At 44.3% G+C, this 111,462-nt stretch carries 100 protein-coding genes and 1 tRNA gene (1 of these 101 cut by a window edge); 54 read left to right on the top strand and 47 right to left on the bottom strand.

The genetic code is table 11. From position 1 onward, the window contains the following. Positions 1 to 195 (top strand): flagellin (locus R7190_RS18035; protein ID WP_031855108.1); only part of this gene is annotated, 195 nt, incomplete at its 5' end. A gap of 116 nt (positions 196 to 311) precedes the next feature. Next, complete coding sequence (locus tag R7190_RS18030) at positions 312 to 1,436, top strand: flagellin (RefSeq protein ID WP_132936482.1); 1,125 nt, start codon at positions 312 to 314, stop codon at positions 1,434 to 1,436. 94 nt (positions 1,437 to 1,530) lie between these two features. On the opposite strand, the gene crr is transcribed toward R7190_RS18030, so the two are convergent. The 5 genes from crr to cysZ form a co-directional block, all read right to left on the bottom strand. Then, positions 1,531 to 2,040 (bottom strand): PTS glucose transporter subunit IIA, encoded by a 510-nt coding sequence (gene crr, locus R7190_RS18025; RefSeq protein WP_005382041.1) that lies wholly within the window; start codon positions 2,038 to 2,040, stop codon positions 1,531 to 1,533. A gap of 121 nt (positions 2,041 to 2,161) precedes the next feature. After that, the gene (gene ptsI, locus R7190_RS18020) at positions 2,162 to 3,886 is read right to left on the bottom strand and encodes a phosphoenolpyruvate-protein phosphotransferase PtsI (RefSeq protein ID WP_005389298.1); all 1,725 of its coding nucleotides are present in this window, start codon (positions 3,884 to 3,886) and stop codon (positions 2,162 to 2,164) included. 140 nt (positions 3,887 to 4,026) lie between these two features. Further along, positions 4,027 to 4,284, bottom strand: coding sequence for an HPr family phosphocarrier protein (locus tag R7190_RS18015; protein ID WP_005382043.1), 258 nt, complete (start codon positions 4,282 to 4,284; stop codon positions 4,027 to 4,029). A gap of 300 nt (positions 4,285 to 4,584) precedes the next feature. Further along, positions 4,585 to 5,553, bottom strand: a complete 969-nt coding sequence (cysK, locus tag R7190_RS18010; protein WP_005382045.1) for a cysteine synthase A — start codon at positions 5,551 to 5,553, stop codon at positions 4,585 to 4,587. A gap of 164 nt (positions 5,554 to 5,717) precedes the next feature. Next, positions 5,718 to 6,461, bottom strand: coding sequence for a sulfate transporter CysZ (gene cysZ / locus R7190_RS18005; RefSeq protein WP_025998633.1), 744 nt, complete (start codon positions 6,459 to 6,461; stop codon positions 5,718 to 5,720). A gap of 251 nt (positions 6,462 to 6,712) precedes the next feature. On the opposite strand from cysZ, the gene zipA reads away from it, so the two are divergent. From zipA to R7190_RS17990, 3 genes are all read left to right on the top strand, one after another. Beyond that, on the top strand, positions 6,713 to 7,669 hold the full coding sequence (gene zipA / locus R7190_RS18000) for a cell division protein ZipA (RefSeq protein ID WP_186584430.1): 957 nt from the start codon (positions 6,713 to 6,715) through the stop codon (positions 7,667 to 7,669). 90 nt (positions 7,670 to 7,759) lie between these two features. Then, complete coding sequence (ligA, locus tag R7190_RS17995; RefSeq protein ID WP_017819968.1) at positions 7,760 to 9,772, top strand: NAD-dependent DNA ligase LigA; 2,013 nt, start codon at positions 7,760 to 7,762, stop codon at positions 9,770 to 9,772. Positions 9,773 to 10,282: 510 nt separating this feature from the next. Then, the gene (locus tag R7190_RS17990; protein ID WP_005382055.1) at positions 10,283 to 11,692 is read left to right on the top strand and encodes a hypothetical protein; all 1,410 of its coding nucleotides are present in this window, start codon (positions 10,283 to 10,285) and stop codon (positions 11,690 to 11,692) included. A gap of 40 nt (positions 11,693 to 11,732) precedes the next feature. Here the strand turns inward: R7190_RS17990 and R7190_RS17985 are convergent, their stop codons facing one another. From R7190_RS17985 to bcsE, 6 genes are all read right to left on the bottom strand, one after another. Further along, a complete protein-coding gene (locus R7190_RS17985) occupies positions 11,733 to 11,915 on the bottom strand; it encodes a hypothetical protein (RefSeq protein ID WP_021707681.1) in 183 nt (60 codons plus the stop codon). Between the two features lie 617 nt (positions 11,916 to 12,532). Then, positions 12,533 to 12,994 carry an NfeD family protein gene (locus R7190_RS17980; RefSeq protein WP_017634826.1) on the bottom strand — a complete coding sequence of 154 codons (462 nt, stop codon included), beginning with the start codon at positions 12,992 to 12,994 and terminating at the stop codon, positions 12,533 to 12,535. Positions 12,995 to 12,997: 3 nt separating this feature from the next. Then, a complete protein-coding gene (locus R7190_RS17975) occupies positions 12,998 to 13,915 on the bottom strand; it encodes an SPFH domain-containing protein (protein ID WP_005382060.1) in 918 nt (305 codons plus the stop codon). A 153-nt stretch (positions 13,916 to 14,068) separates the two neighbouring features. Beyond that, a complete protein-coding gene (gene bcsG / locus R7190_RS17970; protein WP_025767002.1) occupies positions 14,069 to 15,694 on the bottom strand; it encodes a cellulose biosynthesis protein BcsG in 1,626 nt (541 codons plus the stop codon). Beyond that, positions 15,694 to 15,870 carry a hypothetical protein gene (locus R7190_RS17965; protein WP_017819966.1) on the bottom strand — a complete coding sequence of 59 codons (177 nt, stop codon included), beginning with the start codon at positions 15,868 to 15,870 and terminating at the stop codon, positions 15,694 to 15,696. Before R7190_RS17965 ends, bcsG begins: the two co-directional genes overlap by 1 nt. Next, entirely contained in the window at positions 15,867 to 17,450 is a 1,584-nt protein-coding gene (gene bcsE, locus R7190_RS17960; RefSeq protein ID WP_053303303.1) for a cellulose biosynthesis protein BcsE, read from the bottom strand. Before bcsE ends, R7190_RS17965 begins: the two co-directional genes overlap by 4 nt. 470 nt (positions 17,451 to 17,920) lie before the next feature. Between bcsE and R7190_RS17955 the strand changes: the two genes are divergently transcribed. From R7190_RS17955 to R7190_RS17930, 6 genes are read left to right on the top strand one after another with little or no spacing between them, the layout of a single operon-like run. Further along, positions 17,921 to 18,118, top strand: a complete 198-nt coding sequence (locus R7190_RS17955) for a hypothetical protein (RefSeq protein WP_021034149.1) — start codon at positions 17,921 to 17,923, stop codon at positions 18,116 to 18,118. Further along, on the top strand, positions 18,115 to 18,894 hold the full coding sequence (gene bcsQ, locus R7190_RS17950) for a cellulose biosynthesis protein BcsQ (protein WP_005382068.1): 780 nt from the start codon (positions 18,115 to 18,117) through the stop codon (positions 18,892 to 18,894). Before R7190_RS17955 ends, bcsQ begins: the two co-directional genes overlap by 4 nt. A 3-nt stretch (positions 18,895 to 18,897) precedes the next feature. Then, on the top strand, positions 18,898 to 21,537 hold the full coding sequence (gene bcsA, locus R7190_RS17945; RefSeq protein ID WP_186584429.1) for a UDP-forming cellulose synthase catalytic subunit: 2,640 nt from the start codon (positions 18,898 to 18,900) through the stop codon (positions 21,535 to 21,537). After that, positions 21,527 to 23,812, top strand: a complete 2,286-nt coding sequence (bcsB, locus tag R7190_RS17940) for a cellulose biosynthesis cyclic di-GMP-binding regulatory protein BcsB (RefSeq protein WP_186584428.1) — start codon at positions 21,527 to 21,529, stop codon at positions 23,810 to 23,812. The genes bcsA and bcsB overlap by 11 nt, the downstream gene beginning before the upstream one ends. Then, positions 23,812 to 24,918 (top strand): cellulose synthase complex periplasmic endoglucanase BcsZ, encoded by a 1,107-nt coding sequence (bcsZ, locus tag R7190_RS17935; RefSeq protein WP_054575226.1) that lies wholly within the window; start codon positions 23,812 to 23,814, stop codon positions 24,916 to 24,918. The genes bcsB and bcsZ overlap by 1 nt, the downstream gene beginning before the upstream one ends. Then, positions 24,909 to 28,673 carry a cellulose synthase subunit BcsC-related outer membrane protein gene (locus R7190_RS17930; RefSeq protein ID WP_213986298.1) on the top strand — a complete coding sequence of 1,255 codons (3,765 nt, stop codon included), beginning with the start codon at positions 24,909 to 24,911 and terminating at the stop codon, positions 28,671 to 28,673. The genes bcsZ and R7190_RS17930 overlap by 10 nt, the downstream gene beginning before the upstream one ends. Before the next feature lie 60 nt (positions 28,674 to 28,733). Here the strand turns inward: R7190_RS17930 and R7190_RS17925 are convergent, their stop codons facing one another. The 3 genes from R7190_RS17925 to R7190_RS17915 form a co-directional block, all read right to left on the bottom strand. Beyond that, positions 28,734 to 29,588, bottom strand: a complete 855-nt coding sequence (locus R7190_RS17925; protein ID WP_033906924.1) for a co-chaperone YbbN — start codon at positions 29,586 to 29,588, stop codon at positions 28,734 to 28,736. 472 nt (positions 29,589 to 30,060) lie between these two features. Continuing rightward, complete coding sequence (locus R7190_RS17920) at positions 30,061 to 30,888, bottom strand: SDR family oxidoreductase (RefSeq protein ID WP_017634824.1); 828 nt, start codon at positions 30,886 to 30,888, stop codon at positions 30,061 to 30,063. 44 nt (positions 30,889 to 30,932) lie between these two features. Then, positions 30,933 to 31,847: a TIGR01777 family oxidoreductase gene (locus R7190_RS17915; protein WP_005382076.1), complete on the bottom strand. Its 915-nt coding sequence runs from the start codon at positions 31,845 to 31,847 to the stop codon at positions 30,933 to 30,935. Positions 31,848 to 32,101: 254 nt separating this feature from the next. Here R7190_RS17915 and R7190_RS17910 point away from each other — a divergent pair, with 254 nt between their 5' ends. The 6 genes from R7190_RS17910 to yfcE all read left to right on the top strand — a co-directional run bounded on the left by R7190_RS17910 (position 32,102) and on the right by yfcE (position 35,348). Next, complete coding sequence (locus R7190_RS17910) at positions 32,102 to 32,836, top strand: DUF1538 domain-containing protein (RefSeq protein WP_005382077.1); 735 nt, start codon at positions 32,102 to 32,104, stop codon at positions 32,834 to 32,836. Beyond that, entirely contained in the window at positions 32,833 to 33,624 is a 792-nt protein-coding gene (locus tag R7190_RS17905) for a DUF1538 domain-containing protein (RefSeq protein WP_186584426.1), read from the top strand. Before R7190_RS17910 ends, R7190_RS17905 begins: the two co-directional genes overlap by 4 nt. Continuing rightward, the gene (locus R7190_RS17900; protein WP_005382084.1) at positions 33,614 to 33,964 is read left to right on the top strand and encodes a P-II family nitrogen regulator; all 351 of its coding nucleotides are present in this window, start codon (positions 33,614 to 33,616) and stop codon (positions 33,962 to 33,964) included. Before R7190_RS17905 ends, R7190_RS17900 begins: the two co-directional genes overlap by 11 nt. Beyond that, complete coding sequence (locus tag R7190_RS17895) at positions 33,961 to 34,368, top strand: CBS domain-containing protein (RefSeq protein WP_005382085.1); 408 nt, start codon at positions 33,961 to 33,963, stop codon at positions 34,366 to 34,368. Before R7190_RS17900 ends, R7190_RS17895 begins: the two co-directional genes overlap by 4 nt. A 149-nt stretch (positions 34,369 to 34,517) precedes the next feature. After that, complete coding sequence (locus R7190_RS17890; protein WP_005382086.1) at positions 34,518 to 34,727, top strand: hypothetical protein; 210 nt, start codon at positions 34,518 to 34,520, stop codon at positions 34,725 to 34,727. 75 nt (positions 34,728 to 34,802) lie between these two features. Beyond that, the gene (yfcE, locus tag R7190_RS17885) at positions 34,803 to 35,348 is read left to right on the top strand and encodes a phosphodiesterase (RefSeq protein ID WP_047102892.1); all 546 of its coding nucleotides are present in this window, start codon (positions 34,803 to 34,805) and stop codon (positions 35,346 to 35,348) included. Positions 35,349 to 35,386: 38 nt separating this feature from the next. Here yfcE and R7190_RS17880 read toward each other — a convergent pair whose 3' ends face one another. From R7190_RS17880 to R7190_RS17865, 4 genes are read right to left on the bottom strand one after another with little or no spacing between them, the layout of a single operon-like run. Continuing rightward, complete coding sequence (locus R7190_RS17880) at positions 35,387 to 35,665, bottom strand: SelT/SelW/SelH family protein (protein ID WP_186584425.1); 279 nt, start codon at positions 35,663 to 35,665, stop codon at positions 35,387 to 35,389. 21 nt (positions 35,666 to 35,686) lie between these two features. Continuing rightward, the gene (locus R7190_RS17875; RefSeq protein WP_047102891.1) at positions 35,687 to 36,442 is read right to left on the bottom strand and encodes a sulfite exporter TauE/SafE family protein; all 756 of its coding nucleotides are present in this window, start codon (positions 36,440 to 36,442) and stop codon (positions 35,687 to 35,689) included. Between the two features lie 46 nt (positions 36,443 to 36,488). Further along, positions 36,489 to 37,004, bottom strand: a complete 516-nt coding sequence (gene toxS, locus R7190_RS17870) for a transmembrane regulator ToxS (protein ID WP_005382091.1) — start codon at positions 37,002 to 37,004, stop codon at positions 36,489 to 36,491. Between the two features lie 11 nt (positions 37,005 to 37,015). Continuing rightward, the gene (locus R7190_RS17865; protein WP_005382092.1) at positions 37,016 to 37,894 is read right to left on the bottom strand and encodes a transcriptional regulator; all 879 of its coding nucleotides are present in this window, start codon (positions 37,892 to 37,894) and stop codon (positions 37,016 to 37,018) included. A 271-nt stretch (positions 37,895 to 38,165) separates the two neighbouring features. Between R7190_RS17865 and htpG the strand changes: the two genes are divergently transcribed. The 3 genes from htpG (at position 38,166) to hemH (ending at position 42,165) form a co-directional block, all read left to right on the top strand. Further along, positions 38,166 to 40,070, top strand: coding sequence for a molecular chaperone HtpG (gene htpG, locus R7190_RS17860; RefSeq protein WP_017819957.1), 1,905 nt, complete (start codon positions 38,166 to 38,168; stop codon positions 40,068 to 40,070). Positions 40,071 to 40,390: 320 nt separating this feature from the next. Further along, the gene (gene adk / locus R7190_RS17855) at positions 40,391 to 41,035 is read left to right on the top strand and encodes an adenylate kinase (RefSeq protein WP_005382094.1); all 645 of its coding nucleotides are present in this window, start codon (positions 40,391 to 40,393) and stop codon (positions 41,033 to 41,035) included. A 167-nt stretch (positions 41,036 to 41,202) separates the two neighbouring features. Continuing rightward, positions 41,203 to 42,165 (top strand): ferrochelatase, encoded by a 963-nt coding sequence (gene hemH / locus R7190_RS17850; protein ID WP_064353706.1) that lies wholly within the window; start codon positions 41,203 to 41,205, stop codon positions 42,163 to 42,165. Positions 42,166 to 42,214: 49 nt separating this feature from the next. Here hemH and R7190_RS17845 read toward each other — a convergent pair whose 3' ends face one another. Next, complete coding sequence (locus R7190_RS17845; RefSeq protein ID WP_005382097.1) at positions 42,215 to 43,603, bottom strand: peptide MFS transporter; 1,389 nt, start codon at positions 43,601 to 43,603, stop codon at positions 42,215 to 42,217. Between the two features lie 333 nt (positions 43,604 to 43,936). On the opposite strand from R7190_RS17845, the gene rfaH reads away from it, so the two are divergent. After that, complete coding sequence (gene rfaH, locus R7190_RS17840; RefSeq protein ID WP_005382098.1) at positions 43,937 to 44,437, top strand: transcription/translation regulatory transformer protein RfaH; 501 nt, start codon at positions 43,937 to 43,939, stop codon at positions 44,435 to 44,437. Between the two features lie 115 nt (positions 44,438 to 44,552). Here rfaH and asnB read toward each other — a convergent pair whose 3' ends face one another. The 4 genes from asnB to nagA all read right to left on the bottom strand — a co-directional run bounded on the left by asnB (position 44,553) and on the right by nagA (position 50,472). Then, the gene (asnB, locus tag R7190_RS17835; protein WP_005384979.1) at positions 44,553 to 46,217 is read right to left on the bottom strand and encodes an asparagine synthase B; all 1,665 of its coding nucleotides are present in this window, start codon (positions 46,215 to 46,217) and stop codon (positions 44,553 to 44,555) included. 230 nt (positions 46,218 to 46,447) lie between these two features. Continuing rightward, a complete protein-coding gene (locus tag R7190_RS17830; RefSeq protein ID WP_005384981.1) occupies positions 46,448 to 48,037 on the bottom strand; it encodes a cation:proton antiporter family protein in 1,590 nt (529 codons plus the stop codon). 81 nt (positions 48,038 to 48,118) lie between these two features. Next, entirely contained in the window at positions 48,119 to 49,333 is a 1,215-nt protein-coding gene (nagC, locus tag R7190_RS17825) for a DNA-binding transcriptional regulator NagC (RefSeq protein ID WP_025766988.1), read from the bottom strand. Between the two features lie 2 nt (positions 49,334 to 49,335). Beyond that, the gene (gene nagA / locus R7190_RS17820; RefSeq protein WP_025766987.1) at positions 49,336 to 50,472 is read right to left on the bottom strand and encodes an N-acetylglucosamine-6-phosphate deacetylase; all 1,137 of its coding nucleotides are present in this window, start codon (positions 50,470 to 50,472) and stop codon (positions 49,336 to 49,338) included. Positions 50,473 to 50,961: 489 nt separating this feature from the next. Here nagA and nagE point away from each other — a divergent pair, with 489 nt between their 5' ends. Together nagE and glnS are read left to right on the top strand one after the other, a co-directional pair. Beyond that, complete coding sequence (gene nagE / locus R7190_RS17815) at positions 50,962 to 52,455, top strand: N-acetylglucosamine-specific PTS transporter subunit IIBC (protein ID WP_005384985.1); 1,494 nt, start codon at positions 50,962 to 50,964, stop codon at positions 52,453 to 52,455. 276 nt (positions 52,456 to 52,731) lie between these two features. Beyond that, positions 52,732 to 54,402 (top strand): glutamine--tRNA ligase, encoded by a 1,671-nt coding sequence (gene glnS, locus R7190_RS17810; protein WP_005382124.1) that lies wholly within the window; start codon positions 52,732 to 52,734, stop codon positions 54,400 to 54,402. A 222-nt stretch (positions 54,403 to 54,624) separates the two neighbouring features. Here the strand turns inward: glnS and fcrX are convergent, their stop codons facing one another. Next, entirely contained in the window at positions 54,625 to 55,074 is a 450-nt protein-coding gene (fcrX, locus tag R7190_RS17805) for a ferric iron uptake transcriptional regulator FcrX (RefSeq protein WP_005382141.1), read from the bottom strand. A gap of 200 nt (positions 55,075 to 55,274) precedes the next feature. On the opposite strand from fcrX, the gene R7190_RS17800 reads away from it, so the two are divergent. Continuing rightward, positions 55,275 to 55,778 (top strand): DUF4442 domain-containing protein, encoded by a 504-nt coding sequence (locus tag R7190_RS17800; protein ID WP_005382144.1) that lies wholly within the window; start codon positions 55,275 to 55,277, stop codon positions 55,776 to 55,778. 52 nt (positions 55,779 to 55,830) lie between these two features. Here the strand turns inward: R7190_RS17800 and fldA are convergent, their stop codons facing one another. The 3 genes from fldA to R7190_RS17785 all read right to left on the bottom strand — a co-directional run bounded on the left by fldA (position 55,831) and on the right by R7190_RS17785 (position 57,514). After that, entirely contained in the window at positions 55,831 to 56,364 is a 534-nt protein-coding gene (gene fldA, locus R7190_RS17795; RefSeq protein ID WP_005382146.1) for a flavodoxin FldA, read from the bottom strand. A gap of 48 nt (positions 56,365 to 56,412) precedes the next feature. Further along, positions 56,413 to 56,634, bottom strand: coding sequence for a DUF2788 domain-containing protein (locus tag R7190_RS17790; RefSeq protein WP_005393038.1), 222 nt, complete (start codon positions 56,632 to 56,634; stop codon positions 56,413 to 56,415). A gap of 112 nt (positions 56,635 to 56,746) precedes the next feature. Next, positions 56,747 to 57,514: an alpha/beta fold hydrolase gene (locus tag R7190_RS17785; protein WP_017819953.1), complete on the bottom strand. Its 768-nt coding sequence runs from the start codon at positions 57,512 to 57,514 to the stop codon at positions 56,747 to 56,749. 92 nt (positions 57,515 to 57,606) lie between these two features. Between R7190_RS17785 and seqA the strand changes: the two genes are divergently transcribed. Next, positions 57,607 to 58,149, top strand: coding sequence for a replication initiation negative regulator SeqA (gene seqA, locus R7190_RS17780; RefSeq protein ID WP_005382149.1), 543 nt, complete (start codon positions 57,607 to 57,609; stop codon positions 58,147 to 58,149). 92 nt (positions 58,150 to 58,241) lie between these two features. Then, on the top strand, positions 58,242 to 59,888 hold the full coding sequence (gene pgm / locus R7190_RS17775) for a phosphoglucomutase (alpha-D-glucose-1,6-bisphosphate-dependent) (protein ID WP_025766986.1): 1,647 nt from the start codon (positions 58,242 to 58,244) through the stop codon (positions 59,886 to 59,888). 61 nt (positions 59,889 to 59,949) lie between these two features. Here pgm and R7190_RS17770 read toward each other — a convergent pair whose 3' ends face one another. Then, the gene (locus tag R7190_RS17770; protein ID WP_186584424.1) at positions 59,950 to 60,723 is read right to left on the bottom strand and encodes a DUF1853 family protein; all 774 of its coding nucleotides are present in this window, start codon (positions 60,721 to 60,723) and stop codon (positions 59,950 to 59,952) included. A gap of 232 nt (positions 60,724 to 60,955) precedes the next feature. On the opposite strand from R7190_RS17770, the gene R7190_RS17765 reads away from it, so the two are divergent. Continuing rightward, entirely contained in the window at positions 60,956 to 61,714 is a 759-nt protein-coding gene (locus tag R7190_RS17765) for a Nif3-like dinuclear metal center hexameric protein (protein ID WP_005382162.1), read from the top strand. Positions 61,715 to 61,806: 92 nt separating this feature from the next. On the opposite strand, the gene R7190_RS17760 is transcribed toward R7190_RS17765, so the two are convergent. Further along, on the bottom strand, positions 61,807 to 63,096 hold the full coding sequence (locus R7190_RS17760; RefSeq protein WP_005382163.1) for a citrate synthase: 1,290 nt from the start codon (positions 63,094 to 63,096) through the stop codon (positions 61,807 to 61,809). A gap of 396 nt (positions 63,097 to 63,492) precedes the next feature. On the opposite strand from R7190_RS17760, the gene sdhC reads away from it, so the two are divergent. The 8 genes from sdhC to sucD all read left to right on the top strand — a co-directional run bounded on the left by sdhC (position 63,493) and on the right by sucD (position 73,202). Continuing rightward, positions 63,493 to 63,885, top strand: a complete 393-nt coding sequence (gene sdhC, locus R7190_RS17755) for a succinate dehydrogenase cytochrome b556 subunit (RefSeq protein WP_017634811.1) — start codon at positions 63,493 to 63,495, stop codon at positions 63,883 to 63,885. Then, positions 63,879 to 64,223, top strand: a complete 345-nt coding sequence (gene sdhD / locus R7190_RS17750; protein WP_186584423.1) for a succinate dehydrogenase, hydrophobic membrane anchor protein — start codon at positions 63,879 to 63,881, stop codon at positions 64,221 to 64,223. Before sdhC ends, sdhD begins: the two co-directional genes overlap by 7 nt. Further along, positions 64,224 to 65,990 (top strand): succinate dehydrogenase flavoprotein subunit, encoded by a 1,767-nt coding sequence (gene sdhA, locus R7190_RS17745; RefSeq protein ID WP_005382172.1) that lies wholly within the window; start codon positions 64,224 to 64,226, stop codon positions 65,988 to 65,990. It abuts the gene before it with no gap. A gap of 15 nt (positions 65,991 to 66,005) precedes the next feature. Beyond that, complete coding sequence (locus tag R7190_RS17740) at positions 66,006 to 66,716, top strand: succinate dehydrogenase iron-sulfur subunit (RefSeq protein ID WP_005382174.1); 711 nt, start codon at positions 66,006 to 66,008, stop codon at positions 66,714 to 66,716. A gap of 171 nt (positions 66,717 to 66,887) precedes the next feature. After that, positions 66,888 to 69,713, top strand: a complete 2,826-nt coding sequence (gene sucA / locus R7190_RS17735; protein WP_005382176.1) for a 2-oxoglutarate dehydrogenase E1 component — start codon at positions 66,888 to 66,890, stop codon at positions 69,711 to 69,713. Between the two features lie 28 nt (positions 69,714 to 69,741). Continuing rightward, positions 69,742 to 70,950 carry a 2-oxoglutarate dehydrogenase complex dihydrolipoyllysine-residue succinyltransferase gene (gene odhB / locus R7190_RS17730; RefSeq protein ID WP_186584422.1) on the top strand — a complete coding sequence of 403 codons (1,209 nt, stop codon included), beginning with the start codon at positions 69,742 to 69,744 and terminating at the stop codon, positions 70,948 to 70,950. A gap of 213 nt (positions 70,951 to 71,163) precedes the next feature. Then, entirely contained in the window at positions 71,164 to 72,330 is a 1,167-nt protein-coding gene (gene sucC / locus R7190_RS17725; protein WP_005382179.1) for an ADP-forming succinate--CoA ligase subunit beta, read from the top strand. After that, the gene (gene sucD, locus R7190_RS17720) at positions 72,330 to 73,202 is read left to right on the top strand and encodes a succinate--CoA ligase subunit alpha (protein ID WP_005382181.1); all 873 of its coding nucleotides are present in this window, start codon (positions 72,330 to 72,332) and stop codon (positions 73,200 to 73,202) included. The genes sucC and sucD overlap by 1 nt, the downstream gene beginning before the upstream one ends. 119 nt (positions 73,203 to 73,321) lie before the next feature. On the opposite strand, the gene znuB is transcribed toward sucD, so the two are convergent. Beyond that, positions 73,322 to 74,107, bottom strand: a complete 786-nt coding sequence (znuB, locus tag R7190_RS17715; RefSeq protein WP_005382183.1) for a zinc ABC transporter permease subunit ZnuB — start codon at positions 74,105 to 74,107, stop codon at positions 73,322 to 73,324. Beyond that, positions 74,100 to 74,888 (bottom strand): zinc ABC transporter ATP-binding protein ZnuC, encoded by a 789-nt coding sequence (gene znuC / locus R7190_RS17710; protein WP_017634809.1) that lies wholly within the window; start codon positions 74,886 to 74,888, stop codon positions 74,100 to 74,102. Before znuC ends, znuB begins: the two co-directional genes overlap by 8 nt. Before the next feature lie 78 nt (positions 74,889 to 74,966). Here znuC and znuA point away from each other — a divergent pair, with 78 nt between their 5' ends. The 5 genes from znuA (at position 74,967) to R7190_RS17685 (ending at position 82,997) form a co-directional block, all read left to right on the top strand. After that, the gene (gene znuA, locus R7190_RS17705; RefSeq protein ID WP_176310841.1) at positions 74,967 to 75,854 is read left to right on the top strand and encodes a zinc ABC transporter substrate-binding protein ZnuA; all 888 of its coding nucleotides are present in this window, start codon (positions 74,967 to 74,969) and stop codon (positions 75,852 to 75,854) included. Between the two features lie 202 nt (positions 75,855 to 76,056). Further along, positions 76,057 to 79,434, top strand: a complete 3,378-nt coding sequence (locus R7190_RS17700) for an AraC family transcriptional regulator (RefSeq protein ID WP_186584420.1) — start codon at positions 76,057 to 76,059, stop codon at positions 79,432 to 79,434. Positions 79,435 to 80,266: 832 nt separating this feature from the next. Further along, entirely contained in the window at positions 80,267 to 80,494 is a 228-nt protein-coding gene (locus R7190_RS17695) for a FeoA family protein (protein WP_005382190.1), read from the top strand. Beyond that, complete coding sequence (gene feoB / locus R7190_RS17690) at positions 80,494 to 82,770, top strand: Fe(2+) transporter permease subunit FeoB (RefSeq protein WP_186584419.1); 2,277 nt, start codon at positions 80,494 to 80,496, stop codon at positions 82,768 to 82,770. Before R7190_RS17695 ends, feoB begins: the two co-directional genes overlap by 1 nt. Then, a complete protein-coding gene (locus R7190_RS17685) occupies positions 82,767 to 82,997 on the top strand; it encodes a FeoC-like transcriptional regulator (protein ID WP_005382192.1) in 231 nt (76 codons plus the stop codon). Before feoB ends, R7190_RS17685 begins: the two co-directional genes overlap by 4 nt. A gap of 108 nt (positions 82,998 to 83,105) precedes the next feature. Here the strand turns inward: R7190_RS17685 and R7190_RS17680 are convergent, their stop codons facing one another. The 3 genes from R7190_RS17680 to argS form a co-directional block, all read right to left on the bottom strand. Then, complete coding sequence (locus R7190_RS17680; RefSeq protein WP_005382193.1) at positions 83,106 to 83,627, bottom strand: YqhA family protein; 522 nt, start codon at positions 83,625 to 83,627, stop codon at positions 83,106 to 83,108. A 150-nt stretch (positions 83,628 to 83,777) separates the two neighbouring features. Further along, positions 83,778 to 84,206, bottom strand: coding sequence for an HIT family protein (locus R7190_RS17675; RefSeq protein ID WP_005382194.1), 429 nt, complete (start codon positions 84,204 to 84,206; stop codon positions 83,778 to 83,780). Positions 84,207 to 84,330: 124 nt separating this feature from the next. After that, a complete protein-coding gene (argS, locus tag R7190_RS17670) occupies positions 84,331 to 86,064 on the bottom strand; it encodes an arginine--tRNA ligase (protein ID WP_005388349.1) in 1,734 nt (577 codons plus the stop codon). A 220-nt stretch (positions 86,065 to 86,284) separates the two neighbouring features. On the opposite strand from argS, the gene R7190_RS17665 reads away from it, so the two are divergent. Further along, on the top strand, positions 86,285 to 86,881 hold the full coding sequence (locus tag R7190_RS17665; RefSeq protein ID WP_017819945.1) for a VOC family protein: 597 nt from the start codon (positions 86,285 to 86,287) through the stop codon (positions 86,879 to 86,881). Between the two features lie 72 nt (positions 86,882 to 86,953). Here R7190_RS17665 and R7190_RS17660 read toward each other — a convergent pair whose 3' ends face one another. The 3 genes from R7190_RS17660 to purU all read right to left on the bottom strand — a co-directional run bounded on the left by R7190_RS17660 (position 86,954) and on the right by purU (position 89,986). Next, complete coding sequence (locus R7190_RS17660) at positions 86,954 to 87,322, bottom strand: hypothetical protein (protein WP_017819944.1); 369 nt, start codon at positions 87,320 to 87,322, stop codon at positions 86,954 to 86,956. A 4-nt stretch (positions 87,323 to 87,326) separates the two neighbouring features. Next, positions 87,327 to 88,946, bottom strand: coding sequence for a S1 family peptidase (locus R7190_RS17655; RefSeq protein ID WP_186584418.1), 1,620 nt, complete (start codon positions 88,944 to 88,946; stop codon positions 87,327 to 87,329). Between the two features lie 206 nt (positions 88,947 to 89,152). Continuing rightward, positions 89,153 to 89,986 carry a formyltetrahydrofolate deformylase gene (gene purU, locus R7190_RS17650; protein ID WP_005382206.1) on the bottom strand — a complete coding sequence of 278 codons (834 nt, stop codon included), beginning with the start codon at positions 89,984 to 89,986 and terminating at the stop codon, positions 89,153 to 89,155. 218 nt (positions 89,987 to 90,204) lie between these two features. Between purU and R7190_RS17645 the strand changes: the two genes are divergently transcribed. From R7190_RS17645 to rnd, 7 genes are all read left to right on the top strand, one after another. Continuing rightward, positions 90,205 to 92,145, top strand: a complete 1,941-nt coding sequence (locus R7190_RS17645; protein WP_005382210.1) for an ATP-dependent DNA helicase — start codon at positions 90,205 to 90,207, stop codon at positions 92,143 to 92,145. Between the two features lie 29 nt (positions 92,146 to 92,174). Then, a complete protein-coding gene (gene tsaB, locus R7190_RS17640) occupies positions 92,175 to 92,876 on the top strand; it encodes a tRNA (adenosine(37)-N6)-threonylcarbamoyltransferase complex dimerization subunit type 1 TsaB (protein ID WP_017819943.1) in 702 nt (233 codons plus the stop codon). 60 nt (positions 92,877 to 92,936) lie between these two features. Beyond that, positions 92,937 to 93,242 carry a hypothetical protein gene (locus R7190_RS17635; protein ID WP_017819942.1) on the top strand — a complete coding sequence of 102 codons (306 nt, stop codon included), beginning with the start codon at positions 92,937 to 92,939 and terminating at the stop codon, positions 93,240 to 93,242. Positions 93,243 to 93,283: 41 nt separating this feature from the next. Continuing rightward, the gene (locus R7190_RS17630; RefSeq protein WP_005382214.1) at positions 93,284 to 93,841 is read left to right on the top strand and encodes a Slp family lipoprotein; all 558 of its coding nucleotides are present in this window, start codon (positions 93,284 to 93,286) and stop codon (positions 93,839 to 93,841) included. 6 nt (positions 93,842 to 93,847) lie between these two features. Next, the gene (locus R7190_RS17625; protein ID WP_005382215.1) at positions 93,848 to 94,702 is read left to right on the top strand and encodes an alpha/beta fold hydrolase; all 855 of its coding nucleotides are present in this window, start codon (positions 93,848 to 93,850) and stop codon (positions 94,700 to 94,702) included. Between the two features lie 106 nt (positions 94,703 to 94,808). After that, entirely contained in the window at positions 94,809 to 96,500 is a 1,692-nt protein-coding gene (fadD, locus tag R7190_RS17620) for a long-chain-fatty-acid--CoA ligase FadD (RefSeq protein WP_005382216.1), read from the top strand. Between the two features lie 79 nt (positions 96,501 to 96,579). Continuing rightward, positions 96,580 to 97,698, top strand: a complete 1,119-nt coding sequence (rnd, locus tag R7190_RS17615; RefSeq protein WP_031777213.1) for a ribonuclease D — start codon at positions 96,580 to 96,582, stop codon at positions 97,696 to 97,698. A 77-nt stretch (positions 97,699 to 97,775) separates the two neighbouring features. Here rnd and minE read toward each other — a convergent pair whose 3' ends face one another. From minE to minC, 3 genes are read right to left on the bottom strand one after another with little or no spacing between them, the layout of a single operon-like run. Then, entirely contained in the window at positions 97,776 to 98,039 is a 264-nt protein-coding gene (gene minE, locus R7190_RS17610) for a cell division topological specificity factor MinE (protein ID WP_005388332.1), read from the bottom strand. Between the two features lie 2 nt (positions 98,040 to 98,041). Then, positions 98,042 to 98,854, bottom strand: coding sequence for a septum site-determining protein MinD (gene minD / locus R7190_RS17605; RefSeq protein WP_005388331.1), 813 nt, complete (start codon positions 98,852 to 98,854; stop codon positions 98,042 to 98,044). A 17-nt stretch (positions 98,855 to 98,871) separates the two neighbouring features. Continuing rightward, positions 98,872 to 99,534 carry a septum site-determining protein MinC gene (gene minC, locus R7190_RS17600; RefSeq protein WP_005382304.1) on the bottom strand — a complete coding sequence of 221 codons (663 nt, stop codon included), beginning with the start codon at positions 99,532 to 99,534 and terminating at the stop codon, positions 98,872 to 98,874. Between the two features lie 197 nt (positions 99,535 to 99,731). Between minC and R7190_RS17595 the strand changes: the two genes are divergently transcribed. The 4 genes from R7190_RS17595 (at position 99,732) to R7190_RS17580 (ending at position 103,522) form a co-directional block, all read left to right on the top strand. Next, positions 99,732 to 100,013, top strand: a complete 282-nt coding sequence (locus R7190_RS17595) for a YcgL domain-containing protein (protein WP_005382303.1) — start codon at positions 99,732 to 99,734, stop codon at positions 100,011 to 100,013. A gap of 48 nt (positions 100,014 to 100,061) precedes the next feature. Further along, positions 100,062 to 101,033 carry a lytic transglycosylase domain-containing protein gene (locus R7190_RS17590; RefSeq protein WP_005388330.1) on the top strand — a complete coding sequence of 324 codons (972 nt, stop codon included), beginning with the start codon at positions 100,062 to 100,064 and terminating at the stop codon, positions 101,031 to 101,033. Between the two features lie 87 nt (positions 101,034 to 101,120). Then, positions 101,121 to 102,065 carry a LysR family transcriptional regulator gene (locus R7190_RS17585; RefSeq protein WP_025766976.1) on the top strand — a complete coding sequence of 315 codons (945 nt, stop codon included), beginning with the start codon at positions 101,121 to 101,123 and terminating at the stop codon, positions 102,063 to 102,065. Between the two features lie 257 nt (positions 102,066 to 102,322). After that, positions 102,323 to 103,522, top strand: a complete 1,200-nt coding sequence (locus R7190_RS17580) for a NupC/NupG family nucleoside CNT transporter (protein ID WP_005382298.1) — start codon at positions 102,323 to 102,325, stop codon at positions 103,520 to 103,522. Positions 103,523 to 103,590: 68 nt separating this feature from the next. Here R7190_RS17580 and folD read toward each other — a convergent pair whose 3' ends face one another. After that, on the bottom strand, positions 103,591 to 104,451 hold the full coding sequence (folD, locus tag R7190_RS17575) for a bifunctional methylenetetrahydrofolate dehydrogenase/methenyltetrahydrofolate cyclohydrolase FolD (RefSeq protein ID WP_186584417.1): 861 nt from the start codon (positions 104,449 to 104,451) through the stop codon (positions 103,591 to 103,593). A gap of 203 nt (positions 104,452 to 104,654) precedes the next feature. Between folD and R7190_RS17570 the strand changes: the two genes are divergently transcribed. Both R7190_RS17570 and R7190_RS17565 read left to right on the top strand, forming a co-directional pair. Then, positions 104,655 to 104,731, top strand: a tRNA-Arg gene (locus R7190_RS17570). 163 nt (positions 104,732 to 104,894) lie between these two features. Further along, positions 104,895 to 106,586, top strand: a complete 1,692-nt coding sequence (locus tag R7190_RS17565; protein WP_132936501.1) for a class I SAM-dependent methyltransferase — start codon at positions 104,895 to 104,897, stop codon at positions 106,584 to 106,586. Between the two features lie 94 nt (positions 106,587 to 106,680). Here the strand turns inward: R7190_RS17565 and R7190_RS17560 are convergent, their stop codons facing one another. The 6 genes in view from R7190_RS17560 to R7190_RS17535 are tightly spaced (at most 20 nt apart) and all read right to left on the bottom strand, a layout consistent with a single transcriptional unit that may run on beyond the window. Continuing rightward, complete coding sequence (locus R7190_RS17560) at positions 106,681 to 107,904, bottom strand: beta-ketoacyl-ACP synthase (RefSeq protein WP_042523982.1); 1,224 nt, start codon at positions 107,902 to 107,904, stop codon at positions 106,681 to 106,683. Next, the gene (fabG, locus tag R7190_RS17555) at positions 107,901 to 108,626 is read right to left on the bottom strand and encodes a 3-oxoacyl-ACP reductase FabG (RefSeq protein WP_005388326.1); all 726 of its coding nucleotides are present in this window, start codon (positions 108,624 to 108,626) and stop codon (positions 107,901 to 107,903) included. Before fabG ends, R7190_RS17560 begins: the two co-directional genes overlap by 4 nt. Next, on the bottom strand, positions 108,623 to 109,087 hold the full coding sequence (locus R7190_RS17550) for a hotdog family protein (RefSeq protein WP_017634799.1): 465 nt from the start codon (positions 109,085 to 109,087) through the stop codon (positions 108,623 to 108,625). Before R7190_RS17550 ends, fabG begins: the two co-directional genes overlap by 4 nt. Then, positions 109,080 to 110,267, bottom strand: a complete 1,188-nt coding sequence (locus R7190_RS17545; RefSeq protein WP_054578011.1) for a beta-ketoacyl-[acyl-carrier-protein] synthase family protein — start codon at positions 110,265 to 110,267, stop codon at positions 109,080 to 109,082. Before R7190_RS17545 ends, R7190_RS17550 begins: the two co-directional genes overlap by 8 nt. A 20-nt stretch (positions 110,268 to 110,287) precedes the next feature. Continuing rightward, on the bottom strand, positions 110,288 to 110,899 hold the full coding sequence (locus R7190_RS17540) for a DUF3261 domain-containing protein (RefSeq protein ID WP_054578010.1): 612 nt from the start codon (positions 110,897 to 110,899) through the stop codon (positions 110,288 to 110,290). After that, positions 110,896 to 111,462 carry the end of an MMPL family transporter gene (locus R7190_RS17535; RefSeq protein WP_064376296.1) on the bottom strand. Its footprint extends 1,776 nt past the window's final position, so 567 of the gene's 2,343 nt are visible here — the last part of the coding sequence; its start codon lies beyond the right edge, outside the window; its stop codon occupies positions 110,896 to 110,898. Before R7190_RS17535 ends, R7190_RS17540 begins: the two co-directional genes overlap by 4 nt.

The following is a 111,462-nucleotide window of genomic DNA, read 5'->3' as shown; positions in this document are numbered from 1 at the left end:
CGTTTCAACCACGCAATCAGCAACTTGGACAACATTAACGAGAACGTGAATGCGTCGAAGAGCCGTATCAAAGATACTGACTTCGCGAAAGAAACAACGGCAATGACCAAATCACAAATTCTATCGCAAGCGTCAAGCTCAATCCTTGCGCAAGCGAAACAAGCGCCTAACTCAGCGCTAAGTCTGCTAGGTTAATCACTTTAACAAAGCAAGAAACCAAAGCCAGGCTCATCCCTGGCTTTTTGCTTATTGGCTATAACGATTCAGATGTGTCCTGACAGTATGTTCGATAAGGCATTCATATCGATTAGATGATCTCTTTAAATTCCAATGTTTCTGCGATGGTGGCGCAGAGACACCTGAGTCAAGCAGCTGCGCAAAATGTTGAGTCACAACGCAACCTAACTTCGGGGTTTCGAATCAACTCGGCGAGCGATGATGCGGCAGGTTTACAGATATCGAATACTCTCCATGTACAAACGAGAGGGCTTGATGTCGCCTTAAGAAATGCGCACGACGCTTTTTCTGTTGCTCAAACAGCGGAGGGAGCATTGCACGAAAGCAGTGAAATATTGCAACGCTTACGCTCTCTGGGGCTTCAAGCAGCAAACGGCAGTTATGACTCAAGTGATCGGCAAAGTATTCAATATGAGGTCGTAGCGCTGCAAGATGAGCTTGATCGTGTCGCGATCACGACAACATTTGCGGATAAAAACCTGTTTGATGGATCTTACGGTTCACAAAGTTTCCATATTGGCGCGAACGCTAATTCAATCTCTTTGACGTTACGTAACATGCGTAGCCATATCCCAGAGATGGGAGGGCAGCATTATGTTGGTGATGCGGTCGATAAAGATTGGCGAGTCACTAAAGATAACCAAACCCTAAAAGTCGAATACCAAGACAGTAAAGGACAAACCCAAACGGAATCCATTGGACTCAAATTGGGTGACCGTATAGAACAGGTCGCCACTTACATCAATGCTCAACAATCGATAGTGAATGCTTCAGTAACGGAAAACAACGAACTGCAATTCTTCGCTTCTATGATGAAGGCGCCAGAGGGTGTGGTTCTCGAAGGGAGTTTAGCGGATGAGCTTGATGTGAGCGCTGGTCAATTAGTCACAATGGATGACATTGATATGTCGACGGCAGGTAAGGCTCAGCTTTCAGTTGGGGTGATTGATGCAGCAATTAAGTACGTTGATTCGCACCGAAGTGAAATTGGCAGCTTTCAGAACCGTGTAAACGGCTCGATGGATAACTTAAATACTGTGAATCGGAGTGTTACAGAGTCCAAGAGTCGAATAAGAGATACAGACTTCGCAAGAGAATCTACGGAAATGGTGCGTTCTCAAGTGCTCCAAGATGCGACAACTGCATTACTCGCTCAAGCGAAGCAAAGGCCGAGCTCAGCACTAGGCTTGCTCAGTTGAACGTGTTTCAGCGATGCACATCGCTCAGAAAAAAGTCAGATAATAAAAAACGCTGCCATTGGCAGCGTTTTTTTCGTGTTCGATTAAGTAAAAATTACTTAGTTACACGTAGAACTGGAGTTTCACCAACAGTTACAGAACCAGAAAGCTTGTTTAGCTCTTTGATTTCGTCCATGTTAGAGATAACAACTGGAGTTAGCGTTGACTTCGCTTTCTCTTCTAGAAGAGCTAGATCGAATTCAATTACAGTGTCGCCAGCTTTAACAGTTTGACCTTCTTCAGCGATACGCGTGAAGCCTTCGCCTTTTAGTTCAACTGTGTCGATACCGAAGTGAACGAAAAGCTCAACACCGTCGTCAGACTCGATAGAGAACGCATGGTTAGTTTCGAAGATCTTACCGATAGTACCGTTTACAGGAGCTACCATTTTGTTGCCTGCTGGCTTGATAGCAATACCGTCACCAACGATTTTCTCAGCGAAAACAACATCTGGCACGTCTTCGATGTTTACAATCTCACCAGAAAGTGGCGCGATGATTTCGATAGCACCAGCGTCAGCGCTGTCATCAGATACAAGCTTCTTAAGTTTGTCAAACAGACCCATTGTGTCATGCTCCTAAGGTTTGGTTTTATTCTGTCGAATTATAGTATACCAATATAGCTCATTAGACGACTTTTTTCGCCGTCTAATGGCCATTAAGTATTGAATTACTTGGTACTACCGATTACTGAGCTTTCTCAGCAATAAACTTTTCTACCACGGCTTCGATTTCTTCTGCTGTCGGTAGAGAAAGGGCTTCTTCAGCCATTGCTTTCACTTCTGCGAAGTTAGAGTTACGAACTACTTTCTTCACTTTAGGGATTGAAATGCCGCTCATTGAGAACTCGTCCAGACCCATACCTAGAAGTAGAAGTGTTGCACGCTCGTCACCTGCAAGTTCACCACACATACCAGTCCATTTACCTTCTGCGTGAGAAGCGTCGATAACTTGCTTGATCACAGTAAGTACAGCAGGTGATAGTGGGTTGTATAGGTGAGAAATCATCTCGTTACCACGGTCAACCGCTAGTGTGTACTGAGTTAGGTCGTTTGTACCGATAGAGAAGAAAGATACTTCCTTCGCTAAGTGGTGTGCGATCGCAGCAGCAGCAGGAGTTTCAACCATAACACCGATTTCGATGTTTTCGTCGAACGCGTGGCCTTCAGCGCGTAGCTCTTCTTTGTACTCTTCGATCGCTTTCTTAAGCTCACGGATTTCTTCGACAGAGATGATCATTGGGAACATGATACGCAGTTTGCCGTGTGCAGAAGCACGTAGAATGCCACGTAGCTGATCACGAAGGATTTCACGACGATCTAGACTGATACGTACAGCGCGCCAGCCTAGGAATGGGTTCATCTCTTTTGGAAGATCCATGTATGGGAGATCTTTATCGCCGCCGATATCCATAGTACGGATGATCACAGCTTGACCGTTCATTGCTTCCGCAACTTCTTTGTACGCTTGGTACTGTTCTTCTTCAGTTGGTAGCGCAGTACGGTCCATAAATAGGAATTCAGTACGGTACAGACCAACACCTTCACCGCCGTTACGAAGGATACCGTCACAGTCTTTCACTGTACCGATGTTACCGCAAACTTCTACACGGTGACCGTCAGTCGTTTCTGCGTGTAGGTCTTTCAGTTTCGCTAGCTCTTCTTTTTCAGCTAGGAATGCTGCTTTAACCGCTTTTGCTTCTTCTAGCTCAGCTTCTGATGGGTTAACAACAATCTTGTTGTTCATTGCGTCAAGAATCAGCATGTCGCCATTCTTAACTTTCTTCGTGATGTCGTTAGTACCAACGATAGCTGGAAGCTCAAGTGAGCGAGCCATGATTGAAGTGTGAGATGTACGACCACCAATGTCACAAGCAAAACCAAGCACATAGTCTAGGTTAATTTGTGCAGTTTCAGATGGCGTTAGGTCGTAAGCAACAAGAATTACTTCTTCGTTGATATCGCTAAGCGAAACAATGTTGATGCCTAGTGCGTTCTTAACAAAACGAGAACCGATATCGCGGATGTCAGTTGCACGCTCTTTTAAGTATTCGTCGTCTAGAGACTCAAGAGCACATGCTTGCTCTTCGATCACTGAGTGGATAGCGTGATCAGCAGTCATCTTGTCGTTTTTGATAAGTGCTAGGATTTCCTCTTCTAGCTCTTCGTCTTCAAGAAGCATGATGTGACCTTCAAAGATCGCTTCTTTTTCTTCGCCAAACGTTTCAAGCGCTTTTTGCTTGATAGTTTCTAGCTGAGCTGCAGATTTGTTACGAGCGTCAAAGAAACGCTGAACTTCAGCTTCTACTTGATCGTCAGAAATAGTGTTTGTGTTTAGGACAATTTCATCTTCTTGAAGTAGTAGTGCTTTACCGATTGCAATACCAGGAGATGCTAGGATGCCTGAAATCATAGCCTTACCTTAAGTTTGGTCAACTTTATAAAACGGGAGAATAATGGGTGCGCTAACGAATAGTTTTAGCTTAGTTTTGAGCCTATTTCCAACGAAGCCATTTTGCTTTCACAAAATGGCTTCTGGAGTAGGAGACCGGATTAGTGTAGTTGGTCCATTAGAGCAACTAGGTGGTCAACTGCTTGCTGAGCTTGTGGGCCTTCAGCAGAAATAGTAACTTGAGTACCTTTTACTAGGCCTAGTGTTTGTAGTTTGAACAGGCTCTTAGCGCTAGCGCTTTTACCGTTAGAAGTCACAGTGATGTCTGCGTCGAATGCTTTTGCTTCTTTAACAAACTGTGCAGCTGGACGAGTGTGAAGGCCGTTTTCTGCTGTGATTTCTACTTGCTTCTCGTACATGTGATATACCCCAATAAATGTATTTTTTTGTTAGTTTGTGACCAGATTTTAGCTTAACTGCTTTACATCTTGTGCGCTAGCACGGGAAGAGTTCAAAGCGTGTCAGTTCTGATACTAGTCAAAAGTTTGGTAACTACGCAACTGTTTGCGTGCGTAATCACTTTGAAACCTTTTTGTGTTCTGCTTCTTTATTTTGAAGCTAGAAATAAAACACCCTGATATTACCAAAGGTAGGGCAGGGATCAACAAAAAAGCCCCTAAACGGGGCTTTTTTAAACTAAAAATTGATTTGAACACATATTATTGTTGGTTCTCTTTTTCGGTAAAGATACCTGCAAAGAGTGCTGTACTTAGGTAACGCTCACCGGAACTTGGCAAGACAGTTACAATTGTTTTTCCTTCAAATTCAGGTAGTTCCGCAAGTCGGTTCGCTGCAACAACCGCTGCGCCAGATGAGATACCAGCTAGGATACCTTCCTCTTCCATTAGGCGACGAGCCATCTCAATCGCTTCTTCTGAGGTAACTTGCTCAACACGGTCAATAATGTCTAAATCGAGGTTACCAGGGATGAAACCAGCACCGATACCTTGAATTTTGTGTGGGGCAGGTTGGATTTCTTCGCCAGCAAGTGCTTGTGCAATAACCGGAGACTCTGCTGGCTCAACTGCAACAGAAGTGATGGCTTTGCCTTTTTCACCTTTGATGTAACGGCTAGTACCTGTAATAGTACCGCCCGTACCAACACCAGCAACGAATACGTCGATTTCACCGTCTGTCGCTTCCCAAATCTCAGGGCCCGTAGTCTTTTCGTGGATTTCTGGGTTCGCTGGGTTGTCAAATTGTTGAAGAAGTAGGTACTTCTCAGGGTTGCTTGCTACGATTTCTTCTGCTTTAGCAATCGCCCCTTTCATGCCTTTCGCCGCTTCAGTCAGCTCAAGGTTCGCGCCTAGTGCTTTTAGTAGCTTACGGCGTTCTAGGCTCATTGATTCAGGCATGGTCAATGTTAGCTTGTAACCGCGAGCAGCCGCTACGAATGCTAGAGCAACACCAGTGTTACCACTGGTAGGTTCTACAAGCTCTACACCTGGCTTAAGAAGGCCCGCTTTCTCTGCTTCCCAGATCATGTTTGCACCGATACGGCACTTAACACTGAAGCTAGGGTTACGCGCTTCAATTTTTGCGAGAACTTTGCCTTTACTTACTTTGTTTAGACGAACGAGAGGTGTATTACCAATAGTAAGAGAGTTATCTTCGTAGATTTTGCTCATAGTGATGTTCCTTCATTACACGTTGTGTGAATATGGATAGAAGAATATGCGGTATGAAAAAAAGGGAAAAGGATTAAAAAGTTATATCTTATTAGGTTGGCCCAGAACTTGATAAAAGAAAAGGGAAAAGCTGGCGCTGATCCCTTTCCTTCATCTCTAATCGACTATCGTTGGTGCTTAAACTCCGCGACCCACATAGCGGTTGCACCACATATTGCTACAGGCATGACAATGAGGTTCAAAATTGGGATCGTCGTAAACACAGACACCAATACCCCAAAGCCATAGGCCTTACCTTGCTTTTGTTTCAATTTGTAACGCATGTCGTTAAATGGGATTTTATGGTTATCAAACGGGTAGTCACAATATTGAATCGCGAGCATCCAGGCGGTAAAGATAAACCATAAAAATGGGCCTACTGTTTGTCCAAGGGCAGGGATGAGCAATAATAGGAATAGGCCTATTGCTTTAGGTAATATGTAAAGGAGCTTTCTCCACTCACGAGCTAAAACGCGAGGAACATCTTTCAGGACGGCAGTGAAACCATCATCATTTACTTTTTGTCCCGTTAAGTACTCTTCCACTTTTTCAGCCAAGAGGCCATTGAATGGCGCGGCGATAAAGTTCGCGAGCGTGCTGAAAAAATAGGAGAAGGTAGCGAGTATCGTCAGAGCGAGTAAAGGCCAAAGAATGTAAGTTAACCAGGATAAAAACTCAGGCAGCTGCCCAATCCAGCCTTCTATCCATATATTAAGGTTTGAAAATAGATAGAAGATGGCACCACCTACAAGCAAGATATTTGCAAGTAGAGGTAAGATGACAAAGCGCCTGATTTTAGGGGCAAGTGCCAATTGTATCCCGTATAGAAAATAACCGAACCCGGTTCTCTGCTGATTGTTTTGCTTCATGTCTATTTTGGCTTCGTGTAAATGAAAACTCATTGTACCTGTGAGGACTTTTCTTTCAATGCCCTGACAAATGACGTCTTGTTAAGTGGAATCGTGGCAAGAATCACAACAAAAAACGGAACTTCTTGCATTAAGTTGTTCTAAATCTACATATAGTTTTGGTAAAGTAAACGTATCATTCAGATTTATTGCACTTGGGTTGCTGCTCAAGGAACTGCGAGTAGTAAAAACAAGTATATTGAGAGTAAATAATGCAGGAATTGCGATTCGTACTCATTGTTGTTGGCGCATTAGCCATCGCGGCATTACTGTTTCATGGTTTATGGAGCAGTAAAAAAGAAGGCAAAGCAAAGTTTGGTAACAAGCCACTTGGTAAGCTGGATGTTGACCAAGAAGACAAAAATGATCTTGTTGAGAAAGAACGAGACTTCGCTCCCGCTCCTGAAGATGACTTTGAGATCATTCGCAAAGATCGCAAAGAACCAGATTTTGGGATGGCGAGCTCTTTCGACAACAAGTTTGAATCTGACCCGTTATTCGGTGGTCCATCTGAAGTCAAACAGACGCAGCAGGAGCTGGATGACATCCCTTCATTTGTTGCAGAAAAAGATAAAGAAGAGGACGTTGAGCCTGTTGTTCAAGCAACAGTAGCTGAAGAGCCATTCCAGCCCGCTGTGGAAGAAGACGCTATTCCCGCCGCGTTTGATATTACGGAGAAAGAACAGCAAGTCGAAACGGTTAGTGAGCCTGTCGTTGCAGAGCCTAAGGAAGAGCCAAAGCCAGAACCTGAAATGCAAGTGATTGTATTGAATGTGCACTGTGCTGGTGAAGAGCCATTTGTTGGTACTGCTTTATTTGAAAGTATGCAACAAAACGGTCTAATTTATGGCGAAATGGATATTTTCCACCGTCATGTCGACTTGTCCGGTAACGGCAAAGTGCTGTTTAGCGTCGCTAATATGATGCACCCTGGTACGTTTGAGCATGCTGATCCTGCTGAGTTTACAACGAAGGGTATTTCATTCTTCATGACATTGCCTTGTTATGGCGAGGCTGAACAGAACTTCAACTTAATGCTCCGAACTGCGCAGCAAATTGCTGATGACTTAGGTGGTAACGTACTTGATGACCAGCGCAACTTAATGACGCCAGATCGTTTAGCATCTTATCGACGTCAAATAGTTGAGTTTAATGCCGCTAACGCATAATCTTAACAGCAAATAATAATAGGGCTCCGGATGGAGCCCTTTTTCTTGGATTTCCCAACCTCACCGATTGAAAATACACGGGGCTTTACTATGTCTGAATCAGTACTTCAGCGACTAGAAGAACTAAAAGAGTCGTTGCATTACCACGCTGTGCGTTACTACGTGGAAGATAACCCAGAGATCCCTGATGCCGAGTACGACCGTTTAATGCGAGAGTTACTGGATATTGAAGCAGAGAACCCTGACTTAATAACCGTAGACTCGCCAAGCCAACGTGTCGGTGGGCAACCTCTCTCTGCGTTTAGCCAAGTGACACATGAAGTACCGATGCTTTCGCTTGATAACGCGTTTGATGATAGTGAACTCGATAGTTTCCACAAGCGCGCACAAGAGCGCGTGGGCAGCCAGAGTGTGAAAGAATACTGTTGTGAGCCTAAATTGGATGGACTCGCCGTAAGTTTGTTATATGAGAATGGCGTTTTAGTTCAGGCGGCCACTCGAGGCGATGGTACTACGGGTGAAAACATCACAGAGAATGTGCGTACGATTAAAGCTATTCCTTTAAAACTCAGAGGTAATGACTGGCCAAATCGTCTTGAAGTTCGTGGTGAAGTCTTTATGCCGAAAGCTGGGTTTGAAAAGCTCAATGAATTAGCAAGGAAGAAAGGCGAGAAAATCTTTGTTAATCCACGTAACGCTGCGGCAGGTAGCTTACGACAATTGGATTCACGTATTACGGCTTCTCGTCCGCTTAGCTTCTATGCATACAGTGTAGGCGTGGTGCAAGGTGCAGAATTGGCAGCAAGTCATTACGAACGCTTTTTGCAAATCAAATCTTGGGGACTGCCAATGTGTCCGGAAACTAAGCGAGTTGAAAGCTTGGCGGATGTAAAAGCTTACTACCAAGATATATTGCAGCGTCGTGATGCCCTCCCTTATGAGATCGATGGTGTCGTTATTAAAATTGACGATATTGCCGTGCAAGAGCGTCTGGGTTTTGTTGCTCGCGCTCCACGTTGGGCGATTGCCTACAAATTCCCAGCACAGGAAGAAATGACGACACTGAATGAAGTGGAGTTCCAAGTCGGTCGCACTGGTGCGATTACACCTGTTGCTAAACTAGAGCCTGTATTTGTTGGCGGGGTAACGGTAAGTAATGCGACGCTTCATAACGCAGATGAGATTGAACGTCTGCAGGTCAAGATTGGTGATCACGTTGTGATCCGCCGTGCTGGCGATGTTATTCCCCAAGTCGTTTCTGTCATCAAAGAGCGTCGACCAGAAACAGCTCGAGATATTGTTTTCCCAACTCAGTGTCCTGTTTGTGGTTCGCATGTTGAGCGGATCGAAGGAGAAGCGGTAACACGTTGTATGGGGGGCTTAGTTTGCCAAGCCCAACGCAAACAAGCGCTAAAACACTTTGTTTCTCGTAAAGCGTTAGACGTTGACGGTTTAGGCGATAAAGTGATCGAGCAGCTTGTTGATCGTGAGATGGTGAAAACTCCTGCTGACTTATTTAAGTTATCAGCGGGGATTTTAACCGTACTAGATCGCATGGGGCCAAAGTCTGCGCAGAATATTGTGAATGCGTTAGAAAAATCCAAAGAAACAACTTTACCTCGGTTTTTGTATTCACTGGGGATCCGTGAAGTTGGCGAGGCAACCGCAGCAAACTTAGCAATGCACTTTAAAACGTTGGGAGCGATCCAAAATGCTACCGAAGAGCAGTTGATTGAAGTGCAAGACATCGGTGCTGTGGTTGCTCAACATATTACGACTTTCTTTAGTGAAGAACAGAACCAAGCGGTGGTTAAAGATTTGCTTGAACAAGGAATTCATTGGCCAGAGATTAATACTACTGAGCAGGTGGGGGAATTACCATTAGAAGGTAAAACAGTAGTATTAACGGGAACACTTTCTCAACTGGGGCGTACAGAAGCCAAAGAAGCCCTCCAAGCACTGGGGGCTAAAGTGACGGGTAGTGTTTCTAAGAAAACCGATATTTTGTTTGCTGGTGAAAATGCAGGTTCGAAGCTCGCAAAGGCACAAGAACTGGGTATCGAAATTAAAACAGAACAAGACTTACTCGAACTGATGAATTAAGTCTTCTCAAAAAAGCTAAAAAATAACTAAAAGCCCCGTATGGTAAGCATGCGGGGCTTTTTATTGTTCATAATTAAGTGTTTTTTTATTGAGTAATTGATGCCTTTGTTCTTTTCAGTGATCAAGATCGAACCTTGGGTTATTGGTTTTTTTGGCTTTTTTAGTCTGCGAGTGACTTCAAGTTGATACTTTTGAGTTCAATTTAAGTGTTTGATTTTAAATAATAATTTATTGTGTTGTGTTGATGTTGTTAAAAATAAGATCTGGATCAATAAGTTATATGGAACTTTGGAGTGGCTCATATTTTTTTAGAAAAAAAATAAGTTCCATTTGGATGTTTTTAGCTGCGAAGTTAGTCTTAATCACGTGGATACACGGTGTGTATGCAGGAACTAAAAAAAGCCAAATTAGAAATAATGAGGTTTGATCAGGAATTTACTTCTCTCCTTCGGCGGCCAACTAAAGGTGAGATAGAAAAATACAGCTATATCCATTTTTAGGAGTTTTTCCATGGACAAATTTTTTAAGGTTTCAGCGTTAACCGCAGCAATGTTTGGTGTTGTTGCTGTCGCTCCAGCTACAGCGTCTACTGAAAGTGCAGCAGGTGGCGAGTACGTAGAGAAAGTGAACGAATTTATGCAAGACTCAAGTCTGAATGCATTATTCATAGTTGATACTCGTTCACGAACTCGTACAACAGGTAAGCCCGGCGGTGAAAATGGTGACCGTTGGAGTCGTCTAAACTACTCTTCTTACAACGCAATTTTAGACTTCACTTCTGGCTACCACGATGGTTGGGTGGGCGCAGATGTTGCGGCTTACTACTCTGGCGATCTTTACAACGATAGTCTTTACAATTCAAACGAAGGCTACCTATGTAACGAAATCTCAACTTGTAACAACCTAGACTGGGGTGCAGGTGATGGTCAGCAGCTTAAAGTTTACAAAGCAGCGCTGAAATTCAAAGCAAACGAAAACTTTAATGCTCGTTTCGGTATGTTACAGGCTGGTGGTAACGGTACAATCGGTAACGTTTGGAGCTTTGTACCTGGTACTTACCGTGGTTTCGAACTAAACGCTAAACTTGGTGATTTCAACCTAAGCTACTTTGGCGCAGACCAATTTACAGCACCTTGGCTGCTTCACGAAGATGATTACGCACCAGCGCTTTGGTCTGACACTTCATGGAGCTACCTACACTCTCTAGGCCTAAACGGTAACCTAACTGACAGCTTGTTTATGCAACTTGGTTTGGGTCAAGCTACTGGCGTTCAATATGCAAATGGTGTTGACTGGGGTGCAGGTCAAGTAACTAGCTACCACAACGAAACTGACAACACTTCTTACAAGGCTTACTTGAAGTACACTGTTAGTGACCGTACAACTCTAGCATTTGATTTCTACGGTGTTGACGATGATGTGAAATACGATGGTCTAGGTTTCCACACTGGTCTATCTTTGAATCAATCTTTCGGCAAGCTAGCTTGGATGTCTGAGTTGCGCTACACAGACACAGATAACCGTGCGGACTTCGTTCCTCGTACTATTCATACATATGGTATGAACAATGGTACTTGGTCTCAGTGGTGGGACGCGCTGTCTGACTGGAACAAAGCGGGTGAGCTAGCATGGTACAACCGTCTATCTTACAACCAAGGTAACGGCTGGAACTACTACCTAGGCTTTGGTTACGGTACTGGCGCTGACTCTGCAGCAAGCGGAGCATCAGGTGACTGGGATTACGAAAGCGAATACGCAGTTAACGCAACAGTATCTTACTCACTACAAAGTGGCGCGCTTAAAGGTTCTACCATTCGTTTACACGGTACAATCCTAGAACGTGATGAGTACGCAGGTGCTGGCGATGCGGATGAAACAGACTTACGTCTACAAGTTCTTATCCCTTACAGCTTCCACTAATACTTAATTAGATAATAAAAGGAGCCGCTAGGCTCCTTTTCTATTTCACTTCTCGGCCGTCGTATATTTTGCAATATAACGGTGGCAACATATGTACATTACCGTTTGGCAACTCACACTTTATCTCTGGGCCTAACGTACGACCACCGGATGCACCATTAGCATGAGTGGTTAACGGAATTATGGCAAAAGATATTACTAATAGACCAGATAAAAATCTCATAATAATCACCTTAATATAAACTTTAAATATCTACGTGCTTGTATAAACCGTGACTACGCAGAAAGGCAAGGTTGAATAGGGCTATTATATCAAACTAAGCTCTTACTTCTTTACTATTCCCATTCCCCACCTCTAAATCGACACATTTCACTTGGAATATTCGTAACGTCGCCACTTGGCATCTTACATTCGACTATAGGTCCCAAATTAGTTGTACCGCCGTTTCCGTTGTTGTAGGCAAAGGAAGAAAAAGAAAAAATACCGCACAACATTAAAAAGAGAAGCTTATTCATAGTACATCCTCTTACTTACCAAATAAAAAGCACTCAACTTAAATGCTTATGCGTTAAGTATGTATCCGAGGATAAAAAGATCAAAAAATAATTCAATAAAGTTTTATTTTTTAAAATAAATTTAGATCGATAATTTACCTAGATATATTTCTATCTTATTGATTGTCGTGTGTTGAATAATTAAATAATAGGAAATGGTAGGTAGGGTATTAATAATATTACTAATACTTATTTTTTTCTCGATTTTAATTAAGGTAATGAAATGAAAGCAGTTGTTTAGATTAAAGTAATGGAGCATGATTTGCCCCATTACTTTGGCATAAATTAATTAGAATCAGGCTCAATGATTAAAATAATACCTTCAACATCGGTGATTCTTACGCGGGTACCGGCTGGAAGTGCTTGATCCGATTGTGCGGACCATGTGGTATCGGCTACCTTGATGCGATTGAGCCCGACGGAAAAGTCTTCTTCAAGGATAAGAGTACGCCCAATTAACTGCTTGTACTTTTGGTTCAGATCTCTTTCTTGGTCTTCTTGCTTGTCTTTAGACCATTGTCGTCGCCACCAAAGCCAGGTGGTGATTAAGCTGAAGCTTGCAAAGCAAAGCCATTGCAATTGCCAGCTCATTGGCAAAACGGTCATGAGTGCTCCAACGATAAGTGCAGACATCCCGAGCCAGAGAAAATACCCTGCGGTACCAAGTAGCTCAACTGCTAAAAGAGCAAAGCCAAACGCTAGCCAATGCCAGAAAGAGATACCTTCCAACAAACTAAAAAAGTCCATAAATTATTCTTTATCTTGCTGTTTAAACATTTCTGCTATCCCTGCAACCGAGCCCATTAGTCCGGTTGCTTCTAATGGAAGCATAATGATTTTACCATTTTCGGCTTGACCAATGCTCTTGATCGCTTCGGTATAACCCTGTGCAATGAAGTAATTGACGGCTTGCATGTCACCTTTTGCAATGGCTTCGGAAACCATGTAAGTCGCTTTTGCTTCTGCTTGCGCGGCACGCTCACGTGCTTCTGCATGGAGAATAGCAGACTGCTTTTCGCCTTCAGCTTTTAATATCTCTGATTGTTTATGACCTTCGGCCTTTAATATCTCAGCTTGGCGAACCCCTTCTGCTTCAAGAATTTCCGCACGCTTATTACGCTCGGCTTTCATTTGCGCATTCATTGCAGCGGTCAGATCGGCTGGTGGCTGGACATCTTTAATCTCAATTCGTGTGACTTTTACGCCCCAAGGGTTTGTTGCTTGGTCAACAATCGCCAACAGCTTAGAGTTGATCATGTCGCGTTGGCTCAGCATTTCGTCCAGTTCCATTGAACCTAAAACGGTACGAATGTTCGTAAGGGTCAAGTTTCTAATAGCGTGTTCTAAGTCGTTGACTTCATAAGCCGCTTTTGCAGCATCGATCACTTGAACAAATCCGACAGCGTCAATAACCACGTTAGCGTTATCTTTTGAAATGACCTCTTGCGCAGGAATATCGAGAACGCGCTCCATCATGTTTACTTTTTGACCAACTTTATCAACGAATGGAATGATCAAGTTTAAACCCGGCTTTAATGTGTGGGTGTAGCGTCCGAAGCGTTCAACTGTCCAGTTGTTTCCTTGCGGAACCGTTTTAATGGCTGAAGATAAGATAACGACAGCAAGAACGACGAAAATACCGATGGTGATCAGTGAATCAATTGGCATTAGTTATTCCCTTAAGTGCATAATATTCGATCCATTTTTACCTATTTATAGACAATAGACAATTGAAGTTCTGAGACCTTTGAGAGGTTATTGGTTTTTTATATGACAAAGGCCGGAAACACCGGCCTTTGTCATTGCATGGTTTTACTCTCGCTATTTTGCGGGGTATTCAATCCAACTTGAACCATCAAGAGAAACATAATATTTCCCTTGTACTTCAATCACAGTAGAGCCTGAGTTCTGCGCGACAACTCGTGTTTCTGGTAGGTTCTCTGTCAATATTGAAGGGCTAAACGTCTTACTTTGATAAATGTTTTTATCCAGGATATTCGAAACGAGCTGCGACAATGCCAGATAGCTAGATGGCTCGCTTACGTGTTCGGTGTCGCCCTGACGCTGAATTCCTTCTCCGAAGATTTTAATTCCTACCGGTGTATGAATGATTGTCGGTGCAGGAATTTCTCGCATACCCGAAATTTGCATGCGGTCTCCTCGCATTCCACCACCATGTTCTGGTACCAAAGCGACAACGATGTTGCGTTTTGAGGACTCTAAGGTTTTAAAGAACGCGTGGAGATCATCAAGCAAATTCTTAAGGCGCATTTTGTAGCTAGCAATAGATGTGCTTGAATTCGCATTGATGATCCTGTTGCCATCATGTAGTGAAATTGAGTTGTAGAGTGCCACGACTTTGTCGTCACTACTGTTAAGTCTTTGCTGCCACCAGTTATCCAATACTTGCTTATCGCGGAAGATCGAAGAGCCATCAAAAGATTTTTGGTAAGGAGTTAAGTCTTCTTGAGACATAAGAGCCGCTTGTAAGTCGCCGTCTTTTTTGATCAATTCAAGGAAGCTATCAAAGACACCATTGTGGTTCATCAGTAAATTTTCTGTGAAGCCTAGCTCTTTCAAACTTTCGAACAAGTAGCACTGCTTTGATGGTGCTGGCTGGAACAGTTGACTGTGTTCCTGTTGACCACAATTGGCTCGTAACAGACGAATGACCGCAGGCCCGCTGTATGACGTTGCAGAGCTAAAGTTGTCGAACATGATGTCAAATTCTTTGAATAGAGGATGATCGGCCAGTCCTGCAATTTCGATGTCATCCCACGCGACCGAGCAAATACTCAAGAACAACAAATCGAAAGGAGCATCCATTGCGCTGTTGGTATCGAATGCCACACGTCGAGAAGCTTCTTTAGAAAAGAAATCTGCAGTTAACGTGTTGAAACTGGCATCATTAATTTCCGTTATTTGAGGTTGTTTGCTAGCAGTAACCTCGGTTGTCGGCTGTTGTTGAGCTACTTCTGCAGCCACTGTTGTCTGAGGTTCAGTCGTCATAGGAATACTTATATAGACCATCGCAATAACCACAAAGACTGAAACTCTAACGAACTTGCTCAAAATAAAGTACGCACCACACAAAGCGAGCAATCCGAGTATTGCTTGGAATGATAAAAATCGTCCCAAAAGCTCGACCAGATAACTCAATTCAAACTGCATTAACTGTCCCGCTTGAGCCCAAAGACGGTCTAGAGGAGGTAGGTAAGAATCGTAATGCAAGAGCCACGCTGCGGCGACAAATACAACGATATGACGTACCGCATTTAGGCTTTTCATCGAGATAGGAAGCAGGATGAAGATCAACAGCGCAAAGTTTTCTATTGGATGGAAATCGATGATTCCTTGAAAATAGAGCGCTGTTTTTGCGATAAAGTAAATATTCCACCAGCCCAATCCTATAGTAGAGGGGGTAGAGTCATGAGAATGCGATATCATTACTTAAGCTTCTTAGTATTAGTGGCTGATGTATCTAGCTCAAAATAGCGCGAGCGTTTTAAGTGCTTGTGGTAAAAGCGTCGGGTAGCGTTTACTAGGTCACGGATAAAGTATCCTAGGAGTAGGCCAATACCTGAGCTGATAATCACGGTCAGTAAAAAATCGTTAATATTCATGAACGCTCCTTGAGCTCGATGGTTTTTTTCACAGCAAACAAAGGAGGAACATCAGTAATGGAGTTAGTGGCGGTATGGAATATTTTCCTCTCTGTCGCCAGAGCTGAAACGTCGTCGGATATGACGGCTTCATCTTGAACGATGAATTTTAACTCTGTTTCGATATCTAATTGAGTATCAAACGTGTGAGTTGAATGAAATAAGTCTCTCACTGGGAACTCAAATATATTGTTGAGTGCAATATCAATATCGCTATGTCGAATAGCACTGAACAAGACATATAGAGCTTTGTTGCAGGCTGTCACAACGTCGCCATCTCTTCGAATATGGCAAAGACGTAAACATTCCTCTGCCGTCATACCTGGTAATAAGTTCAGCTTGATAAGCGCAAAGTTCACATTTGAGTGTGTTGAGTGGGAAATGACGTCAATACAGTATTGGCTAAAGTCCTGGTTTTGTAAGTAGCCTTTGCTACCAAACTTAAGGTCATACTTTAAGAGCGCCTCTAAACTGTCAGGAATTGGGCGTGTAAGCATCTGGCCTTGAATTGCTTCAACCTGAGTCATAAAGCGCATTGGGGGGATTTGCGCGTGAGAAATGAAGTTTGCCCCCGAGCGAAGTAAGAACTTTTCATCTGCATATCTCAGACATTGTTGGGTCTCCCTGACAATAATCTTTAGCTGACGGCCATACGCGGACCTTAAACGGTAGCAATCTAACGCGATCTGTTGAACTTCGCTTTGGTTATCACAGCTGAAAACAATAGTTGAAGAGCGAGGGTTGTCTAGCATCGCTATGAGTCCTTGATTGCTCTCTGCCACACGCATCCCTTTTGGGGCTTTCACGCTTTCTCTGAAAGCTCTTCTGCTGACATAGATTCTATCGCTATCCGATTTGTCTTCTGGCATGACATGAGATTGATGCGTTTCGTAAGACGTTGCTTTTAGTGTTTTATCTTTAGTTTTAGTGAGAATGTATTCGTGTTGGGTAATTACACCGTGTTTATTGGACCAAAAATCCACAAGATAGCAGTAGCGAGCGTCATCTAATGATGTCATGGTCGCCAAACCTGCAATGTGTCTATTATGAGAAATAAGAATGGGCTTTAATAGTGAAGTCGTCAGATGCCCATATATACAAACACTAATAGTGATTTTTTTATTATTTGCCAGCTCATTTAAGCTTTGTAGAAAGACACTTATAAAATCATCATTAGTTGATGATAGTAGCGAGTCTGGAACAACTAATAGACATGTAGAAAACTTCTTTATGTTCGTTTGGTGAATGTCTTTAGCAAGATTTATAGCTTTGGGTGTTTTTTTTGTGAATTTATGACTAAGAAAAAAACACTGTTCAAGGTGGGTTTTAGATAAGTCATTGAATTTCATTAAGGCTTCATCATTCAATGTGGACAAAAAAGTTTCTTTGTCTGTAAAGCTTGTAAGTGAAGTGTTGTCATTTTCCGGTAGTGTACTGAACAAATAATCAATAAGCATCTGTTTATGAGTAAATAAGTTTACATAAACAGAGTTTATCTCTCGTTCGTTTTTAATAGCAGATGATTCAGAGAGTGATGACATAAAGAGCCTTAAATCAATAACTTAATGTGTTTTGTGAAGCTCACAATCCGTTGTATGCTAATCGTTACAATTTTGATTTTCTTAGTGACAAGAAAATGACGCTAAGATATTAAACGAAATTGATCAGAAATTAAAATAGTTATAGCATGTGCTTCACATGATGTTTATGAGTTTAAAATCAATAGTCTCTAAGTCTATGATTCTCATTTAAAATATTTAAATTTCTTATGTGTATTAAATGGATGGTAACAATTCATTATTGTAATCCTTTTTTCTGAAGTTAAATATTATTTAGGCCTTTGTTATTTATATGGGCTATAAATAAACTTATTCACATTCATCATCGTTCTATAAATATGAGACGCATAGGTCGATGCGTCAATTTTTTAACAATGGAATTTATACTGAAAATGATAGTGGCGGGATTGCTGTTATCTCAGTTTAAGCTCCGTTACATTGTGAAAAATTCTATGACTGAGTCTGCAAAAGATATTAATTCGATCTACTCTTCTTATAACTTAACTCAATACACGTATATTGAAACAACAGAAAACGAGTCTTACGTACAAGTTAAAAATAAGTGGCAAGTCTTCAAAGCCAACGGTGCTCGTAATGTTCTATCTTTGGTACGTAATACGCAGAAAAATTCAGAAACGGAAGCGATATGAAGCGCCTTCTATTTGTTAGTTTAAAAGGCGGCTGTGGCTCAACGACCGTCGCTGCGAATTTGGCACAAGCGTTAGTTAAGATAAATAAACAGGTACTGGCCATTGAGGTGGTGCCTAATAGTTTACTGCAAGCTCATCTTGGCTTGCCGAGGGAAGAGCAAGGAGGCTGGGCGAAACAACTTCTTTTAGATAAGCCTTGGACCCAGGCTGGTTATGAAAGCCCACAAGGTGCACTTTTTTTACCGTTTGGCCATCTGAATTCTGAGCAGTTAAAAGCGTTTTTTAATGAGCGTTCTCACTATCTATCAATGCTAGGTGAAATGACGTTGCAAGTGAGCGAAAACCGTGGTGAGCAGTGGCTGCTTTTTCACGCCGACTTAGCAGAGCTTACTGATCCTGAAGTGCGATCTTTTGTCGACTCAATGGATATGATTGTGGTGGTGGTAACGGCAGACGCCCTGAGTTATCTCACTCTTCAATCTTGGCTACAACATGAAGAGCTATCGAGATTGCTTCGCTCTGATAAATTACGTTTTTTGGTGAATAAATATCAGCCAGAAACCGAAATTGGTCGTGATTTCATGTTGGTGCTGAAAAAGGAACTTAGCGAATCCTTGATTCCTGTTTCGATTCATCGAGATACGGCATTGCTTGAATGTGTGGCAAACCTGACGACCGTTCAACACTATTCGCCATCGAGCCAAGCCGCAAAAGATTTTCAGTCTTTTGCTTTTTGGTGTGTATCAGCGTTATCAAGCGCTCAGGACCAAAGCTAATTTATGCGAAGTCTTAATCTGATTTTCCAACGTTGGGTAGTGGACCAATTCAGACTGCAGAAGAACGCTTACGAGCAAGCCTGGAATTGTAAAACAAACTGGGTTGGTGAGTGTGCTTTGTCTTTTTGGTTTTCATTGAGTTTTGTATTTTTAAAGCCGGTTATTTCGGGTGTTCCCTCATGGAAACTGCCTTTGGTTTACTATCCAAACGTTAATTTTGCTGCGCCAAGATGGTTTGATCCTGTACGTTTTATTATCCAAAGCGTGTGGTTGCTTTGCTTCAGGCAAAACGTAAATGTAAATACAGCATGGTCCAAAAAAACCAGCAGCTTAGCGATGACTTTAGCCGAGCAAATTCGCAATGCGTTCTACTTGCCATTTGAATTGGTTGCAAAAGGCGTCCGCTGGTTAGAACAGACAGCGAACAACATCAAAGATCCACAAGTTCGAGAGCGTATTAAAGCAAGTAAGTCAGCGATGGCGTTGAACTACACCTTGTTGTTTTTCGTGGTGTTAATCGCTTTGCTTTGTTTTACGGTGCCATTTGGTTATCAGGCTCAGACTGTCTTTGTGCTGTTACTCTGGGCATTAGCGATGATGGTCCGTCGCATGCCGGGTCGTTTTCCTACCATGCTTTTGATCATCTTGTCGGTTACGGCCTCATGTCGATACTTGTGGTGGCGTTATTCGTCTACCCTGAACTGGGACGATCCTGTTGCTTTGTTTCTAGGGGGCGTTTTACTTCTAGCTGAGACGTATTCTTGGATTGTGCTGATGCTTGGCTATTTCCAAAATATCTGGCCATTGAATCGCAAACCAGTATCGATGCCACCGGATCAGTCAACTTGGCCAACCATTGACTTGATGATCCCTACTTACAACGAAGATCTCGATGTTGTGAAAGCGACGGTTTATGCCTCGTTAGGTGTCGATTGGCCGAAAGACAAACTTAACATCCACATTCTGGATGACGGCAAGCGTGATAGCTTCCGAGATTTCGCCAAAAGTGTAGGGGTGAACTACATCCGCCGCCCAACGAATGAACATGCGAAAGCCGGTAACATTAACTATGCGTTGAAGCAGACCAGCGGTGAGTTTGCTGCGATTTTTGACTGTGACCATATTCCTACACGAGCATTTTTTCAGCTCACAATGGGGATGTTCCTGAAAGATCCAAAGTTGGCGCTTATTCAGACGCCGCACCATTTTTTCTCACCGGATCCTTTTGAGCGTAACTTATCGAACTTTCGTAACGTGCCAAACGAAGGCAACTTGTTTTACGGCCTGATTCAAGATGGTAACGACTTATGGGATGCGACTTTCTTCTGTGGCTCGTGCGCTATTTTACGTCGAGAGCCTTTAGAGGAAGTCGGTGGTATTGCAGTCGAAACCGTGACGGAAGATGCGCACACGTCTCTGCGCATGCACCGTTTAGGCTATCGTTCTGCATATCTTAAGCAGCCGATTTCTGCTGGTTTGGCGACAGAAACATTGTCTGCACACGTTGGGCAACGCATTCGTTGGGCTCGCGGGATGGCGCAGATATTTAGGGTCGATAATCCATTGACTGGAAAGGGGCTTAAGCTCTCTCAACGGCTTTGTTACGTCAATGCCATGCTGCACTTTCTATCTGGTATCCCGAGGATTGTATTCCTGATCGCACCCTTGGCTTATTTGTTGCTGCATTCCTACGTGATTTATGCGCCAGCGCTGGCGATCATTTTGTACGTATTACCCCACATGATTCACGCCAGCATGACCAACTCTCGTATGCAGGGTGACTACCGTTATTCGTTTTGGGGTGAGGTATACGAAACCGTGCTTGCTTGGTATATCGCAAGGCCAACAACGGTGGCTTTGTTTGCGCCCCATAAAGGGACATTCAACGTAACGGCAAAAGGCGGTTTGGTTGAAAAGTCTCACTACGATTGGGTGATCTCTCGACCATATTTGGTTTTGGTTGCACTCAACATTTTGGGCTTCGCTGTAGGGATTTACCGAATGGGGTGGGGGCCTCAAAATGAAATCGGTACAGTTATCGTGAATCTCGTATGGACGATGTACAACCTGTTGATTTTAGGTGCTGCCGTTGCGGTTGCAGTAGAAGCTAAACAAGTGCGAAAAGATCACCGAGTAGAGATGGCGATTCCTGTCGCGGTTAGGCTTAATTCTGGGCATTTAATACAAGCGCAGATGAAGGATTTCTCTTTGGGGGGCGTGCGCATAGAAATTGACGGGGTCGATGAACCAACCTGTGCTTACTTACTCGGTCAAACCTTAGAAGTGATCCTCAATCGAGGTGGCCAAGAATTCGTGTTCCCTATGACGGTTGCCTATGCTCATAAGGGGATATTTGGTTTACAACTCAACGAATTGTCTCATCAACAACAAATCCAATACGTCCAATGTACATTTGCACGTGCAGATACATGGGCGAAATGGCAACAAGGTTATCAATCAGATAAACCTCTATCGAGTATGCAGGCTGTACTGCAAGTCGGCTTTAATGGATACAAACGCTTGCTGCAACATTGTCCTAAGTTTGTTCAGGTCAGTGTGGATGCACTTTTATTTTGTATCGAATTTATTTGGTCACTAAGACCTCGTTATGTCCCAATCAGGACCTCAAGTCATGCTAAATAATAAAAAACTAACAGCGTTGACAACGGCTATCACTCTCATGTGTATGTCGTGCAGTCTCGCGGCACAAGAAGTAAGTCAGCAACAAGCAACGCCTTTGGCACAGCAAGATGCTGAAGATTCGACCGTGTTTAAGCGCGTCATCCCATTTAGTCAATTAGGTTACAGTGGTTCAATTGCTATCCAAGGTAGTGAGGCCAGTGCTTATATTGGTTTCGGTTCGCGACTCGATGAGGTGGTATCTAAAGCAACGTTGCACTTTGATATCACACCTTCGCCAGCGTTGCTCTCTTTGGTTTCTCACGTCAAAGTGTATTTGAACAACGAACTTATGGGAGTAGCGTCAATCGTCGATGGCCAGCAAGGCAAAAAGTTGAGCTTATCGATGCCGCTGGACACTCGTTACTTTAGTAATTACAACCAAATTCGCTTTGAGTTGATTGGGAATACTCAGAAAGAGTGTGCCAATCCAAATGACTCGAGCATTTGGGCTGAGATTAGCCAAAGTAGTCGAATTGAGATGCTTGCTCAAAAGACAGTGCTGGAAAGTGACTTGAGTTTGTTACCGGCTCCTTTTTTTGATGTCCGTGATTTCAGCCAGTTAAATCTGCCTGTCGTGATGGGTAGCAAATACGATTTAGATGATGTCAAGGCTGCCGGTGTCTTGAGCTCTTACTTTGGTGCTCTTGCGGGTTGGCGTGGTGCTCAATTCCCTTTTAGTGTCGACACGTTACCTAAGCGCAACGCCATTGTCTTTGTTACCAATGACAACAAACCTGAGTTTCTGAGAGATTTTCCAGACACGGATGGCCCTCGTCTTCAAGTCATCACTCATCCAACAGACCCGTACGTGAAGCTTCTTCTAGTGATAGGCCGTGACAGTAAGGATCTTAACATTGCGGTGCAAGGTTTGGCGTTGGGAAACCAACTTCTTACTGGACCAATCGCGAAGATTAATGAAGTCAAACAAATCAAACCACGAGTCCCGTACGATGCGCCAAACTGGGTGAGTACGGCTCGTCCTGTTGCATTGTCTGAGTTAGTCGAACAAAAAAGCATGCTGCAAGTGGAAGGCCGAACGCCTCCACCAATCAACGTAAGTTTGCGTTTACCACCCGATCTCTTTACTTGGCAAAGCCGTGGTATACCGATGGATCTTAACTATCGTTATTCACCGCCTGCTGCGGATCATTCCGGCTCTCGTCTGACTTTGAGTATTAATGACCAATTCATTGAGGCGTTCAACCTAACCACAAAAGGTCAAGGTGGAGAATCTAACCGTATACGTGTTCCTTTGTTAGATGATGGCATTCTAAGTGGTGATACGTTTGTTCGCATTCCGGCTTTTAAGGTGGGTAGTCAAAACCGAATTGAGTTTGAGTTTGGTTTTGCGTCGGTGACCGATGGGCAGTGCCAGGTAACGCAGCCAAGTAAGCAATACGCGGTTATTGATGGTGATTCTACTATTGATTTTAGTGGTTTCCCCCACTACATCGAAATGCCGAACATGCGCGCTTTTGCTACATCCGGTTTTCCTTACACTCGCATGGCTGATTTGTCAGAAACTGCTATTGTTGTTCCAGAGAGTGCTCCAAAAGAAGTGTTGCAAACCTTCTTAAACGTCATGGGGTCATTGGGACGTGACTCTGGGTACCCAGGTATTCAGGTGCTTTTGACAGATAAATGGAATGCTGAGAAACTAAAAAATAAAGATATCCTGACGATTGGTGTTGTGGATGCATTAGAAGAAGCCGCTAATAATCCTGACCAAGTTAACTTAGTGGTTAAAGAGGGTCAGAGACAAATTCGCCTACCAAGCAAAAATGAAAAGCAGCTCGGAATGAACTGGATGAGTCCAAGTGATGCTCGTCAAGCCGCCGCAGATTATGTTTCTGTCGAGGCAGAAGGCTCTTTTGCTGCTATTTATGGTGCAGAATCGCCATTTACGAAAAAACGCAGCGTCATTTCTATTATGGCGGCTCACCCGTCAGATTTTTCGTCGGTTGATCGCGCGTTGGCTGACTCCGGTAAAGTGGAGCACATGTTTGGCTCGGTGGTGACGTTGAGAAATAACGAAGTAGCAAGCTACAACGTGGGTTCGCACTACTATGTCGGTAAGCTTCCTGTGTGGCAGCTCGTTTGGTATCACTTCTCTAATCACCCAGTCATCGTTGCGTGCTTTGCCGCCTTGCTAGTGGTGATCGTAACCATTGTGCTTTGGCGCGTATTACGTCAAGTCGCGTCTAGACGTTTAGAAAAAACTGAGGAAGAGGAATAATGAAAAAACTCATCTCGTTCCTTATGTTGTTCGTGTCTCCTTACTTGTGGGCTAACACCTGCGAGTGGCCACAATGGGAAACATTTAAGTCGGTATACATGGAGCAAGGCCGAGTCGTTGATGGCAGTGACGAGCGTATGATTACAACCTCGGAAGGCCAATCTTACGCATTGTTCTTTGCCTTGGTTGCCAATGACCCTAAAACCTTCGATCAGGTTTTAAAATGGACTCAATCACATTTGGCTGGTGGGGATTTGACGGCAAGGCTTCCTGCTTGGTTGTGGGGAAGAAAAGAAAATGGTCAGTTCGGAGTCTTGGATTCTAACCCAGCGTCAGATTCTGATTTGTGGATAGCTTACTCCCTTGTTGAGGCGGGGAGATTATGGAATAACTACTACTATCAGACCCTTGGACATCTGATCGCGAGTCGTATTTTACGTGAAGAAACCGTCAACATAGCGGGAGTTGGAACGGTATTGTTGCCAGCTCCAACGGGCTTTGATGCCGACGGCCAGTACCGTGTGAATCCGAGTTATGTTCCGTTACAACTGATTGCTCGTATGCAGTCGCTGTACCCGCAATACAACTGGGACTCAATGTATAAGGCAAGTGTTCACATGCTAGAGAAAACGATGCCAGCTGGCTTTAGCCCAGACTGGGCAGTATTGAGAAATGGTCGTTATAGCTCAGATGTGGTTACAGGGCCGATGGGCAGTTACAACGCGATCCGCACTTATCTTTGGGCGGGTATGCTAAATGACCAAGTTTCAGAAAAAGCAGTATTAGTACAAAAAATGCAGCCGTTTGTCGCGGCAACCAAAGCCCTTGGTGCGCCAGCGAGAGAAGTAAATACTGAAACGGGTAAATATACCCAAGCAGGAAGCGCAGGTTTTTCTGCTGCGGCTCTTCCGTTACTCGCGGCTTCTGGTGAATCTGCGCTGTTGGAGACGCAGTTTCGTCGTGCTCAAAATGAACTTGTGGTGGACAAAAACGATCATTATTACGACAACGTATTAAGTCTATTTGGGCTTGGTTGGCATGAAGAACGTTACCGTTTTGGTGTGCAAGGTGAATTGCTTCCTGTATGGAGCGAGAGATGTCAGTAACAGGATACGTGTTATGGTGGATTCCACTGGTTGCTTTGGCGGCTGGTGGCGTCGGCACTGTGCATGCAGAAAGCTTTAGCTCAAAACCTCTGACAAAGTCGCAGCTCGCACAGGTCTACAAGCCTATCGAGCTGGTTCAATTTTCCACATCATTAGCACGAGTTGACTCGGTTGAGTGGTTGGTTGAGCAGCTAAAACTGGCGGATGCGATTGGCCGAGATGATATTGTCGAGAGTACTCTGGAGAGGCTGTTCGCGATTGAAGAAAGCAATCCAACGGGGCTTTTCTATCAAGCGAATATGTATCTGAAACGTAAGCAGCCAGAATTAGCAAAACCGGTATTTGAGCGCTTAATCAGACAGGCGCCTCATTCGACTCAAGCGAAAAACTTGTCATCGATTATGGCTATTCAGGGAGAGAAAAGAGCGGATTATCAGCGCGCTCAGTTGCTTGCAAAATCTGGTCGTTACGATGAAGCGATTCAAGCTTACAAAGCCCTTTTCCCAAATGGAATGCCATCACCAGCGTTACAACTTGAACTCCTACAGTTGCAAAGTAATTTGCCTGGCAGTTGGATCTCGGTGAAACAGGGACTGGAACGTTTAAATGCAAATTATCCTAGTGTCCCGTCTTTTCAACTCGCGTTAGCCAACCATATTCGCAAAGAGAATCCTGCTGATCCATGGATTCTCGATACCTATAAAAAGTTAGCGCTTGCTCCTTCGGTTGGAACAAATGCGGCAACGTCGTGGTTGCGTGCATTGGATCAATTGCCTATTTCAGATCAAGTTGTTCAGCAATATGCCATCTTAGCTAGCTACTACCCGTCTGACATGGAGATACAAAGAGCGAATCAAAGCGCGAAAGAACGCTGGAAAAAGGAAAAGGAACTACGCAAAGACCCCACCTATCTCGCCAAGCTCAAAGGGTTAGCGTTGCTCGAGGAAGATAAAACCGACCAAGCAGAAGCTCAGCTGCGTTATGCGTTGACGACTCGTCCGCAAGATCCTGAATTGCTTGGTGCTATGGGTAAGGTTTATCTACGTAGAGGGCAGCAACAAAAAGCGCTCGGATACTTTAAACAGGCTCAGCACTTAGATCATAATCCTGACTCGGCCTCAAAATGGGCAGCGCTAATCGAGACTTCTCAATATTGGGCGTATCTTGATCAAGGTGATGCCTTGGTCGAAAAAGGCCAGTTTAAGCAAGCAGAAAGCGCTTATCAAAAAGCGATTCAAGTAGATAAATCCCAACCTTATGCTTATTCATCATTAGGCTCTTTGTATCTGGTACAAGAAAATTATGCCGCGGCAGAGAAGGTTTTCAAACAAGCTTTGCAACTGGATAGCAGCAATAGCTCTGCATTGCGTGGTCGCTTAGATGTTCGTATTCAGCAGCAAGATTGGTCTGGCGCGGAAGCACTCGCGCGCAGTTACTCAGCCCCACAGCAGAAAGTGGTCGCTGAAAAAATAGCGAGCATCAAGTCGGAAGTTATTTTGACTCGTCTGCGGATCGCAATCGCTCAAAATGATCAGGCAACGATGAAAGCGTCCGTAGAGGAATTGATTGCGCTACAGCCAACCTCCCCATGGTTAAGGCTTGATATTGCTGACGTGGTTCATTCAATGGGCGACAAAGTACGCGCGGATACGCTGATGTCCGATTGGGCTACATCTAGTAATGACCCTGAAATGAAATTTGCTTACGCGCTTTATCTCGCGCAGGACTTCAACGTGAATGAGGCCATCGCTGAGCTAGAGAGTATCGCACAACATGACATGACAGACGCAATGCAGCGCAATTTAACCCGCTTGAAGCTTGATGCTCAGTTGAGAGACATTCAAACGCGTTACTTAGCTTCTCCCGAATCAGTAATGGCGACATTACGTGCGCTAGAGTCGGATTATCAAGGTCAAATTCAACCGCTCGCTCGTCTAGTGAGTGCGTGGTTAGACATTGATGAAGTTAAGGAAGCTGAGAGGATTTTCCAAAACATTTCGCTTTCAGAAGATTGGTCAACCGATGACAAACTGGCTTACGGCAGCATGATGGTAAGCTTGAATCACTTTGAAGATTTTGATCGTTGGAACGTGGACTTAGCATTAAATTCCGCAACACAAGATTTAAGTGCTTCGGAAGCATTACAGCTTGATGAACTCAAAACCCGTCGACTGTTGAGTCAAGCGGATCTGATGCTGGTTAATCAACAGCCTAAGCTTGCGTTGGATTTGTATGAACAAGTTTCTTTAAAGCCTGAGCCATTTAAAACTCAAGCAGAAATTGGCATGTTGCAAGCTAGTGCTTTGACTGGATATGAAGCGACGTATCACGACATGCACCTCATTTTGAATAAAAAGCGCGATAGCTTAACTGCGGCACAGTTGATGACAGTGGCCGCGGTGTTTAATCAACAAGGCTATCGAAATGACGCTAATGCGCTAAATCAGTTGTTGGATGCGATGCCTGATGCTGACGCATTAGCATTTCGCAATAGCATGTCTATAGCAATGGAAAATCAACAGTGGGCGTTAGCTGAAACACGCGCCTATCAAGCCTTAAATCGTGACCGAATGGATAAAAATCGTGAAACTGAAGAGGCGAAAAAAGAACCCCTAAGCTTACGCGAGCTATATGATACTGCTGACGACTACTGGTTGACTCGTAACGTCAAATCGGACATCGATAAACTGCATGATCGGAGTGATGGGCATGTCATGATTGGCTGGGATTACAGTGCACGAGATGGCCGTAATACTTCGAATCAAGTGCCCATAGAAGCCCGAATCCCGATAGAGAGCTGGGATGGGCACCTGTTGCTAAAAGCCGATTATGTTTCTATCGATTCAGGTCAGTTGGACTATTATGAAAAAACCACCGATTCTGACAGCACTTCGTTCCAAAATGACGCATCAGGTATGGCATTTGGAGTGGGCTGGCAGGCTGAAGATTGGTTGGTCGATATCGGCACGACACCAATTGGTTTCGACCATACCACATGGGTTGGTGGTGTGCGCATCAATGGGGACCTGGGTGAGTTCGGTTGGACGGCAGAAGCTTCGCGTCGCCCAGAGACCAGTAGCGCGCTTTCTTATGCTGGAATGTCTGTCCCTAGCGGCACGACTGACCCTCAAGGGACTAAATGGGGCGGAGTTGCTCGTACTGGTGTGAAGTTGAGCTCAAGTTGGGACATTGGTGGCCCTTACGGTTTTTGGAGTAGCTTGCAGTATCATGTTTTGACTGGTGAAAAGGTTGAAGACAACACTCGTTTAGGCGTGTTAGGTGGGGCGTACTACAAGTTAATTGCAACGGATGACCAGCGTTTAAGTATAGGTACGAACTTAATGTACCTTGATTACGACAAAAACCTGGGTGAGTACACGCTAGGTCACGGTGGCTACTACAGCCCGCAAAGTTACTTCTCGGTGTCTTTACCTATCAACTTTTATGGCCGGTACAACAGTTCTTGGTCATATCAATTGAGTGCATCCGTCTCTAACTCTTGGACTAAGGAAGACGCGCCATACTTATCGACAGTAGCGGAGTCAGACAAAGGTGGTGGTTTTGGTACGTCGTTGCAAGCGGCGGTGGAAAAGCGAGTCAGCAAACGTTGGTACCTTGGGGCGTTAGTCGATGTACAACGTTCTGAGTTTTATACACCAAACCATTTCATGCTTTATGCCAAGTACACCTTTAATGATCGTTGGCAACCAATAGAGTATCCGCCAGCAGCACCAACGCTGTATAGCGACTTCTAACAAAAAACAAAGGCCGGAAGTCCCGGCCTTTGTTGTCTTATTCCTAGAAGAATGCGACGCTTAGTACAAAATTGAGTAAAGCTGGCGACGATATTTGCTTGCTAATGCGTTACCTTGACCTAGTGCACTGAGAATATCCATAAAAGTCTTCTTCACTTCACCGTCTTGGGCGCCCAAGTCTTTTTTAAGAATATTCCACAGCAGTTCCAACGCTTCTTCATCCCGACCAACTTGGTTGTATTGTACCGCCAATTCACAAGCGAGTTCGAAGTTTGCCATGTCTGCTGCGTATGCTTGTTCTAGTCGCTGTAATTCAGGGCTATCTGCAGCCTGCAAATGCAGCTCGAGCTTGGCTATTAGGCTCTTATAGTAGTTATCTTGATACTCGAGAGGGATAGCGTTCAGTAGTTCTTGGGCAATATCAAATTGTTTGGTTTCTAGCAAACAATCAGCCATCGCGAGTTTCACATCACCACGCTCTTGCAGCTCTGGCGGCAAAGTGTGGATGATGCTCAAAGCCTGAGCATGCTCACTTTGCTGAAGAAGTTCACTGACTTGTTTTAATAGTTGTTCATCTGGGCTTGGCAAATGCTTTTGTAGCATGGTGGCAATGGCATCAATTGGCTGGGGGCCTCCCAGACCATCGACGGCTTGACCATTTATAAACAGCGCGATAGTTGGCAATACTTGCACGCCAAATTGAGACGCTAAAGCGGGCTGAACTTCACAATTTAGTAGAGCAAGCGTAAATGCACCGTTGTACTGTTGAGCAAGAGATTGCAACTCAGGGAGTATCTGTGCGCTTTCTGGCTGAGCGTTGGCCCAAAAGTGGATCAAAACGGGCGTGTTCATTGAACCTTCAAGCGTTTCGCGAAAGTTCTGTTCTGTTATCTCAACGATAAATGGGGATTGCATCAGAGTATCCTTGCCTTGTGTCTTGTCGTTGATATTAGATATGGAGTTGATTTAGGTGAAATTCAAGCGACATTCACCATCAATAATGAATCATTCTATTTTGAGAAAACGTGAGGTAACAGAGTGAGGTTATTGCTGCTCAGGTGTTAGATAAAAAGAAAACGCTGCCGAAGCAGCGCAATTCTAATGCTATTTGTTAGTGCGGTATCAAAATAGGATGAACATGGTCAACACTACACCCACACTAAGCCAGTTAAGCTGATTTAATGTCATTGTTGCCTCACAGTAGTATAAACATTGCTACAAAACGTAATGGGTGGCGATACCAAATCTAAGCAACTCAATCACTTTGGGCGAAAGAATCCCCGCTGAATTGCGTAGAAATTGATTCGTTTAGTTGAGGTTTTTTTAACCTACATGTTCATAATGACATCACATTGTTACGATGAAATTACATTTCGACAAAACTTTTTTATGCAGCCTGTCGCAAAATTTTATCAAGTGCACGGGTTGGTAATAGTCTTTTCAAGACTGCGAATAATTTAGTCGGTGTAGTAATTCGATAACGAATTTTCGGTGAAACGCTAGTTAATGCATGAAGAACTGGTGCGATGCAAGACTCTGCAGGTAAAACAAATCGATTATTAGACTTGTCGTTGTTGAGTCGCTCTCTTTGTCCTTCATAAGCATGACGATGGGGGCTAGATTCAATATCAACCCACTTCTCAAAGGCTCGTAATGCATTGTTTCTAAATTGAGTTTCGATCGGTCCTGGTTCTATCAATGCCACTTTGATATTCGTATCCGCAAGCTCTAGCCTGAGCGTATCTGTCCAGCCTTCTAAGGCAAATTTTGATGCATTATAGGCACCACGGTATTTCATTGCGGCAAAACCAAGAACAGAGCTGTTTTGTATGATGCGTCCTTCGCCTTGCTGGCGCATATGAGGAAGCACCTCTCTGACCAACTGGTGCCAACCAAAAAAGTTGGTCTGAAATTGATCTTGAAGAGCCTCGGTGGGTAAGTCTTCCAGTGCTCCGGGCTGACCATAGGCACCATTATTGAACACTGCGTAAAGCTTACCTTCTGCTAACTCTAGCGCTTGCTTCACGCCCGAAGAAATGCTTTCTGGGCTATTTAGGTCTAGATTGATGCAGGTTAGCCCTTCATTAATTAGGCGCTGGACATCTTGTTCTTTCCTACAAGATGCAATGACATTAAATCCCTTGTTTTGTAGGGCGTGAGCGCACACGTAACCGATTCCGGTTGAACAACCCGTAATAAGAATCGACTTTTTCATAATTTAATTTAAGACTCAGAAACCTTGATTAGAGCCATCATTCATCAGCTCCGGTCATGAAGCAAGTGCTTGAGTGCTGGCTCTATTCTGGAGTAGCTAAATTTAAAGCCCAGTTCGGTGAGTTTTTTGGGTTTGGCTCTCATGCTATCAAACAATAAGCAGGAAGATTCTCCCATTAGGAGTTCCATCGCCCATTTAGGCGTGAACAAGATATGCGGACGTTTTAGCGTTTTAGCTAGTGTGCCGCTGAATATACGATTAGTCACAGGATGGGGGGCGCACATATTGAATGCACCGTGGGCATGTGGTGTTTCAAGCAAGTACATGATGGCGCGGACCATATCTAGGATGTGAATCCAAGGCATGTACTGATTACCGTTCCCGAGTGGGCCGCCTACGCCAAGCTTGTAAGGTAATAGCATTTTTGCCAACGCACCACCATTAAGGCCGAGTACCACGCCAGTTCTCAGTAGACAAACCCGTGTTTGTTCCGACTCTGCGCGCTTGGCTATTTGCTCCCACTTTGCACAAACCTCGTGAGGAAAGTCGTCGCTATTAACATGTAAGCACTCATCAAACGGATGGTCTTGTTGATCACCATAGTAGCCAACTGCCGAGCCACTAATAAAAACAGAGGGAGGTTCGGTACTTGCGTGGATCAGCTCAACAATTTGCTCGGTAATTTTCCAACGACTTTTGCAGATTTTTTCTTTTTGCTCGCTGGTCCACCTTTTATCCGCAATTGGCTCACCTGCAAGATTAATGACGGCATCAACGTGATTGAGATCGGCGAACGACTCGAGCGAGTCAAGGTATTCGATATTACCCAGATCAGCATGCTGTAGGCGTTGTTTTGCTCGCTCTGGAGAGCGTGTAAGTAGCATAACCTGGTGAGTTGATAGCAGCTTGAGCAACTCCGAGCCAATAAACCCAGTGCCACCTGTGAGTAATATCTTCATGTTATCTCTTTGAATGTACACGTATTAGAACATTATAGTCGTTTTGTGCTTAGCTTGATCATCTCAACACCATTATTTCTGGGATAGTGACAAGCTGGCAGAGATACTATTAACTTCACATATTAGAAAATATGTAACTAAATGTTATAGATGGCGCTAGTGCATTCACGGTAGAAGAGTGAAATCTATGCCAGACTAGAAGTTATCGCTCATTGGAATGGCGTAATCAGTTTGCATAATCAAGGAGGATAGGCATGGAAGCATTTGTTGCGCTTTTTCGAGCGCTCCTCAATAGTGCTCGTGACTTATTACCCATCATCATTGTTATCACTTTTTTCCAATTAGTCGTTTTGCAAGAGCCGCTGCCCAACCTGGTCTCCATTCTTTTTGGCTTGTTGCTTGTCGTTTTAGGATTAACCTTTTTTATCTTTGGCCTAGAACTTGGTCTTTTTCCTATCGGAGAGAGTATGGCTCAAGCCTTTGCAAAAAAAGGCAGCGTGTTTTGGTTATTAGTCTTTGCGTTTTGTTTGGGGTTTGGCACCACGATAGCTGAACCTGCATTAACCGCGGTAGCGGAAGAAGCCTCAGAAGTTGCGGCAGAGGGCGGAATGATCGCTAACTCAGAGCAGTCCATGCAGGATTACGGAGAAGGACTTCGAGTAACAGTAGCTCTCTCTGTGGGGATAGCCATCGTTATCGGCGTTTTGCGTATCTTAAAAGGGTGGCCGATTCATTACATGATCATTGGTGGCTACGTCGGCGTTGTAATACTGACGTGGTTTGCACCTGAAGCCATTATTGGCGTTGCTTACGATTCCGGAGGTGTAACCACGTCCACCATAACAGTACCTTTGGTCACTGCACTGGGTGTCGGTTTAGCGTCTTCTATTAAAGGGCGTAACCCTATGGTGGATGGCTTTGGTTTAATCGCTTTTGCCTCGCTGTTACCGATGATGTTTGTGATGGTTTACGGAATGGTCGTAACATGATTTCAATTGATCATTTCCTAGACACTTTATTATCGACCGTTAGAGACGTCGTTCCCATCGCCAGCATTATTTTTGGTTTTCAGTTAGCGGTGTTAAGGCGTCCTGTTAGCAACCTTAAGAAAGTTTTGCTTGGGTTCGTTTATGTGATTTTCGGGCTAGCTCTTTTTTTACTTGGATTAGAAATGGCGTTGTTTCCACTTGGGGAGACGATGGCTGTGCAATTAACGGCGCCGGAGTTTTTACAAGAGTTCAAAGTATCTGTAGGGAAAGCCTTAATGTGGGTCGACTATTATTGGGTTTACACCTTCGCCTTTTTTATAGGCTTTAGTACCACGATTGCAGAGCCTTCTTTAATCGCTGTAGCGATAAAAGCAAACCAAGTCTCTGGAGGCAGTATCAGTATTAACGGCTTGCGCGTAGCCGTTGCGTTTGGGGTAGCAATTGGTATTGCATTAGGGAGTTACCGGATTGTCGTGGGCGATCCCATTCATTATTACATCATCGCGGGTTACATCGTCGTTGTGATTCAAACGTTTTACGCTCCTAAGCTTGTTGTTCCACTCGCCTACGATTCTGGAGGCGTAACAACTTCTACCGTCACTGTCCCACTTGTAACTGCATTAGGGTTAGGGCTTGCTTCGACCGTCCCTGGAAGAAACCCAATGATTGATGGCTTTGGCTTGATCGCGTTTGCCAGTCTATTTCCTATGATCTCTGTGATGGGCTATGCGCAAATAACCCAGTGGCTGAATAAAAACGTCTCGGAGGAAGAAGAAAATGCGCTTTAAATTGATACTTGCGTTTGTTGAAGACAGCAAAACAGACAAGGTGCTGGACGCTGCACGCGATGCTGGTGCGACCGGTGCAACAGTGATTAACAATGCTCGCGGGCAAGGTTTAAATCAAAAGCGAACGTTTTTTGGTTTAACGCTAGAAGTGCAAAAAGATGTGCTGCTGTTTGTGGTCGAGGAACATCTCTCTCGACACATATTAGAAACCATTAATGAGGTTGGTGAATTTGACAGAGAGTCGGGACAGGGGATTGCTATTCAGATCGATATTGAAGATGCAGTCGGTGTCGCGCATCAAGTCGAGACATTGACCAAAGTGGTCGAGGATGAATTATGAGTGATCAAACGATAATTAGAGTTCGAGATGTTATGGCGGCAACGTATGTGATGGTTGATGGACTGATGACCGTATACGAAGGCATAACGCTAGCGAAAAAATACCAAGTCAAAGCGCTGGTGGTGAAAAAGCGAGATGATAATGATGAATATGGCATCGTGTTGATGAATGATATCGCCAAAAAGGTGCTGGCGAATAATCGTTCTCCTCAGCGCACAAATATTTATGAAATCATGACCAAGCCCGCTTTGTGTGTCGAACCAGATATGAACGTAAAATATTGTGCCCGTTTGTTTGAGCGATTTGGCATAAGCAGAGCGCCGGTCATTGAAAGTGGCGAGGTCATTGGGATGGTGAGTTATAACAATATTGTCATCAATGGTATGGTGCGAGAAGAAGTGTAATCGGTTGATATAAATGAAAAATCAACGAATTTTTTCTCAAGTCAGCGACTGTTACAAAGAACTAAAATATTTAATATATGTTAGGTTGCATATGTGTTAATTCACCATTATTCTTTGCGCCCTAAGCCTAATGTCGAGGAATCTGTATCATGCCTTTAGTCTCTTGCCCCGTGTGTGAGAAACAAATCTCAAAACGCGCTCATGCATGTCCAGGATGCGGAGAGCCCGATCCGCTGCACCATCTAGCCAAATCAAAATTTATGTCGATGGTGTTTTGGATACTGGTGTTGGTTGGAACAGCGTATGCAGCATGGTTCTATGTTTTGCCTATGGTCATTGAATCATTGCGCTATCAGTAGTATTCAAACCGTCGTAGGTTGAGCTGCTAAAAAAATGCCGTAGAATGACCTCATACTTTTTGAGGAGACGATGTCGTGAAACTATTTTTTGCCTCAGACCTGCATGGCTCTTTGCCAGCAACTAAAGAAACCATTGATCTATTTTTGGCTTCTGGTGCGCACCACCTGATTTTGCTAGGAGATACGCTAAACCATGGGCCGCGAAACCCTATTCCGGAAGGCTACAACCCTCCACAGGTAGCAGACTTATTGAACCAATACAGTGATCAAATTATTTCTGTACGTGGCAACTGTGATAGTGAAGTAGACCAAATGCTATTGAAGTTTCCAATGATGATGGATTACTCATGGGTGCTACTTGAATCTGGCAAGAGAATCTTTTTGACTCATGGTCACTTGTACAACTCTGAAAAACGGCCGCCACTGCGCGAAGGTGATATCATCGCCCACGGTCATACACATGTTCCCGTCGCAGAGATGCAAGATGGAGCCATTATATTCAACCCAGGCTCGATGACATTCCCACGTAATGGCTTACCGAGAAGCTTTGGTACTCTAGAAGGCAATAAGCTAACGGTAAAAACGCCAGAAGGCGAAGTATTAGCACAAACCATGATTTAACGGTTTTACTAAGTAAAAAATAGGGAGCGAATTGCTCCCTATTTTGTGTCTGAATGTCCTAAATCGCGTTCTGGGTCGATAATGTCTCTTACGCGCTGTTTTAGCACCTTGGCTTCAGGAAAGCCGTTGTCTTTTTTCCGTTCCCAAATTTGCTGGCCATTACAGAAAATTTCGAAGCGACCACCTGTGTCTGGGTGTAAGCTGATTGTTTCTATTTCTTCACTAAAAGTATGCAGTAATTCTTGCGATAGCCAAGTTGAACGTAACATCCAGTTGCACTGGCGGCAGTAATAAATATCAATGATTGCTTTATCCATGAAACTTTCCTTTTAATCTTTTTAAACCAGCAACTTGATGCCCACCGCAAACGTGAGAATTTCGAATGCAACTTTAATCACTCTGTTGCTGTATCGAGTCGCGGCCCATGCGCCTAAACTGCCGCCTAGAAAAGAGCTTAACAATAAAACAGGTAACCAAGCCCAGTGAATAGGCGCCCCTGCCTGTACGACGGCAATGCCTCCAATGCCATTCCAAAACAGGCCGACACAAATCATGGTGTAAGCAACGGCTTGTTTGTAGTCGTAACCAAACCAGCGCACCAAAAATAGTGTCACGAGCAAACCAGAACCTGCGGTAAGAGATCCGTTAATGATGCCGATAAACAGTAAGCCAATTCCACCGATAACCCAACCGATAGGATGACGGTTACGTATTACTTCAGCTTGGCCTAGCGATGTCTTAAATCGCGAGTAGATACCTAGCGCTAGGATCATCGTGCCGAGCATCTTTTCCGCGATACCATCAGGGATCTGTACAATTAAGTTAGCCCCTAAAATCACGCCAATACTACCGGACAAGATAAGGTAGAGCGCGATTTTCCATTTAATAGTGCCTGATCTTAAATGCGTGCTTGCTGCGCCTAAGCCTAAAGCGACCGAAGCCACCTTATGTGTGCCTAGCGCAACGGAGAACGGTAAGCCGAGAAAGATGAGTAAAGGGAATTGAAGCAAGCCTGCTCCGCCACCGGAAAGTGAAGCCAGCGTGTTGGCGATTAGTGAACCGAAAAAGAGAGTAGTGGTATCTAGCCAATCCATAAGCAAAACAAAGGGGGCGTCTTGCCCCCTTATCATCCAATCAAAATTAGTTTTTAAACAGTACCGAAGAACCGTGGTTCAAGCTAGTGAGCAAGAGTGTTTTTTCGTTCACGACGTCAATACGACGACTTTGCTCCGCATCTAGCTTAAAAATTTGAGTAATCAAACGTAGCTGTGCTTCGGAAAAGTCTTTTGATTGAGAAGATGAAATATCTTTAAACTCCGAAGGCGAGACCAACAAATAGTTGTCACTTACTTCCCAGCGGCCTTTTTCCGAGATATTTATCGTTGATTCTGCGGTTGAACCTTGAGCGAATAGTTTTATATTTGCTACGCGAATATAGTCACCATTAGGGAGATATTTCACGTTTGATTCAACATTAACTCGGCGTAGTGGGCCGACAGTATCGTCAGGCAAGCTGTCTGTAATGACTGTCACCATGGTCGACTGCCATTCGTTTGCTGTGAGGAGCTGCTCCACTTTTAGGTCACTTCCCCAATACAACCAACTACTGAAAAGAACGGATACGGCCAAAACCGCAGATGCTAATTTAATCTTCATATTGGCCTCCTTTATTTGCAGATGTCTGTTGGATCGTTTTGACCTGCGAAAATACGCAGTGTTACGTTCTCGTAAGAGTGGTTACTGTCATGAATGTAGTTCAGAATCAGCTGGTTATTTTGTCCACCAGTGGCAATCACTTCCACTGGCAACGAGTCTTCTGCATGGTGCTTCACGTAGCGCTCAATGCATTGCTCTATTGAAGGCAACCAGTTGTTGATTTGAGGGTGATTTACAGGTGTCATCACCGGTACACTTTGATACTCACCAATCTGACGGAATTGGGATTCCGCAGGGTTCGTGAATAACAATACGCAAACAGGAAGCAGCAGAGACAAAAAGATAATGACACGCGGTAGCCAGTTAATCGTGTTAGATGCTGGCTTCGGCTGAGTTTTAGTCGGCTCTACTTGAGGCTCAAGATCAGCAGTAGTATCGGTCACTATCTCTGTTGGTGGTGTATCGCTCGCTTCTAACTCCACTGCTGGCGCTTCTTGTTCAGAAGCGGTTTCTTCAACGTCAGTGTTAGAGTCAGTAGAAAATGGGCTCAAGCGTTCCACTGAACAAATGAGTTGGTAGCCACGTTTAGGTACCGTTTTAACAAACTCTGGAGATTTTGTTGAATCCTTCAACATCTTACGCAGAGTAGAAATCGCTTGAGTCAGGCTTGAGTCATCCACCTCAAAACCTTGCTCACGCCAAACAAACTCGTGAAGCTCGTTACGGGTTAAAACTTCGTTTGGTCTCTCTGCCAACATCAGAAGTATACGGCTTTCGTTGCTTCCTAATCGTACAACGTCGTTGCCGTTTTGTTGGTCAGCGAGCGAATTACTATTTGGATCAAAGGTGAACCTTTGAGCAAGTAGAAATTTGGTGCCAATGTTAGTCATTTAGTTCTTCTTAGATGGATGATGTTGTAATTATGGTGATTTATGTCACAAAATTACCGGGGCGCTTGGAGTGCGCACGACATTTTAGATGCTTTTAGACGGGTAGGATAATTAAAATTTTCTAAAAAAACACCGTTTTTAGCAATATTGACCTTGAATTTACATTTGTCAGCCACATGTTAAATGACACCTCGGTAAGGTGATTTCAAGGGGAAAGTCACAAACTTGTCCCTATGAAAAAGCCAATTAGTTTAGATGTTATGGAGCACACATGAGTGAAACCGTATCTCAAAATAAAGAAACTCGTGGTTTTCAATCAGAAGTAAAACAACTACTGCATTTAATGATCCATTCTCTTTATTCAAATAAAGAGATCTTTTTGCGCGAGCTGATCTCTAACGCATCAGATGCATCAGACAAACTGCGCTTTCAGGCGTTATCTAACCCAGATCTATACGAAGGTAATGCAGACCTTTGCGTGAAACTGTCGTTTGATGAAAGCGCAAATACCTTAACCATTTCTGATAACGGTATCGGTATGAGCCGTGATGATGTGATTGAGCACTTAGGAACAATCGCAAAATCTGGTACAGCTGAGTTTTTCTCAAAGCTATCTGAAGAGCAGAGCAAAGACTCTCAGCTTATTGGTCAGTTTGGTGTTGGTTTCTACTCGGCATTTATCGTTGCTGACGCCGTTACCGTGCGCACTCGCGCTGCGGGTCTAGCCGCTGATGAAGCGGTACAATGGCACTCAGCGGGTGAAGGTGAGTACACCATCGAAAACATTACCAAAGAGTCACGTGGTACCGACATCATTCTTCATATGCGTGAAGAGGGTAAAGAGTTTTTGAATGAGTGGCGTCTACGTGACGTTATCAGTAAGTACTCTGATCACATCGGCATTCCTGTTTCAATCCAAACTGTCGTTCGTGATGACGAAGGCAAGGAAACAGACGAGAAGAAGTGGGAGCAAATCAACAAAGCCCAAGCACTGTGGACGCGTAACAAATCTGATATTTCAGAAGAAGAGTATCAAGAGTTCTACAAACACGTATCACATGACTTTGCCGATCCCTTGGTCTGGAGTCATAACCGTGTAGAAGGTAAAAACGACTACACGAGCTTACTATACATCCCATCGAAAGCACCTTGGGATATGATGAACCGCGACCACAAATCAGGCTTGAAACTATACGTACAGCGCGTATTCATTATGGACGATGCAGAGCAATTTATGCCGTCATACTTACGCTTCGTACGTGGTTTAATAGACTCAAACGATTTACCGCTAAACGTATCACGTGAGATCTTACAAGACAATAAAGTGACTCAGTCTCTACGTAATGCTTGTACTAAGCGCGTGCTAACGATGCTCGAGCGTATGGCCAAGAATGACGAAGAGAAATACCAATCATTCTGGAAAGAGTTTGGTCTTGTGATGAAAGAGGGCCCTGCGGAGGACTTTGCAAACAAAGAGAAAGTTGCAGGTTTATTGCGCTTTGCTTCAACTGAAGTGGACTCTTCTGAGCAAACTGTGGGCTTGGCGTCTTACGTTGAGCGCATGAAAGAAGGTCAAGATAAGATCTACTACTTGACGGCAGACAGCTATGCAGCTGCGAAAAACAGCCCTCACTTAGAACAGTTCAAAGCGAAAGGCATTGAAGTTATCTTGATGTACGACCGCATTGATGAGTGGCTGATGAACTACTTAACTGAGTTTGATGGTAAACAGTTCCAGTCAATCACTAAAGCTGGGCTTGATCTAAGTCAGTTTGAAGATGAAGCAGAAAAAGAGAAGCAAAAAGAAACCGAAGAAGAGTTTAAGTCGGTTGTAGAGCGCACGAAGTCTTACCTAGGCGATCGTGTGAAAGAAGTTCGTACGACCTTCAAACTCGCATCTACGCCTGCTGTTGTGGTAACGGACGATTACGAAATGGGCACTCAAATGGCGAAGCTTCTTGCGGCAGCTGGTCAAGCTGTGCCGGAAGTGAAATACATCTTTGAGCTAAACCCTGAGCACGAATTGGTTAAGCGTATGGCTGACGAAGCCGATGAAGAAGCGTTTGGTCGCTGGGTTGAAGTTCTGCTTGGTCAAGCAATGCTAGCGGAGCGAGGCTCTATTGAGGATCCAACAGAGTTCTTAGGAGCCGTTAATCAACTTTTGACTAAGGTGTAATAACCTCTGCAAATCAAAAAGCTCGCATTTCGCGAGCTTTTTGTTTGTTGTCGCAAAATTTTGCATCTCAAGTGCTGAGTTAATAATCAATAGGGCGTGAAAGAGGGTACTGTTAACATTCTTTAGTCTTAATACACTCTTTGCTCAGAGAACCTGTGATAGAATCTGCGACTTGAATGTGAGTAATAAGGCGTGTATTTTTGCTCGCCTATATACGTTATACCGAAACTTATCGTTGCAGGTGCTTCTCAGGTTTGATGTCTAAGAGGTCAGCTATTGTGAGCTTCGGTATAAATCTTAAATATTAAAGAGGATAAATCATGCGCATCATTCTTCTAGGTGCTCCAGGTGCAGGTAAAGGCACACAAGCAAACTTCATCATGGAAAAATACGGTATTCCACAAATCTCTACTGGTGATATGCTTCGTGCTGCTATCAAAGCAGGTACAGAGCTTGGTAAACAAGCTAAAGCTGTTATTGACGCTGGTCAGCTAGTTTCTGATGAAATCATCCTTGGTCTTATCAAAGAGCGCATCGCTCAAGAAGACTGTGCAAACGGTTTCCTACTAGATGGTTTCCCACGTACTATCCCTCAAGCTGACGGCCTAAAAGAAATGGGCGTAGACGTAGACTACGTTATCGAATTTGACGTTGCAGACGATGTGATTGTTGAGCGTATGGCTGGTCGTCGTGCTCACCTTCCTTCTGGTCGTACTTACCACGTGGTTTACAACCCGCCTAAAGTGGAAGGTAAAGATGATGTAACTGGTGAAGATCTTGTTGTTCGTGATGACGACAAAGAAGAAACAGTACGTGCTCGTCTAGGTGTTTACCACGAGCAAACTGCACCGCTAATCAACTACTACGGCAAAGAAGCTGAAGCAGGAAAGACTAAGTACCTTAAGTTTGATGGTACTAAGCAAGTAGCTGAAGTTAGTGCGGATATCGAGAAAGCACTATCTTAATTTGCTGAAGTCAAAAATTTAATATTTTGATATATTGAAAGCGGCCCAAGTGGTCGCTTTTTTTAGTTTACTCGTAAACATATATCTAATTAACTTCAGCTCGGCTATTCGTTACTTCGAGGTTACTTAAATATATGAACCAAGCCGTTTACCATGAATAGGATGTTATGAAAGAGAATAATAAACAGGGTGTACTCCTAGTTAACCTGGGAACTCCTGACGCACCAACCGCTCCTGCCGTAAAGCGCTTTTTAAGTCAGTTTCTTCATGATCACCGAGTGGTAGACATGACTCGATGGCTTTGGTGTCCACTATTGCACGGCGTTATCCTTCCTATCCGAGCTCCTAAAGTTGCCAAACTCTATCAATCAGTATGGATGGAAGAGGGCTCGCCGTTGATGGTGTACTCTAAACGCCAAACGGAAAAGTTGGCACAAAAGCTTGATATACCTGTAGAGCTTGGTATGACGTATGGTAACCCAAGTTTGCAATCAGGCTTTGAAGCCCTATTGGCGCAAGGCGTTGATGAAGTCATTGTTTTACCGTTGTATCCGCAATACTCGGGCACAACAACGGCAGCGGTTTCTGACGGAATCACTAAAGCATTTAAGAACCTGCCTGTGATGCCAGGCTTTAGCTTTATTCGTGATTATTACAATCACCCGAAATATATTGAAGCGTTAGCGCATTCAGTTCGTGAACATTGGCAAAAGAATGGTCAGGGAGATTACCTGCTGTGTTCTTATCATGGTATTCCAAAACGTTATGCTGACAATGGTGATGTTTACCCACAGCATTGTGAAGAGACGACTCGCTTGCTTGGGAAAGCGTTAGGTTTAAGCGAACAACAAATTGGCATGACGTATCAGTCCCGATTTGGGAGAGAAGAGTGGCTTCAACCTTATACCGATAAGACCCTAGAGGCACTTCCTGCAAAGGGTGTGAAAAATATTAATGTTGTGACCCCTGCATTTTCTTCAGATTGTTTAGAGACGTTGGAAGAGATCTCGGAAGAGTGTAAAGAGATTTTCCTTGAAGCAGGTGGTGAAAACTTTACCTACATCCCTTGTTTGAACGATAGTGAACTTCATATCGAGATGATGGTTGAGTTAGTTCAATCTAAACTTTAGATACAAAAAAGGGTCGCAATAGCGACCCTTTCTACGTTTAGTTGAGCGATCAAGCAACTTGTACTTGCTGCTCTTCTACTTGCTCTGCCGTGCTGTGCGTATTTTCAGCGCCATGCATCCAGCGAACGAGTGTATTAGAGAATAGGAGCAAAATTACGCCACTTACGGTTGCGCTGACCGCAATACCACTAAAGATAGCCATAGCGCCTAACTCGCCTACGTGAGAACCCACATAGCCCGCAACATAGTTAGCAATCGCATTACAGCCAAACCATGCACCCATCATAAGTGAAGCTAAGCGAAGCGGTGCTAATTTAGTCACCAATGAAAGACCAATTGGAGATAAACACAGCTCGCCTAATGTGTGGAAGAAGAAAGCGCCGACCAACCATAACATCGATGTTTTTACTGTTGTATCTCCACCTTGTTCTAGCACTGCGCCAACCATACAAAGGAAACCAATCGCTAAGAAAAATAGTGCCATTGCAAATTTCACTGGCGAAGTGGGTTCACGTTTACCCAATTTTACCCAAAGGACAGCCAGAACTGGCGCTAGAGTAATAATGAAAAATGGGTTTAGTGATTGGAACCACGCAGCAGGAACTTCAAAACCACCAATCATGCGATCAGTATATTGTTGAGTGTAGATGTTCATCAGGCCACCTGCTTGTTCAAAGCCTGCCCAGAAGACAATAGTGAATAAGCTCATGACCAGAATTACTTTTAGTCGATTCACTTCTTCTTTGGTGAGTGGCTGCTTCGTGGTGGCGTTTTTGTTATTTAGATCTCGTTTCGCCGCTGGTTCGCGGCCAATATCACCAAGCCATGATTGAGCCAGTACCATTTGCATCACTAGGCTAACCAGCATACCCACACCAGCGGCAACAAAGCCAGCTTTCCAACCGTAAGAGGTTGTCACAGAGCCAGAAACGACGCCGGCAAGTAATGCACCTAAGTTGATACCCATATAAAAGATAGTGAATGCGCCGTCACGACGGTTGTCACCTTCTTGATAAAGGTCGCCAACCATGGTTGAGATATTTGGCTTAAAGAGACCGTTACCAGTGATAAGTAGGCCAAGACCTAAATAGAAACTGTGTAGCGAACCAATACCTAAAGCATCAGCAGGAAGTGCAAGAGTAAACTGGCCGATGGCCATTAACGCGCCACCAAGCAAAATTGAGCGACGTTGACCTAAATAGTTATCTGCTAGGTAACCACCGATAAGAGGCGTGATATACACAAGCCCTGTGTATATGCCGTATAGGTCTAATGCGTCTTTGGTTGACCAGCCAAGGCCGCCATTCATTGTTGTATCAGTAAGGTAAAGCACGAGAATGGCACGCATTGCGTAGTAAGAAAAGCGTTCCCACAGTTCTGTACCGAACAATAAGAACAGGCCACGTGGATGACCAAAATATTGATGTTGGTTTGACATAAGCTCTTCTAATAATAGTTATTACATTTTTTAACGACTTCTACGTATACAATGCAATTCAACGAGTGACAAATAATAAAATTTTGCCATTCAACTATTTTTGTTTGTTAAGTGGCTGTTTTTGATTAGATTTGCAGATTATATGATGGTGTATTGGTTGTGTTACAAACTTAATTTCCATTTTTGCCTATGGACTTCTTTATCGTAAGTTGCTGAAAAATGTCGTTAATGCGAGCGATGTATAATCATACTTTTATAGATAAACTGAATATCAATGACTCAACTTTGGCTTAATGCTAGGATAAAAACAAAATAGAATTGGCTAGTAAAAAGATGAAACGTTGGTATCTACTTTATTGTAAACGTGGGGAGCAGGTTAGGGCGAAACAACACCTTGAAAATCAAGGTGTAGAGTGCTTTTATCCAACTGTAGAAGTTGAGAAGATTTTGCGCGGTAAAAGACAAAAAGTCGAGGAACCGCTGTTTCCTTGTTACGTATTCGCTTACTTTGATTATGAGCAAGGGCCAAACTTCACCTCAGTCCGCTCTACTCGAGGTGTTGTTGACTTTGTGCGTTTTGGTGCTCAACCGAAAGAAGTTCAAGGTGACTTGGTCTTCGAATTGATGCAGCTAGAAAAGTGTTGTAATGACAATACCGTTTCTGAATGTATGCCAAAACCAGGCGATCAAATTAGAGTTAAAAGCGGTCAATTTGCGGGCATAGATGCCATCTTCCAAGAACAAGATGGTGAGAAACGCTCAATTATGCTAGTTCAGATGATTACCAAGCGTGTGCCTGTCAGCATAGACAATAGTGATTTAGATTTAAAATAGCCTAATTCCATCAAACATAAAAAGAGGTGCAAAAGCACCTCTTTTTGATCGTATCTAATTTTTTGTCTGTTTTAAAAGGGTTGGACGAACCAACCCTTATCTTTATCGTAGAGAATTAGTATGAGTCGTTGTGAACGGTCTGTACTGCACGACCTGATGGGTCAACACAGTTTTGGAACGATTCATCCCATTCAATCGCCTTCGCTGAAGAACACGCTACTGAAGGGCCTCCTGGAACACACTCTGCTGCTGATGGAAGTGGGAATAACTCTTCAAAGATTTCACGGTACACGTAGCCTTCTTTTGTCGTTGGCGTGTTGTATGGGAATCGATATTGAGCTGTTTCCATCTGCTGGTCTGTCACTTTCTGTTCTGCTACTTCTTTCAGCGTATCGATCCAGCTGTAGCCAACGCCATCAGAGAACTGCTCTTTTTGACGCCATGCGATCGATTCTGGCAGGTAGTGCTCGAAGCACTCACGAAGGATGTGTTTCTCCATTTTACCGTTGCCACACATCTTGTCTGCTGGGTTCAAGCGCATTGCTACATCAATGAACTCTTTATCTAGGAAAGGTACGCGTCCTTCAACTCCCCATGCTGCCAGCGACTTGTTAGCACGAGCACAGTCGAACATGTTCAGAGCAAGCAGTTTACGCACAGTCTCCTCGTGGAACTCTTTCGCGTTTGGCGCTTTGTGGAAGTAAAGGTAGCCACCAAAGATTTCGTCAGCGCCCTCACCAGACAATACCATCTTGATACCCATCGCTTTGATCTTACGACCCATTAAGAACATAGGTGTTGATGCGCGGATAGTCGTCACGTCATACGTTTCAATGTGGTAAATCACGTCACGAATCGCGTCCAAACCTTCTTGAATCGTGTACGTCATTTCGTGGTGAACGGTACCAATTTGGTCGGCAACTTCGCGAGCGGCTTTCAGGTCAGGCGCGCCTTCTAGGCCAACAGCAAAAGAGTGCAGTTGAGGCCACCAAGCTTCAGACTTTTCATCATCTTCAATACGCATCGCTGCAAAGCGTTTTGCTACCGCAGATGTAATAGAAGAATCTAGACCGCCCGAAAGAAGTACACCGTAAGGCACGTCAGTCATTAGTTGGCGTTTAACAGCCGCTTCTAGCGCTTCAGTCAATTCTTCTTTGCTAGTGCTGTTACCTTGTACTGCTGCGTACTCGTTCCAGTCACGAACATAGTAACGTGTTGGCTCAGTATCTTTAGAGCTGTAATAGCTACCAGGAGGGAATTCACTTACTGTTTTACATACTGGAACAAGAGCCTTCATCTCTGATGCCACATAGTAGTTACCATGCTCATCGTGACCTTGATAAAGAGGGATAATACCAATATGGTCACGTCCGACTAAATACTCATCTTTTTCTTCGTCGTAGAGCACAAAAGCGAAAATACCGTTTAGTTCTTCAAGGAGATCTGCACCCATATCTTGGTAAAGTGCAAGAATGACTTCACAGTCTGAATCGGTTTGAAATTCGTACTTTCCTTCGTAACGAGCACGAATTTCTTTATGGTTGTAGATTTCACCATTGACGGCAAGGATGAGCTTCTTATCAGGGCTGTATAGCGGCTGTGCACCACTATTTAGACCAACAATCGCCAAGCGCTCGTGCGCTAAAATAGCACGCTCTGAAGAGTAAATCCCAGACCAGTCTGGGCCACGGTGACGAAGTTTTTTCGACATCTCTAATGCGATAGGGCGCAATGCGGCTGCATCGCTTTTAATGTCTAAAATGCCAAATACTGAACACATACTACATCCTTACTAAACTAAACAATTTCTAATCGGTATGGTTTAAATTTGCCATTACTAATAAAAAAAGCAACGTTTTGTGATTAAAAAAATGATAAAAGGCCTTGTTGTATGGAAAATATTTAACTCAACCGTTGTTTTGGTGAATGAGATCAAGGTTTGGTATAAAAACTATACAAAAAAGGCTTTCTATCAATAGAAAGCCTTCCGAAAAATATCAGTGCTGTTGCTTATTTAATTGGTGTGAATTTAGGTTGAAGTTGTTTACAGACGTGTCGAGCAAAACCGCTACCAGCTTCACTATAAATATTGAATGCTGCGTCAACGCCATTTTCAAGTAAGCCTTCCAATTGATCTGGGTATTCGGCGATAGCGGCAATTTGCCCCTTATATTTTCTGCGTTTAAGCTGCTCAAGTGCTGTTTGGTTACCTTGATGATGTGGCATTGCAAGCAGAACCAGTTTTACATGACCTGTATCTAAAATTCGCTCCCAGAAATCCGGGTCGGTGGCATCACCAGAAATCACATTTCTTCCTTCTGAACGATGATGATGTGCAGCGTCTTCACGAATTTCTATACCCAATGAAATTTTGCCATAGCGTGAACGTAGCTCATCATAAGCGCCCGTTCCAATACGCCCCATACCTAAGATCAATACTTGGGCATGACCTGGGTTGATGAGTTGGTCGCGTTGATTGAGCTTTTCTACCGCTGTCTCTTGCAGCCACTTACCTGAATGTTGATAAATTTTATGGCTAAGGCGGTTAAGTGGCGCGGAAATTACAAAGGATACCGACACCGCAACCGCAATCGCAGCAAGCATATCACTTGGCATCCAGCCCATTTTATAGGCCAACCCAGCAACAATAAGACCAAACTCACTGTAGTTAAATAGTGATAAAGAGGCGAGCAAAGAGGTACGTACTCGAAACTTAAAATGATTAATAGTGACGAAGTACAAGAGTCCTTTGATTGGTAGCAGTAAGATAAATAGCAGGGCGAGAACGACGCCATTCACGCTCAATGAGGCGGATAAACCAATGTTCAAAAAGAAGCAGACTAAAAAGAGCTCCTTCATATTGAATAATGACTTGGATAGTTCTGAGGCTTTTGGGTGACCTGCGAGTAGCATGCCTAAAATTAGCGCGCCCAAGTCTGGTTTCATCCCGACCAACTCGAATAGCCCAGCACCGACAACAAGCGCGAAGAAAATACCGAATAGCACCAGCATTTCGCCGTGGCCAACTTTATCGAGCAGCTTATAGAATAGGGGACGAAGGAAAGGCAGTGCGAACAAACCGATGGCATACCATTCTGGGACTTTTCCGGTTGAAGCAGTCAGGAATACTACGGCAAAAATATCTTGCATAACCAAGATACCGATCGCGAGTGTGCCGTAGGTCGCGTTCATTTCGCCTTTTTCTTGCAATGCTTTTACGGCAAAAACGGTACTAGAGAACGATAGTGCAAAAGCTAAAAGCAGGATTTGGCTGCCGTCCATACTGGCTAGCGAAGTCAAGCCCAGTAGTTTTAAGCCGGATAACGCTAGGGCAAAAAAAGCGGTAGAGAGTATGTTGTGGGCGGTTGCCCCTCCCCATATTTCTTTGGACAGCAGGGTTTTTACATCGAGTTTGAGTCCAATAGTAAACAGAAGAAGAGTAACACCAAGATCTGCGAGAGTGACAATAACGTCATTGCTTTGGTAACCAAATGCATGCAAGCCAAATCCAGCTAGTAGAAAACCAACGAGGGGAGGGAGGCTGCATTTAAGCGCAATAAAACCAGCTAAAAAAGCGGCTGTAATTAGAATAATTTCCATACTGTTGAGCTGTATTCCTGATATACAAAAACGGGCTGTGAAAACACAGCCCGAGATTGTAACTCAATTGGTTGTATAAACTTAGTCTTCCAGTAACTTTTGTAACAAAACTCCGTTTAGCATAGCGCGTTTAATCATCGCAAATGCGCCCATCGTTGGCTGCTTATCAATGTGAGAAGCCACGATAGGGAGGTCGTTATGGAAAGTTTTAAGAGATTGATTCTCTACGTTGCGTTGAATTGCAGGGAAAACAATATCTTGTGCTGCAGTAATATCGCCAGCAATTACAATTTTCTGTGGATTAAATAAGTTAACCGTAATCGCAATCGCTTTACCTAGCTGGTTGCCCACTCGCACTAAACTCTGTTTCGCAAGTTCATCACCATTCATTGCGTGCTGACATACCGCTTCAATTGTGATGTTTTCAAGGTCGGTTAAGCTTGATTCGTATCCTTGAGTAATCAGTTGCTTCACTCGTTGAATAATCGCTGGGTTTGCAGCTACGGTTTCTAAACAGCCAAAGTTTCCACATTGGCATTGCTCACCAAGCGGGTCAATTTGGATATGACCAATTTCACCGACGTTGCGGTTAAAACCAAGAAAAACCTGGCCGTTAACGATAATACCTGCGCCAGTACCGCGGTGGACGCTAACCAAAATAGAATCCTGGCAGTCTTGGCTTGCTCCAAAGTAGTGCTCAGCCAACGCCATGCCACGTACGTCGTTGCCAACAAAGCATGCTGTATTAAACTTCTCTCCAACAATTTCACCGAGAGCAAGATTATCGATATCGGTATTAGGCATGTATTCGACCACGCCAGTTGTTGGGTTAACAAGGCCCGGTAAAGTGATGCCGATAGCGATGAGTTGATCAATTTTGTCTTCGCAACGGTTTACGAAATCTTTTAATAAATCGATAAGTCCTGCGATTAAGTCTGCTTGGTTAGTGTAGTGCAGTTCATGCTGATCTTCTGCCAGCGCGGTACCACCTAAATCGTATAAACTGAACTGTACGTAATCTCGACCTAAGCGAACGGCAATCGAATGAAAAGGTTTGACTTCAGTAGTCAAAGAGATCGCACGACGACCACCAGTTGAAGCTTGTTGGGCGACCTCCTTAATAAGGCCGCGCTCTAAAAGTTGGCGGGTTATTTTGGTAACACTAGCAGGCGCGAGCTGACTCACGTCCGCGACTTGAATACGGGAGATAGGACCTTGCTGATCAATCAGCCTATATACCGCAGCGCTGTTAAGCTGTTTTACTAAATCTACATTACCAATCTGTCCGCCATTCATGCTTAATTTTGCTCGTATTGTCCGTTAACAACCGTCGCTTTTACTTTAAAGTCACGATCGAAAATAGTCAGGTTTGCAACCATCCCTTTTCGAACTCGGCCAAGGCGATCCTCAACACCAATTGCTGTTGCTGGGTATAACGTGGCCATTCGTAGAGCTTCGTCTAAAGCGATCCCCGCGTGCTCAACTGAATTCTGAACTGCTTCAATCATTGTCAAAGCTGAGCCGCCTAGCGTGCCATTTTCATCAACACACTTACCATCTCGGTAATATACTTTCTTACCGACAAAAATAAAGTGATCAATGTTAGCACCTGCTGGAGCTGTGGCATCCGTCACCAAAACAAGCTTTTCACCTTTGATTTTATGAGCAATTCGGATGTTTGCGTAGTCGACGTGAAAACCATCAGCAATAATGCCAGCATATACGTCAGGAGTATCGTAAATTGCACCAACAACTCCTGGTTCACGACCAACCATTGGTGTCATTGCATTAAAGAGGTGTGTAGCAAAAGTAATGCCTGCTTCAAAGCTTTTACGTGCTTCGGCGTAGGTTGCATTTGTGTGGCCAATTGAAACTACGATGCCAGCAGCCTTTAATCGCGCAATATGCTCTGGGTCGTTATGCTCAGGTGCTAGTGTTACTTTCGCTACGATATCGGCGTTTGTGCAGATAAGGTCGATCATGCTTTCGTCTGATGGGCGAATAAAATCTACGTTATGGATGCCTTTTTTCGCGACGTTAAGGTAAGGACCTTCGAGGTGTAAACCAAGCGATTGATTTTGATACTTGTTGTGGTACTCACGAGCTGCGGCAATTGCAGTTCGCATATCTTCATCAGATGACGTAATGAGTGTTGGCAGGAAGCTAGTACAGCCAGATTTGAGGTTTGCCTGGTGCATGATTTGCATGGTTTCAGGGGTAATTGCATCGTTTAGCATTACACCGCCACAACCGTTCAACTGCAGATCGATAAAGCCTGGACTTAGATTAGCGCCTGCAAGGTCTTTTAGTTCGATGCTTTGAGGTAGCTCAGAAACCGGCACAATAGATTGAATAAGATCGTTTTCGATGATGACCGCATGATCGGTAAGAACATCACTACCGGTATAAATTTTACAGTTACTTAGCGCGTACATAGTCAGCTAGTCCTTATAGATGAGAATTCAATTTCTATATCGTTATCTAAGTAGAGACTGCTTCAGTCATATGGGTACTTAGTTTGTATCACTGAATTAGATAACGAGTCACATACAGCAAGTCGCGTTTTATCGATGTTATTGTCATAGTAACTAACTGAAAAGTAATAATTGTATGGTTTTTTATGATTCTTTTTCAGAGCAAAGTTACAGTGATTTACCCGCCTAGATACCAAAATAACACTGATTCTGCCTTGCATAAAGTGCGAGAATATTATCTTTAAAACGCCATTTTTTCGTATAATAAAATAAGTTTTATGATCTCGCTAGCAAAAACCTTCCGAAAGGGCAAATTGTGGTGATTATGATCACAAACGGTGAGCTTTTAATTTGCGGAGCAAAATTAATATCATAAACTTAGGATGACTAAATTGGACGGCTGAAATAAGTCATTCAACATAACATCTAATCCTATAGGGGGAACTTAAGGTGAACATTCTCGGATACTTCCAGAAGGTGGGTAAGGCGCTTATGGTGCCGGTTGCCACACTTCCTGCAGCAGCAATACTCATGGGTATTGGCTACTGGATCGACCCAAATGGCTGGGGCGCAAACAGTGCACTTGCTGCATTTCTTATTAAAGCTGGTGCAGCGATCATTGACAACATGTCAGTATTGTTCGCTGTTGGTGTTGCTTACGGAATGTCTAAAGACAAAGATGGCGCCGCTGCACTTTCAGGCTTCGTGGGCTTCTTAGTTGTCACAACGCTTTTGGCCCCTGGTGCAGTATCACAAATTCAAGGCATTGACCCAAGTGAAGTACCTGCTGCATTTGGTAAAATCAATAACCAGTTCGTAGGTATCTTGGTTGGTATTGTTTCTGCTGAGTTGTACAACCGTTTTTCTCACGTAGAGCTGCACAAAGCACTGGCGTTTTTCTCTGGTAAGCGTCTTGTACCTATCCTAACGTCTTTTGCTGGTATCGTTATTGCGTTCATCCTGATGTACGTTTGGCCATCAGTTTACGGCGGTCTGGTCAGTTTTGGAGAAAGCATTCAAGGTATGGGTGAAGCAGGTGCAGGTGTTTATGCATTCTTCAACCGTCTTCTAATTCCTGTTGGTCTGCACCATGCACTAAACTCAGTGTTCTGGTTTGATGTTGCTGGTATTAATGACATTCCAAACTTCCTTGGCGGTGCGAAATCATTAGCTGAAGGCACGGCAACGGTAGGTGTTACAGGGATGTACCAAGCGGGCTTCTTCCCAATCATGATGTTTGGTTTACCAGGCGCTGCTCTAGCGATGTACCATACTGCGAAATCAAAGAATAAAGAGAAAGTGGCATCTATCATGATTGCGGCTGCGTTTGCTTCATTCTTTACAGGTGTAACAGAACCACTTGAATTTGCATTCATGTTCCTTGCTCCAGGACTGTACGTTCTTCACGCAGCGCTGACTGGTCTATCAGTTTATATCGCGGCATCAATGCAGTGGATTGCAGGTTTCGGTTTCTCTGCTGGTTTAGTCGACTTAGTATTGTCGACTCGTAACCCGCTAGCGGTAAACTGGTACATGCTCATTGTACAAGGTCTTGGTTTCTTTGCGGTTTACTACTTCGTGTTCCGTACCGTGATTGTTAAGTTTGGCCTTAAAACACCGGGACGTGAAGATGATGAAGAAGCTTCATCTAACGTGGCTGGATCAAGCAATTCTTCAGAGCTTGCTCGTCAGTACTTGAAAGCACTTGGCGGTCATGACAACCTAAGTTCTATCGATGCCTGTATTACTCGTTTGCGCCTTTCTGTGAAAGATATGAGCGTTATCAATGAGAAAACTCTGAAAGATCTTGGAGCTATGGGAGTTGTGAAGCTAGGTACAAACAACCTACAAGTTATCCTTGGTCCACTAGCAGAGATTGTTGCTGGTGAGATGAAGAATGTATCTAAAGATGAAGACTTAAGTGGTGTTCAGCTACCAGCTTAACTGTTTAATAGTGGTGTGATTGTTTGTTATTGGTATTGCAAACAATTGATACTACAACATCGCAAAAGGCCTCCGCAGGAGGCCTTTTTTAGTTTAGGCCCTTTGAATCTGCTTTGCTTTCACGCTAACTCGATAAATATTGTCGTTTTAGAGCGAGTTCTTGTTGTCTAATTGCTTAGAATTGTGGATCATTAGGAACAATGTACTCTGTGAAACCATACTTGGATACAGGGTTCCGTTTTCTCTGACAATACTAATATTTTTGAGGTGCTATAGATGAGTGAAGCTGATGCTCGTCCATCAAACTTTATTCGCCAGATCATTGATAAAGATCTAGCGGATGGTAAACACACTAGCGTGCATACTCGATTCCCGCCGGAGCCAAATGGCTACCTGCATATCGGTCATGCTAAGTCTATCTGTTTGAACTTCGGTATTGCTCAGGACTACCAGGGTCAATGTAATCTGCGTTTCGACGATACAAACCCTGAAAAAGAAGACATCGAATACGTTGAGTCTATCAAGAAAGATGTAAACTGGTTGGGCTTTGAGTGGAGTGGTGAAGTATGTTACTCATCAAACTACTTCGATAAGCTTTACGAATATGCAATTGAATTGATTAACAAAGGCTTAGCGTACGTAGATGAGCTAAGTCCAGAGCAAATTCGTGAATACCGCGGCACACTAAAGGCGCCAGGTAAACCAAGTCCATACCGTGACCGTTCTGTTGAAGAGAACTTGGCGTTGTTTGAAAAAATGCGCGCTGGTGAATTTGAAGAAGGTAAAGCGTGTCTTCGTGCTAAAATCGACATGGGTTCTTCATTCATGGTCATGCGCGATCCAGTTTTATACCGAGTGCGTTTTGCTACGCACCACCAAACTGGTGATAAGTGGTGCATTTACCCAATGTACGACTTTACGCACTGTATTTCTGATGCATTAGAAGGCATTACGCACTCTATTTGTACGCTTGAATTCATGGATAACCGTCGTCTGTACGATTGGGTTCTAGACAACATCACGATCGAAAGCCGTCCACATCAATACGAGTTCAGTCGTTTAAACCTTGAATACACAGTGATGTCTAAGCGTAAGCTTAACCAGCTAGTTACTGAAAAACTGGTTAATGGTTGGGATGATCCACGTATGCCGACTGTCTCAGGTCTGCGTCGTCGTGGCTTCACACCTGCATCTATTCGTGAGTTTTGTAAGCGTATTGGTGTAACGAAGCAAGAAAATATGATCGAGTTTAGTTCATTAGAATCTTGTATTCGTGATGACCTAAACGAGAACGCTCCGCGTGCAATGGCTGTACTGGATCCTGTTAAAGTTGTTATCGAAAACTTTGAAGCAGGCGCAGTAGAAAACTTGACAGTTGCCAACCACCCAAATAAACCTGAAATGGGCGTGCGTGAAGTGCCATTCACGCGTGAATTGTGGATTGAGCGTGAAGACTTCCGTGAAGAAGCGAACAAAAAGTACAAGCGTTTAGTGCTAGGTAAAGAAGTTCGTTTACGTGGTGCTTACGTGATCAAAGCTGAGCGCGTTGAAAAAGATGCCGAAGGCAACATCACAACGATCTTCTGTTCTTACGATGCAGATACGCTAGGTAAAAACCCAGCAGATGGTCGTAAAGTGAAAGGCGTTATTCATTGGGTGTCAGCTGATAAAGCTCTTCCTGCGGAAATTCGTCTGTACGATCGTTTATTTACGGTGCCAAACCCAGGCGCAGCGGAAGATTTTGCTTCTACTATCAACCCTGAATCATTAGTTGTGATCAATGGCTTCGTCGAGCCTAGCCTAGCTTCTGCAGAAGCAGAAAAAGGTTACCAGTTTGAACGTATGGGTTACTTCTGTGCAGACTCGAAAGACTCTTCAGCAGATAATCTAGTATTCAACCGCACGGTTGGTCTACGTGATACCTGGGCAAAAATTGAGAATCAATAATCTCAATTAATGCTGAGAACGATGAAAAAATGCCAGCAAACGCTGGCATTTTTTATACCTAATCCCACAGAGTGCTATATAGATGTGCAAAACTGTGGAGAAAAAAGATGGGTGTTTAGTAGCTTTTGTTCTGTAACCAAAGTACTGACGTCTAAGGTTCTGACTTCTAGAAACAAAAAACGCCAGCATGTGCTGACGTTTACTTTTTAAATTAACAAACCCTTATTTTTTCGGTTTGTGTGCATCTGGATTGTCTTTACAACCACCATCGCTACACTTGCCGTACAAGTATAAGCTGTGGTTTGTTAGTGTGACATTGTACTTAGCTGCAATCTCTTTTTGACGTTCTTCAATAAGATCGTCAGAAAATTCAATTACCTCACCACAGTCTAGGCACACTAGGTGGTCGTGGTGATGTTGAGTCGATAATTCGAAGACTGACTTTCCACCTTCAAAGTGGTGGCGAGTTACAATACCAGCATCGTCGAACTGGTTTAGAACTCGGTAAACAGTTGCTAGGCCAATTTCTTCACCTAGATCAATCAACTTTTTGTACAAATCTTCAGCACTGATGTGCTGGCAGTCTGGCTGCTGAAGTACTTCTAGAATTTTTAGCCTCGGAAGGGTTACTTTTAAACCCGCATCCTTCAGCGCCTGATTATTATCTGACATATACTTTCCCGTTGGATCATCTGCAGCGATTTAACAGAATTCAATCTTCCTACCATTATAGGATAAGCGTTCGGAACATTAAACCACGAACTTCAAAGGGTTAATAGAATCTTTTTGTAAATTAGAAACAGGTCCATTATATTACAGCTCTGACCAGTTACAATTGTGTAACATTAAGCTTGGAGAGGGCAGGGATAGCGATGAATAGGCGACTAGCGAAGATATACAAACCAGGAATTGTAAAGTTCGCACTCAATATTTGGCCTCCTTTTTGGGGGGCGGGTATTAAAATCTTACATATTTCTCAAGACTTCCGTACTGTAAAGGTACGTTTAAAGCTTCGCTGGTGGAATAAAAATGCCAATCGCACCCAATATGGCGGCAGTATTTTCTCTTTAACTGATCCTATTTACTCGTTGATGCTGATGGGGATTCTACGAGAGGAATATTATGTGTGGGATAAAGAGGCAAGCATTAACTTTATTAAGCCGGGGCAAAGTGATTTGTTTGCAGAATTTGAGGTCACTGAAGGGATGCTGGAAAACATTTATCAAATGACACGGAATGGAGAAAAGTGTTTTCCTGAGTTTATTACTCATGTAAAAGATAAACAGGGGAATGTGGTTTCAGAGGTTCAACGCAAGCTTTATGTAAGAAAGAAACCTCAGTATCGCGAAGAGGAAGTACTTACCGATGCTGTGTGACAATACATACAAAAAGACCTCCAAGTGGAGGTCTTTGCATCATTCAATTTGATTAGCCTTCTAGCTCAGCTAAACACATCTCTTCATAGATCTGTTTAACCCAGCTTTCAACACGCTCGTCAGTCAATTCTGGTTGGCGGTCTTCATCAATACATAGACCTACGAATTGGCTTTCGTCACCTTCAACAAGTGCTTTAGACGCTTCAAATTCGTAGCCTTCTGTCGAGGTATGGCCAAGAATTGTGCCGCCTTTAGACTCAACGATATCACGGACTGTGCCCATCGCGTCACAGAAGTATTCTGCGTAGTCTTCTTGGTCGCCACAGCCAAAGATAGCCACTAGCTTAGTAGAGAAGTCGATTTGCTCAAGTTCAGGGAAGAAGTCATCCCAATCACATTGTGCTTCGCCGTAGTACCAAGTTGGGATACCTAGAAGAAGAAGATCGAAGTTATCAATGTCTTCTTTGCTGCTTTTCGCGATGTCTTGAACGTGAACTAGATGTTTACCTAGTTGCTTTTGAATCATCTTTGCAACGGCTTCAGTATTACCTGTGTCGCTACCGAAGAAGATACCTACACTTGCCATAGAGTCTATACCTTTACATTGTTTGTTATTGGCGATGCTACTAAGGGTTTAACCTAACCCTGAGCCTTCCCAAGTTAGCTGAATTACACCTTTTGCAATAAAGCCAGCACAGCCTAGGAAAAGGACTAACCACACAATACGACGACCAAAAACAGGTACATTGCCTTGCTTTAGCACATCTTTTATCGCCATCCCGATGAAAAAAAAGATAGCAGCAAAAAGAAGATCGAGCCCAATAGACTCGAGCATATCCATATAGTCGTAAAGCATTTTAGCCCTTCATGCCGAAAAATCTTGGGCGCACTATACCACTGTTAAACGGTAAAGTTAATGCACTACAAGAAGGGTTATTTCAATAATCTAGTGTTGCTTTTCGAATTTGTTAACTCGAAATGTATTTTCGAATGACTCTCATTACTTCTGTCGGTTTCTCGGCGTGTAACCAGTGACCAGTGCCAGCGATAATGTGTGCTTTAGCATGGTTAAATTGTCGCTTCACTGCCGGCTGATGTTCTGGCATTAAGTAGTCAGAGTCGCCGCCTTTGATAAATAAAGTTGGGATATCTGTTGGTGTGATTTCTTGCCAGCCAATAATTTGGTCATAATTCTCAAAAAGGCTCGGTACGTTAAACCGCCAATCCATCTTATCGCCATTTTTGTACAGTGATTTAGAGAGAAATTGTCTTACACCATCGAGTTCAATATGTTGAGCTAGGATATCCATGGCTTGCTGTCGATTTGCTGGTTTTTCATTAATAACAGCATGTAAGCCGTTAAAAACATTATCGTGACGGTTCGTAGTGTAGGCTACAGGCGCCATGTCGAGAACGACTAACTGCTTGACTACATTTGGAGCAATGTCCACAAGAGCCATCGCGACTTTTCCGCCCATGGAGTGACCAATAACAATAGATGGCTCAACGTTTAAGTGCTGAAGGAGCTGAGCCACATCTTTTGCCATATCGGTATAGTTATGGACTTCGGAGTGGAAAGAGAGGCCGTGATTTCTCAGATCAATACTGATCACCGTGTGATCTTTAATAAGATCGCGGGCGAGTAGACCCAGATTACTTAAACTACCAAACAATCCGTGAATCAAAACAACTGTTTGGCCTTGGCCTTCCTGCTTATAGTTGAGTAATGCTGACATTTTATCTTATTCGTGATGGGTTTAACGTGGAGTATCCGCGTGGATCTCGTTATAATCCCCCAGAGTTTAAACATTGAGAATGTGAAAAGCGAATGAAAACAATTGAGGTTGATGAGGATCTATACCGTTATATAGCTAGTCAAACTAAGCATATCGGTGAAAGCGCCTCGGATATTTTGCGACGCCTTTTAAACCTTGATGGTCAGTTGCAGGAAGCTAAAGCCGCGCCTGTAGTAGAGAAGCCACAAGGGATTGTAGTAAGTAAAGATGCGGGTAAAACGGAATCTGTTGATGTAGTGAAAGAAATGCGTTCGCTGCTTATTTCTGATGAGTTTGCCGGTCTAAAAAAAGCGATTGATCGCTTTATGTTGGTATTATCGACCTTACATAAATTGAATCCAGAAGGTTTCGCCCAGGCTACGAATGTAAAAGGACGCAAACGCGTGTACTTTGCAGATAATGAAGAAACCTTGCTAGCAAACGGTAATACGACCAAGCCAAAAGCCATTCCTGGCACACCGTTTTGGGTTATCACGAATAACAATACAAGTCGTAAAAGACAGATGGTTGAACAAGTGATGGCACACATGGGGTTCCAACCTGACTTAATAGAAAAAGTAACAGGTTCAATCTAAGAAACCTGATAGAAGCCTCATAATGCGTCGCAGTGAGCGGATATTATGAGGCTTTTTTAATTTTATTTGTATTTAAAGAAAGGATGTCAAACATGGCTATGCACCCTCGTGCTGGGCAAAAAGCGCAGCAGGAAGATCTTCACAATATCCCAGCACTCGTTGCTAACTACTTCTTACTTCAACCAGACGCGGCAAACGCAGAACACAAAGTTCAATTTGGTACTTCTGGCCACCGCGGTACTGCAGACAAGCACACTTTTAACGAAAACCACATTTTAGCGATCGCTCAAGCGGTAGCAGAAGTTCGTGCTGAGCAAGGCACAACTGGCCCGTTGTTTGTGGGTAAAGACACGCATGCGCTATCTGAGCCTGCTTTTTCAAGTGTGATTGAAGTATTGATTGCAAATGGTGTGAAAGTGATTGTCCAGCAAGACAACGGTTACACGCCAACACCGGGTATTTCACACGCGATTCTGACTTACAACATCAAACACGATGAAAAAGCAGACGGTATCGTTATTACCCCATCACATAACCCACCACAAGACGGCGGTATCAAATACAATCCGACACATGGTGGTCCTGCAGAAGCTGAGTTGACTCAAGCTATCGAAGATCGTGCGAACGAATTGATTGCTGAAGGTTTACAAGGTGTGAAACGCCTACCACTAGCAGAAGCAAAAGCATCGGATCTGTTTGTAGAGATGGACTTGGTGAAGCCATACATTGATGACCTGGTGAACGTTATCGATATGGAAGCAATCCAAAAAGCGAACCTGAAGATTGGTGTAGATCCATTGGGTGGCAGCGGTATCGATTACTGGCGTCAAATTGGTCAGGCATACAACCTAGACCTAACGCTAGTAAGTGAATCGATCGATCCTTCTTTCCAATTCATGTCGCTAGATAAAGACGGCGTTGTGCGTATGGACTGTTCTTCTCCTTACGCAATGGCGGGTCTATTGGCACTGAAAGACGAATACGATTTAGCATTTGGTAACGATCCTGACTACGACCGTCACGGTATCGTTACGCCAAAAGGTTTGATGAACCCGAACCACTTCTTAGCCGTTTGTATTGACTACTTGTACCGTCATCGTGACGCGTGGGGTAAAGACGTCGCTGTTGGTAAAACACTAGTTTCAAGTGCGCTGATTGACCGTGTTGTTGCGGATCTAGGTCGTGAGCTATGTGAAGTGCCTGTTGGTTTCAAATGGTTTGTAGACGGTCTGTACACTGGTAAGTTTGGTTTCGGCGGCGAAGAAAGTGCTGGTGCGTCTTTCCTTCGTAAAGATGGCACGCCTTGGTCAACAGACAAAGATGGCATCTTGCTATGCCTTCTAGCAGCAGAGATCACTGCGGTAACGGGTAAGAACCCTCAAGATTACTATGAAGAGCTAGCGGCGAAGCACGGTGAGTCGAAGTACAACCGTATTCAAGCTGTAGCAAATGGCCCACAAAAAGACGTATTGAAGAAGTTGTCACCAGAAATGGTTGCGGCTGAAACTCTAGCAGGTGATGCGATCACTGCTCGTCTAACGCATGCACCAGGCAATGGTGCTGCGATTGGTGGCCTTAAAGTAACGACAGCTAACGGTTGGTTCGCTGCTCGTCCATCAGGTACAGAAGATATCTACAAGATTTACTGTGAAAGCTTCAAAGGTGAAGAACATCTGAAACAAATCGAAGCTGAAGCACAAGAGATCGTTAATCAAGTGTTTGCAGCCGCTGGTTTGTAAAACATCCAATGGTCAATGTATCTAGCAAAGGGTTGATGTGAAAACATCAACCCTTTCATGTTTAAGTGCCCCGAACCGCTTTATCTCCGGGCCATGAATCTGGTACCACAAACCAGAATTGACCGTCTTCCGTTTGTGCGTGTATGAATCGATCTAAAGGCTTTTCAATAGGTTGAGAGAAATCATCTGTACCGGTCGCCCAGCATGGTTTATGTAAATGATAAAGGGGTTTACCAATTAAATCCCATTGACGTTGATAGCACCAGTAACCACTAATCTGACTTGGATTTAATTCATAACCCAAGCACTCCTTAGGAGTTGGCTCTGGAGTAAACGGATTAATATAGAGTCGTCCTTGCATCATTAGGCGCTCTTCTGGAGAGTCGTTTAAAGGAATTATTTTTTGAAATTCCGGGCGATCGCTCATTTTCAGCTGATGCGTGAGCATTCTATCCAATTTTGCATGTAACTGGTCGTGAGCATTCGGGCCATACCAAATGCCGTTGTAAAGAAGATAAAACTTAATCGCCACTTCCCAATGTTCTATCTGATTTGATTCTGTATTCCTCAATACCAAATCGACAGCACCAATGGTCTTACCTTCCGCGTCGTTTAACTGAATTTCTTCGGCAATAATCTGATATCGTCCTGAATTAGAAAGAGCCGCAGTGCATAGGTGCTGATATAAAAAACCCAGTCTCGGATTACCATTGTATTGTTCTGAGCTATTCAAAGGTTTGACCGAGACATCTTCTAAGGTTGCAAACGGAGGGCGTAACTTGAAAAGCGGAGGTGAAGTGGCGATCCATTGGTAAAAGCGTTGCAGTTGGTTCATCCGTATCCCTAAATCTATGGTGAGGCGACAAGCTTTGTTATTGTAACTAAATTTGCTTTTGAGGGTAGGGTGGCTAGCATCGATATTAGGGTTCGAGATACACTTTAAAGACCTAAATGATATCAAGGTGCCAGATGTCAAAAACGTTGCTGTATCAACTAGGTTGCACTCTTTCGTCTGATTCCATCGAGAGGTTATTTAGGTTTACATGCGCTAGAAATTGGAAGTAATAATGAATAACTTAAAGCTAGAACAGATTCTTAATGACAAACTGTCACCGCAGTTAATTAAAGATTACGCACCAAATGGGTTACAGGTAGAAGGGAAATCAGCGGTAAAGCGTGTTATCACTGGCGTAACCGCCTCTCAAGCCTTAATCGATAAAGCGATTGAGCTTAATGCAGACGCATTGCTTGTTCATCATGGCTATTTTTGGAAAGGTGAGCCTGAGCCAATTCGTGGCATGAAAGGTAAACGAATTCGTAGCCTGATCAAAAATGATATCAACTTATATGGTTATCACCTTCCTCTAGATATTCATCCAGAGCTAGGCAACAACGCTGAATTAGCTCGCTTACTTGAAATCGAAGTAGAAGGTGGGCTTGAAGGGCACCCTCAGTCAGTTGCTATGTTTGGGCGCTTGAAAAAGCCGATGTCTGGTGTTGAATTTGCGAGTAAGATCAACCAAGTTCTTGAAAGAGAGCCTCTGCATATCGCTCCAGAGAATACTGATAAGATGATTGAGACAGTCGGCTGGTGTACTGGTGGAGGGCAGGATTTCATTGAACTTGCTGTACAGCACGGGCTGGATGCATTTATCTCTGGAGAAATTTCAGAGCGCACCACTTATACTGCTCGTGAAATGGACATTCATTACTTTGCTGCAGGTCATCATGCTACTGAGCGTTATGGTGTTCAGGCCTTAGGCAAATGGCTAGCGGATGAATATGGCCTACATGTGGAGTTTATCGATATTGATAATCCGGTTTAGCGTTCTCCATTAATAACGTTAAACGCAAAAAAGAAAAAAGGGTTGAGACGAAAATCTCAACCCTTTTGTTTGTCTATCTTCGTACTAAAAGATCATTCACGTTCGTGAAGTGGAGAAAACTCACGTTGTGTTTCGCCAGTGTATAGCTGACGAGGACGACCGATGCGGTTCAGTGGATCGCTGTGCATTTCGTTCCAGTGAGCAATCCAGCCGATGGTACGAGAAATCGCGAAGATAACCGTAAACATAGAAACTGGAATACCAATCGCTTTAAGAATGATACCTGAGTAGAAGTCTACGTTCGGGTACAGCTTCTTAGACACGAAGTACTCATCAGAAAGTGCAATGCGCTCAAGTTCCATTGCAACGTCTAGCAGAGGGTCTTGAATGTTTAGCTCTTTGAGAACTTCATGACACGTTTCGCGCATTACTGTCGCACGTGGGTCGTAGTTCTTGTAAACGCGGTGACCAAAGCCCATTAAGCGGAATGGGTCATCTTTGTCTTTCGCGCGGTCTACATATTCAGGGATGTTATCGACGCTGCCAATCTCTTCTAGCATTCTCAAGCAGGCTTCGTTTGCACCACCGTGAGCAGGCCCCCAAAGGGATGCAATACCAGCGGCAATACATGCAAATGGGTTCGCACCAGAAGAGCCAGCTAGGCGTACAGTTGATGTCGACGCATTCTGTTCGTGATCCGCGTGTAGAGTGAAAATCTTATCCATCGCACGGGCAACCACAGGATTTACTTCATATTCTTCGCAAGGGTTTGCGAACATCATATGCAAGAAGTTCTCAGCGTAGCTAAGGTCGTTACGAGGGTAAATAAATGGCTGACCGATAGAGTATTTGTAACACATCGCCGCCAGTGTTGGCATTTTTGACAGCAGACGGTACGCTGCAATTTCGCGGTGTTCGTCGTTGTTAATGTCAAGAGAGTCGTGATAGAAGGCTGCAAGTGCTCCAACTACACCACACATTACCGCCATTGGATGAGCATCGCGTCGGAAGCCATGGAAAAAGCTTGCGATTTGCTCGTGTACCATTGTGTGACGAGTAACGGTCGTTTTGAATTGCTCGTATTGTTCTCGGGTAGGGGCTTCACCATAAAGAAGGATGTAACATACTTCTAAGTAATCTGCGTTATTGGCTAATTGATCAATCGGGAAACCGCGGTGCAAAAGAATACCTTTGCCGCCATCGATGTACGTGATTGATGATTCACAAGATGCAGTGGCAAGAAAACCTGGGTCAAAAGTAAAGTAACCATTGGCTCCCAGCTTACGAACGTCAATTACAGGTGTACCTAGCGTACCGTCCATAATTGGCAGTTCGATTGGCGCTTGACCTTCAACATGAAGGGTCGCTTTCTTATCCGCCATAACAATCTCCTTTGTTTATTATTTAATCCGTCCAGGATGTTTATGTGCCATTTTTGTACTGTTGTTAAAGCTTAAAGTCAATTTTTCTCCATCTTTGTGTGCACTTGTTATGATTTTTCTCATGAAAATCGTTAAAAATCTGTTCTATGTAGCATAATTTGTTACACCAATTGTATTAGAATGTTGCTCGCCGTATATTGGCAAAGAAAATTTTAGTTAAATCCTTATAAATTCGGGGCTAGAAACAAAGAGTGAGGTTTGTTGCTGGATTCCGTCTGTTAACAAATTGTTTACAATTATCTGGGTGGTTACTCGCGATATTTGTTAAATAGATGTTAACTTTTGTACGTTTGGAAGCTGAAATTGGTTATAACAATAAATGCTCAATGGAGCTGAGTGAGCAAGCCCGTGAAAGAAAGAAAGTCAAGACCTGTTAATTTAGATTTACAGACCATCCACTTTCCTATCACAGCAATCGCATCCATCCTACACCGTGTGTCTGGGGTAATTACGTTTGTTGCGGTGGGTATATTACTGTGGTTACTATCCATTTCTCTGTCATCCCCAATGGGTTTTATGGAAGCCGCTGACATCGTCGATAGCTTCTTCGTAAAATTCATCCTGTGGGGAATTCTTACTGCACTTGCCTACCACATCGCAGGTGGTATCCGTCACTTATTGATGGATCTAGGTCACTTTGAAGAACTAGATTCAGGCACGATGAGCGCTAAAGTCGCGTTTGGTGCAACAGCAGTATTATCATTATTGGCGGGGATCTTGGTATGGTAAAATACGTATCTTCATTTGGTCGTAATGGTGTACACGATTTCCTACTAATTCGTGCAACTGCAATCATTATGACGCTATACACGATTTATCTGATTAGCTTCTGTGCATTTTCAGATATCTCTTACGCATCTTGGACCCAATTCTTTGGTGGTACCTTCACTAAAGTATTCACCATGTTGGCACTTGTCTCGATCCTGATTCACGCTTGGGTTGGTTTGTGGCAAGTATTAACTGATTACATTAAGTGCGCGAAACTACGTGGCGCACTACAACTTGGTGTTATTGCCGTGCTATTCGGCTATGTCTTCTCTGGTCTATTTATTCTGTGGGGTGCGTAAGTGTCTATTCCAGTTCGTGAGTTTGATGCCGTAGTAATCGGCGCTGGTGGTGCAGGTATGCGCGCTGCACTACAAATTTCAGAGCAAGGCCTATCATGTGCTTTGTTGTCAAAAGTATTTCCAACACGTTCTCATACTGTGTCTGCACAGGGCGGCATTACCGTTGCTCTGGGTAACTCGCACAAAGACGATTGGCAATGGCACATGTACGATACCGTTAAAGGTTCCGACTACATCGGTGACCAGAACGCGATTGAATACATGTGTAAAAATGGTCCTGAGTCAGTTATCGAGCTTGAAAAAATGGGTCTTCCATTCTCTCGTTTCGATAACGGTACCATCTACCAACGTCCATTCGGTGGTCAATCTAAAGAGTTTGGTGGTGAGCAGGCTGCTCGTACAGCCGCTGCTGCAGACCGTACTGGTCACGCACTTCTTCACACGCTTTACCAGCAAAACGTAAAACACAAAACAACCATCTTCTCGGAGTGGTACGCTTTGGATCTTGTGAAAAACCAAGACGGCGCAATCATGGGTTGTACTGCGATTTGTATGGAAACGGGTGAAATCTGTTACTTCAAATCAAAAGCAACCATTCTAGCTACAGGTGGTGCAGGTCGTATTTACGCATCGACCACTAACGCGCACATCAACACGGGTGATGGCGTTGGTATGGCACTTCGCGCAGGCGTTCCAATGCAAGACATGGAAATGTGGCAGTTCCACCCAACAGGTATTGCTGGCGCGGGTGTTCTAGTGACGGAAGGTTGTCGTGGTGAAGGTGGTTACCTTCTAAATAAAGATGGTGAACGCTTCATGGAGCGCTACGCACCAAACGCGAAAGACCTTGCTGGTCGTGACGTGGTTGCTCGTTCAATGATGATTGAAATTCGTGAAGGCCGCGGCTGTGATGGTCCTTGGGGGCCACATATCAAGTTGAAACTTGATCACCTTGGTAAAGAAGTACTTGAATCACGTCTACCAGGTATCTGTGAACTGTCTCGTACATTTGCACACGTTGACCCAGTGAAAGAGCCAATTCCAGTAATTCCAACTTGTCACTACATGATGGGTGGTGTACCTACTCAAGTCTCTGGCCAAGCAATTAAGCAGAAGGCCGACGGTAGCGAGATGGAAGTACAAGGCCTTTACGCATGTGGTGAGATTGCTTCTGTATCGGTACACGGTGCTAACCGTCTGGGCGGCAACTCATTACTAGACTTGGTCGTCTTTGGTCGTGCTACTGGCTTGCACCTTGGCGAAACGCTAGCAGCGCAAGCGGAAGCTCGTCCTGCAACAGAATCTGATATTGAAGCGTCTCTAGCGCGTACTATGCGTTGGGAAAACAGCACTGGTGGTGAAGATCCAGTTCAGATTCGTAAAGACCTACAAGCATGCATGCAAAACAGCTTCTCGGTATTCCGTGAAGGCGATGCGATGGCAACCGGTCTAGAAGAGTTGAAAGTGATTCGCGAACGTTTGAAAGACGCGCATCTAGCGGACAAGTCTTCAGAGTTCAACACGCAGCGTATCGAGTGTCTAGAACTTGATAACCTGATGGAAACCGCGTTTTCAACTGCCGTTGCAGCGAACTACCGTACAGAGAGTCGTGGCGCACATGCTCGTTTCGATTTCCCTGAGCGTGATGATGAGAACTGGCTATGCCACTCTATCTACAATCCGGAAACAGAAGCGATGACTAAGCGTGATGTGAACATGACGCCAACGCATCGTGAAGCTTTCCCGCCGAAAGTACGTACATACTAAAGGGAGGATACGACTATGAAATTAAACTTCTCTTTATACCGTTACAATCCGGATGTGGATACTAAGCCTTACATGAAAGAGTATACCCTTGAGGTAGACGAAGGCTCAGACATGATGGTGCTTGATGCATTGATTCTGCTAAAAGAGCAAGATCCAAGCATCGCGTTCCGTCGCTCATGCCGTGAAGGGGTATGTGGTTCTGATGGTTTGAATATGAATGGTAAAAACGGCCTAGCGTGTATCACACCGTTATCTGCTCTACAAGGCGATAAGATAGTTATTCGTCCACTACCAGGGTTACCTGTCGTGCGCGATCTTATCGTTGACATGACGCAGTTCTATGATAACTATGCGAAAGTTAAACCATTCTTGATTGATGATGGTGCATTACCACCATCACGTGAGAATCTACAATCGCCTGATGACCGTGCGCATTTAGATGGATTGTACGAATGTATCATGTGTGCATGTTGTACAACGTCTTGCCCATCATTCTGGTGGAACCCTGATAAATTCATCGGCCCAGCTGGTCTTCTCGCAGCGTACCGTTGGCTAATTGATAGCCGCGATACGGCAACAGATGAACGTTTGTCTGATCTTGATGATGCATTTAGCGTTTTTCGTTGCCATGGCATCATGAATTGTGTAAGTGTTTGTCCTAAGGGATTAAATCCGACGAAAGCCATCGGTCACATTAAGTCGATGTTGGTTAATCGTTCGGTTTAATTTACTCGCTCTTAGGAATGTCGCAGTGTTGCGGATCACCCGATATGACCGCTTCACTGCTTCAGTAATATTCGAGTAAAGAATACAAAAATTGCCGACCGTATTTTTAGTCGGCTCTTATAGCTCGGCAAAGACCGAAGCAAACGTGAAAACTACTGGTTAAGGGAAAATATGCACAACGGCGTGATGAAGGCATGGCTCGAGTCTTCACACTTGGCTGGCGCCAATGCAACGTATGTAGAGGACCTCTACGAACTGTATCTAAGTGATCCCGATCTGGTAAGTGAGGAGTGGAAACGTGTTTTTGAAGGCTTGCCTAAGCCATCAGAAGAAGTGGCAGAACAACCACATTCACGTGTCCGTGACTACTTCCGACGACTCGCTAGAGAAACAAAGCATTACAATGTCCAAGTTAGTGACCCAGATGTCGATGCAAAACAAGTAAAAGTTCTACAGCTAATCAACGCATACCGTTTCCGCGGGCATGAAGCTGCAGAATTAGACCCACTAGGTCTATGGCAACGCCCAACCGTGGCGGAGTTAGACCCTGCTTTTCATAATCTTACCGAAGATGACTTCGAAGAAACTTTCAACGTAGGTTCTTTTGCTGTTGGGCAAGAAACCATGAAGTTGAAAGATATCTATGAAGCCCTCAACAAAACTTATTGCGGTTCCATCGGTGCTGAATACATGCACATGACTGACACAGAGCAAAAGCGTTGGATTCAGCAACGCCTTGAGTCTGTCGTAGGCCAGCCATCATTCAACAAAGATGAGAAGCGCACATTCCTAGAAGAGCTAACAGCCGCTGAAGGTTTGGAGCGTTACCTCGGGGCGAAATTCCCAGGTGCAAAACGTTTCTCTTTAGAAGGTGGTGATGCGCTGATTCCGATGACGAAAGAGTTGATCCGTCATGCGGGTACAAGTGGAATGCGTGAAGTGGTTATCGGTATGGCTCACCGCGGTCGTTTGAACATGCTGGTGAACGTACTTGGTAAGAAACCTCAAGACCTGTTTGATGAGTTCGCAGGTAAACACGACGAAACTTGGGGTACGGGTGATGTGAAATATCACCAAGGTTTCTCTGCTGATTTTGCGACTCCAGGCGGTGATGTTCACTTAGCACTTGCATTTAACCCGTCGCACCTAGAAATCGTAAACCCGGTAGTCATGGGCTCAGTTCGAGCACGTCAAGACCGCTTGGGTGATAATCAAGGTAGCAAAGTGCTTCCTATCACCATCCATGGTGATTCAGCAATCGCTGGTCAGGGTGTGGTTGCCGAAACGTTCAATATGTCTCTTGCTCGTGGGTTCCAAGTTGGTGGTACGGTACGCATCGTCATCAACAACCAAGTAGGCTTTACGACGTCTAATCCTCGTGACACGCGTTCTACGATGTACTGTACCGATATCGCGAAGATGGTGCAGGCGCCAATTTTCCATGTAAATGCAGATGACCCAGAAGCAGTTGCTTTTGTTACTCGCATTGCATTGGATTACCGTAACGAGTTCAAGCGTGATGTCGTGATCGATCTTGTATGTTACCGTCGCCACGGTCACAATGAGGCGGATGAGCCAAATGCGACTCAGCCTTTGATGTACCAGAAAATCAAAAAGCATCCTACACCACGCAAATTGTATGCAGATGTTCTGATCGATAAAAATGAATCAGATATCGAGACAGCGACTCAGTTAGTCAATGAGTATCGCGATGCATTAGATCGCGGTGAAGTGGTTGTTAAAGAATGGCGTCCAATGGCGTTGCACTCTGTAGACTGGTCCCCTTACTTAGGGCACGAATGGGATATGGAGTGGGATTCAAAATACGACAAGACACGCCTTATTGAGCTAGGCAATCGTCTGTGTCAGTACCCAGAAAGCCATAAACTGCAAAGCCGTGTTAATAAGCTATACAACGATCGTCTAGCAATGATGACCGGTGAAAAAGCTATTGACTGGGGTATGGCTGAAACATTGGCGTATGCTACATTGGTTGACGATGGCAAGCGTATTCGTCTTTCTGGTCAGGACTCGGGTCGTGGTACTTTCTTCCACCGTCACTCGGTTCTTCATAACCAAACCGATGCAAGCACTTACATTCCATTAGCGAATATTCATGACAACCAAGGGCCATTCCAAGTCTTTGACTCAGTATTGTCAGAAGAAGCTGTGTTGGCGTTTGAATACGGTTACGCAACAGCCGAACCAGGTGGTTTAACTATCTGGGAAGCACAGTTTGGTGATTTTGCCAACGGTGCACAAGTTGTTATCGACCAGTTTATCTCGTCAGGCGAGCAAAAGTGGGCGCGTTTGTGCGGTCTTACTATGCTTCTACCTCATGGTTATGAAGGTCAAGGTCCTGAGCACTCATCTGCACGTTTAGAGCGTTACCTTCAGCTTTGTGCTGAGCAAAATATGCAGGTTGTGGTTCCTTCAACACCGGCTCAGGTGTACCACATGATTCGTCGTCAGGTTGTACGCCCAATGCGTCGACCTCTCATTGTTATGTCACCGAAATCTTTGCTGCGCCACCCTCTATGTACTTCAACGATTGAAGACTTGGCGGATGGTACATTCCAATCTGCAATTCCAGAAGTAGATGATTTAGAACCAAGCAAAGTGAAACGTGTCGTGTTCTGTGCTGGTAAGGTTTACTTTGACCTACTAGAGCAGCGCCGTAACAACGAGCAAGACGATGTTGCTATCGTGCGTATTGAACAGCTTTACCCATTCCCAATGGAAGAAGTACAAGCAGCAATTGCTCAATACACTAACGTTGAAGACTTCGTGTGGTGTCAGGAAGAACCTCAGAACCAAGGTGCTTGGTACTGTAGCCAACATAACTTCCGTGCCGCTATTCCTGCAGGTGCAAATCTTAAATACGCAGGTCGCCCAGCTTCTGCTTCGCCAGCAGTTGGCTACATGTCGGTGCACTTGAAACAACAAAAAGCGTTGGTTGAAGACGCTCTGAACGTGAACTCAAAAACTTCGAATTAAGAATTAGAAGTTAAAGGAAGAAACAGATATGACAATTGAAATTCTGGTTCCAGATTTACCTGAATCAGTTGCTGATGCAACCGTAGCGACATGGCACAAACAACCAGGCGACGCAGTAGAGCGTGACGAGGTTTTGGTTGACATCGAAACAGACAAAGTTGTGCTAGAAGTTCCAGCTCCGGAAGCTGGCGTTTTAGAAGCTATTGTTGAAGCAGAAGGTGCGACAGTACTTTCTAAACAAATCATTGCTAAATTGAAGCCAGGCGCAGTTGCAGGTGAACCAACTGCAGACAAAACAGAAGGTACTGAAGCATCTCCTGATAAGCGTCACAAAGCTGCGCTTAGCGAAGAAAGTAATGACGCATTAAGCCCAGCAGTGCGCCGTTTGTTGGCTGAACATGGCTTAGAAGCAAGCCAAGTGAAAGGCACTGGTGTTGGTGGTCGTATTACGCGTGAAGATATTGAAGCGCATCTTGCGAACGCTAAATCTGCGTCAAAAGAAGACTCGCCAGCAGTGGTTGACGTGCCGACAGCGGCTCGCAGTCAGAAGCGTGTTCCAATGACTCGCCTTCGTAAGACAGTCGCTAACCGTCTGCTAGAAGCGAAGAACAACACGGCAATGCTAACGACGTTTAACGAAGTGAACATGAAACCAATCATGGACCTTCGTAAGCAGTACAAAGATCAGTTCGAAGAGCGTCACGGTATTCGTTTGGGCTTCATGTCTTTCTACGTGAAAGCAGTAACAGAAGCGCTTAAGCGTTACCCAGAAGTAAATGCTTCGATTGATGGCGATGACATTGTTTACCACAACTACTTCGACATTAGCATGGCGGTATCAACTCCACGTGGTCTAGTTACACCTGTCCTAAAAGACTGTGACAAGCTTGGTTTCGCTGATGTTGAAAAAGGCATCAAAGAGCTGGCTATTAAAGGTCGTGATGGCAAGCTAACGGTAGACGAGCTAATGGGCGGTAACTTCACTATCACAAACGGTGGTGTGTTCGGTTCACTAATGTCTACACCAATCATCAACCCACCTCAATCAGCGATTCTTGGTATGCATAAGATCCAAGAGCGTCCGATGGCAGTGGATGGCAAAGTTGAAATCTTGCCGATGATGTACCTAGCGTTATCTTACGATCACCGCCTAATTGATGGTCGTGAATCAGTTGGCTTCCTAGTAACGATTAAAGAGTTACTAGAGGACCCAGCACGTCTCCTATTAGACGTTTAATATCGCTAAAACGTCTAGTTATCGTAGGTAGCTAGACGTTAAAAATTTCAATGGCTAGACTAGCTCAACGTTTGGCCTTCATTTGAATCCTTCAGTATGAGAACTCATGATGAAGGATTGATTTGAGAAGACCCTACAGACGTACAAGCAGCCAAGACTGCAGCGTTATGGAAATAATAAATCCCTTAAGGGAAAAACAAACGGAATATCGAAATGAATTTGCATGAATACCAAGCCAAACAGCTGTTTGCAGAATTCGGTTTGCCTGTGCCAGAAGGCTACGCGTGTGATACACCACAAGAAGCTTTTGAAGCCGCAGGCCGTATTAGTACAGCCAAGAAAGTAGTTAAATGTCAGGTTCACGCTGGTGGCCGTGGTAAAGCGGGTGGCGTAGAGCTACACGATACAAAAGAAGGCGTTAAAGAGTTTGCACAGAAGTGGTTAGGTAAAAACCTAGTGACTTACCAAACTGACGCTAACGGTCAGCCAGTAACAAAAATCCTTGTTGAAGAAGCTTCAAATATTGCGAACGAACTATACCTAGGTGCGGTAGTTGACCGTGCTAGCCGTAAGATCGTTTTCATGGCTTCTACCGAAGGTGGTGTGGAAATTGAAAAAGTTGCGGAAGAAACGCCGGAACTCATCCACAAAGCAGCAATTGACCCACTAGTAGGTCCACAAGCTTACCAAGGTCGTGAGCTAGCGTTCAAACTTGGTCTTGAAGGCGACCAAATCAAACAATTCGTTAAGATCTTTATGGGTCTTGGCACTATGTTTTCTCAGTACGATCTTGCTCTGCTAGAGATCAACCCACTTGTGATTACTGGTGAAGGCAACTTGCTATGTCTTGACGGTAAGATCAACATCGACTCAAACGCACTGTATCGTCAGCCTAAGCTTCGTGAAATGCACGATCCTTCACAAGAAGATGAGCGTGAAGCACACGCAGCTCAGTGGGAGCTGAACTACGTAGCACTAGACGGTAACGTTGGCTGTATGGTTAACGGTGCAGGCCTAGCAATGGGTACGATGGATATCGTAAACCTACACGGCGGCAAACCAGCTAACTTCTTAGATGTAGGTGGCGGCGCGACGAAAGAGCGTGTTGCTGAAGCATTCAAGATCATCCTATCTGATGACAATGTGAAAGCGGTACTTGTTAACATCTTCGGTGGTATTGTACGTTGTGACATGATCGCAGAAGGTATTATCGGTGCGGTTAAAGAGGTAGGCGTAAGCGTACCTGTTGTTGTTCGTCTTGAAGGCACTAACGCTGACCTAGGTCGCGAAGTTCTTGCTAATTCTGATGTTGATATCATTGCTGCTGAGTCGCTAACTGATGCTGCTCAGAAAGTTGTTGCTGCTGCGGAGGCTAAATAATGTCTGTATTAATTAACAAAGACACTAAAGTAATCTGTCAGGGGTTCACTGGTGGTCAAGGTACTTTCCACTCAGAGCAAGCTATCGCATACGGTACGCAAATGGTTGGCGGTGTGTCTCCAGGTAAAGGTGGCCAAACTCACCTAGGTCTTCCTGTATTCAACACAGTTCGTGAAGCAGTAGAAGCGACTGGCGCAACAGCGACAGTCATCTACGTACCAGCACCTTTCTGTAAAGATGCAATCCTAGAAGCGATTGACGCGGGTATCGAGCTAATCGTAACGATTACTGAAGGTATCCCTACTACAGATATGATCGACGTAAAAGTGAAGCTAGAAGAAACTGGCGTTCGCATGATTGGTCCTAACTGTCCGGGCGTTATCACTCCTGATGAGTGTAAGATCGGTATCATGCCTGGTCACATCCACAAGAAAGGCAAAGTAGGTATTGTATCTCGTAGCGGTACTCTAACTTACGAAGCAGTTAAACAAACCACTGACGAAGGTTTCGGCCAGTCTACTTGTGTTGGTATCGGTGGTGACCCAATCCCGGGTTCAAACTTCATTGATATCCTAAAACTGTTCCAAGAAGACCCTGAGACAGAAGCGATCGTTATGATCGGTGAGATCGGTGGTACTGCAGAAGAAGAAGCAGCAGCATACATTAAAGAAAATGTAACGAAGCCAGTGGTTTCTTACATTGCTGGTGTAACTGCACCTCCTGGTAAGCGTATGGGCCATGCTGGTGCGATTATCTCTGGTGGTAAAGGTACTGCTGAAGACAAATTTGCTGCACTAGAAGCGGCTGGCGTTAAAACTGTGAAATCTCTAGCAGAGATTGGCCAAGGTCTACGTGAAGTGACGGGTTGGTAATCGACCACACTACTTAATAAGTATTAAAAAGCCTGCGATTTCGCAGGCTTTTCTTTTTCCGTTTCCGTGGATTTATGTTTGTTGTTAGCAAGGTCTTTCGCGTTTAATACTCAATGCGATTATGCTTTGCTTTTAATCAGCTGGCTCAGCATAAATAAGGATGTTGCGCTGATCACTACGGAAGGGCCGGCCGGTGTATCGAAGTGCCATGATAGGCTAAGCCCCATCAGTACTGCCACAGAGCCAATAATGGATGCGAACAATGCCATTTGCTCTGGTGATGAAGAGACTTTACGTGCTGTTGCGGCTGGGATAATTAGGAGCGAAGTCATGATCAACGCGCCAACGAACTTCATACCTACTGCGATTACTACACCCACCATTAGCATTAACACCAATCTAACTAAGTCTGTATTCACGCCCTCAACAGCGGCAAGTTCTTCACTGACAGTGCTAGAAAGCAGTGGGCGCCAGAAGACGTACAAACACGCGCTTACCGCAACAACACCTGCGTAAATAAACATCAGATCTTGTGGAGAGACGGCAAGTAAGTCCCCAAATAGGTAGCTCATTAAATCGACGCGCACGTTTTCCAAAAAGCTAACCGATACTAAACCGATAGAGAGTGCACTGTGTGCCAAGATACCTAACAACGTGTCTGTAGCCACAAGTTGTTGCTTTTGCAGAGTGACAAGCAAAACGGCCAGAGCTAAACAGCAGACGAGTAGCGCAAGGTAGAGATTTACGTTGAGCAAGAAGCCCAGCGCTAGGCCCATTAACGATGCATGAGCTAGGGTATCTCCGAAGTAAGCCATTTTACGCCAAACGACAAATGACCCAAGTGGACCGGCAATGATCGCGATACCAATACCAGCAAGAATAGAAGGTAGGAGAAACTCAATCATGATGGTGATGTCCGTGTTTATGGTGGGAGCATGATATCGCATCACCGCTTACTGGCGTTCCGGATAAATCGTGATGATGGTGCTCATGGTCGTGATGATAAAACGCGAGAGACTCTCTCGCTGCATTGCCAAATAGTGCGATGTAAGAAGGGTGCTGAGTAATAGTGGCAGGTGAACCTGAGCAGCAAACATGGTGATGCAGACAAATAACATCGTCCGTTTTCGCCATCACTAAATGTAAGTCATGCGATACCATAAATACGCCACAATCAAAGCGGTGACGAATGCTCTCAATTAAGTCATAGAGATCGATTTGACCTTGGATATCCACCCCCTGAGCTGGTTCGTCTAATACCAATAGCTGAGGACGTTGAAGCAGAGCGCGAGCCAGTAACACTCGTTGGTTTTCACCACCGGATAAGCGATGCATATTACTATTAAGTAAATGTTCAGCGCCAACAAGCCGTAATGCATCAATGCACTCCTGCTTACTGTATTTTCCTGCTAAATTTAGAAAGCGGGTTACATTCAGTGGAAGGGAGTCATTGAGCTTCAACTTTTGAGGAACGTAACCAATTTTCAGTTTTCTTTGTCGGTTCAACTTGCCGCTAGTTGGCTTTTGAAGACCTAAGATAACTTTGACTAACGTTGATTTTCCCGCTCCATTGGGACCAATTAGGGTAGTTATTTTGCCCTTTTCTAATTCCATACTAATGTTATCGAGAACTCTGCGGCCATCGAACTCGACGCATAACTGCTCAAGATGGACTAAGGAAGACATGAATGAAACTCATTTGCAAATCAATAATGTTATAATGTAACATTATCTCACTTTCCACGCCATATCCCAAGTAAAACTATGAAAAGAGCATTAATTCTTGCTGCCTCAGCAATGTTAACACTGCCAGCACAGGCGGTAACGGTACTGACGAGTATCAAACCTATTCAGTTGTTAGTAACAGAGCTTACTCAAGGAGTAACTTCACCAGACGTGCTATTGCAGTCTAACACATCACCCCATGACTATGCTTTGCGTCCATCGGATGTTAAAAAGGTCGCTTCGGCTGATTTGGTTATCTGGTACGGACATGATCTTGAACCGTTTCTAGAGAAAGTTGTTTCGGATAGATCGAATACTTTGACTATTAGTCAAATTCCAAATCTAGAATTGCGTGAATTTGATAGTGAGCACAACCATGACCATGATGGGCACGATCATGGCTCACATGATCCGCACTTTTGGCTAGGTGTAAGCCAAGCACAACAAGTGGCCAAGGCTGTTGTGAATCAACTTGTATCACTTGATCCGGAAAATGCAGCTCAATATCAAGCGAACCTCAAAAAGTTTGAACTCGAGCTAAAAGACACTGACCAACAGATAAAGCAGAAGCTGGCACCAGTAAAAAGCAAAGGTTACTTTGTATTCCATGATGCTTACGGTTATTTCGAAGATCGTTATGAACTAAATCAAATGGGGCATTTTACTGTGAGCCCAGAACGCAAGCCAGGAGCGAAGACCTTAATTCAAATTCGTCAAAAGCTAAGTGGTGGAGATGTGGCTTGTGTATTTTCTGAACCTCAGTTTACCCCGGCTGTCGTTCAGAGCGTAATGAGAGGCAGTGATGTCGCTAAAGGCGAGCTTGACCCGTTAGGGAGTACAATTGAAGCAAAACCTGGCAGTTACTTTACTTTTCTCAACAATATGGCGAATAGTTTTGAGCAATGCTTGAACAAAAAGTCAGATTAAGTGCTGTCGTAATGTAGGAGTAGTCTTTTTAACGTGATCCAGTAGTAAGAATTACAACCTTTGGTAAGGCGAGCCTTTTCTCAGAAAGTAATTGAGATATCATTACCAATAATTATCAGCTCAAAATAACCGTATAAATCCATGTTTTACAAACGATGAACGGTCACTTTCAGAGCACAAATTGATACAAAAGGTTTTCGTCTTGCTACGCCAATTAGCCCTTGCTCTGTTGGGCTTTATCTTATCCTACCAAGCATTTGCGCTTCATAATGCAAATGCAATCTTTTACCCTTTGCCAACTCAGGCAAAGGGTACTTTTATCGCGGCTAAAAAGTTGTTCTTGGGTGAAAAGGGCGGTTTGTGGATTCATGACGTACACGGGAGAGTCCTGTTTTACGATGGTCAAACTATATTGCCTAAATCAGGTAGCTTCCTACAAACGTCGGCCAAGCAGTTGGCTTATCATAAAGGTGCTTTTTGGACCTTTATTGAAAATGAGGTCTATCGAACTTATCCAAATCAGGAGCGACGTTTAGTCTTTAGTTTAAATCCAGGCTCACAAATAAGAAAAATAGGGTCTTCAAAGAACTATATTTGGGTGAGTGATGGCGCGCATTTCTATACCTACAATATCGACACTAGCGAGTTAAACTCTTTCTCTCTATTGCAGCTCTATCAACATAGTAATAATAGCTACGTTTACATTAATGATGCGGTGCTAGTTGAAACGAAGTGGGCACTAGCAACGACTTCCGGCTTCTATCTTTCTGAAGGTGATAAGTTTGACCATGTCGCTGCCTCAGGTCAAAACTACATTGAGAAAGTCTATTATTCACACACGCGAAGAGAAATTTTGATAGGTACATTGCGTGGCGCTTTAATTTTCAACATTTACCAGCCTGATAAAGAAGTGATTAGAATTGGCGGCTCACATGTTTTGACATTCGCAGAGACAAATCAAGAGTATTGGGTGGGGACAGAGCATGGCCTTTATTTGTACTCATTTTTTTCAGGTGAGGTCACCGAAGTCGCGCCTGCAAGCTTTCTTGAGTTAGAGTTAGATAACACGAAGATTTATTCGTTGTTGAGCGACAATATGGGAGGGATGTGGATTGCGACTAACCAAGGTATTCGTTATTACTCGCTATTTAGTAAAAAATTTGAACGAGTGACCTTTAGTAGTTATGACTCACACACCCTATCAGGACGAATTCGGCAAACTATTGAAGGTCCTGATGGTGCGCTTTGGTTTGCTGATGACCGAAAGATTTATCGTTCAGGAAAGAGTGGGATTAACCAAGTCTTAGAGTTGGAGTCGCAGATCAATGAATTTGCGTTTCAAAACGGCATGCTTTGGCTTGCAACCTCAAAAGGGCTGGAAATATTTGAGCTAAATGGTCTCAACAAGATTACATTTCCTTATTTACAGGTTATGGCTGGACATGCCGTAGAGCATGTGACCGTTGATGGTGATGACCGTCTTTGGGTATCAAGCGGATACCATCTTTACAATGTTGATACTGCTGCACAAAGCGTACGAAACTTTGGAAGTGAGTGGCTAGTAAGTCAGTATTTGCCTGCTAAGGTTACGCGCCTATATGATACTGAAGACGCCCTATTAATAGGCACCGATCATGGCGTATACCAATACAGTAATGACAACATCCAGTTTATCCGTTTTTCAGAAAAGTTTGGTGAATCATTAGACATGACCACGGCGGTTGATGGCAGCCAGTGGTTTGCTTCATCTTATGGTGTGTTTAAAACTGATACACGAAGCGATGAAAAACGTGTTGTTGAAATGAGTGAGCCCAACGCCAGACCTGCTTGCTTGATCAGAGACAGGCAAGGTGTATGGTTAGCTTCCTCTGTCGGTTTAAGCTATTACCACCTTTCGGGTGAGTTAGTGAAACATTACTCATCGTCATCAGGCTTAATGAACAATGAGTTCCTCCCTGGTATTTGTAGCGTTATACAGCAGACAGAAATTGGTGAGCGAGAGCTTGTTCTGGGGTCGAAGTACGGACTCGTAAAAGCAGAAGCATCCAAGCTGCTTGTATCTAATCCCCCAGAGTCTAAGTTTATTGTTAGCCAAGTAGTGCTTGAAAATGAAGTTCTGCAAGTTGGTAGTGCCGATCTGAATGGGCTCACACTGCCATATGGATCTTCGCTGAGTTTTTTATTCGGTGTGATGCCAAAACCAGACAGTCAAAATTTGTACTATCGATTGAACAACGATGACCCATGGCAAACGTTAGAGGGGGGCCAACTGACACTCGAGCACCTTAGTTCCGGTGAATATCACTTGCAGGTCAGTAATGAGTCTCAAGTTGCCACTGGAGTCGTTGGTTTAGAATCTCACTTTATCGTCCTTCATCCTTGGTATCTATCGCGATTTGCTATTTTAGGCTTTGTCGTAGCTAGTATTGCGGTCGTCGCATTACTTGTTTTCTGGCGCTCTCGCTACGTTGTACAGGCTAACCGTGATCTAGCAGCTCAAGTGACTCTCAAAACGAATCAGTTAAGACATCAAAGTAGAGTGTTGCTTACGAGCAACCAGCAATTACGTAAACAGATTCAAGTTAGAAACCTACTCGTAGACCATGTAGCTCTATCCATAAAATCAAGCGTCGACTTTATTGTGGCGAAACTACCTATGCCTCTGGATACTGCGACAGAGGATCATTTGGCTAAAACGAATTGGCAGTTAAATGAACTCAAAAGTGTTCCAAGTGATGTAAGTGGTGGGAGTCAGAACTACAACTTGAGTCAGATAACTCAGTCAGTGGTTGATGTATGGCAAGATGACTTTGCAAAAGCGGGTATTTTGGTAGAGCTAGAAGATGAGAGCAAGCAGAGCCGGGTTGCTCTGGAAAGTTTTAATCTTGATGTTATTTTCAATAGCATTTTTGCCAATATCATCAAGCGCTCTTTCCGAGGTCAAACGGTTAGAATTATGCTAGAAGAGGGACATGATATTGTGTCATTGAGCTTTCTTGATTACGGGACGCAATTACCTAATAAAGTCGCGACTGGGCTTCCATCTAACTTAAATCACTCTGAGTTGAGTATTGACCACCTTGCCCAACTAGTGACAACGAGTGGTGGTTATTTGGCTGTCTTCTCTTCTGATGCTCAAAACAAAGTCGAGATTACATGGCCATCTGCGAAGGAAAGGAGTTATCTGGATGAACCGCAGCAAGAACTCAATCCTGTAACTATTGCAGAAGATCAAGTCGCACCAGAGAAAGAGTGGTTGCAAAAAGTCTATCAATTAGTGGCAGAGCATTACCATGATCCTGAATTTGGCACTGCGTCAGCCGCTAAAATGCTGTATATGTCTGAACGCTCTTTACAGAGACGTTTTAAATCTGCCTCGTCAAGAACGTTAAAAGACTATGTCACAGAGGTTCGTTTGGAAACGGCGTGTGAAAAGTTATTGGCGGGTGAGAAAATCAGTGAAGTCGCCTTTAACTGTGGCTTTAATGATCCATCTTACTTTAGCCAAAAGTTTAAGCTGCATTTTGGTTTGCCCCCTTCCAAGTTTGCTCTGACTCAAGAAAGCCAAGAAATTAACTAGAAAACCTTCATTATACGCTCCCTAATTAATAGTTAAGATGCTGGGGAGCTGCATACAGTGCTCTATTATTGCTGCAGTTGCTAACGCAGTAAGTTTCATTGTTTCTTCATCACATCTAGCCTACAAATCCATTCTCAACACGTAAGCACGATCACGTTCTATCTGTTAGTCGCGATGTTCATAGCAATAAGCATAAATGGCTTCAAGAGAATGATTTACTGATAGTTGCAACAAATAAATGACAGTTGTATTGCTGTATCAAAAGAGCGTTGTTCATTTGGGGGAGTGATGGCATGCGACATTCGTGAAAACGAAAACTGTGTTGAAAAGATGGATAAGGTAAAGAAGTTTTGAAAGAGGTGAAAAAAATATCGTGGTATAGCCGGGGGGACTATACCACGGGTGTCAAGGACACCTTCGCTTGCTGCCGGAGTGACATGTTGCCATGCCACCTCTGGAATTTATTAGAGAGGTTGCCCTCTCGATGGAGTAACTATACGAGAGGTTACTTATTTTTCTTATAAAAATAACGCCATGTTTATATGAGAAAAGCGACAACGTTTTGTTTTTTAATTAACCCACTGTTTTAATTTGCATTTTTTGTTTTCTATCTTGGTTTGTGACATTTTTGTTTCGTTAGGTGTCATTTTTAATTGTTAATTTTGACGTAAATAACGAGAGGAAATTTACGAAGTTAACGTTTGAAAGCGTGAAAACATTTACGGAATCTTTGATTTCACACAAGGATTGAAGGGGTATAGGGGAGTAATATTGGCAACCTAAACTTATTAAATAATAATATTTCTCATTAGCAATACTCTTAAGGGCCACTATGAAGTTATCAGAGATTAATCCTGGCGATACGGTGACGATTCGGTTGTTAGATGGTCTTTCATCAGATATCAGAAAGAAACTCATGGTAATGGGGCTGCTTCCCAATACAGAAGTCAAAGTGATTCGACGTGCGCCAATGGGCGATCCTTTACAAGTCGAAGTCCGTGGTGTGTCTGTCGCATTGCGAGAAACAATTGCTCAGAAAATTGAAGTGGAGCGAGTGTAATGCAATATCAAGTGCTAACCGTAGGTAACCCTAATAGTGGTAAAACGACGCTATTTAATGGTTTAACTGGCGCAAAACAGCAAGTTGGTAACTGGGCAGGCGTCACGGTTGAAAAGAAAACGGGACAATTCAAGCATGCTGGGGATGAGTTTTTGCTCACTGACCTTCCGGGTATTTACTCATTAGACAGTGGTAATGATAGTAATAGTATTGATGAATCCATCGCATCGCGTGCGGTTCTAACTCATCCTGCTGATCTCATTATTAACGTGGTGGATGCTACAAGTTTAGAGCGCAGCTTATATATGACGCTGCAACTTCGCGAACTTGGTCGCCCTATGATTGTTGTCCTCAACAAGATGGATGCGCTAAAGCGTGAACGTCAGATGATTAACGTTGCAGAGCTTGAGAAAACGTTAGGTTGTCCGGTTGTCAGTTTATCTGCAACCAATAAAACTCAAGTGGCAGAGTTTAGAGAAAAGCTCCATAAATCCATCGTTCAAGGAGTGCCACTTAAAGAATTGTCTTTGCATTACGGTGAGAAGATGGAGTCGGCAATTCAAACGGTTTCCGCACTTTTTAACGACCAAAACGTCGCTCATCGTGCACTAGCGATTCGTGCGCTTGAAAAAGACACAATGGTGCTCAATAGTCTTTCTGATATTGATAGAAGCAAAGTCTTGGAAGTCATTACGACGTTAGATTTGGATATCGATTTGCATGTCGCGGATACTAAGTACACGCATCTGCATGAACAGTGTAAAAAAGTTCGCCGAAGCGAAGGCAAGTTAAGTCGTAGTGTGACTGAAAGACTCGACCAGTTTATTTTGAACAAGTGGATTGGAATTCCTTTCTTCTTTGTTGTTATGTACCTGATGTTTATGTTCTCGATTAACATCGGTAGTGCATTTATCGACTTTTTTGACATTGGTGTGGGCGCATTGTTGGTTGATGGTGGGCATCACTTGTTAGACGGTCATTTGCCTGTGTGGTTAGTGACGGTTCTTGCTGATGGTATCGGTGGTGGTATCCAGACGGTTGCAACCTTCATTCCGGTTATCGCGTGTTTGTACCTGTTCCTAGCGGTACTTGAGAGCTCAGGTTACATGGCTCGTGCAGCATTCGTACTAGATAAAGTGATGCAGAAGATCGGCCTACCGGGCAAAGCATTTGTACCGTTGGTTCTTGGTTTTGGCTGTAACGTACCGTCAATCATGGCAACTCGTACTCTAGACCAAGAACGTGAGCGTAAACTGGCTGCATCTATGGCGCCATTTATGTCATGCGGTGCTCGTCTGCCTGTATACGCGCTATTTGCTGCGGCATTCTTCCCAGGTTCTGGCCAGAACATTGTATTCGCACTTTACCTACTTGGTATTGTGGCAGCGATCTTCACAGGTCTTTTCCTTAAGCACACGCTTTACCCAGGTAGCAGTGATAGCCTAGTAATGGAAATGCCAGACTATGAGCTTCCGACGCTACAAAACGTGGTGATCAAAACTTGGCAAAAGCTAAAGCGCTTTGTACTTGGTGCAGGTAAAACCATCGTTATCGTTGTTGCTATTCTGAGTTTCTTCAACTCATTGGGGACTGATGGCAGTTTTGGTAACGAAGACAGCGAAAACTCTGTGCTTTCTAAAGCAGCGCAAGTTGTGACTCCAGTATTCTCACCAATCGGTGTTCAAGAAGACAACTGGCCAGCGACCGTAGGTATCATTACTGGTATCTTCGCAAAAGAGGCGGTAGTTGGTACGCTGAACAGTCTATACACTACGCCAAGCGACGGTGAAGACGCAGAATTTGATCTAATGGGCAGCCTAGAAGAGGCAGTAATGAGTATCCCTGAAAACCTAGCCGGTTTGAGCTACTCAGATCCACTAGGTATTGAAGTGGGTGACTTAACTGACTCAAATGCCGTTGCAGAAGAGCAAGAAGTCGATGCTTCTATCTTCGGTAACATCAAATCGCAGTTTGCTTCTGGTAATGCCGCATTTGCTTACCTAATCTTTATCCTACTGTACACTCCTTGTGTGGCGGCGATGGGTGCTTACGTACGTGAGTTTGGTCATAAGTTCGCACGCTTTATCGCGGTTTGGACAATGGGCTTGGCTTACCTATGTGCGACGTTCTACAACCAATTGACGCATTTCGCAGATAGCCCAGTAACAAGTGGTATTTGGATGGCTGTGATCGTAGCTATCTTCTTTGGCACATACCGTGTGTTCAAACAAGTTGGTAAGAAACAAAACGGTGCATTAGAGGCGCAAGTAGCATGATTTTAAAAGAGCTTTATCAATACATTGCAGACAAAGGAACCGTCTCCCAGTCAGATCTGGCTAAACAGTTTGGGATGAGTGAAGATGGCGCCGACGCGATGTTAAACGTGTGGATTAAGAAGGGCAAAATTAGCCGCCTAGTCGACACTAATAAAGCTCATGACGTGACTCGTGTTCGCTACTCAGTGACTAAACAAGATGGTTTGTCTCTGACAGTCACCATGTAGCGACTATCAAAATTAGTCACCTAAAAATTATCACGTAAAAACGACAAAGCCGCATCAGCAATGATGCGGCTTTTATTTTGCTGGTTATTGTTTGTGAATACAGCGAAATTAATGTTCTTCAGAGTGTTTAGTCGCGCCTAACTCTAGGAACTTTAAACCAAGACTTAAAACTAAAATCGAAATAGGTAATGTTAAGATCGTCCAATCTAAGCTGTCGAAGTTAATCAGCACGAGCTCTAAGAACTTCACAAACAAGATCACGATGATGACTTCAGCCAAAATGTTTTTTAGATGGCCGATGTTTGGGGTTCTGATCCAATGCAAAACCGACTGCTCTTGTGTTTTCGCTTTAGCTTTGTTGGAAATAAATAGTGTGTAGATGCCGTGAGCAAAGATGAACAAAACTAGTGCGACAAGAAACGTATCCAGTGACTTGATCAAATAAGCGATCGCGATGTCTGCTTTATCTAAATGTGCGAGTGCTTCTGGAGGTGTTTGATTGAGAATGAAGACCGCAAATGCCGAATAGGTTTTTGCTGCACCCATAAGAAAAAGCAAGAATGAAGCAGCCATAGAACAGATAATGGCGATCCAGCTGACGTATCGGAATGTGTTGAAGACTTGTTTCATGATGACCCTCTCTAACTGAGCTGGTAGTCTAAACAAGTTTTATTTTAGTGATAATCCCAGAAAAATGAGAAAGATTGTTACAAATACGTATTAATCTTTCTCTGTCTATTTCAGCCGTATTCAAAGGCGAATTATTTTCGCTAGCAGTGCTTATGCTTTTTGGAAAATAGAACTCAGTGACAGCACATTTTTAATGCGACCAAGCAATTCGTTTTGCTCTTCTTCTGTACGGAATTCACCTTTGGTGTTACCCCAAACCGGTCCCGGCCATGCTACGTCATCTTTGAAGCGAGCAATATGGTGAATGTGCAGCTGTGGCACCATATTACCTAGCGCACCAAGGTTTAGCTTGTCTGGACGGAATGTTGCTTCCAGTGCTTGGCTTACCGCTTGAGACTCTAGCAAAAACTGTTGCTGTTCTTGCATTGGCAAGTGGTGAAGCTCTTTTAGGTTTGCACGTTTAGGGACCAAGATAACCCATGGCACGGCGTTATCTTTATGCAGAAGCGCCACACACAGTGGGAAGTGGCCGATAACGGTGGTGTCTTTTGCCAGTTGAGGGTGCAGTTCAAAACTCATTATGTTGTCCGATTTGAATTGAATGACATCAGTATACGCCAGATAAAACAAAAGGTTGACGCTTTCACGTCAACCTTTGTCATCATTTAGCTTGTGCTACTTAAGCTACCTACGTAAAAGCGGATTACATACGCTCTAGAGTATCAATACCTAGTAGAGACAGACCTTGCTTGATGGTCTTCGCTGTTAGCGCAGCTAGTTTCAGACGGCTTTGTTTCACAGCTTCGTCTTCAGCAACTAGGATAGGGCACGCTTCGTAGAAACTAGAGAACTGACCTGCTAGTTCGAATAGGTAGCTACACATGATGTGCGGTTGGCCTTCGCGAGCGACAGATTGAACCGCTTCTTCGAACTGCATAAGTTTAGCAATAAGTGCTTTCTCTTTCTCATCAGTGATTTTGATGTCGCCTTGGAGAGCGTCCATAGCAACACCAGCTTTAGCGAAAATAGAAGCTACGCGAGTGTATGCATATTGCATGTATGGTGCTGTGTTACCTTCAAACGCTAACATGTTGTCCCAATCGAACACGTAGTCAGTCGTACGGTGTTTAGATAAGTCAGAGTATTTAACCGCTGCCATTGCAACTGTTTTAGAGATCTTCTCTTTTTCTTCCGCATCTAGCTCAGGGTTTTTAGATTCGATCAGTTGTGCTGCACGAACTTCTGCTTCATCTAGAAGGTCGGCAAGGCGAACGGTACCACCCGCACGAGTCTTGAATGGCTTACCATCTTTACCAAGCATCATGCCGAACGCGTGGTGCTCAAGAGATACTGACTCAGGTACGTAGCCTGCCTTACGAACAATTGTCCAAGCTTGCATTAGGTGCTGGTGTTGACGTGAGTCGATGAAGTAAAGCACACGGTCTGCGCTTAGCTCTTCATAACGATATTTTGCACATGCGATGTCTGTTGTTGTGTATAGGAAACCGCCATCGCGTTTTTGAACGATAACGCCCATTGGTTCGCCATCTTTGTTCTTGTATTCATCTAGGAATACAACTTGCGCGCCATCATCTTCAACGGCAAGACCTTGTTCTTTTAGGTCTGCAACGATCTTAGGAAGCATGTCGTTGTACATGCTCTCGCCCATCACGTCGTCACGAGTCAGTGACACGTTTAGACGGTCGTAGTTGCGCTGGTTTTGGATCATGGTTACATCAACGAGTTTTTTCCACATTTCTGCACAGTACTCGTCACCGCTTTGCAGTTTCACAACGTAGTTTCGCGCCTTTACTGCGAAGTCTTCATCTTCATCGTACAGCTTTTTCGATTCGCGGTAGAAGCCTTCAAGGTCCGCAAGCTCCATAGAAACTTCGCCAGACTCTTGTTGTACACGTTCAAGGTTTGCGATAAGCATACCGAACTGAGTACCCCAGTCGCCGATGTGGTTCGCACGGATCACTTTGTGACCTAGGAACTCAAGAGTACGTACCACCGCATCACCGATGATGGTTGAACGTAGGTGACCAACGTGCATTTCTTTAGCTACGTTTGGTGCAGAGTAGTCAGCAACGATAGTTTGAGCTTCGTCTGCTGCAACGCCAAGACGTGAGTCAGCCAGTGCTGCTTCCGCTTGTTTTGCTAGGAACTCTTCGCTTAGGAAAATGTTGATGAAACCAGGACCAGCGATTTCTGTCTTGCTTGCAATACCATCTAGGTCTAGAACATCCAGTACTTTCTGTGCAAATTCTCGTGGGTTAGTACCCAGTTTTTTAGCAACGCCCATTACGCCGTTTGCTTGGTAGTCACCAAATTGTGGCTTTGCTGATTGGCGTACTGCCGCAGGACTGCCTGCAGGTGCGCCAGCGGCTTCTAGAGCCTGAGATACTTTGTCATTAATAAGTGCTTGGATATTCACACGCGTTTCCTTCAATTCAAGGACGAAGAACTCGGCGAAGTAAGTGCCGAGTTCTGTTGGAGTTCACAAAAATGGGGCTAATGATAACAACTTTATTGCTTTTCATACAGAGAGGAATTGGGGAAATTTATACTTTTTCGATTGAATGGAAATGTGGTTTGGTTTGCGTTTACTATTGCGCTCAGAGTAATGAGATAAATCGCCCCATAAGAGAGCCACAATGACGACTCAACTAGTTGAAAAACGCCTAGCGCCTAAATTGATGATCCAAGATCTGGATGCATTTATGGCGAAGATTGAAGAGCTTGCATCCCTGTTAAAACTGGATCTGAGCTTTGCTCAAGCTGACCATATTGCGCTGCGAATTAATGATACTGAAACAGCAAAAGCCGCGCATGAAGCATGGAATCAATACGGTAAGGTGATTTCACAAGCGAAAATCAACGGTCGCCCAATCATCGTTATCGAATTCGATAAAGCGTTGGAAAGCCGTGGTTGGAAGATTGAGTGTCTGGAACTGCCATACCCTGCGGAAGGCAAAATCTACCCAAATGAAAGCTGGGAACATGTGGAGTTTGTGATTCCGTCTCATGCCGAAACTGCAGACGAGTTTCTTGCTGATTTGAAACACACTTACCCAGCGTTTGGCGCGCGTTTTAATGAGTTGGAAGAGCTGGGTGTGAAGATCAAACTGTCGAGCCCGAAAGGGGATGGCGAACGCTTGAATAACCCAACAGTGGCGTTTAAGTACCAAGGCATTTGTATCAAACTGCACCCGCATTCACTTAAGCGTATTGTGGAGTCTGAGCAGGCGTAAAACGCTAGGGTGAGAATTGCTGAGTTGCGATAGGCAAAAAGGGAGCCGAGGCTCCCTTTCGTAAGCGAATCACTATTTAGCCAGTGACTTGCTTTTTGGGTTGGTAATGGAAAGTTTTTTGCCTTTCAACTCTTCATCTAAAGGCAGTGTAAAAGTTTTGGCAAACGGCATTCGTTTACAATGATCCGCCTTGTCTCTAACGATAGTAATAAGAGCTTCTGTCTGTGAGCTTTGCTCTATTTTTAGGCTAAAGTCCTCGTTTTCACTGCAGCCGTTAGACTCTGTGATAAATGAAATTTGACTCTCACTTGTCCTATAAGTCTCTACCATCATTGCTTGGTGCTCAGACGTCTGGTTTGTTTGCAGTCCTGCGTTTGCTGAACATGCAGTTAAACTGATAGTGCCCAAACCAAGTAGGAATATCTTGAGTCTATGTTTCATCTCGTTACCTTTTTTTGCGTCGTACGAATGAACCTGCAGCCATTAACACCAGTAGGCCAATAGATAAACTGCCGCCTGAACTAGACTTTTTATTAACGTCGTTACCAGCATCGCCCGTATTATCTGTGCTGACTGACATATTTATGTTGCGAACAAATGCTTGCGCGCTGTAAATGCCACTTGAAAACGGGTGTTGGACGTATTCAAACGTTATCGTATTAGATGCTTTGTAAAGATCGATCTGGATCTCTTTATAATCGAGGAGTTGGTTGGTGCTATCGTAAATTTCACCATTAACTAAGATGAACAAGTAATCAAAACCATCGGACATTACTTTGAGATCCATGGTAAGTTTGCCCTTCGGAAGATCGGTCAAAACCAGCTCAGATACACCAGGATAAGCTCCCATATCCGCTGATTGCAGTTCACCATTTTCAGCCGTCCAAGCGTTTTGACCGGTATAAACATTTGCGTCTGCTAGCGGAATGGCATTACGCACTGATCTGCTTGCTTTATCTACACCTGAATACTCGAAAGTTGTTGTGAGTCTGGACAGTTTCGGATGATCGGTAAAGAGCTCTATCGTTGTTTCTGATCCCGAATAGCTAGGTTGGTAGCCGACGGTAATTTGACAGCTTTGCGAAGGCTTTAAGGTACCAGTACAAGTGCTTTTCTCGATGGTACTTCCGTATGATATTGTGCTTTGGTAGATGTTGAATGGGATAGTATCGTCATTACGAATAGTAAAGGTCTCTTGCTGCGCTTTTCGCTCAACGAAACGAAGATCTCGGTACTTAGTGAAGCTGATAGTATTGCGATGGCTATCTATCCATCCATTGTGTTGAAAATGAGCGACGTTGGCGTAAACACCATAAGCGTTTGGTTGAGCACATCCATCCCCCCAGCTGACCACGCCTAGCAATTTGTTGATACCGTTATCATCAACGATGAGTGGACCGCCGCTATCTCCTTGGCAGCTATCTTTTCCTCCCCAATAGTATCCCGCACAGATGCCATCATCTGATACATTAGAGTAGTTTCCTTTTAGGTTTTGGCAGGTCTCTCGATCCACATACTCTAAATCAACTTGTTGTAAAACAGCCGGAAATTCCCTTCCTGTCGTAGAGGTGTTTCCCCATCCTGCGACATGTACTTTATCTCCTGCGCGTACGTTAGCTAGAACTTCTGGCGTTGCAAGAGCAATAGTCGCGCTGTCGACACTGCGTTCCAACTCAATAAGAGCAATGTCATTGTTCGTTGTTATGTTGTTATATTCATCATGTGAATAGATATTTTTAATGGCGATGCGCTGTGCTTGAGACTCTCTGTTTTTGTCATAAAGACCAAGAACGATATCCAGATCGTCCGCATTAAGACCTTCCACACAGTGCGCAGCAGTTAATACGTATTTTCCACCTAGGAAACTGCCACCACAAAAGTGACCAATAGATGTAGGTTGTCCTTTACGTACCAGTGAAGCAATAAATTTCCAGTCGGAAGTGTTGGCAGGTTCGCCGCCGATAATGCGAGTGGATACATCATTCTGAACAGGCTCAAGAGTATCTGCGATTGTGGTTGCTGGTAAAGTCAGCCCAATCAGAAAAGCCACTAACGTTTTTTTCATTTTAATTCCGTAATATTAACGTGGTTTATTATAAGGAGGGCAAATGATAAACGGAATCATTCTCTCAGTAAATAGTTGTGGAGAAATGAAAAATTATAACGTATCGGTTTAACTTTGATGGTTAGAATTGGAGGGGGGATCTTCTGAAAAGATGAAACCCGCCAAGTTGGACGGGTTTCACTATCGTTGTAACTAGTACGGAGGGATTACAGGATCACTGTCTTATTCCCATAAACAAAGACGTGGTCATTGATCACTTTATTCAAAGCCTTACTCAATACGTTCTTCTCTACATCGCGTCCCGCTTGCGCCATATCTTGGGCATTGAATGTATGGTCGACAGGAATTACGTCTTGCTTGATGATCGGCCCTTCATCTAAATCATTAGTCACGAAGTGTGCTGTTGCACCGATGATTTTCACACCGCGATCGTAAGCTTGTTGATATGGCTTCGCGCCAATAAAAGCAGGTAAGAAGCTGTGATGAATATTAATGATTTTGTGGTGATATTTCTCAACAAACGTCGGCGTTAATACGCGCATGTATTTAGCTAGCACCAAAAAGTCAGCATCGTATTGATCGATCACTTCTAGCATCTTCTGCTCGTGTTCTTCACGGCTAAGGTTTTCATGGGTCACATGGTGGTAAGGAATGTCGAAGCGCTCAGTGAGAGTTTGCAGTTTGTCGTAATTCCCCACCACAGCGGCGATCTCAACATCTAGGCTTCCATCGTAGGTTTTCATCAGAATATCGCCTAAACAATGCGCTTCTTTTGTGACGAGAATGACGATGCGCTTACGGCGAGAGCCAACCAATTTACGCTTAGCACCTTGCGGGAGAGCTTGGTCCAAGTCGGCAAGAAACGTTTGATCGTTGAAGTATCCCTCTAGCTCCGTTCTCATGAAAAAGTGACCACTGGTATTATCAACAAATTCGTTATTGTGAACGATGTTGAGTTGGTGCTTGTAACAGATATTAGTAATTTTCGAGATGAGACCCGGGGCGTCAGAACAGTGGGTCAACAGTGTTTTCTTTTCCATAAATCAGGTACTTCCATGCATTAATATTTTAGCGTACGAATTTGTTATTATTCCCTGGCGGGTGTAACTGTACTGCCATGTTTCACCATAAATAATCTATTCTTACGTTGGTTTCAACAAAATATCCGCGTGTCGCCGCAAGCTGGTCAGATTGTGGGCTGATGTCACTCCTATTCCTCTGATATACTCTCGATAATTTTTCAAACTCAATACCAAGCATGATCGCAAAAACTTTTTCCTCTGATGGCGCGTTAGGTAAGGCCATTCCTGGCTTTCAAGCTCGTCAGCCACAAATCGATATGGCGGAAGCCGTCAGCAGTGCGATCAAAGATCAAACCCAGTTGGTGGTGGAGGCAGGAACCGGAACCGGTAAGACCTTCGCCTACCTAGTCCCTGCGCTGTTGAGCGGTAAAAAAGTGATTATCAGTACAGGCTCGAAAAACTTGCAAGAGCAGTTGTACCATCGGGACTTACCGCTCATGGTCAATGCGCTTGGTTTTTATGGTCAAGTGGCGTTATTAAAAGGGCGTTCTAATTATCTGTGTTTGGATCGTTTGAGCCGCCAAATGGTCGAAAGCCACACCAATGAATCTGACCCGACGTTATTAACTCAACTGGTTAAAGTGCGTGCTTGGTCATCAGAAACCAAAACAGGTGACCTTGGGGATTGTGATGATCTGCCAGAAGACAGCATGATCATTCCGACCATCACCTCAACCAATGATAACTGTTTAGGTAAAGAATGTCCGAGCTACACTGATTGCTTTGTATTGAAAGCGCGTAAGCGAGCCATGGATTCCGACATTGTTGTAGTGAACCATCACTTGTTTCTTGCTGATTTAGCGATTAAAGAAACAGGATTTGGTGAACTGATTCCAGAAGCCGATGTGTTTATTTTTGATGAAGCTCATCAGTTGCCAGATATTGCGAGCGAATATTTCGGCCAGTCAGTTTCAAGCCGCCAAATTCACGATCTTGCCAAAGACATTGAAATAGCCTATCGCACCGAAGCCAAAGATATGCGTCAATTGCAAAAAGTGGGCGACAAACTCATGCAAAGCGCAATGGACATGCGGATTGTATTGGGTGAGCCAGGCTTTCGTGGCAACTGGCGTGAGGCGTTGCAATCAGGTTCTATTAAGCGAGAATTATTGCGCTTAACTGACAGCCTCGAATTGGCGATTGATGTACTCAAAATAGCCTTAGGGCGCAGTCAATTACTGGATACCGCCTTTGAACGAGCCAATTTGATCAAAGGCCGTATCGACCGGGTATGTGATGTCGATATTACCGGTTACTCATACTGGTACGATACCTCGCCTCGTCATTTCGCTCTGCACATTACGCCTCTTTCTGTCGCGGACAAGTTCCATGAGCAAATAGAGATTAAACAAGGCGCGTGGATTTTCACGTCAGCAACCCTAGCCGTATCGGGCGACTTCAAGCACTTTACTGAGCGCCTTGGCCTCAAGCCTACAAAGCAATTTTCTCTGCCGTCCCCCTTTGATTATCAAAAACAAGCGCGCCTTTGTGTGCCAAGGTATTTGCCAGAGCCAAACAGTAACGGCTTAGCGGATAAGTTAGTCCGAATGCTTGCTCCGGTGATTGAAGAAAATGATGGTCGCTGCTTCTTTTTATGTACCTCGCACAGCATGATGCGTGAACTAGGTGAGAAGTTCCGAGAAGTACTTGAGCTGCCTGTGTTAATGCAAGGGGAGATGAGTAAGCAGAAAACCTTGGCGGAGTTTATGGAACTGGGTAACGCTTTACTCGTGGCGACGGGCGCTTTCTGGGAAGGGATTGATGTTAGAGGTGATGCGCTGAGCTGTGTTATTATCGACAAATTACCGTTTACCGCCCCTGACGATCCGTTACTCAAAGCCCGTATCGAGGATTGTCGATTACGTGGCGGTGAACCATTTGCTGAAGTACAAATCCCGGATGCAGTGATTACGTTAAAGCAGGGAGTCGGGCGATTAATTCGAGATCAGAAGGATCACGGTGCGTTGATCATTTGTGATAATCGCCTCGTCACGCGAGACTATGGTGGTATTTTCCTCGGAAGTCTACCACCTATCCCAAGGACGCGAGACTTAGATGGAATCAAAGCATTCCTGAAAGCAGAACAATCTGTCACAGACGCAAGTGCTGAGGCATAACCCAATAAATGAGAGTTGTAGAGAGTTAAATGAGCGCAAAAATTCTTGCTATCGATACAGCGACTGAAAACTGTTCAGTTGCGTTGTTGGCTAATGATCAAGTGATTTCACGTAGCGCGGTTGCACCACGCGATCACACCAAAAAAGTACTGCCAATGGTTGATGAAGTACTCAAAGAAGCTGGCCTGACTCTACAAGAGCTGGATGCGTTAGCGTTTGGACGTGGTCCAGGTAGCTTTACTGGCGTTCGTATCGGTATTGGTATCGCACAAGGTTTGGCGTTCGGTGCTGACTTACCTATGATCGGCGTTTCAACGCTGGCTGCAATGGCTCAAGGTAGCTATCGCTTACATGGTGTGACCGATGTCGCTGTGGCTATTGACGCACGTATGGGTGAAGTTTACTGGGCACGTTACACTCGCCAAGCAAACGGTGAGTGGGCAGAGATGGATGCAGAGTGCGTAATTCCACCAGCACGTCTCGTTGAAGAAGCACAAGCAGACGACAAAACGTGGACGACAGCAGGTACTGGTTGGGATGCTTACCAAGAAGTATTAGCAGACCTACCGTTTAATTTGACGCATAGTGACGTTCTGTACCCTGATTCACAAGACATCGTGATTCTTGCTGAACAAGAATTTAAAAAGGGTAATACCGTGCCGGTCGAAGATTCGAGCCCTGTTTATTTACGTGATAATGTGACATGGAAAAAACTTCCTGGTCGCGAATAGTCCGTTTTTCATTAACCTGACAAAAAGCAGGGCGTTTGCCCTGTATTTTTATGGAGTGCTATGGCGTCGATTAATGGCTTGCCTCCTTCTTTGATTCCCGGTGCAAATCGCACTCATAAAGCCAGTCAAAAGAAGCAGGTAAATAAATCACAAACAAAGCAGCCTGTAGGTCAGCCTTCAAAGGTTGCTAACGCCGTGGCGCACTCCATAAAACACGTGGATGAGTCCCAAATTCACCGAGCTCAAGTGCAATATGACCTTCCTGAAGGGGGCGCACGTAAAGCAATGGAGCAGTACATGGATGTCATGAATCGAGCTAAAAAAGAGGAACTGGCTCAATTACTTGGTGTCGATATTTACGTGTGAGATCTCCCCAGCTTGGGGTTACTAATATTGAAAGGTGGTTTATGAAGGTTTTTGGACGGTTTTTTCTCGCATTATTTGCTACGGTTGGTTTGTCTGCGTGTAGCTCTTTGCCAGAGGAGCTAAATGCAAGCACAGAATTGGTCGTTACAGACTATAAAGCGTTTGCTGAGTCTCAGGGGCAAGTGAGTGAAGATGTTCGCCTTGGTGGAATCATCGCTAAAGTGGATAACTTTAAAGATAAAACGCGTCTAGAGATTGTAAACCTTCCTATCAGTAAGTCTGGTAAACCTGATATTGATGAAGAGCCTACGGGGCGTTTTGTCGCCTATTTTGATGGCTATTTAGAGCCTGTCGCCTTTAGTGAAGGCCGTTTGGTGACGGTTGTAGGCAAAGGAGCAGGGGAAGAAGAAGGAAAGATCGGTGAGCACGGTTACATCTTCCCAGTAATTAAGGGGGAAGGGTACCGTTTATGGAAAATTGAAGAACGTGTACGCATGTATGACTCGCCAACCTACTTTTACCCATGTTACTCGATTAACTGCCGCATGTGGCGTAATGATTTCCCGCAAGACGGTAAAGTGATAAAACAGGTCAAATAATCTGCGATGCATGAGCGTCAATTCGAGCTTCCTGCCGGCAAAATGGCAGCCCTTGAGATAGGGAACGAGAAAACGGCTGACTTGTCAGTCGTTTTTCTTCATGGGTGGTTAGATAATGCGGGCAGCTTTAAAGCGCTCATGGAGCAGTTGAATCAACTTAATCCTCACTTACACCTCCTCGCCATCGATCATTTTGGTCACGGTTTATCGAGTCATAAATCTCACGATAATTATTACCCCTTTCACGACTATATTGCCGATTTGTATCAGTTTTTGGACGAATTATCACCAAACAGACTGATATTAGTAGGGCATTCACTTGGTGCTTTAATCGCAAGTTGCTATAGTGCAGCGTTTCCAGAGCAGGTCGAAGCTCTTGTGCAAATTGAGGGAGCAGGACCTCTTCATGAGGATCCTACTAACAGTTTGCCTCGTCTTCGCGATGGCGTTTTAAGTCGAATAAGACAGCAAAACAAGCCAGAGCGAGCCATTGCCTCCTTCGATCTGGCGTTAAAATTACGCATGCAAGCCAACCAATTAACCGCTGAGCAACTTCTACCGATAGTCGAGCGTGGAACAGAGCAGCGAGGAGATAAATGGTATTGGCGGCATGACGCCAAGTTAAAATGTGCGTCGCTTTACCGAATGGCGCAAGCGCATGCTAACTCGATTACCAGCCAAATACGTTGTCCTCATTTGATTGTATTAGGCGATCAAGGATTTCAGAATTTACCATCTAACCAAGCTGATTGGGGAGAGAACCCACCGCAAGTGGTTTCTGTCAAGGGTGGTCATCACTGTCATTTAGAGCAAATACTCGAGGTCGCAACGCGAATTCTTGGTGTAGTTAACAAAATTTAAACAAGTGTTTGAGAGTTGCGTGCTCAAGCACGTTCGCTGTGCTGTAATAGCTTTCAAAATAAAAAGGACGCTATTTTTTAGCCAGTTATAAACGAGGAGTAACATCGTGGATAAACCATGGCTTTCACGTTATCCAAGTGACGTACCTGAAACCATTAATCCAGAGCAATATGAGTCTTTGGTAGAAATGTTTGAACAGTCTGTACAAAAATATGCAGACCAACCAGCATTCATGAACATGGGCTCGGTTATGACCTTCCGTAAATTGGAAGAGCGTAGTCGCGCATTCGCAGCGTATCTGCAAAACGAGTTAAAACTGCAAAAGGGTGACCGTGTTGCTCTGATGATGCCAAACCTACTGCAATACCCAGTGGCGTTGTTTGGTATTTTGCGTGCAGGTTGTATCGCCGTAAACGTTAACCCACTTTACACTCCTCGTGAACTTGAACACCAATTGAATGACTCAGGTGCGACGACGATTGTGATTGTGTCTAACTTTGCGAATACGTTAGAACAAATTGTCGATAAAACACCAGTCAAACACGTAGTGTTAACCAGTCTTGGTCAAATGCTGCCACGAGCGAAAGGTACGATTGTCGATTTTGTCGTGAAGTACGTTAAGGGCATGGTGCCTAAGTACGATTTACCTGGTGCAATCTCAATGCGTCAGGCTCTACGTAAAGGTCGTCGTCTACAATACGTTAAACCGTTTATGTCTGGGGATGACATTGCATTCCTGCAATATACGGGGGGGACGACAGGTGTCGCGAAAGGCGCGATTCTGACTCACCGCAACATGATTGCGAACGTTCTACAGGCAAAAGGCGCGTACGGACCGGTTTTATCTCCGGGGCGTGAATTAGTCGTGACAGCATTACCGCTGTATCACGTATTTGCTCTTACCGTAAACTGTCTGCTGTTTGTTGAAATGGGTGGTCGTAACTTACTTATTACGAACCCTAGAGATATTCCAGGGTTCGTGAAAGAGCTACAAAAGCATCCGTTTACTGCGATTACGGGCGTGAATACCTTATTTAATGCATTGGTCAATAATGAAGATTTCCACGAGTTGGATTTCAGTAATCTACGTTTAGCCGTTGGCGGCGGCATGGCAGTGCAGCGCTCAGTGGCAGAAAGATGGCAAAAGACCACGGGTTGCTATTTGCTCGAAGGTTACGGTCTAACAGAGTGTTCTCCGTTGGTGGCGGCATATCCGCATGATCTTGTTGAATACAATGGCTCTATTGGTCTGCCGGTACCATCAACAGAAGTTCGTATCGTGGACGAAGAAGGTAACGCTCTTGCGAATACTGAAACTGGCGAACTTCAAGTTCGTGGTCCTCAGGTTATGCAAGGTTACTGGCAACGACCTGAAGCAACGAAAGATACGATTAACGAAGACGGCTGGCTATCAACCGGCGACATCGTTAAGTTCGATGACGAAGGCTTCCTGCATATCGTTGACCGTAAGAAAGACATGATCTTAGTATCAGGCTTTAATGTTTACCCGAACGAAATCGAAGACGTTGTAGCACTACACGGCAAAGTACTTGAAGTTGCTGCTATTGGCCAGCCGCATGAAGTGTCTGGTGAATTAGTGAAGATTTATGTCGTGAAACGCGATCCGAGCTTGACCAAAGACGAAGTGATCGCGCATTGTCGAGAACACCTAACTGGCTACAAAGTTCCGAAGTTGGTTGAGTTCCGCGAAGACTTACCTAAAACCAATGTCGGTAAGATCTTGCGTCGTGTTTTACGCGAAGAGAATGACGCTGAACTTGCGAAGAAAAGCGCATAAGCCGATTTCGTCGAGTCGAGAGATTTAAAAAATGATAGAATGCCAGCGTTTTGCTGGCATTTTTTATAGCGAGAAGTATGTGAACTATCAAATTATTACTAAAAACAAAGACCTAGAAGAGGTTTGCACTCATGCCCGAGAGGCAGACGTAGTGATGCTGGATACCGAATTCGTTCGTATTCGCACTTTCTACCCGCAGTTAGGTCTGATTCAGCTTTTCGATGGTAATCGCCTCTCGCTGATTGATCCGACTGAATTAACGGATATGACGCCGTTTGTAGCGCTATTAAAAGATACTTCTGTGCTAAAAGTGCTGCACGCATGTGGTGAAGATTTAGAAGTTTTCCAAAACGCTTTTGGTTGTACACCATTCCCTATGGTGGATACGCAGCTGATGGCCGCTTTTCTCGGTCACGGCCTATCGACAGGCTTCGCATCGCTGGTGGAAGAATATTTAGGCGTAGAGCTCGACAAAAGTGAATCACGTACCGACTGGATGGCTCGTCCACTGACACAAAAGCAATTAGATTATGCTGCCGCAGATGTTCATTACTTGTTACCGTTATACGAAAAGCTGTTCGATAAGGTGACGCAAGCAGGTTGGTGGGAAGCTGTACAGCAAGAAAGTGATTTACTCGTTTCGAAACGTATTCGCGTAACCAATGAAGAGAATGCCTACCTTGATATTAAGGGCGCTTGGCAATTAAAACCTTCTGAGCTGGCGATTTTAAAGCCATTGGCGACGTGGCGTTATCGTGAAGCAATCAAACGAGATTTAGCGCTGAACTTTATCTTCAAAGAAGGTGATCTATTAACGGTCGCTCGTCTTGGTTTAACGAACTTTAAGAAGATGGAAGCAGAAGATATTGATATCCGAGCGATTAACCGCCATGGCGCGAAGATTGCCGCGATTGTTAAACAAGCGAAGCAAACACCTTCTGAAGAGTATCCTGCGAAAATTGAGCGTTTAATGGACTATCCGGGTTACAAGCAGGTCTTCAAAAATATGAAAGACTTGGTGAAATCGGCTTCGCAGAAGTCAGGTTTAGCCACGGAGTTCCTTGCCTCTAAAAAGCAGATCAACCAGTTGATCAGTTGGGTTTGGAAAAAAGATCGTGACCCAGAAGTATTGCCTGATTTGATGCAAGGGTGGCGCTTGGATTTACTCGGCGACAAGATGAACAAAGCATTAAAGTAATGAAAGATGAAAAAGGTTGGCCTCGATGCCAACCTTTTTCGTTCTAATTAGAGCATTCGTCTTGCGAGAGAAACTGATTACTTTTCTTCGTCTGGTAGCTTCACATTCAGCTCAAGAACTGAGATATCGTCGTCTTTGTGCTCAAATGTTAAGTCAACCATATTTGGATCAATTGCCACGTACTTGCTGATCACCTTCAAGATGTCTTCTTTTAATTGAGGCAAGTAAGACGGCGCAGGATCATTTTGGCTGCGGCGCTCTGCGACAATGATTTGCAAACGCTCTTTAGCTAGATTCGCAGAAGTTTTCTTCTGTGGACGGAAAAATTCTAATAATGACATGTCTAGCCTCCAAAGAGTCGTTTAAAGAGTCCTTTCTTCTCCTCAGTAAGGAAACGAAATTCAACCTGATTGCCTAATAAGCGATCAACGGTGTCAGAATAAGCCATACCCGCATCGGTGTTATCGTCAAAAGTGACTGGCACACCTTTGTTTGACGCGTTAAGCACGGCTTGGCTTTCTGGAATCACGCCCAGTAGTGGAATATGTAAGATCTCCTCAACGTCTTCAACGCTTAGCATTTCGCCTTGAGTGACGCGAGATGGGTTGTAGCGAGTCAGTAACAGATGCTGTTTTACTGGCTCTAGCCCTTGTTCTGCACGCAGTGACTTAGAATCTAAAATACCGAGAATGCGGTCAGAGTCACGTACAGAAGAGACTTCTGGGTTCGTTGTGACAATGGCTTCATCGGCATAGTACAAGGCCATTAACGCGCCTTGCTCGATACCTGCTGGTGAATCACAAATAATAAAATCAAAGCCCATTTCATCAAGTTCACCGAATACGCGCTGAACACCATCTTTTGTCAGTGCGTCTTTATCACGAGTTTGAGAAGCAGGAAGAATAAATAGGTTGTCCGTGCGCTTATCTTTGATCAGCGCTTGGTTTAATGTCGCTTCGCCGTTAATGACGTTTACAAAGTCATACACGACGCGGCGCTCACAGCCCATGATTAGATCGAGGTTACGCAAACCGATGTCAAAATCGATCACCGCGGTCTTTTTTCCCTTAAGAGCTAGACCAGAGGCGATGGCTGCGCTTGAAGTGGTTTTACCAACGCCACCTTTACCAGACGTTACTACAATAATGCGTGCCATTTTTTTTCCTTTTTAGATTAAATCGCGAGAACTTCTAAATGTAATGATTCATCGGCTTTACTGATCATTACTTTCTTTTGCCAGTACTCGCTTTCAATTTGATCGCTTAACCAGTAGTCACCCGCAATGGATACCAGTTCTGCTTGTAAATCGTGGCAAATAATACGCGCTTCCTGCTGACCACTTGCTCCTGCAATCGCACGACCTCGAAGTGTGCCATGGATATGAATAGAGCCGTCAGCAATGACTTCAGCACCTGCACTTACGTGCGCTAGCACCACCAAATCACCATCTTTTGCGTAGATCTGTTGTCCTGAGCGGACAGGCGTACGAACTACTTTCGTTGGTGCCATTTTGGCAGGTGCTTGGCTTGGCGATTTGCTCGCCGACATAATGGCGAAGCCAGCTTCGGAAGCAAGGTTTTGTACACGCTTGTCTTTACAGCCCGTTACACCGACCGGAATAAAACCGGCATCTGAGATGCCTTGTTTAAGCTTAGGGAAATCAATGTCGCCTTGTACTTTTGCTATATTGATTACCAAAGGCGCGGATGCAAAAAAAGAAGGTGCTTGAGAAACTTTTTCTTGCAAAAATTCGACAGTCTTTGCGATCTCATTGTCAGAAAGGTGTAAAACTGACAATGTAAAACTGCTACCTTTAAGGTCTGGTGAATGGGTCATCGTGGACTTCTTGCCTTTATTGAAAGAGCGTTGCCTTAAACTAGGTATGTCATGTTATATTTCATCCTTTGACGCAGCAAGTTCTCTCGTGGGCAAATAGGTGAATTAATCTCAAATTTGCTATTAAGTTTGCGAGAATTTGACGTTTACAACCTAATCCGCACTCAACGCGGCTAAATCAGCATAAAAGGCGTGTCATGCTTTGTTCTATTTATAAAAGCTCGAAAAAAGAAGGTACTTATCTCTATATTCCGAAAAAGGATGATTTTTCACAGGTTCCTGACACCTTAATGCAGATGTTCGGTAAGCCTATCGCTGTCATGACGATTAAACTTGATGGCCGTAAATTGGCACAAGTTGATATCGAAAAAGTGAAGGCTTCATTACAAAATGATGGCTTCTTTCTTCAGGTTCCACCGCCGCCGGAGAACCTATTAGAAAAGTACAAAGAACAAAAAGCCCAGCAGAAAGGCGAATAACGTCATCGTTTTTCATCTGGGATTTCTGCCTTGCTCAAGGAGGGCAATATGAAAAAGATACTGGCTACCATGCTTAGCGTTGGTATGTGTACCTCGGCTTTTGCAAGTAGCGAGGGTTTTGATGAATACTTGAATAAGCTGCGTGCTGAAGCTCGTGATAAAGGTATCTCAGAGCAGGTCATTAGTGCTGCTTTTGCTAATGTTGAGTACAAGCCCCGAGCAGTAAAAGCGGACCGAAACCAACCAGAAAAGAAACTGACATTGGATGAGTACATTCCTCGCGCGGTGCCTGAGTGGAAGGTGAAGCAAGCCAGACAACTCTACAAAGAGCATTACACTGAGCTAAAGCGTATAGGCGATGAGTACGGTGTCCACCCGCGCTTTATTGTGGCACTTTGGGGAGTTGAAAGTAACTTTGGTAAGTTTACCGGCAACTTTAAAGTGATTGATGCACTATCCACAATGGCATTTGAAGGCCGTCGTGAAGAGTTTTTCCGTAAAGAGACCATGTCGGCACTGCAGATCCTCGATCAAGGCCATATTGAGCTAGAGAACTTTAAAGGCTCATGGGCTGGTGCGATGGGTCAATGCCAGTTTATGCCAAGCTCTTTCCTTCGTTTTGCTGCTGACGGCAACGGTGATGGTAAAAAAGACATATGGCAATCTGAAGCGGACGTGTTTGCATCAACCGCTAACTATTTGAGCAAGTCTGGTTGGGATGATAAATATACTTGGGGTCGCCAAGTTAAGGTTCCTAAAAATATTGATCGCAGCCTGGAAGGGCGCACGGCTGAAAAAGGCAAATACCTTCAAGAGTGGAGCCAATTAGGTATCACAAAATATGACGGTAGCCCGTTGCCAAAACTGGATGAAGACATCAAAGCATGGTTGATCATGCCGGACGACGAGAATGGTCGTACGTATCTGGTTTACAATAACTACAACGTATTGATGAAGTGGAACCGCTCTTACTACTTCGCACTTGCTGTGAGCCACTTGGCTGACCGCATTAAATACTGATCTGCCACAAACAATTCGGCATCCAGTCTTCAATACAAGGGCTCTTCGGAGCCCTTTGTTTTTTCTATAACCAAATCGAGGTAAAGCGTGTTATCTGAACGTGCCGCACAAATGGTGATTTTCTCCGCTCTTCTTAAACACAAAAGCTTCACAGCTGCTGCAAAGAGCTTAGGCGTGTCGGTGTCTCATGTGAGTAAACAGTTGAGTCAGTTAGAAGCGTCTCTTGGTATCAAGCTTGTTCAACGCACTACGCGAAGCTTTACGCCGACAGAGGCAGGGAAAACCTTTTTTCATCACTGTGAGCAAGTGGTACAAGCGGTGAGCAGCGCCACATTAGAGATGGAAACCCAGCGGGATGAAGTGGCAGGTTTGGTACGTCTTGGGTTGTCGCAATCATTTGGTACCTTACACATTATTCCAGCGATTCAAGAGTTACGCGAACTGTATCCTCAACTTCAAGTGGAAGTACATCTGTTTGACTATAAGGTCGATATGTTAGCCGAAGGGCTCGATTTATGGGTAACCAACAACGAGCATTTGCCTGAAGGTTACATTGCGCAGCGTTTGACGGATTGCCAGTTTGTTGTTGCGGCATCGCCAGATTACTTATTGAAACATGACTCGCCAACAGAACCGGATGACCTATCTGCTCACAACTGCCTCATATACAGAAGCTGGGAGCGTGACTATACGGGGTGGGCGTTTACCAAAGATCAGCAAGAATTGAACGTAAAAGTCTCGGGTAACTATTCAGTGGATCTGGCAGAAGCCGTCCGGGACGCGGCTATTGCAGGTTGGGGTATTGCCTACCTTGCCACTTACTTGCTGGGTGATGAGTTCAGAACGGGTAAGTTAATACAGCTGTTACCTGACTGGAAAGCCAGCCAGTCGATGCCGTTTTATGCGGTATACCCAAGCCGCCAACATATGCCAAAAAAAATATCCGCAGTGATTAACTTTATCAAACAGAAGATCGGCAACCCTTGTCATTGGGACCAACGTTTAGCACCTTACATCTCTATTCCTAAATAACAGGATCAATGACGTTGTAGAACGACACATAAAGTGATTCACTTCACAAAAATTTTTCCTGAACCAGAAACATATTTTCCATATGGAAACAATTAAAATAAGCAAACGTTTATCTTCAATAAATTCAAGTGGTTATTTTATTGGTCAGTTATTGGTCTCTTAAACTTTTCACACTGTTAACATCCTCAACTTGCAGCATTTTGAGTCCGCTATACAATCCGGTGCCTTCCATATCCCCCTTCTGTCGGATTCATTTTATGAACTCAATTATTGGTATCGTAGCCATACTATTCCTAGCATGGCTACTTTCTACAAATAGAAAAAATATAAAGCTGAGAACGGTGTCGTTTGCGTTTGCTTTGCAGGTACTGTTTGCGTTGTTGGTTTTATATGTACCAGCAGGAAGAGATGCGCTGAATTCAGTGAGCAGTGTTGTGTCGAATTTGATCAACTATGGTCAAGAGGGCATTGCGTTTTTATTCGGTAATTTGGCGACAGGGGGCTTCACCTTTGCGATCAATGTTCTGGGTATCATCGTTTTCTTCTCCTCTCTTATCTCAGGTCTTTATCACATTGGTGTGATGCCAAAAATCATTAACTTTATCGGTGGTGGTATTCAAAAGCTGCTGGGTATCGGTCGTGCGGAGTCTTTGTCTGCAACAGCAAACATTTTTGTCGGTACCATTGAAGCACCATTGATGGTAAAGCCTTACCTAAAACACATGACTGACTCGCAGTTCTTTGCAGTTATGACAGGTGGTTTAGCGTCAGTTGCTGGCGGAACGTTGGTCGGTTACGCATCACTGGGTGTCGACCTCAACTATCTTATTGCAGCTGCATTTATGTCGGCACCTGCCGGCTTGTTGATGGCAAAAATTTTAATGCCAGAAGATACGGATAAAGCAGCAGATATCGACATTAGCCAAGTTGAAATTCCACGTGCAACCAACGTAGTAGAAGCATTAGCCGATGGTGCCATGGCGGGTGTACGCATTGCTGTATCGGTCGGTGGTACGTTACTGGCGTTTATTAGTGTCATTGCAATGCTAAACGGTATGTTAGGTTGGATAGGTGATCTGATTGGGACACCATTAAGTTTTGAGCTCATCCTAGGTTTTGTGTTTGCGCCGGTCGCTTGGTTGTTGGGTATACCATGGCAAGAAGCAACCACAGCAGGCTCGTTGATTGGTAACAAGATTGTTGTGAATGAGTTCGTCGCTTTCATCCAGCTTGCAGAAGTGAAGTCTCAACTTAGTGAACACTCACAAGCAATCGTGACGTTTGCTTTGTGTGGCTTTGCAAACATCTCAAGCATGGCGATGCTGATTGGTGGGTTGGGCTCTTTGGTACCAGAAAAGCGTGCATTTGTTTCTAAGCATGGTTTCCGTGCGATTATCGCTGGTGTCATGGCGAACTTAATGAGCGCTTCGATTGCGGGCGTGATTTTAAGTCTGTAATTGAAATAGATATCAACAATTAGCAAAAAGGCTCCTTGCGGAGCCTTTTTCGTATCTGAAGTTTTACGTTATTTGTCTGTGTGGAACTGTTCGCAAGCGAGCATCGTGTTCTCAATTAAACTTGCGACGGTCATTGGGCCAACGCCACCAGGAACAGGAGTAATAAAGCTCGCACTTTCACGTGCTTTGTCGTACTCCACGTCGCCAACTAGTTTGCCTGAGTCAAGACGGTTAATACCGACATCGACCACCACTGCGCCTTTTTTAATCCACTCACCAGGGATGAAGTTAGGCTTACCAACCGCAACCACGACAATGTCAGCTTGACGCACATGACTCTCTAGGTCTTTGGTAAAACGGTGACATGTTGTTGTTGTGCAGCCCGCAAGCAGCAGCTCAAGTGTCATTGGACGACCAACAATGTTTGATGCACCAACCACAACCGCATGTTTACCACGTAGCTCAATGTTGTAACGGTCGAGTAGGGTAATTATGCCCTTTGGCGTGCAAGAGCGAAGCTTTGGAATACGCTGCGCAAGACGACCAACGTTGTAAGGATGGAAGCCATCCACGTCCTTCTCTGGGTGAATGCGCTCTAAAACATGTGTTGTGTCTATGCCCGCAGGAAGGGGTAATTGCACTAGAATGCCGTCAATTTCATCATCGTTGTTTAATTCATCAATCAGAGCTAGTAACTCTTCTTCTGAGCTAGACGCAGGAAGGTCAAAAGACTTAGAAACAAACCCAACTTCTTCACATGCGCGGCGTTTGCTACCGACATAAACCTGAGAAGCAGGATCTTCACCAACTAGAACCACTGCTAAACCAGGAGCACGTAGCCCAGCTTCAACACGTGCTTTAACACGTGCAGCCACTTCGGATCGAACAGTTTGGGAAATGAGAGTTCCGTCTATACTTTGAGCAGTCATGACTTTCCTTATAAATTAAGAAGGCAGATTATCTGCGGCGCATTGTCGCAGAATTTCTTATTAACATCCATACGCAAACGTTTGCTTTGTGGTGTTTTTGAACATTAAGCGTTTTAATGGACTTTTTTTAGGCATTCAGATCAGAATGTTATGAAAACCCGTTGATTTACCCGTTTGAACTCGTATAATCCTGTCCCTGTAGCGCGCCCTTAGCTCAGCTGGATAGAGCACGTCCCTTCTAAGGATGTGGTCATTGGTTCGAATCCAATAGGGCGTGCCATTTATTCAAAAGCCTCGATAACTCTTTGAGTTGTCGGGGCTTTGTCGTTTTTAGGTTTTTGGCTGTAATTGCCACTCTATCTACAACTTTTGAATGGCATTCTAGCCATTGCAATTTCTAGCAATTAATATGGACGCATATTAATTACCTTTCGTTAACCTTTATGCCTGCCACTTCTAACTTTTATGACCGACACGCCGACTCTTTCGCGAAGCAATACACATCGATCCAGTTTGAGGATGTCCACGCGAGTTGGAGAGTCTTCTGGCCCCAGGCTGGAGATCGTGTGTTAGATGTTGGCGCGGGCTCTGGTCGAGACGCGAAATGGATGGCTGAGCATGGGTGTGAAGTTGTTGCGATCGAGCCTGCTCAAGCACTTCTAAGGCTTGGTAAGTCTTACTGTGGCGATTCCGTTACTTGGCTTGAAGATGCATTACCTAAGCTTGAGAAAACCATTAATCTTGGCTTTCGCTTCGATTTAATTCTTGTCAGTGCGGTATGGATGCATCTTGCGCCTACGCACCGTGAACGTGCATTTCGCAAACTTGCAAATTTGTTAGCGCCTAATGGTCGATTGGTGATTAGCCTTCGTCACGGTGACTTTTCTGACGGTCGTAAAGCTTATCCCGTATCGGTTGAAGAGCTCGAAAAGTTTGCAAAGAATAGCGCTTTAATGGTGAGAAACGTATCTCTCGATGACGATCAGTTAAAGCGAACGGGTGTATCTTGGCAAACTGTAGTGATGTCTTTGCCTGATGATGGTTCCGGTGATCTGAATAAGGTTCGCCACATTATCGTCAATGATTCCAAATCGGCTACCTATAAGCTCGCACTACTACGTACTTTACTACGTATTGCAGACGCTCATTCTGGTGCAGTGGTTGATCGCAGCGAAGGTAAAGTTGCAATCCCATTAGGATTAGTTGGCTTATATTGGATTCGTCAATTTAAGCGTTTAATCGATAAAGAGAACATCCAGCAAGGCTCGAACTCGTCTAAAGGGCTAGGTTTTATAAAGCCCGATGGCTGGGGCAGACTTTCCCATTTAAGTCCTGATGATCTTGCTATAGGCACGACATTTTTTGGTGAAGATGCAGTGGCGCTTGATAAAGCGATAAAAGACAGCTTAAAAACCATAAAAGATGGTCCCGTCACTTTTACCTATCAAGGTGATAAATCAAACCCTTACTTTGAAATGATTCGTTCAGCTAAGAAGCCAAAACGTTCAATTGTTGTGGATAGCGAGTTCCTCGAAGGTTATGGGCTGTTTGTGTTGGATGAAAGCCTTTGGGATTGTTTTCGATTGTATAACTCTTGGATTGAGCCGCTGGTGGTCAACCAATGGATTATGGAAATGCAACGATTTCGGTCTAATCAAGAGCGGGGTATTCCACTGCAAACGTATCATGATTGTTTGGTCTGGATTGATAAAGACCATGATACGCGAGTCGTGCGAAAGAGAATTGAACAGTTGAAGCTCAGCCATTGCGACATTGTCAGTGTATGGAGTGGAAGCAAATTACGAAATGAGTATCACGTTGATCACTGTTTGCCATTTGCTTATTGGCCCAACAATGATAAGTGGAACTTACTACCAACATCTAAGGTTGAAAACCTAAACAAGCGTGATCGTATTCCTGCTAGCTATCGATTAAACGCATCCAAGCCGCGAATTTTGGATTGGTGGCAGTTAGCTTGGGGAGAGACGGATAATTTGAGTCGGACGTTTTTTACCGAGGCTTCATTGTCGCTACCTAATGTGCCTGCATCTTGTCAAGATTTTGAGCATGTCTTTGAAGCGATGGGATTACAAATTCGTGGTGTTAAAAGTCGCCTTTGTATCGCGGAATGGTAATGTCTTGTTTGCCGTTACAGCGTGATATATGAACCTGATAGGCAACCAACAAAAAAGCGCTGGTTAACCAGCGCTTTTGCATTTACTAAGGGCATTACATCTTTTTAAAGATGATGGAGGTGTTGATGCCGCCAAAGGCGAAGTTGTTACTCATCAAATATTTCACGTCCAGCTCTCGGCCTTGTCCGGCGATGTAGTCTAAATCACCACATTGCTCGTCGAGGTTTTTTAGGTTGAGCGTTGGGTTGAACCAGCCTGTGTGCATCATTTCTAAACCTAGCCACGCTTCAATCGCGCCACAGGCGCCTAGTGTGTGGCCAAAGTAGCTCTTGAGTGAACTGATTGGCACTTTGCCCAGAGCATTCGCTGTTGCGTTGCTTTCCGCAATATCGCCGCGGTCGGTGGCAGTGCCGTGAGCAGATACATAGTCGATCTTCTCAGCAGGAATGCCCGCATTTTGCAAAGCCATTTCCATACAGATTTGCATGGTTTCCATCTGTGGTTGAGTGACGTGTGCGGCATCACAGTTGCTGGCAAAACCGATGATTTCTGCATAGATTTTCGCGCCACGAGCGACGGCGTGTTCGTACTCTTCCAGAACTAGCGTTCCCGCACCTTCACCAATCACCAAACCATCGCGATCGGAGTCATAAGGTCTTGGTGTGCTTTTCGGGTCTTCATTCTTCAGACTGGTGGCAAAAAGGGTATCGAAGACAGCGGATTCCGTTGGGCACAATTCTTCAGCGCCACCAGCAACCATTACCGTTTGGTAGCCATGTTTGATCGCTTCGTAGGCGTAGCCGATTGCTTGGCTGCCAGAGGTACATGCACTGCTGGTTGGGATCACTCGGCCTTTCAAACCGAAAAATAGACCAACGTTCACTGCTGTGGTATGCGGCATCATCTGCACGTAAGTCGTTGCGGTGATCGCTTTGGTGGTTTTCTCATTCAGCATGACACCAAATGCACCGATTGCATCAGTACTGCCTGTTGATGAGCCGTATGCGATACCCGTTTGACCATTGGTGAGTACGTCGTTACCAATCAAACCTGCTTGGCTCAGTGCGTTTTCTGTTGCGACGGTCGCCAATTTGGAAACACGCCCCATGCCGCGTACTTGCTTGCGCTTGTAGTGCTTTGGCAGTTCAAAATCTAAAATTGGTGCCGCGAGCTTGGTGTTCAAACCATCATACTGTTCGTAAGAAGGCATGTATTGCGTCGCGTTCTGGCAGTCACGCAGTTTTGGTTCGACAGATTGCCAATCGTTACCAAACGCAGTCACGCCTGACATTCCGGTTACAACAACTCGATGGCTCATACTAGGCCTCCGTTTACCGAAATGACTTGGCGAGTTACATAGCCTGCGATGTCAGACATAAGGTAACTGACTAAACCAGCAACTTCTTCTGGCTCTCCCATGCGGCGCAAAGGAATTTGCGGCATCGCATGTTCTTTCACGTGTTCGTCTACCATGCCTGTGTCGATAAGCCCTGGAGCAACGCAGTTGACGGTGATTTTGCGTTTTGCCAGTTCAAGCGCGAGTGATTTTGTTGCACCAATTACGCCCGCTTTCGCTGCGCTGTAGTTAGTTTGACCACGATTCCCCATTAGGCCAGAGACTGATGCAAGCGTAACAATTCGGCCGCCTTTGCGCTTTTGCACCATTGGCATAACACAAGGGTGAAGAACGTTGTAGAAGCTGTCTAAGTTGGTATGAATCACACCATCCCATTCTTCTTCGGTCATCGCAGGGAAAGCGGTATCTTTTGTGATGCCAGCGTTGTTTACTACGCCATAGTAAGCGCCGTGTTCGGCGATATCGGCTTCTAGCTTCTCACGACAATCTGCACGGTCACTGATGTCGAATTGGATAAGACGACCGCTACCACCATGCTGTTCGATGGTGTTTAGGGTGTCTTGCGCGCCTTGTTGATCGCCCATGTAATGGACAATGACTTGGAAACCATCTTTGGCTAATTGAACGGCAATGGCTTTACCGATGCCTTTGCTGGCACCTGTAACGAGGACTTGTCGGGTCATTGTTGACTCCTGATTTTCATTTCTTGTAATTTTTCTTCTGATGGAACGTAAACGTTCAATTGGCAAGTCGCTACAACAGTTCCTTGTAGCTCAATACGGGCTGAAAAAACCGCCATACCGTTATCTTCCATAACTTTTTCAGCATACACATCGAGCACCTGTCCGCGAGAAAACGTATCGCATTCAGACGTGTATCGACGGCTACCAAGCAAAAAGCCAATCGGTGGCGCTTGTTCTTTCATTAATGCGTGGTAACCAGACCACGCCGCGACAGATTGCGCCATAAACTCAATGCCAACGTAAGCTGGCACAGTTTGAGAGGCCGAGTCGAAGAACGGGTTGTGTTCTGCGATATCAACCTGGCAGTGAATCGTATCTTGTTGAACATCCAAAGCACGATCGACCAAGATCATTGGTTTGTCGTGTGGCAAAAGTTGTTCGATGGGAGGAAGTTTAGTCATGAGCGTAACCAAAAATAAGACTAATATTATTGCCACCAAAAGCAAAAGAGTTGCTGAGAATCGCTTTGTTACCCAGTTTGGTTGGCGTCTCAACTAACGATATATGGATATCGTCTGCTTTGGTTTCGCAGTGTTGTATTGGCAAATCAAGGTTGTACTTGAGAATATGCCAAGCGATCGCGGCTTCCGTTGCACTTGCTGCGCCTAATGTGTGTCCGGTAAGTGGCTTTGTCGAGCTTACGGGAACGGAGTCACCAAAGCAGCGATGAATGGCTTTGCTTTCCATCGCATCGTTTAACGGCGTTGCTGTGCCATGCGCGTTGATGTAACCAATGTCTTGCGCTGTAAGTCCTGCATTGGCCAACGCTTTTTTCATCGCTTCTTCTGCGCCTAACCCTTCTGGATGTGGTGCGGAAATATGGTGTGCGTCTGAGCTGTCGCCAGCTCCGAGAAGAGCAACGGGCGCAGGTGTTTTGCTTAGCAACATTAATGCTGCGGTTTCACCGATATTGATGCCGTTGCGATGTTGGTCAAACGGCTTACAAAGGGTATCGGATAGAGCTTCTAAACCGTTAAAGCCGTTTAGTGTGAGGCGACAAATGGTATCCACACCACCCACAATAACTGCATCAACAATGCCAGAGCGAATCAGGCGTTGCGCGGTTAAAAAGACACGGCCACTAGAAGAACAGGCGGTTGAAACTGAGTAATGTGGGCCGCTCAAATCAAAGTAGGCGGCAATAAAATCGCTGCAGTTGCCAAGCTCTTGTTTGGTGTAATGGTAGTCGGCAGGAAAATTACCCTTTGCCAGCTTTTCACCAAATGCGATTTCGCCATCTGAAATGCCAGATGTGCTGGTGCCGATCACGACTGCGATACGGTCACGACCATATTTAGCAATGGCGTCACGCACGTCGCCTTCGATTTGCTGCAAAGCCGAAAGTGCGAGGCGGTTGTTTCTCGTATCAAACTGGCTGAGTGCGGGTGGTAATTGCGGTAACGTCTGTGCGATTCGACCGATTACTGTTTGGCGGCCTGAATTTAAAATATCTCGGTCAACCACCATGTTGGATGGCTTCGCTCCCGATAAACACTGGTGGATGAGCGCATCATCTTGTCCCATGGCAGAGTGAAAGCCACAGGCCTGAATATACAAAGGTTGAGAAGAGCGAATAGGCATATTGTTATTCTAAATTGTTCTTAATTAATCTGATGTTGCAGTGTTTGAATAGAAATTGAAAACTGATGTTTGAGGTGATGAAAATCAATCTTACCCTCTAACTTGTTAGAAGAGCTGTATTGAATCTCAATGATCTTTTCACCGTCGCTATCAAAGATGGCGCGAGAATTATTTTTATCAATAATTCGCCACCTTACCTCATTTAACGATCCTTCCCAAGCGGAACTCGGCCAGAGCGTGATCATCAGGTTAAATAATACCTGTTCTGGCTGCGGTAGCGAACCTTGTAAACCGTTGAGCACTTCGGTTTGAATTTGTTCTCCATCGTAAGACAGTGAGAGTACTCTTGTCCCCCAGGATGAAAAGCCTGCCAACACCACTTCGTTGTTGGTCACTTGCAGTTGTACCGGAAGTTGCTCAGATGTGGTTTTACCATCTATTGCCCAAGAAGCCGTAATTAACTGACTGGCAGACAACTGATAGCCCAAGCTTGCGGGAGTGGGCAAGCTAACTTGGGTGTGCTCGGCAATGTCGACCAGAGGCGTCGATTGGTGAGGGACCAAGCTGCATGCACTTAAAAACAGACTCAGTACGATTAACGTCGCGCAGCGAAAAGCATGGTTAAAAATCATGACGTCGTTTCCTCTGTTTTAATCGCAATCGGAGAGAGCAGCCAAGCAACAAAAATACCACTTAACACCGTAATGCCGAAACTGTGAATCGCGTGAGTTTGGCTGAGTGATAGCAACCCAAATGACAGCACAGTGGTTATTGCCGAAAGGGTGATCGCCAATAGTGTGCTCACGCTGCGGGCTTTCTCGGCAAAGAACAGAGTGTAATCGATCCCGATACCAAGAATGAGCACCAAGCCAAGCAAGTTGAATAGGTTTAATGTTGTTCCCATCGCGACTGCCGTTGCCAGACCGCAGGCGCAAGCAATCAATGATGGCAGTAAAACTCGCCAACTGTGTTGCAGACCGTACCGCTTGATTAATACCAGAAAGATCACAGCACTGGCGGCTGCCAATAGTTCCATGATTTTGATTCGGTATTCACCAAATAGGGCGGATATTTCCTCAGCTTTGTTTAGATAAACAACATCAGACTGCGATTTGGCAAATGCCTTAACAACGGCGGAGTCTTGCAATTGGTTTAACACCACTACCGTTGCAGATTTTCCTTTGATCTTACCCAA

The sequence above is a fragment of the Vibrio sp. 1078-1 genome (assembly GCF_033340475.1).
This window is presented reverse-complemented; position numbering and strand designations above follow the sequence as displayed.

What these genes read in the sequence shown, in the direction of transcription:
- R7190_RS18030 (WP_132936482.1), top strand. Translation starts at nt 312, where the DNA reads ATGATCTCTTTAAATTCCAATGTTTCTGCGATGGTGGCGCAGAGACAC.
- crr (WP_005382041.1), bottom strand. Translation starts at nt 2,040, where the DNA reads ATGGGTCTGTTTGACAAACTTAAGAAGCTTGTATCTGATGACAGCGCT.
- ptsI (WP_005389298.1), bottom strand. Translation starts at nt 3,886, where the DNA reads ATGATTTCAGGCATCCTAGCATCTCCTGGTATTGCAATCGGTAAAGCA.
- R7190_RS18015 (WP_005382043.1), bottom strand. Translation starts at nt 4,284, where the DNA reads ATGTACGAGAAGCAAGTAGAAATCACAGCAGAAAACGGCCTTCACACT.
- cysK (WP_005382045.1), bottom strand. Translation starts at nt 5,553, where the DNA reads ATGAGCAAAATCTACGAAGATAACTCTCTTACTATTGGTAATACACCT.
- cysZ (WP_025998633.1), bottom strand. Translation starts at nt 6,461, where the DNA reads ATGAAGCAAAACAATCAGCAGAGAACCGGGTTCGGTTATTTTCTATAC.
- zipA (WP_186584430.1), top strand. Translation starts at nt 6,713, where the DNA reads ATGCAGGAATTGCGATTCGTACTCATTGTTGTTGGCGCATTAGCCATC.
- ligA (WP_017819968.1), top strand. Translation starts at nt 7,760, where the DNA reads ATGTCTGAATCAGTACTTCAGCGACTAGAAGAACTAAAAGAGTCGTTG.
- R7190_RS17990 (WP_005382055.1), top strand. Translation starts at nt 10,283, where the DNA reads ATGGACAAATTTTTTAAGGTTTCAGCGTTAACCGCAGCAATGTTTGGT.
- R7190_RS17985 (WP_021707681.1), bottom strand. Translation starts at nt 11,915, where the DNA reads ATGAGATTTTTATCTGGTCTATTAGTAATATCTTTTGCCATAATTCCG.
- R7190_RS17980 (WP_017634826.1), bottom strand. Translation starts at nt 12,994, where the DNA reads ATGGACTTTTTTAGTTTGTTGGAAGGTATCTCTTTCTGGCATTGGCTA.
- R7190_RS17975 (WP_005382060.1), bottom strand. Translation starts at nt 13,915, where the DNA reads ATGCCAATTGATTCACTGATCACCATCGGTATTTTCGTCGTTCTTGCT.
- bcsG (WP_025767002.1), bottom strand. Translation starts at nt 15,694, where the DNA reads ATGATATCGCATTCTCATGACTCTACCCCCTCTACTATAGGATTGGGC.
- R7190_RS17965 (WP_017819966.1), bottom strand. Translation starts at nt 15,870, where the DNA reads ATGAATATTAACGATTTTTTACTGACCGTGATTATCAGCTCAGGTATT.
- bcsE (WP_053303303.1), bottom strand. Translation starts at nt 17,450, where the DNA reads ATGTCATCACTCTCTGAATCATCTGCTATTAAAAACGAACGAGAGATA.
- R7190_RS17955 (WP_021034149.1), top strand. Translation starts at nt 17,921, where the DNA reads ATGACTGAGTCTGCAAAAGATATTAATTCGATCTACTCTTCTTATAAC.
- bcsQ (WP_005382068.1), top strand. Translation starts at nt 18,115, where the DNA reads ATGAAGCGCCTTCTATTTGTTAGTTTAAAAGGCGGCTGTGGCTCAACG.
- bcsA (WP_186584429.1), top strand. Translation starts at nt 18,898, where the DNA reads ATGCGAAGTCTTAATCTGATTTTCCAACGTTGGGTAGTGGACCAATTC.
- bcsB (WP_186584428.1), top strand. Translation starts at nt 21,527, where the DNA reads ATGCTAAATAATAAAAAACTAACAGCGTTGACAACGGCTATCACTCTC.
- bcsZ (WP_054575226.1), top strand. Translation starts at nt 23,812, where the DNA reads ATGAAAAAACTCATCTCGTTCCTTATGTTGTTCGTGTCTCCTTACTTG.
- R7190_RS17930 (WP_213986298.1), top strand. Translation starts at nt 24,909, where the DNA reads ATGTCAGTAACAGGATACGTGTTATGGTGGATTCCACTGGTTGCTTTG.
- R7190_RS17925 (WP_033906924.1), bottom strand. Translation starts at nt 29,588, where the DNA reads ATGCAATCCCCATTTATCGTTGAGATAACAGAACAGAACTTTCGCGAA.
- R7190_RS17920 (WP_017634824.1), bottom strand. Translation starts at nt 30,888, where the DNA reads ATGAAAAAGTCGATTCTTATTACGGGTTGTTCAACCGGAATCGGTTAC.
- R7190_RS17915 (WP_005382076.1), bottom strand. Translation starts at nt 31,847, where the DNA reads ATGAAGATATTACTCACAGGTGGCACTGGGTTTATTGGCTCGGAGTTG.
- R7190_RS17910 (WP_005382077.1), top strand. Translation starts at nt 32,102, where the DNA reads ATGGAAGCATTTGTTGCGCTTTTTCGAGCGCTCCTCAATAGTGCTCGT.
- R7190_RS17905 (WP_186584426.1), top strand. Translation starts at nt 32,833, where the DNA reads ATGATTTCAATTGATCATTTCCTAGACACTTTATTATCGACCGTTAGA.
- R7190_RS17900 (WP_005382084.1), top strand. Translation starts at nt 33,614, where the DNA reads ATGCGCTTTAAATTGATACTTGCGTTTGTTGAAGACAGCAAAACAGAC.
- R7190_RS17895 (WP_005382085.1), top strand. Translation starts at nt 33,961, where the DNA reads ATGAGTGATCAAACGATAATTAGAGTTCGAGATGTTATGGCGGCAACG.
- R7190_RS17890 (WP_005382086.1), top strand. Translation starts at nt 34,518, where the DNA reads ATGCCTTTAGTCTCTTGCCCCGTGTGTGAGAAACAAATCTCAAAACGC.
- R7190_RS17880 (WP_186584425.1), bottom strand. Translation starts at nt 35,665, where the DNA reads ATGGATAAAGCAATCATTGATATTTATTACTGCCGCCAGTGCAACTGG.
- R7190_RS17875 (WP_047102891.1), bottom strand. Translation starts at nt 36,442, where the DNA reads ATGGATTGGCTAGATACCACTACTCTCTTTTTCGGTTCACTAATCGCC.
- toxS (WP_005382091.1), bottom strand. Translation starts at nt 37,004, where the DNA reads ATGAAGATTAAATTAGCATCTGCGGTTTTGGCCGTATCCGTTCTTTTC.
- R7190_RS17865 (WP_005382092.1), bottom strand. Translation starts at nt 37,894, where the DNA reads ATGACTAACATTGGCACCAAATTTCTACTTGCTCAAAGGTTCACCTTT.
- htpG (WP_017819957.1), top strand. Translation starts at nt 38,166, where the DNA reads ATGAGTGAAACCGTATCTCAAAATAAAGAAACTCGTGGTTTTCAATCA.
- adk (WP_005382094.1), top strand. Translation starts at nt 40,391, where the DNA reads ATGCGCATCATTCTTCTAGGTGCTCCAGGTGCAGGTAAAGGCACACAA.
- hemH (WP_064353706.1), top strand. Translation starts at nt 41,203, where the DNA reads ATGAAAGAGAATAATAAACAGGGTGTACTCCTAGTTAACCTGGGAACT.
- R7190_RS17845 (WP_005382097.1), bottom strand. Translation starts at nt 43,603, where the DNA reads ATGTCAAACCAACATCAATATTTTGGTCATCCACGTGGCCTGTTCTTA.
- rfaH (WP_005382098.1), top strand. Translation starts at nt 43,937, where the DNA reads ATGAAACGTTGGTATCTACTTTATTGTAAACGTGGGGAGCAGGTTAGG.
- asnB (WP_005384979.1), bottom strand. Translation starts at nt 46,217, where the DNA reads ATGTGTTCAGTATTTGGCATTTTAGACATTAAAAGCGATGCAGCCGCA.
- R7190_RS17830 (WP_005384981.1), bottom strand. Translation starts at nt 48,037, where the DNA reads ATGGAAATTATTCTAATTACAGCCGCTTTTTTAGCTGGTTTTATTGCG.
- nagC (WP_025766988.1), bottom strand. Translation starts at nt 49,333, where the DNA reads ATGAATGGCGGACAGATTGGTAATGTAGATTTAGTAAAACAGCTTAAC.
- nagA (WP_025766987.1), bottom strand. Translation starts at nt 50,472, where the DNA reads ATGTACGCGCTAAGTAACTGTAAAATTTATACCGGTAGTGATGTTCTT.
- glnS (WP_005382124.1), top strand. Translation starts at nt 52,732, where the DNA reads ATGAGTGAAGCTGATGCTCGTCCATCAAACTTTATTCGCCAGATCATT.
- fcrX (WP_005382141.1), bottom strand. Translation starts at nt 55,074, where the DNA reads ATGTCAGATAATAATCAGGCGCTGAAGGATGCGGGTTTAAAAGTAACC.
- R7190_RS17800 (WP_005382144.1), top strand. Translation starts at nt 55,275, where the DNA reads ATGAATAGGCGACTAGCGAAGATATACAAACCAGGAATTGTAAAGTTC.
- fldA (WP_005382146.1), bottom strand. Translation starts at nt 56,364, where the DNA reads ATGGCAAGTGTAGGTATCTTCTTCGGTAGCGACACAGGTAATACTGAA.
- R7190_RS17790 (WP_005393038.1), bottom strand. Translation starts at nt 56,634, where the DNA reads ATGCTTTACGACTATATGGATATGCTCGAGTCTATTGGGCTCGATCTT.
- R7190_RS17785 (WP_017819953.1), bottom strand. Translation starts at nt 57,514, where the DNA reads ATGTCAGCATTACTCAACTATAAGCAGGAAGGCCAAGGCCAAACAGTT.
- seqA (WP_005382149.1), top strand. Translation starts at nt 57,607, where the DNA reads ATGAAAACAATTGAGGTTGATGAGGATCTATACCGTTATATAGCTAGT.
- pgm (WP_025766986.1), top strand. Translation starts at nt 58,242, where the DNA reads ATGGCTATGCACCCTCGTGCTGGGCAAAAAGCGCAGCAGGAAGATCTT.
- R7190_RS17770 (WP_186584424.1), bottom strand. Translation starts at nt 60,723, where the DNA reads ATGAACCAACTGCAACGCTTTTACCAATGGATCGCCACTTCACCTCCG.
- R7190_RS17765 (WP_005382162.1), top strand. Translation starts at nt 60,956, where the DNA reads ATGAATAACTTAAAGCTAGAACAGATTCTTAATGACAAACTGTCACCG.
- R7190_RS17760 (WP_005382163.1), bottom strand. Translation starts at nt 63,096, where the DNA reads ATGGCGGATAAGAAAGCGACCCTTCATGTTGAAGGTCAAGCGCCAATC.
- sdhD (WP_186584423.1), top strand. Translation starts at nt 63,879, where the DNA reads ATGGTAAAATACGTATCTTCATTTGGTCGTAATGGTGTACACGATTTC.
- R7190_RS17740 (WP_005382174.1), top strand. Translation starts at nt 66,006, where the DNA reads ATGAAATTAAACTTCTCTTTATACCGTTACAATCCGGATGTGGATACT.
- sucA (WP_005382176.1), top strand. Translation starts at nt 66,888, where the DNA reads ATGCACAACGGCGTGATGAAGGCATGGCTCGAGTCTTCACACTTGGCT.
- odhB (WP_186584422.1), top strand. Translation starts at nt 69,742, where the DNA reads ATGACAATTGAAATTCTGGTTCCAGATTTACCTGAATCAGTTGCTGAT.
- sucC (WP_005382179.1), top strand. Translation starts at nt 71,164, where the DNA reads ATGAATTTGCATGAATACCAAGCCAAACAGCTGTTTGCAGAATTCGGT.
- sucD (WP_005382181.1), top strand. Translation starts at nt 72,330, where the DNA reads ATGTCTGTATTAATTAACAAAGACACTAAAGTAATCTGTCAGGGGTTC.
- znuB (WP_005382183.1), bottom strand. Translation starts at nt 74,107, where the DNA reads ATGATTGAGTTTCTCCTACCTTCTATTCTTGCTGGTATTGGTATCGCG.
- znuC (WP_017634809.1), bottom strand. Translation starts at nt 74,888, where the DNA reads ATGTCTTCCTTAGTCCATCTTGAGCAGTTATGCGTCGAGTTCGATGGC.
- znuA (WP_176310841.1), top strand. Translation starts at nt 74,967, where the DNA reads ATGAAAAGAGCATTAATTCTTGCTGCCTCAGCAATGTTAACACTGCCA.
- R7190_RS17695 (WP_005382190.1), top strand. Translation starts at nt 80,267, where the DNA reads ATGAAGTTATCAGAGATTAATCCTGGCGATACGGTGACGATTCGGTTG.
- feoB (WP_186584419.1), top strand. Translation starts at nt 80,494, where the DNA reads ATGCAATATCAAGTGCTAACCGTAGGTAACCCTAATAGTGGTAAAACG.
- R7190_RS17685 (WP_005382192.1), top strand. Translation starts at nt 82,767, where the DNA reads ATGATTTTAAAAGAGCTTTATCAATACATTGCAGACAAAGGAACCGTC.
- R7190_RS17680 (WP_005382193.1), bottom strand. Translation starts at nt 83,627, where the DNA reads ATGAAACAAGTCTTCAACACATTCCGATACGTCAGCTGGATCGCCATT.
- R7190_RS17675 (WP_005382194.1), bottom strand. Translation starts at nt 84,206, where the DNA reads ATGAGTTTTGAACTGCACCCTCAACTGGCAAAAGACACCACCGTTATC.
- R7190_RS17665 (WP_017819945.1), top strand. Translation starts at nt 86,285, where the DNA reads ATGACGACTCAACTAGTTGAAAAACGCCTAGCGCCTAAATTGATGATC.
- R7190_RS17660 (WP_017819944.1), bottom strand. Translation starts at nt 87,322, where the DNA reads ATGAAACATAGACTCAAGATATTCCTACTTGGTTTGGGCACTATCAGT.
- R7190_RS17655 (WP_186584418.1), bottom strand. Translation starts at nt 88,946, where the DNA reads ATGAAAAAAACGTTAGTGGCTTTTCTGATTGGGCTGACTTTACCAGCA.
- purU (WP_005382206.1), bottom strand. Translation starts at nt 89,986, where the DNA reads ATGGAAAAGAAAACACTGTTGACCCACTGTTCTGACGCCCCGGGTCTC.
- R7190_RS17645 (WP_005382210.1), top strand. Translation starts at nt 90,205, where the DNA reads ATGATCGCAAAAACTTTTTCCTCTGATGGCGCGTTAGGTAAGGCCATT.
- tsaB (WP_017819943.1), top strand. Translation starts at nt 92,175, where the DNA reads ATGAGCGCAAAAATTCTTGCTATCGATACAGCGACTGAAAACTGTTCA.
- R7190_RS17635 (WP_017819942.1), top strand. Translation starts at nt 92,937, where the DNA reads ATGGCGTCGATTAATGGCTTGCCTCCTTCTTTGATTCCCGGTGCAAAT.
- R7190_RS17630 (WP_005382214.1), top strand. Translation starts at nt 93,284, where the DNA reads ATGAAGGTTTTTGGACGGTTTTTTCTCGCATTATTTGCTACGGTTGGT.
- R7190_RS17625 (WP_005382215.1), top strand. Translation starts at nt 93,848, where the DNA reads ATGCATGAGCGTCAATTCGAGCTTCCTGCCGGCAAAATGGCAGCCCTT.
- minE (WP_005388332.1), bottom strand. Translation starts at nt 98,039, where the DNA reads ATGTCATTATTAGAATTTTTCCGTCCACAGAAGAAAACTTCTGCGAAT.
- minD (WP_005388331.1), bottom strand. Translation starts at nt 98,854, where the DNA reads ATGGCACGCATTATTGTAGTAACGTCTGGTAAAGGTGGCGTTGGTAAA.
- minC (WP_005382304.1), bottom strand. Translation starts at nt 99,534, where the DNA reads ATGACCCATTCACCAGACCTTAAAGGTAGCAGTTTTACATTGTCAGTT.
- R7190_RS17595 (WP_005382303.1), top strand. Translation starts at nt 99,732, where the DNA reads ATGCTTTGTTCTATTTATAAAAGCTCGAAAAAAGAAGGTACTTATCTC.
- R7190_RS17590 (WP_005388330.1), top strand. Translation starts at nt 100,062, where the DNA reads ATGAAAAAGATACTGGCTACCATGCTTAGCGTTGGTATGTGTACCTCG.
- R7190_RS17580 (WP_005382298.1), top strand. Translation starts at nt 102,323, where the DNA reads ATGAACTCAATTATTGGTATCGTAGCCATACTATTCCTAGCATGGCTA.
- folD (WP_186584417.1), bottom strand. Translation starts at nt 104,451, where the DNA reads ATGACTGCTCAAAGTATAGACGGAACTCTCATTTCCCAAACTGTTCGA.
- R7190_RS17565 (WP_132936501.1), top strand. Translation starts at nt 104,895, where the DNA reads ATGCCTGCCACTTCTAACTTTTATGACCGACACGCCGACTCTTTCGCG.
- R7190_RS17560 (WP_042523982.1), bottom strand. Translation starts at nt 107,904, where the DNA reads ATGAGCCATCGAGTTGTTGTAACCGGAATGTCAGGCGTGACTGCGTTT.
- fabG (WP_005388326.1), bottom strand. Translation starts at nt 108,626, where the DNA reads ATGACCCGACAAGTCCTCGTTACAGGTGCCAGCAAAGGCATCGGTAAA.
- R7190_RS17550 (WP_017634799.1), bottom strand. Translation starts at nt 109,087, where the DNA reads ATGACTAAACTTCCTCCCATCGAACAACTTTTGCCACACGACAAACCA.
- R7190_RS17545 (WP_054578011.1), bottom strand. Translation starts at nt 110,267, where the DNA reads ATGCCTATTCGCTCTTCTCAACCTTTGTATATTCAGGCCTGTGGCTTT.
- R7190_RS17540 (WP_054578010.1), bottom strand. Translation starts at nt 110,899, where the DNA reads ATGATTTTTAACCATGCTTTTCGCTGCGCGACGTTAATCGTACTGAGT.